This is a genomic window from Ekhidna sp. (assembly GCF_965228795.1).
In the GTDB taxonomy this organism is placed as follows: Bacteria; Bacteroidota; Bacteroidia; order Cytophagales; family Cyclobacteriaceae; genus Ekhidna.
In genome coordinates this window covers 1,499,457-1,614,799 of sequence record NZ_OZ245839.1, presented here as the reverse complement: position 1 = coordinate 1,614,799, position 115,343 = coordinate 1,499,457, and the positions used below count along the sequence as shown (strand labels likewise).

Sequence of the window (115,343 nt, the reverse complement as noted above, 5' to 3'; positions counted from 1 at the left end):
TACTCCGGGTAAGTTTCGTGTGGTAGCGAACACTAGTTGATTATTGGTAGGATTAACTACTGCACCAAAATCATGAAACTTTGAATTGATGCCTTCCATCGGGCTAATGGAAAAGCCTCGATCCTTACGCTTCTGACGCAAAGCCAATTGACAGCCTTCTCTTTGTTTCCTCGACAGCTCAACTAAATATGATTCAGCATCGGGAATAGAGATAAGGAAATAATAGATTGAATCTGCTACTTCAAATTGACTTTCCTGCTTTAGTAAGCTCGCATAGCTGTACATCGAACGTGCACGATATTCATGATTTGGAATATTACTCAATTGAAGAAAGACCTCTTTTGCTTTCCCGTATTCAAGCGTTCGATTATAGCATTCAGCCAAACGGAATCGTGCAAAGTGATTGTTCTTATCTCGCCCAACTACTTTTTCATAAAACTGAATCGCTTCCTCAAATTGATCATTTTCATAGCGCTCATCAGCCATGCGAAGTAGTCGAGGAACTGATTGTGCTAAAACACTGGAGATAATACAAATGAATATTGGTGCAATTAAAAATCTCCTCATATCAGAATATTGGACTCGAGATATTTCGTAATGGAGTAGATAAATCAAGATTATAAGTTAACGAAACTTCATAAGTTGGTAGGCTACCTCCTGACTCTTCATTGATGTCAAACGATTGGGTATTTAGATCGAAGCTGAATCCAAGTCTGAGATTTTCTATCTGAAATCCTGCCAGAACAATGATTGAATCTTCCAGACGATACCATGAGCCAAATTGGAGTTCGACTCCCGTTTTCGCTCTTGGAGAACTAACGAATGTCGACATATACAAACCTGCATTGATCTGCTCATTACCTTGAGAGTATAGCGCGTAAACAGAAGGATGCATATACCACCTAGGTGAGATAGGAAGCTTAGCAGAACTAAAAGCCTTAAATAGGAAGCTTTTCCGGGCATCTTCTGCTCCACCAAACGATATGTTTGGCCGATTCAAATTATCAACGCTAATACCTGCCATGAAGCTTTTATCACGAACATGTCTATTCTCATTATCAAATGAACTGTATATCACACCAAAATTGAATGTGGGATAAAAAAGTGGATCTGAACCCAGATTTTCACCGGATAACGAATCATCAAACCCATAGAATCTATTGAATTGTGACCCCCACTCAAGGCTAGATCCATCAATTCGATGCTCTGCTATTCCTCCTTGTAAACCAAAAACCACAGACTGATTGGTAAGCCGGCTCAATCGGATAGCATATGAGCCTGTAAGCAATATTTTTTTGGTGTTGTAAACACCCTGAAACCCCCTGCGCTCCTGAAAAAAGGAAATACCTGCACCTCCAACCTGAAAATCTTTACTGGTAGTTCGTTTTAATGGATACGTGAAGGTTACTTGCATCAACTCTAAAAACGATGGTTGATTGATATTTCCTCCTCTCTTATAATTTGAATTAAAAGACAAATTGGGAATGGTTCCTGTAAAGGCGGGATTTAGCAATGCAGAGCTAGCAAAATACTGAGAAAATTGTCCTTCCTGACCGTAAGCAAAACAAGCGGAGACAATTAGAAACAAGTAGGTGATTATACTTTTTCTCTTCATTTCACTAGCAAAACAGACCCTGTACTGTTTACAACCTCTTCTTCTGAAACAAGCTGTACTTTATAGTAATATACACCCTCCGGGGCATCAAGTCCTGAATCTAAAACACCGTCCCATTTATAATTCGAAAGATCCAGATTATCACCACTATCGCTTGCACTATAGATTAGTTGGTTGAATGAGTCGTATAGTTGGATTGTAACATTGGTTACCACAGCACCAGCATAGAATACTCTAAAAACCTGGTTTTCTTCTATCATTGAACCAGGTGAAAAAGCATTTGGAACGAAAAGTTCATTCCTTTCACCTAAACTTGGGATAAGTGCTATCGCAAACCTTCTGCCTTCTTGGGTTATGAACACACTCTGACTTGAAGTTAAAGAACCTTCTGTATTCGTAGCTGAGCCATTTGTTTCCACTATATGAAATAATGTATCAGTTTCAGAAAAAACCACCAATCCCGGATCCTGAGATCGTGATCTTATGTTATTAAAATTTTCACCGCTGAAGGAACTTAGATCTGCTCCGGAAAAATTGACTTCAATCTGGGCTGCAACAGAATCTCCGGAGACCTTTATCAACCATTCTGCTTTTTCGCTTATTCCTATAATATCTTCACTCGGCAATAGTGTTTGTGGATTGGGGACCCGACACTCTACACTTGCAATTGTTCCGGCAGGCAAATTAGAAATCGTAACGTAATTGGGATTTCCATCTACCCCCATCGGGAATGTAATCGGGGTTCCCTGGGATTGGCCTACGAGCTTTCCTTCTACAAAACCGGTACCCAGTGCCGGAGAGCTACCCGTTACGATGAGACCATTTTCATTTACAGATTCGATTACTCCGTTTGCAGTTTCAAATGATCCTGAAACAAGAACGCGTGGTGTTAAAAGATTGAGTTTACCTAGCTTATCAACGATGAAATTTCCTACATCCAGTGTGTCACCATCCAGTGATTGATCATCAGGCCCATTGAATTTTAGATTACCTACATCAGTATTATCTACAAAATCAAGATTACTGTAGCTAACAAGTAAACTGGTACCTCGCTGTTCTTCTTGTTTAGAGAATTTATAATTCCCATTAAGAGTCGTATTCCCACCAAAAAAGAAAGTGGTCTCATCCCCCAGATACAAAGTAGTGGAATCACCGAAGGTGACCGTTTGGGCTAATCCGGTTATAGAGATTAAAAAGAATAATATACCTTTTGCTATACGCATATAATTAAGGTCGAATTGTTCTAGATACTTCTATCCATTGCCCAGAGTAGAAAATCATGTGTAAAGTACTGTTTACTCCAACAGGTCCGATAGCTCCTCCCTGTAGCAGCATGTTAGCTCCTTCATTGATATTGATTGCACCTGTTGCAATAAGAATGACTTCTTGGCCTTCAAGTCCAGGGTTGATATCATCAAGATCAGCATTTAATGGCATTATCCGTGATGTTACAGTAACCGTCCCTCCAACAACTCCGGCAGGAACTGTTGTGAAATTACCTCTAATCGTTGCATCCTGATCAATTTCTACATTTCCAGTAGATGTAATTGTAAAGTCACTATTTGCAGCTAAACTAGTACCAGCATTTATTTTGAAGTTGTTATCACCTCTATCAATACCCATTGTATAATCGAAGTTTGGACCGATCTGTGTGAATTTCATGGATGCATCACCTGTTCCACCACCTTCATGCCTTACGTGAAGTAGACCAGTAGTAACGTTACTTGATGATCTGAAGAAGGATGATCCATTACTCAATTCAACATCGAGTGCACCTTGTGGTGTGTTTATTCCTACACCAACTCTATTTAAAGAATTATCGATATAAAGATTTTGCACACCATCCCCAAACGCTATGTCGGCACCTTCATAATGGATAAAATCAACCCTCTGATCAGTGTCGTTATAATCAATGACAAATCCATTGTTTGCAGCAGTTCCTGCACTAGCTGAATTTGTCATTTGGAAAGACATACCTCCGGTTCCGTCATGAAGATGCAATTCTCTAGAAGGAGCACCAATACCCAATCCAACGTTACCAGATACTCTATTAATTACAAATTCGTTTGAACTAACATCGGTAGCCGAGCTAATCTTAAAATTATCCGAATCATCATAATCTATGCCAATAGCAAAGAAGGCTGCTCCACCTCTGTTGAACTGCATACTAGCGTCTCCTAATCCGGCATCATGAATGACAAAATCCGGAATTGCAGTAGCGGTATGTTGAACAGTCAGCTGATTATTCACCCCATTTGTGAAAAGGTCTGAGTCTTCCAATCCATCCACAGATGCATTAATTTTTGGAATTCGGTTTGCTGTTCCAGTAACAATGTTGGTTATCTCGCTTTGCAATGCCAAAGTCTCATCACTACTTGGCAAATCTGGGATTCTTAAGATTGGTGTTGCATTTGTTTGGTTATTCACTATTAGAGCCAAATCATTCACCCCTGTTTCAAAATTAAATTCACCAATTACTCGAATATCATCCGTTGCAGCATCACCCAAGTTGATGGTACTACTATTGAAACTAGTTGTTCCTGTAGAAGTAATGAATTCACCATTGATGCCATCTACTACCAAATTGAAGCCGGTATTCGTTGTAATATTTGCCGTAGCAGTTAAAGCACCCCCAAGATCAATGTTAGTAGAATTAATGGTAACACCATTACCGGAATTTAATGTAGGAGGCGGGGTTGATGCTTCCCACCATGAGTTAATATTATCCCAGATTAATACCTGTCCATCAGTCGGGACGTTATCCGAAAGCGATGTATTTCTACTGAGACCAGTAAGATTTCTGCCATCAACCACCGGTAATTCAGCTGATCCATTTAGCTGTACAATTTGATTTGCAGCGACTCCAACATTTACTCCCAATGCTGAACCAGCTCCATCCCCAACCAAAGTTGTGTTTCTATTTACAGTTAATATCCCATCGTCTGTGCCATCTGCAAATCCTGCAGGAATACTCGTTACCTCAGTCCAGTCTACTCCATCTTTTACACTTGCTAGTACCGTAGGGTCAGTCTCTGTCACGATCCCATCGTCTGTGCCATCTGCAAAAACCGCAGGAACACCGTAGGGTCAGTCTCTGTCACGATCCCATCGTCTGTGCCATCTGCAAAAACCGCAGGAACACCCTTTAATTGGGACCAGTCTACAAGATTTCCTCCTGCATTGATTGTTCCGACTGATCCAAGTGTGGTTCGATCAGCTGTCCACACCGGGTCGGCCTCTGTCACGATTCCATCGTCTGTGCCATCTGCAAATCCTGCAGGAATACTTGTTACCTCAGTCCAGTCTACTCCATCTTTTACACTTGCTAGTACCGTAGGGTCGGTCTCTGTCACGATCCCATCGTCTGTGCCATCTGCAAAAACCGCAGGAACACCCTTTAATTGGGACCAGTCTACAAGATTTCCTCCTGCATTGATTGTTCCGACTGATCCAAGTGTGGTTCGATCAGCTATCCACACCGGGTCGGCCTCTGTCACGATTCCATCGTCTGTGCCATCTGCAAATCCTGCAGGAATACTTGTTACCTCAGTCCAGTCTACTCCATCTTTTACACTTGCTAGTACCGTAGGGTCGGTCTCCGTCACGATCCCATCGTCTGTGCCATCTGCAAAAACCGCAGGAACACCCTTTAATTGGGACCAGTCAATTAAGTTACCACCATTGTTGATCGTACCAACACTGCCTAAAGTAGTTCGATCCCCAACCCACACCGGATCCACTTCTCCGGTTAAAAAGCCTTGCGTATCTACGTAGTTCTTGGTTGCTACATCCTGCGCAGCGACAGGATCTAAAACATTGGTAATGATTGATCCCCCAGCATCGTTTCCTAGGGCAACTACTGCTCCTAATGTTTGGCTCTCACCAGTAATGAATCCTTGGGTATCTATATAGTTCTTAGTTGCTACGTCCTGCGCAGCGACAGGATCTAAAACATTGGCAATGATTGATCCCCCAGCATCGTTTCCTAGGGCAACTACTGCTCCTAATGTTTGGCTCTCGCCAGTAATGAATCCTTGGGTATCTACATAGTTCTTAGTTGCTACGTCCTGTGCAGCTACAGGATCTAAAACATTAGTAATTATTGACCCACCAGCATCGTTTCCTAAGGCAACTACTGCTCCTAGTGTTTGGCTCTCACCAGTGATGAAGCCCTGCGTATCTACGTAGTTCTTGGTTGCTACATCCTGCGCAGCGACAGGATCTAAAACATTGGCAATGATCGATCCCCCAGCATCGTTTCCTAAGGCAACTACTGCTCCTAATGTTTGGCTCTCGCCAGTAATGAATCCTTGCGTATCTACGTAGTTCTTGGTTGCTACATCCTGCGCAGCGACAGGATCTAAAACATTGGTAATGATTGATCCCCCAGCATCGTTTCCTAGGGCAACTACTGCTCCTAATGTTTGGCTCTCACCAGTAATGAATCCTTGGGTATCTATATAGTTCTTAGTTGCTACGTCCTGCGCAGCGACAGGATCTAAAACATTGGCAATGATTGATCCCCCAGCATCGTTTCCTAGGGCAACTACTGCTCCTAATGTTTGGCTCTCGCCAGTAATGAATCCTTGGGTATCTACATAGTTCTTAGTTGCTACGTCCTGTGCAGCTACAGGATCTAAAACATTAGTAATTATTGACCCACCAGCATCGTTTCCTAAGGCAACTACTGCTCCTAGTGTTTGGCTCTCACCAGTGATGAAGCCCTGCGTATCTACGTAGTTCTTGGTTGCTACATCCTGCGCAGCGACAGGATCTAAAACATTGGCAATGATCGATCCCCCAGCATCGTTTCCTAGGGCAACTACTGCCCCTAATGTTTGACTCTCGCCAGTAATGAAGCCCTGCGTATCTACATAGTTCTTTGTCGCTACATCAGATGCTCCGACAGGATCTAATACATTCGTGATAATCGACCCTCCGGCATCATTACCCAAAGCAACTACTGATCCAAGCGTTTGAGTCTCAGTTAAAATTCCATCGTCTGTGCCATCCGAAAATCCCGCCGGTATTCCACTCAATTCCGTCCAATCGATTCCATCCTTAATATTAGCAGGTACTGTAGGGTCAGTCTCTGTAGAAAGAAATCCTACATCATTAGTTAATAATGAAATATTTGATCCTGCTATCAAGTCATCATTCGCATCCAAATCAAGGGCTGTTGCAGAAAGTACAATTACCGTAGCTGTAGCAATATCAGCAGCAGCTTCTCCTCCTACAAAGTCCACGAATAATCCTCCTCCAAAATCACCACTAATATCTCCAGCACCGTTCGGAACTGTTGTAAGATCTAAATCATCATTCGCATCTAAGTCTAAAGCAGGAGCCCCAAGCACAGTACTGGTTGCCGTTGAAACATCAGCCGCACTTGAACTACCCACAAAATCAACAAAAAGCCCACCTCCAAAATCACCAACAATATCTCCAGCGGCATTTGGTGTAGTCGTCAGGTCTAAATCATCCGTGCTGTCTAAATCCAAATTTGGATTTCCAAGAACAGTAGCTGTTGCAGCTGCTACATCAGATGCATTTGCACCACCTACAAAATCTACAAATAACCCCGTATCAAAATCACCAACAATATCTCCAGAGGCATTTGGTGTGGTCGTCAGGTCTAAATCATCTGTGCTGTCTAAATCCAAATTTGGATTACTGTTTACTATTAGTGATGCATTTGCTACATCGGCCGCCGATTGACCTCCAACATTGTCAACTATAATATTGCTTAAGTTTCCGGTTACATCACCAGCGACTCCCAGACCAGACAAATCGATGGTATTTCCATTGTCTATGGTCAAATCAGAGCCGGTTAATGTTAAATTTTGATTTCCTGCATTCGCATCAACATACCCTTTAGTAGCAGCATCAGAGGGATTGGTTGGAGTTGGTAGGTTGGTAATGATTATGGCCCCTGCATCATTTCCTGATGCCAGCACACTAGAAAGGTTTTGATTATCTGTGTTGTCGAGAAAAGGGGAAAGATCGATGGAAGTAGGATCATTTGTTAGAGAAAGTGTATTCCCTGTTAATTCCAAATCCTGGTCATCAGAATCACCCTGATTATCCACATAATTTTTTGTAGCAACATCCTGTGGATTGATAGGATCAGCTACATTCTCTATTGCCAAACCACCGGCATCATTATTTTGTGATAATACATTCGTAAGGTCTTGCTCATCCGTGTTGGTTGTTTGTACCCAATTCGGATTCACCCAGAAAAAGAACGCATTTACATCACTATCGTACACCATGAGCCCATTATCTGATGCCGTCAGACTCATAGATGTTCGCTGCAAAGTAGTCAATGATGGAATTAAAAGCCCTTGATCCCCATTAGGTGCTACCAGGTGTAGAACTGCATTCGGATTGGGCGTCTCAGTATTTATTCCTGCGGAGAATTGTTGAGCAGAGAGTGTTCCGGAGATCAGTAAGCAAAAAAAGGTAGAAACGACTAGGTTTATTCTCTTTCGTAGATTCATAACTAAGGAGGTTGACTAAAATGGACTGCCTTCAAAAATAGGTAGTTTCAGTACCTAAAATCCGGATTGCTACATCAATTCGATATAGTTCCTATTTCGTTAGATGGGTTACATGAAAAAGAAAACCAACCTGGTCTGAAAAATCTAGAATTACTGCAACTCAATTAATTTTTCATCTGAAATATTGATTTAAAACCCCCTCCATACACCTTTCTCCATCCATTGCTGCTGATACAATCCCTCCGGCATAGCCAGCACCTTCGGCACATGGAAACAGTCGTCTAACCTCCAAATGCTCACACGTTTCTCTATCTCGTGGAATTCTAACTGGAGAAGATGTTCTGCTTTCGACACCTATGATTTGGGCTTCATTGGTCAGGTAGCCTTTCATCTTCTGACCAAAATATTGAAAGCCTTGGCGCAGACGTTTTGCAATGAATTGAGGTAACACTTCGGTCATGTCCACCGACTGTAGTCCAGGCTGATAAGATGTATCAAGGAGACCTTCAGAAATCTTTCCATTTACAAAATCAATCATTTTTTGCGCAGGTGCCACTTGAGTTTTTCCTCCCAACTTCCACGCCTTTTTTTCTACATCCGCCTGAAACTCCATCGCAGCTAATGCTCCATATTTTTGATACTCCGGAATATCTTCTAATTCGACTGCCGCTACCATACCGGAGTTGGCGTACTTGCTATCCCTTCTGGATGGGCTCATTCCATTTACCACTAACTCTCCAGGCGCTGTTGCAGCTGGCACTATGAACCCTCCCGGACACATGCAAAAGGAAAACACCCCTCGTTCTTTGCCTTTTAGCGTGGTTTGTGAAACCAATGAATAAGCCGATGCAGGAAGGTATGCTCCTCGATCTTCGCATTTATATTGAATTCGATCAATCAATTGTTGAGGGTGTTCAATTCTTACACCAAGCGCAAATGGCTTGGCTTCAATCTTCACCTTTCGTTTCTGACATAGTCGAAAAATATCTCGTGCTGAATGACCGGTTGCAAGTACAACCGCTACTCCTTTTACATCTCCGTCCTCTGTAACGACCCCTTTCATCTCTCCATTTTCAATGATGAAATCAATCATCTTGGTATTGAAATGCACTTCACCCCCCGCAGTTTCAATGGTTTCTCTGAGGGCAGTGACAAGCTTTGGCAGCTTATTCGTTCCAATGTGAGGATGTGCCTCAAATAGGATCTCCGGTGTGGCACCATGAGCTACAAGAATCTCAAATACTCGTCGGATACTGCCTCTTTTTTTAGAACGTGTGTAGAGCTTTCCGTCGGAATATGTACCAGCCCCTCCCTCTCCAAAACAGTAGTTACTTTCCGGGTTGACTATGTGATCTTTGTTGATAGCTGCCAAATCTCTCCGCCGTGATCGTACATCTTTGCCTCGTTCCAAAATGATAGGTTTTAAACCACCTTCGATTGCCTTAATTGCAGCAAATAGCCCAGCAGGACCTGCTCCTACAATAATTACAGGGTCAGCACTGCTAACATTATGATCTTTTTTGAAATACTCTACGTATTCCACTTCGGGTGGTGTGTCTCTAACCTCTACCCTAAGGTTTACTTTGATCATTTTTTGGCGGGCATCAACCGACCGACGCAAAATGTCTACAAATTGGCCCTTTCTTAAATACCCAAGCTGCTTTAAATGCACTTCCAGGTTCTCAGAATCAAATCCTACTTTGGGTGTTACAATCAGGTCATGAATCGGCATAATACAAAAGTAGGAGTGAAAGCCATAGATATAGTATAGATTCTAAAACAAGTTCATAATGACTGATAAGCGAAGGCAGGCATCATAACTCCTTCAACCCGTCCCACACCTCTGGGTGGCAGGGCAATTCTATTCTGATTTAGCTTTTTAGAAAAACACCATAAATCCCATTCTCGAAGGGGCGTAGAGGTAGGTTAGATATAAAATGGTTTTTTAAAAAGCTAAAAAACTCGATGAAAACCTAGAGTGCAACAGCTCCGTTCTGGGGGATTTCTTTTCGTATGAGAGTTTAGTAGTTTTATTTCATGAACATTAACGATCATCTATCTAAAGTCAACGAATACTTCTCGCCAAAAGTGATTGGTGAGGTGAACGATGTTTACGTGAAAGTAGCCAAGATCAAAGGTGAGGACATTCCATGGCACAATCACAAAAACGAGGATGAGGCATTTTTTATTCTAGAGGGGAAGTTACTATTCGAAGAAGAAGGAAGAGACCCTTTTACTATGAATAAGGGAGACTTTTATGTTGTGAAGAAGGGTATCAACCATCGAGTTTCATCTGAAAAGGAATGCCACATCATGCTAATCGAAAACAAAAGCACTGCTCATACGGGTGAGGTTAACTCGGCAATCACTAAGAGTGTAGAGGAGCAGTTGTGATATATTTTTGTTAATTATCATTAAAACCTCCCAGCACTCCTTACTCAGGATTAAGAAAAAAATATTCGCTTCTTTGTAAGAAATCTCCTCGTTCCCGGACTAGTGGGTTAACGATTCGGAAATGAAAGAAAGCGAACAACGACAAATCTTTAATGAATGGCTGCATGAATACAGGGCTTTACTGTTTAAAGTGATTCGTGCATATGCATTTACTTCAGAAGATCAAAATGACTTGTTTCAGGACGTTTGTCTGCAGGTTTATCGCTCTGCACCCAACTTCAAAGGTTCATCAGCAGTTTCCACCTGGCTCTATCGTATTGCTCTAAATACAGCAATTAAATGGAGTACCAGAGAGAGGAAGCATACTACAGGTCATTATGAAGTTGAGAGAGCTGAGCATGTACTCGAAGTTAAAGAAGAGTCTGTCGATGAACGCATTGCATGGCTGTACGATCAAATCAAGCAATTCAATGAGATTGATCGATCGCTCACTCTTCTATTACTAGACGGCTACAGCTATAAAGAAATGTCCCAGATGATGGGAATATCTGAGAGTAACATCGGGGTGAAGATTCACCGGATCAAAAAACAATTAGTGAATAACTCTAAACAATACGAATATGGAGTTTGACGAAATGCAAAAAATCTGGAACGAACAAAAAGGAGAAACTATGTATGCCATCAACGAAAGTGCCTTGCATAAAAGCATCAGTCGGAAGAAAACAGCTGCGAGTAAACGGATTAATGTGGTGGAGATTATGCTCATGATCATAAACAGCACAGTATCTATAGTCCTATTTACGGATGCAATTATGGATAAAGAAGGTCCATGGGATTATGCCGGCGCAATTATCATGGCACTGACGGTTGTATTCTTGTTGTACTTCCGAAATAAAAGAAAAAAGAAGGAAAACACATTTGATCGCACCATGATGGGTGAACTCGATCATGCGATTTCCAATAGTGGTTCAATGGTTCGCATTGCTACACTGATGATCTACTATTACCTTATCCCCGTAGGGATATTTACCTTTGGAAAAATGCTCTACTTTGGAGCAGATATAGAAAAGTGGCTACTTATCATTGGAATGTTTGCCCTTGCTTTCTTTTTGGTTCGATGGGAGCGTAAAGCCATGCATATTCCTCGAAAACAAAGCTTGATTTCTTTGAAGAAAAAATTGATGGAAGAGTAACGATTACTGGTAAAGTTATTTCCCTTCAAACTTTTTAAGTTGATGTTCATAGTGAGAAGTGTCCTCGTATAATTCTTGGGCTAGTTCGAGGGCTCTCTTCTCCAGTTCAATCGCCGTTTTTCTATTACCCAGCTTGTATTGTAAAGATGCATATGTATCAATCATTGAAGGATTCGGTTGCTGTTCGACAGCTTGCTGCGCCCAGGTAGAAGCAATTTCTAATTGATTTCTGTTGTCAATAAAAAGGTAAAATTTCCATGCAAGTTCGTTCAGCTCTTCCGGATCTTCAACCTCCATCATTCCTACCAGCTCTATGGCATAGTCCGCATATTCGATCCAGTTTTCCTTGAATTCAGCATAATGCAAATTCATCATCAACCTTAAAGTATCTGAGCCTGTGAAACTGACATCTTTAAAAGAATGGAGCAAAGCCCGCATCCCAAAATCATGAAGCTCTTCTGCTTCGAAGATTTCCTGGTACTGAGATAAGTAGGTATCGTATAGCTTGGCGTTAACCACTTTCTGTCCCAGACTATCTTCAAACATTTTTTTGTTCTTGAGTAAATATTGAAACTCTCTACTATAAATATCCCATTGATATGCTGCAAAAACCTGCCATGGTGTATCCATTGTAAGATCTTTTGGCCTGATATCAGATAAATAACTCGATGCAAATCCTTCCGCATCAAGGCATGCATTTTCCAATAATTCAAGATAGTTGAGCATAAAGTCTGTATCTCTCACACCATCATCAAACTTTCTTTCCATTGATAAGAATGTGAGAGAATCTGACAGGGCCTCCTCTCCCAAATAAAGAAACTCATTGGCGTCCATTGCTCCACAACCTCGATGAACGACCTCACTATTTCCATTGATAAATAGGTAGGAAGGAAATACCCCAACCGTATATCTTTCTGCCAATTCTACTCCTGGATAATCTTCCATATCGAGCTGTACATTTATGAAGTTGGAATTATAAAAATTGCTAACCTCAAGATCACCGAATGTATACTCATCCATTTCTTCGCATGGCTCACACCACTCTGCATATGCATTTAAGAAAATCAACTTTCCGCTCATTCGTGCTTTGGAAATCGCCTCATCCCATGAGTCTTCGAACTTGATTTGAGCATTTAATGCTAAAGGAAAAATGAGTAATAGAACGATCAAGTGTTTCATGATGGAAATTTCAACAAAAAACCTCAATATCTGTTTATTCTGTACGGTCAATTGTGCGAAATCGAACAAAGACACAAACCAACCATGAGTTTAACTAATTGATTTACTGATACTTGCAATTCATGGCATAGCTATTGAATTTATAGAGTTAACCAAAACCAAAATCGACATGCTAAAAAACTATCTGATTACGATCTTTCGGCAGATCCAGAAAAACAAAATATTTTCATTTATCAATATTTTGGGTCTGGCTTTGGGCATGGCAGCTTGTCTTGTCATCTCGCAGTATGTAAACTTTCATACTTCCTTTGATAGTTTCCACTCCAATGCTGATCGCATTTTTAGATTAGAATCTGACGCATATAAAAACGGAGAAAATCTGGGCCAGTCCTATAATGCTCCATCCATGATGGGCACATCCCTCCGTGAACAGTCTCCGGTCGTAAAAGAAGTTGCACGATTCTATGATTACAACTACGCAAACAATTCCATTATATACAGTGATGATGACTCCAAGGTTAGCTTTGAGCAACCAGGTGTCTTTATAGCTGATAAAGGTACATTTGAGCTTTTCGATTTCGAGTTTACCGCCGGTAGCCCGGCTAAGTTTGATGAACCTCAAAAAGCTGTCTTAACACGAAAGGCTTCAAAAAAATATTTTGATAATCCGGAAAAAGCCATTGGAAAATCATTCACGCTAAGTGGAAACAATGGGAACCACGAGTATGAATTGATCGGTGTAATAGAAGATATTCCAGAGAACTCTCATATCCAGTTTGAATTACTTCTCTCCTACCCATCTCTGGACAATTATTCGGAAAGCAGACTAAGCTGGATAAACAGTAGCTTCACTACCTATATTCTAGTAAGTGATCCTAATCGTAAAAGCGAGGTGATGTCTGTGGTTACTCAACTACATGAGGAAAACTCCAAAGAATCCTATGCGGCAAATGGCTATGCTGTCGATTATTTTCTTCGACCACTTACCGATATCCACCTTAATGCTGAATTTGAATGGGCGAACAGTGCCGGCGTAGATAGTAAAACGGTATTTGTATTGAGTTTCATTGCTATTATCATCTTGGTAATCGCCTGGATCAACTATATGAATCTATCGCTCGTGCGAACCATGGAACGATTGAAAGAAATGGGTATACGTAAGTGCATGGGATCATCCATGAAACAAATCACTCAACTCTTTATACTGGAGGCTTTCGTAATGAACATCTTGGCGTTTGTCTTAGCCATATTTATGACTCAATTCGGTGAAAAATATTTAATTGAGATGACAGGACTGCCCATATCTGCGCTAATGGACCTGAAGGTACTTACTCTATTATTAGGACTAATCGGAGTTGGCACACTATTGATTGGCTTTTACCCTTACATTCTTTTGAAAACAATGAATGTTGTAAATATTCTGGTTGGAAACCGAGGAAAAGTAGGTGGTGTTAAAATGCGCAAAAGTATGGTTTTCGTACAGTTTATGATCACTTTCATACTTATCGCGGGGACAGTTACGGTCTATAACCAAATCAACTATATGCGGGAAGCAGATCTGGGGATTGATATAGAAAACATCCTTGTGATTAAATCACCTCCAGGTGCTGTACACGCAGATGAACGGCAGGATGTCAAGCGGTTTAACACGCTTAAAACTGAGTTGATTAAATATTCTGGAATAAAAGAGATTACCAATGGAGGTGAAATTCCTGGAGAGCCTGTAGGTTGGGGGGCTAGCTTGCGATTGAAAAATGAGTCCAAGGAGAATTCAGTTTATACCGGATTGATTTCAATGGATGTCGATTACCCTCAATTTTTCAATATTGACCTTGTGGCCGGTCGGGCTTTGAGACAGGGTGATGACCCGTGGAGCAAAGGCGATGTGGTGATCAATGCTAAGCTTGCAGAGCAGTTGGGGTTCAGTAATCCGGAAGATGCAGTTGGATCAGAAATTGATGGATTTTACGGACCAACTTTAAAGGTAAGAGGAGTGGTGGAAAATCATCACCATACTTCTCTGCATAACGATTTTATGCCACTTGCTTACATACTTAGCTCATGGACAGAATTCTACTTCGTCAAGTTGCAGCTGGATGAGAATAATAATTCCGCCAGAAATGCACAATTGAACGATCTTGTCGCTACTGTAAAATCAGAATGGAATCAGGTTTTCACTGATTACCAAATGGACTACTTCTTCCTGGATCGGGCATTTGACGAACAGTATAAAGAAGATATTCGATTTGGAAAGATATTCTCCGGATTCTCAGCATTAGCTATCCTGATCGCCTGCCTTGGGTTGTTTGGGCTTACTTCCTTTAGTGTTCAGCAACGAACCAAAGAAATTGGTATCCGAAAAGTACTTGGAGCAAGTGCCAGAAACCTGATGGTTTTATTATCTAAAGAATACATGGTGCTTGTTGTAGCCGCTTGTTTGGTCAGCTTACCACTCGCCTGGTGGATGATGTCAAAGTGGCTGGAAGATTATACCTTCCGAATAGATCTTGGATGGTGGTTTGTGATCATACCAATTGCGTTTGTGATTGGATTGGCACTACTCAGCATTTCTTCGAAAGTGTTGAGTACGGTTAAGACAAATCCGGTAAAATCATTACGATCAGAATAAAAAACGCCCAATTACCTACTTACTCTACTATGTAAAAACCCCGCTAATGCGGGGTTTTTTATGTAAGCTTCAACTGTACTAATGACTTCACCTAAATGTCAAGTTGAAAAGCAACTATCTATGTATTCTCTAAGAATGGCTTTCAATTATTTTATCATAACTGTTTACAAATCAACTCATTAAGGTGTTCCTTCGGATTGAATAGCGTTTCAGGTTAAGAGTAATAATTTAGGAACCGTAAATTCCTCGAGCATTCATTTTACTTATCGGTCATCAAATCGCGCGGGAGAAAGACCGTAGTGCTTTATTTTCGAGTCTTAAAATGGAAACCGATGGGTAAGAATGTATTTGGACAATCCCTATGGCTTAAGAAGAAAGTCTTTCAAATAGTAGGTAACATGGCTCGTAAGCGATTTCTAGAGCCAAATAATGTGACAATACATGGTGGCGAGGTTATACCCCACCTGCCTGAAAAGGGAGTACTTTTTATTTCTAACCATCAAACCATTTTTACGGATGTAATTACCATGTATCATGTCTTCTTTGCCTCGCTCAACGGACAAATCAATTCAATAGAAAAGAATAACTACCTGAAGGATCCTAAGCTAAACTTATATTATGTGGCAGCACGTGAAACTATGGAAAAAGGAATCCTTCCTAAAGTTTTAGCGCTTGCAGGTGCTGTGAGTGTAGATCGAACCTGGCGCAAAGGAGAAGAAATGATTAAACGTGAAGTAAACCCTGATGATACCAAGTCTATTGGTATGGCAATTAAAGATGGTTGGGTAGTTACATTTCCACAAGGAACCACAAGGCAAGGTGCGCCAGTCAGAAAAGGGACTGCACATATTATCAAGCAATATAAACCAGTGGTTGTGCCGGTTAGGGTAGACGGCTTCAGGGAGGCATTTGATAAGACCGGTCTCAAAAGGCTTAAAACAGGAGTAGATCTACAGGTCAGCTTTAGTGAGCCATTAAAAATTGACTATGACAATGAATCAGTTGAGGAGCTGGTACAAAAGATGGGTAAGGCGATTGGAGAAGAGAATTAATCGCTCCCTGAGACAATCTAAACTTTAATTCGTGAAAAAATTTGGCTAGAAATAAATTGTACATAATGTTTGCTGTATTTGCAAAATATTATCAGAATCTATTATCACCACATGAAGAATTTATTATTTATTGGACTGTTTTTTCTCTCTCCTTTTCCTGGAAATCTATTCCAGGAAAAACTAGTTGATTACCTCAAGCAAAACCAAACTGAAAAGATTTATCTCCACCTTGACAAAAAATATTATGGCTCAGGTGATATCATTTGGTTTAAGGCATACCTAATCAACGCTACAACACATCTTCCAAGTGAAATTAGTGGGACAATTCATATTGAACTGGTTAATAGTGAAGGAGAAGTAATGCAATCTGAGCTTTTAAGAGCTGAAAGCGGGCTATCTCATGGACAAATTAAACTCCCTAAATCAACACCTAGTGGAGTTTATCAAATTCGAGCATATACCAATTGGATGCTTAATTTTTCTCACGAGTTTATCTTCAAAAGGAATTTTGAAGTGATTAATTCTGCCCTGGAAAATTCCAAAGAGAACTATAATAGTGAGAGGAAGATAAAACAAGTTGACTTTTTACCTGAAGGCGGAGATTTAATTGCAGGTATTGGAACGAAATTAGGAATCAGTGCATATGACAGTTTAGGTCATGGTCTTGCAACTGAAGGAGTGATAAAAAATGAGCAAAATGAGCCAGTAGCTACTTTTCAAACAAATAGATTAGGTAAAGGCCTCTCATTTTTAACCCCGAAATCAGATAAGAAATATTATGCTGAAATCAACGGAGCAAAGTTTTCCCTTCCAGAAGTAAAGCAAAAAGGTGCATCCATAACTGTAACTCATAGATACGAATCTGATGACATCATTGTCTCCATTATATCTAAAGGTGTATCTCTTACAAATGGTCATCTAGTAGCACATCGGCGTGGAGAGCCACTTTTCACACATAAGAATGTCAATGAAGCATCCTTTGCTACAAAGTTGAGAAAACAAGATTTGGGAACAGGAATGATACACCTGACTTATTTCAATGATCAAAACATCCCTCTGTGTGAGCGATTGATCTACCCAAACATACCTACACTATTTAATAATGATTTAGAGATAAAGCCAAATGCAGAATCATATTCCAAACGATCTAAAGTACAATTAAACATTAAAATTCCTCAGTCACTTCACTCTGCTTCATTAGTAGTAAATCCCAAACAAGAACAGCACTTTACTGAAAATGATGAATCCATTATTTCATCATTCATGTTGACATCCGATTTGAAAGGAAGAATCGATTCGCCAGGTAGTTACTTTATGGGAACAAAGGAAGCCTATAAGGCCATGGACATGCTGATGTTAACAAATGGATGGTCTCGCTTCAAATGGGAGGATATTCTTGCAGGAAAAGGAGTAGAAAAGACTTTTCCAATAGAAAAAGGAATAACCATTAAAGGGCAATTGGTTGGGTACTATGACCAAACAAAAACAAGAAAAGGAACAATCAAAATGACCACCACCAACAATGGTGTCAAAATTGCTCAAGGAATCACTAATGAAGATGGCAAATTCATCATTTCTGATAATATATTCGAGGATAGCACCAGGGTTATTCTAGAAGCAACCGGATTCAATAAGAAAGGCACAAAAGAAGATGATAATGTAAGTATCAATCTCACCCTTCCAAAAAGACCTAAATCAGACCCCTATTTGAGCGCACCTGATGTAATTGATAATTTCGAACAAACAGTTTCAAAGCAAGCTCAAATTCGAAATGCATACTTCCTTGATGACGAGGCTTCTTTTCTTGATGAAGTCGTGGTAAAGGGAAGGCGAATCGATGAGCGAGTAGAACAAACCCGGAGATACTTAGAGCCAGATAGCAGAATTATCCTTGATTCTATGAGCTTTAGTCCAGCTGGGTCAGTAATAGATCTTTTAAGAAATGTTTCAGGAGTTGTAGTCTCAGGGTATGGTCAAAATCAATCTGTAACAATACGTGGTATTTCTTCAATCAATGGCTCTAGTAGTCCATTGTTTGTTTTAGATAATGTTCCGGTAGATATTTCAGCAATCAGGTCACTACCGGTTCAACAAGTAGATTTTGTGGATGTGTTAAAAGGAACGAAGGCAAGTATTTATGGAATTCAAGCTGCAGGAGGAGCAGTACTGGTTTATACCAAGAAGGGAGAAAGTTTGAGAGCTGCTAAAAAAGCCAAAGGGCTGCTTGTATTTACACATCCGGGATATCATCAAAGCAAAGAATTCTACAGCCCTAACTATGAAATACCAGAAGAGAGTCATTCAATTCCCGACTATCGGTCTACATTGTTTTGGGAACCAAATATTTCCCCTGGTGAAGAGGAAACACAAATTCAATTCTATTCATCTGACCAGGATGGTGTTTTTGATGTGCGAATAGAGGGTCTAATGAAAGATGGAACTCCTTTTGTTGAAAGGTCATCCTTCACTGTCGAATAAAAACAATGAAGCCCCTGACAAACTAATGTCAGGGGCCATTCTTGGCAGAATATGACTAACACCTACTGTTAACCATGCTTTTAGACAGCAGTAAACTGTCACTCTGAAACTGTTGCCGACAAAGGCAGGTTTATTTCAGAGTCTAATGAGCACCCGACGTTTAACTGCCTGATTGGCAATACAAAGTCGGGATGACAAAAGGACTGGTGTCCTTTTGTCAATCCACGTTATCGTGTAAAAACTTATTGTTGCCTAGAATCTGATTTTCTTCATTCAGATTATACTTTGAGACATTACGCTCAGAAGAATGAGGCACATTCTGAAGTTTAACCTTTTTACGCTCATATGCCGGAACATCCAATCGTTCTTTGAACTCTTCAGTTGGCATATCGAACTTCTTGTTATTAAACATCGCCTCACGTTCTGCTCGTTCCTGAGCAAGTCTTACCTGCTTAGAGCTAGGCGAAGCATGAAATGCGTCAGCGATATCTACCTCATCTTCATGGATTTCCTCTTCTTCATCGTGATCAAAACCATCTGTGAAGTCAAACTCAAAAGAACGCTGCTCCGGTTTTTTTCTCCGTTGCTCCTCTTCCTCTACTTCACGCTTTATTTCATCTTTCAGTGAGCTGAATTCATAGTCCCAATCTTCCACTCTATCCTTATCACTCTCATCCTCAATTTCGAACATGAAATCTGATGTATTACCTTTCTTTTTGGAATCGTCTATTTCTTTTTGAGATAGCAGATCAAAACGCTTGGCTTCTTCTTCCTTGGATATGTATTCTCCCTCTTCGTCTACTTTACCAAATCCTGTGGCTATAACAGTCACTCGGATATTCTCACCTAACGAGCTATCCACACCATGACCAAAGATTACTTCTGCATTGTCTCCGGCATATTCCTGGATATAGTCTGTGATATCAGTAAGCTCATCCATCTGGAGCTCTGCTTCCTCACCGGAAATGATTGAAAGTAAGATTTTCTCTGCGCCGTAGATATCCTGCTGATTCAACAGCGGTGAGTTAAGTGCTTCTTCTGCCGCTCTTCTTGCTCTGTTATCACCGATTGTTTTCGCTGATCCCATCACTGCCGGTCCGGCACCTTTCATCACGGTCTTCACATCTTCAAAGTCCACATTTACGTAACCCGGAACGGTAATAATCTCCGCAATACCTTTTGCCGCAGTGGTTAAAACATTGTCTGCCTGGCCGAATGCTTCACTAATGGAAAGATTTCCGTAAATCTCTCTTAATTTATCATTCATGATCACTAGGACAGTATCACAGTATTTCTTCAGTTCCTTGATACCGTCTTCAGCGGCTTTCATTTTCTTCTTGCCCTCGAAAGCAAATGGTGCAGTGACGATACCTACTGTAAGGATATCCAGCTCACTGGCTACCTGCGCAATGACTGGTGCTGCACCGGTACCGGTACCACCACCCATTCCTGCAGTGATAAAGACCATTTTCGTGTCTTGCGAGAGTAGGTCACGAATTTCTTCTTTGCTTTCGATTGCGGCATTTTTGCCTCTTTCAGGATTTGCTCCTGCTCCTAACCCACTGGTCAGGTTTGTTCCTATTTGCAGTTTGCTCGGAACCGCACTGCTTTCCAGTGCTTGATGGTCCGTATTACAAACCACAAACTCTACATCCCGGATCCCCAGGCTGTACATGTGATTAACAGCGTTGCTGCCGCCACCACCAACACCCACCACCTTAATGATGGATTTATGATGTGACGGTAAGTCGAATTGATACATATTTTCTGCCATAATTATAAAGTTTTGAGTTCAGAGTTTCGAGTTTCGAGCCGTCTCGCAGCTCGTAACTATTGACTCGCAACTAGTTTATTTTATCATCAAAATCATCGATTAAAAGGCCTTTCGTTTTCTCTAGAATATTGGAAAAAAACTTATTGCCTTGCTTCATTTTTTTCTTATCTCCTTTGTATGAAGGTGCTTCCGAGTACCTAGCCTGGCGAATGTCCAGTGCTTTAAATCCTGAAAGTACAAGCCCTACAGTAGTTGCGAACATCGGGCTCTTCGCTGCATCCACTTTGCTTCTACCCAGATGTTCGTTTGGATAACCAATGCGCGTGTCTAGTCCTGTCATGTATTCAAACAACTGACTTAGATTAGTAAGCTGCGAACCACCACCAGTCACTACAATACCTGCAGCCAACTTCTTATTGTATCCTGAGCTGATGATTTCTGTATGAACCAGCTCGATGATTTCCTCCATCCTCGCCTCTATAATGTGAGCGAGGTTCTTTATGGAAATTTCCTTTGGTGGACGGTTTCTTAAACCAGGGATCGATACGATCTCGTTCGGACTCGCTTCTTCCGAGATAGCCTTTCCAAATTTAGTTTTTAGCAATTCTGCCTGATGCTCCATTACCATGCAGCCTTGCTTGATATCAGAGGTAATGATGTTGCCACCGAAAGGTATCACAGCGGTATGACGTATGATGTTGTCATAGAATACTGCAACGTCTGTCGTACCACCTCCAATATCTACCAGGCAAACGCCTGCCTCTTTCTCCTCGTCACTTAGCACAGATAAGCTGGACGCGAGTGGTTCCAAAATGAGATTCTCAATCTGGAGCCCAGCCTTTTTCACACACTTGTTTATATTGTTGATTGCGTTGGTTTGAGCTGTAATGATATGGAAGTCAGCCTCAAGCTTTACACCTGTCATCCCAACCGGATCCATGATGCCATCTTCATAGTCTACGATGTAATCCTGAGGCATCACATGAATGATCTCACTACCCGGAGGAGTGACAATACGATGCATGTCACTGTTCAAACGAGCTAAATCCTCAATAGTGATCTCACCGTCTTTATCTTCCCTAGTAATGCCGCCATGATGTACTGCACTTTTGATGTGCTGCCCCGCAATGCCAACATTAACCACACCAATATCAATACCTGACTGTTCGCTTGCTTCGGAGATCGCTTTCTCTATTGCACGAACAGTCTTATCAATATTGGTGACAATTCCACGGATCACACCATCAGATACTGCCTTGCCCATGCCGAGTATCTCGAGCTTTCCGTATTCATTTTTCTTTCCTACAATGGCACAAATCTTTGTGGTGCCAATGTCTAGTCCAACGATGATTTTATCTTCCATAATATTTTTATTTCTCGGTGATTAAACTTAATTCCGTCATTCCCGTGAAGGCGGGAATCTCAAAACATCCCCCTGCTATTATTCTCCCCCTACCCTTCGAAACGCCTAACCGCTCCAGAGGGGGAAAAGATCCTTCGCTTTGCTTAGGATGACACACTAAAATGATATTTCCAACTATGTTGGTCATTCACATATAATTTGATTCTCAAACTTCAGATTTACCCGATCGTAGGTATTCCATCCTTTCTTCGGTAAAATCTCCTTATAAAAAGTCATCAGCTTTGAAAACTTTCTTTCTAAATCTTCAGGCTTACCAAACTCAACAACCTGCTTCGTTACCTGAGGAAACAGTTCTATCTCTCCATCTTTTCTAATGAAGATATGTGCAATCTGGGCTTTCCAGAATTCATCCTTTTCAATAAAAGTTAGCAGCTCAAATACCTGCCTTCCAAACTTGCTTTCATTCAGGTTTTTCTCCCACATGAATTCAAATTCCGTTTCCATTAATGGTACCCGAGCGGTATGTTTCGCATTAATCGGGAGCACCCGACCATCTTCATCGATGTATCTATCCTTTTTCCCATCAATGAAAAGTCTTGCTATCGGCTTACTCTGCTCAACTTTCACCTGTAAATTCCCCTTCAGGTCTCGATATACCTGAGCATCCTTCACAAATGGATTGGTTTCCACTCGTTCTTCCAGCACTTTTGGATCAAGATCCCCCATTTCCACACCTATGACATAATCTACACTCTTATCTGTCATCAGATCAACAACCTCCAGCTGATCAGTAAAAAATATTCCCTCCTGATCAAAGATTTCAACTTTTACATTCTCCACAGACCTCCCATTATTTTTTATTCCTGCAAAGGTGATCAGCGTAAGCAAAAGCAACCCGCTGAATGAGTAGATCAGTATGTTTTTCTTTTCTTCCTTACTCATCTTCTTCACTTTTAGGATTAAACTTATTTTTCATGTACTCGGCGATTTTCGGAACCTCACGGTCAATGTCACCGGCCCCTATGGTCACCACTATATCCAGATTATGATCTTCTAGTTCTTGCAGCAAGTAGTCTTTAGTCACCATCACCTTATTCTCATTCTCCATCAGATCATAAATTGACTTGGAACTCACCCCTTCGATCGGTTCCTCCCTGGCAGGATAAATGTCCAGCAGAATCACGTCATCTGCTTTATCCAGTGCCTCAGCAAAGCCTTTCTTGAAATCGTTTGTCCGTGAATACAAGTGCGGCTGAAAAATGGCTGTGATCTTTCGCTTGCCTGCTAATGATCTCACAGACTTAAGAAATGCATTGATCTCTTCAGGATGATGCGCATAATCATCTATCAGCGTAGCTTGTGGACTTCTAAAGACGTACTCAAACCTTCTCTTTACTCCCTTATAGGATCGCATCAGTTTGCGAATTTCTCGTCCTTCCATACCCATATCTACAGCTACAGTGATAGCTGCTAAAGCATTCTCCACATTATGATACCCCGGAAACTCCAGGTGCACATCTGATATTTTTTCCATCCCATAGCGATAAGTGAATACAAAAGCACCATTCACAATTCGAAGTGCATCAGCTACCGCATCACCATTTCGTATGGCGTAAGAGACGTATTTATTACCTGGGTTAATCTTGAACCCAGCCTCAGAATGCATTAGCACTTTCCCATCCTTTGGCGTCTTCTTCACAAACTCCTCATAGGTATCCAGCATAGCTGTTTCATCTCCATAGATATCCAAATGATCCGGATCTAAGGAAGTGATGATGGTATAGTTAGGATTCAATCGCATGAATGAACGATCGTATTCATCCGCTTCCACAACTACTGGAGCATTATCATCCCCAATTATCAGGTTATTGCCTGTATTTGCCATGATCCCACCAACAAACGCCGAACAGCCTTTACGGGAATGACTCAACAAGTGAGCGATCATGGAAGTAGTCGTGGTTTTACCGTGCGTTCCAGCTACAGCAATGGTGAAATGATTTTCTGTGATCATTCCGAGTACTTCTGATCGCTTCATCACTGTAAAGCCATTATCACGGAAGTAATTAAACTCAATGTGATCTTGTGGGATAGCAGGCGTATAAACGATCAATGTACCTTCTTTTTCCAGGAATTTATCATCAATCAAATCCAGCTGATCTTGATAATGCACGTCAATTCCTTCCCCAACAAGCTTTTTGGTCAGATCGGATTCCGTCTTATCATATCCGGCCACCGCCTTCCCTTTCGCATGGAACCAACGAGCCAATGCACTCATGCCGATACCTCCGATACCGATAAAATAGGCGCTATTTACTTCGTTGAGCTTCATGATTGATGATTGGTTTTAAACATCCACCTGCTTACACACGAATCCAACACACCCCCGAAGCGTCGAACCGCCTTCAAAGGGGGAATAGATCCTTCGCTGCGCTCAGGATGGCAAAATTGAACTATATGTTCTCCAGCTAATTTCATTCCTCAACCAATTTTACCACTTCGTTTGCGATATCCATGGCCGCATTTTCATGCGCCATAGCTCCAATATTCTTTGACAGCTTTTGCTGTCGATCTTTATCTTTTAATAAAGCAATGGCCTCATCAATAAGCTTGTCCATGGCTTCATTGTCCTTTACCATTTCAGCTGCGTCATTATCTACTAATGCTTTGGCATTGATCGTCTGATGATCCTCAGCAACATTTGGAGAAGGGACTAAAATGGACGGCTTTCCAGTCAGCATGAGTTCTGCAATGGATAGTGCGCCTGCTCTCGAAATCACCACATCAGCACAGGCATAGGCAAAATCCATCTGAAAAATGAAATCCTTAAGAATGACCTTTCCACCTTTATCTTCTACTCTCCCTTTCATTTCATCATGGTAGTAACCACCACATTGCCAGATCAACTGAATATCCTCTTTTGCAAGCCTCTCTAAACCATCAAGAACGCTTTCATTCAATGTTCTTGCTCCCAAGCTTCCTCCTATTACCAGTAGTGTTGGTTTAAACTCATCCAGCTCAAAATGCTTGAATGCCTCAGCTTTTCGATTAGGATTAAGCTTGATAGTCTTTCGTACCGGATTTCCGGTTACTACTATTTTATTAGCAGGAAAGTACTTTTCCATTCCTTCATGAGCCACACATATCGTTCGAGCTGATTTAGATAACCATTTATTGGTCAGTCCGGCATAGGAGTTTTGCTCCTGAATTAGGATCGGAATTCCTTTTTTACCCGCTACATATAGCAATGGTCCGCTTGCATATCCTCCTACTCCTACCACCACATCAGGATTGAATTTCTTGATCAACTTAGATGCTTGCCGAATGCTCGACAAAAGCTTGAATGGAAACATTAAATTATCTGCAGAAAGCTTTCGTTGAATGCCACTGATCCATAATCCTTCGATCTCAAAACCAGCCTCAGGCACTTTCTTCATCTCCATCTTGCCTTTGGCACCCACGAACAAAATGTCCACCGACTGAAGCATATCCTTCAATGCCTGGGCAATGGAAATTGCCGGGTAGATGTGGCCACCTGTGCCACCACCGCTAATCATTATCCGATATGTTCGTCCCTGTTCGATTATGCTGCTTCTTTATATTGGTTTCCAATCGTTCCTCCAAAATTGTCTATCTCACCTCTACTCACACTGAGAATAATGCCCAGCGCCACTCCGGCAAAAAGCTGAGAGGTACCTCCCATACTGATAAATGGAAGAGTTAATCCCGTAACCGGTCCAAGTCCCACTGCAACTCCCATATTTACCAGTGCCTGTATGACCAGCGCAAAGCTTAGTCCTGCGGACAGCAGTCCGCCATAAGCCCTGTCATTCTGTTCTGCTGCCTTCATTCCCCGATACAATAGAGCGAGGTATAGAAAGAGAATGAGTATACCACCAATTAATCCGTACTCTTCTAATATGATCGCATAGATGAAATCTGAGTATGGGTGCGGCAAGAAATTTCGTTGATCACTTTGCCCAGGCCCCTTACCTATGACACCACCGGAGGCAATTGCGATATATGCCTGCTTCGCCTGATATGGTGTATCGTTATTGATAAAGTCTTCTACCCTTGAGATAGCTGTTCCACCTCTTTGGCCAACCATGAATGCCACAGATCCAAATGATGCACAAATCACTACGAGCATCGCCAGGTATTTCACAGGGATCCTACCAATGAAAAGAACCAGCATGCATGTAAGGAATAATAGGATCGCTGATGAAAAATTGGTCAGTGCAATCAATCCACAGATCAATCCGATCCAGAATAGCATTGGAACAATGGCTTTTTGAAAATCATCAATGGATCGCTGACGCTTGGATAGCATACTCGCTAATGTCACTAGTAGGGCAAGCTTCGCTAAGTCTGAAGGCTGAAATGCCTGATTGATTACCGGGATCGTTAACCACCGGGATGCTTCGTTGATATTGGTACCAAACATCCAGGTAAACAGAAGAAGTGGCACACAGAGCCATAGAACAAGGCGTGAAATTTTAGAGTAATAACGATAATCGATGCGGTGGGCAAGCCAGATGGCTATCAAACTCACCACCACCAAAACCGAGTGCTTGATCAAATAGTACTCTGTGTTGCCATCCATCATTTTGTAGGCCAGGCTGCCGGTGGCACTATACACCACCAAAATGCTAAATAAGGAAAGGATCAGCACGATGAACCAAATCACCGGGTCGCCTTTCAGGTTTCGATATGCCCAATTTTTTACTTCATTCATACTTCTTCATTTTTGAGGTTCAACATCCCCCTGGTTTCATTTTGTAATACAATCCTCCCCCTAACCCCCTCCAAAGGGGGAAACTGATTCATTAAGGATATGGAGAACTGCATTTTCATCATGCCTCTTTCGTTTTTAATGTCTTGGCGAGCTTATTGACTGCTCGCTTGAATTTGTCACCACGATCCTCGTAATTGTCGAACAAATCGAAGCTGGCACAGGCCGGAGACAGTAACACAACATCTCCATCATTTGCCCACTCATGTGCCTGATGAATCGCCTTTTTGACTGAATCAACCTCTGCGATTCGATCCAGTTTAGATCCGAAAAACTCAGTCAAAGCGCTGTTATCCTTACCCATACAGATCAGTCCTTTCACTTTTTTCTCTACCAATTTCTCGATCTGCTTGTAATCATTTCCTTTATCGATTCCTCCGGCAATCCAAATGATATCTCCTTTCACACCATCCAGCGCATAGTAGACAGAATCGACATTGGTAGCTTTCGAATCGTTGATGTATGCCGCACCATCTATCTCCTGCACGAATTCCAATCGGTGAGGTGCATTTTTAAAGTTTTTAAGTCCCTTCAATACTTTTTCAATCGGCACCTCCATGCAAAGTGCACTCAACACAGCGGCCATGCTGTTGACCATATTGTGTTTCCCAATCAATGAGATTTCAGAAACTGGTATTTTATATTCAGCATTATCCTTCTTGAACTGGAAATTAAAAATCAGATGCTCTTCCTTTAGATAAGCGCTGAGCTTGTTATTGTTAGAAGCTGACATGGCAAACATGCTTGCCTCGATTTTTCTGCGGCTAATTTCTTCTGTCACCGGCTCAGAATCTGCACAGTAGATGAAAGCCTGTTCGTTCGTTAGATTCTCTACAATTCTGAATTTCGAAGTGACATACTTATTGAAGTTGTACTCATACCGATCCAGGTGATCCGGAGTGATATTCAGTAACACAGCCACATCCGGTCGGAAATTTTGGATCCCGTCCAATTGGAAACTACTTACCTCCACGACATAATAATGATAGCCACCTTCTGCAACGAGTCCGGCAAGGCTTCTTCCAACGTTTCCCCCTAATGCCACTTTATAACCTGCGGTTTTCAGCAAGTGATAGGTTAGCATCGAAGTAGTCGTCTTTCCATTGGTGCCGGTAATGGCAATCACTTTTGCCTTATCGATAAATCGATACGCAAACTCTATCTCAGAAATGACAGGTATGTCTTTACTCACAATTTTTTGAACCAATGGAGCTGTATCAGGAATACCAGGGCTTTTCACCACGAGTGCAGCCTTCATAATGAGTTCTTCCGAGTGGCCACCTTCTTCAAAATCTATTTTCTGACTTTTGAGCGTCCTTCTCCGGTCTGGAGCCAGGTTTGCTCCGTCAGAAAGGAATACATCATAGCCCTTTTGACGAGCGAGTATGGCAGCCCCAACGCCGCTCTCTCCTCCTCCCAATATGACTATGCGTTCGTTCATTATTCTTCTTCTTTTTGTTTTCGGTCAATAATCACATCAAAACATCTGGAATAGATCGACATCAGGTCGTATCCATCCTTTACAAAGTCATTGATCAAAGCGATCTTCTGCTTTTTATTGGCCAGCTCAAGCTGATCAAGGATGAAAAGCACCTCATCTGTTTCATCCTCTAGTTTCCCCATTATTTGATTGAATACCATTTCAGAAGGTGCCTTTAGCAACTTCAAAAAATGATCATCTATCTTACGCGAACATCGAATTAGCATGGATGTTGCCTGCACCAGGGTGCCCGATGGAATGAGCTCAGAAAGCTGCACCGCACCTTTCTGGAATTTCTCGTTTAATTCATGGATTTCTGTTACTGTCATTATCTGATTTTTAGCGTTGCAAGTGTGAAAATGGCTAGGAGAATACCCATGATCCAGAACCTTCCTACGATCTTGGCCTCATGAATCCCCTTCTTTTGATAATGGTGATGGAGCGGCGACATCAAAAAGATGCGTCTTCCTTCCCCGTATTTCTTTTTGGTGTACTTGAAATATGACACCTGAATGATCACCGATAAATTTTCGATAACCAGTATCCCACATAGTATTGGGATCAATAATTCTTTCCGAATCACAAACGCCAAAACGGCGATGATTCCACCTAATGAAAGGCTTCCGGTATCACCCATGAAAACCTGAGCCGGGTAGGCGTTGTACCAAAGGAAACCAATGCAGGCTCCTACAAAGGCAGTACAGAAGATCACCAGTTCTCCTGAGTTTGGAATGAACATGATGTTGAGGTAATCTGAGAAAATCGCATTACCTGATAGATATGCCAGAACAGCTAATGTCAGAGCGATGATTGCACACGTTCCTGCTGCCAGCCCATCGAGTCCATCGGTAATATTCGCTCCGTTTGAAACTGCTGTAACGATGAAGATGACAACCCCTACATACAGCACCCATGAGTAATCAGATAAGAACTCAGGAAGCAACCACTCATAGTTGAATTCATTATTAGAAACAAATGGTATCGTAGTAAGCAAGGAGTTTTCATCCTTAAATGCTTCCCCAGAAAAGTCACGAACCACAATGTCTTCATGGAATACCATAACCAGTCCCACTAGCAGACCCAGACCGATCTGTCCGGTCACTTTGAATTTTCCTCTGAGCCCTTCCTTGTTTTTCTTTTTTACTTTCAGGTAGTCATCCAAGAAGCCGATACTACCCATCCAAAGTGCGGATATGATCAGCAGAATAATGTAGATATTGCCCAGGTCTGCAAAAAGAAGTGTAGGGATCACAATACCGGAAATGATGATAATCCCACCCATGGTAGGCGTTCCTTTCTTTTCCATCTGGCCTTCCAATCCTAGGTCACGGATGGATTCTCCCAGCTGGTACTTTCGAAGCATATTGATCAGCTGCTTTCCAAAAGTGATTGTAATTAGCAATGAAAGCAATGCCGCCATCCCAGCACGGAATGAGATGTACTGAAACATTCCCGCTCCCGGGAAGTCTATTTGATTGAGATATTCAAATAAGTAGTTCAGCATCTTTCGATTATAGATTTATTTGATATTAGATTATACATCCCCCTGCAGCCGCACAGCCTAGCACACCCCCCTTTATAAGGGGGATTATTTCTTGAGATATTTTCTAAAACTGTATTCATTAGTTCAATAGCTCTTTTAATACCTCTCTATCGTCAAAGTGATGGCGTACACCATTTATCTCCTGATAGGTCTCATGACCTTTCCCAGCCACCAAAATGATGTCCTGATCGCTTACCAGATTGCAGGCCGTCCGAATCGCTTCTTTTCGATCTGTAATCACCATCACATTCCGTTCTTTTGATTTCGGTATTCCCTCTTTCATATCCTCAATGATCTCTTGTGGATCTTCGGTTCGTGGATTATCTGATGTCAGAATAATCTTATCACTGAATCGCGCCGCAATACCCGCCATTTTTGGTCGCTTGGATTTATCTCTGTCTCCCCCGCACCCTACTACAGTCACCAACGTCTCATTTTTGGTTCTGAGATCATCGATTGTTTTAAGTACATTCTCCAAAGCATCCGGCGTATGCGCATAATCTACAATGGCCATTACATTGGATTTATTATCTACTTTTTCGAATCGGCCACTAGCTCCGGTAGTAGTAGAAAGCCCACTTAGCACATCCTCTTTTTCCTCTTCTAGAAGCACAGCCACAGCGTAGGCAGTAAGCAAGTTGTAGGCGTTGAATTCACCGATGAGTTTGAACCAAACGTCAACCCCGCTGAAATTCAATTCTAACCCCTGGAGGGTATTATGAATGATACGGAGCTTAAAATCCGCCATCGATCGGATACCCATGCGATGTTTTTTCGCTTTCGTATTCTGAAGCATCACGGACCCACGTTTGTCATCCACATTGACCAATGCGAAAGACTCAGATGAAAGGCCATCGAAAAGCAGCTTCTTCGCTGCGATGTACTCGTCAAATGTTTTGTGGTAATCGAGGTGATCATGACTGATATTGGTAAATACACCTCCGGTAAAATGAATACCTGCCACTCGATTTTGTACCAGGGCATGGGAGCTCACTTCCATAAAAGCATGCGTACAACCACTATTGACCATTTCAGCCAAAAGCTGGTTAAGTTGTACTGCATCCGGAGTAGTAAAGCTGGTGTCTAAGACCTTATGGTTAATCTTATTCTCTACGGTTGAAAGTAAGCCCACCGAATAGCCCAGGTTTTGGAAAAGCTCAAACAGTAGTGTTGCACAAGTGGTCTTGCCATTTGTACCTGTGATGCCTACAAGCTTCAATTTCTCTGAAGGTCGTCCATAGAAATTCGATGCGATGATGCCCAGGGCTTTCGCTGAATTGTCTGTCTGAACAACAGTAATGTCTTTATCTAAATCTTTAGGAACCGACTCACAAACGATCACTTTGGCTCCTTTTTCAATAGCTCCCTCTATGAAATCATGACCGTCCACGGTTAGTCCTTTCACTGCAACAAAGAGGAAATCCTTTTCCACTTTACGTGAATCAAAGGTCACTCCAGACACTCTCTCATCACGGTTTCCTGTGATGGACTTAAGCGAGACGCCAAACAATATGTCTTTTAGTGTTTGCATCAGCTCAGACGAAGTTTTATGGTTGTGCCTTTAGTTAATCTTCCTCCTGGTGTCATAGATTGTGTTGCGACACGCCCTCTACCCTTCACTTCTACTTCCAGGCCTAGATTTTCCAGTACATAGATCGCATCACGCAAAGTCATACCTCTCACGTCAGGTACCACTTCATATTTTACTGGGTTACCTTCCCAGTATACCGCATCATTGATGACATCTGTAGTCACCCATTCGGTCTCGGACTTAGCATGATTGGAAATACCTAGTTGATTGCATATCATGGTGAGCTCCTCACGCTTTCCTGCCTTGATGTATGGGAATACGCCAGTTACATACGTGCGTTCCTCAGTTCCAATTTCATGCATATCCAGCTCCAGGGAGTAGATTTTATCTGCTATTTCTTTGAAGACAGGAGCAGACACATCACTTCCGTATATCTGGTAGCCTTTTGGATTGTCGATCACTACGATGCAGCTGTAGCGTGGAGCCTCAGCCGGGAAGTAACCTGCAAACGACGTGTAATACTCACGCACATAGCGACCATTTTTTACCTTTTTCGCGGTTCCGGTTTTACCCGCAATTTTGTAATGGCTGTGATTGATGTTTTTAGCGGTACCACGCTCAACCACACCTTCCATCATCAGCTTTACTTTCCGTAAGGTCTCTTTTGAAGCGATTCGTTCGTTGATGATTTCCGTATCAAATTCGTCTACCATGCGATCTGCTTTCATCACTCCTTTCACAATCATCGGCTTCACCATTTTGCCATTGTTGGCAACTGCATTGTAAAGTGTCAACATTTGAAGAGGTGTCATTTTCAACTCATAACCATGTGACATCCACGGCAAACTCACACCACTCCAGGTACTATCAGATGGATCTTTGATGTATGGTTTACCCTCTCCTACCATCTGAAAATCAAGTGGTTGGTGAAGGTTCATTCGCTTGAGGTAATTGATGTATTTCTCCGGGTTATTTCCAAAATAATGTGAGATCAACTTGGCCACACCAACATTAGAGGACTTCTCAAACACCTCTTGAACGGTAAGCCTTCCAAATCCTTCTGGTGTATGATCCCGCATGGTTTTATCAAAAAATTCGAGTTTACCATCTCCGGTATCCACCGTATCTGAAAGCTTGATGTCGGTTTCTTCTAACAGTGCAATCATGCTTGCAAGTTTGAAAGTAGAACCGGGCTCCCTTGATCCTTGACTTCCCACGGCATAGTTGTAGCGCTCGTAATAATCTCCTTTACTGTTTCTGCTCAGATTAGAAATCGCTTTAATCTCGCCGGTTTTTACTTCCATTACGATCGCCACCCCATAGTCTGCATCGTGCTTTTGAAGCTCGTCAAGTAACGCGGACTCTGTTACATCTTGCAGATCAACATTAATAGTCGTTTGAATATCGTAACCATCCACAGGGCGTCTTTCGGTACCGTCATAAATCGGTCTCCAACCCCCGCCGGCCATTTTTTGGTACAATCCCTTGCCGTTGATACCAGCCAGTTGCTTGTTGAAGCTATATTCCAATCCTACGACTCCACGGTCGTTGGCATTGACGCTACCAATGGTTCGAATGCCTAAATGGGAGAAAGGCAGAAAGCGTTTTTCTACCTTTTCGAAGATAACTCCTCCTTTTAACCGACCTTCCCGAAAGAGCGGCCAGTTTTCCATATTCTTTTTGTCCTGGTAGCCAATTTCTTGTCTGTTGAGTGTCAGATAACGACGACCTTTCTTTCTGGCTCCATCAATTTTTCGCTTGTATTGAGTAGGCGTCAGATCGCCATAATACCTGGAAAGAAGGTAGCAGAGTGAGTCAATGTTGTTTTTGTAAAGACCATTTGAAGGTAAGTAAGGATCAATCGCCAACCGATAGAATGGAAGTGACGTAGCTAGTAAACTTCCATCATCCGCATAGATGTTGCCTCGAGTGGCTTTCACATTCATCACCTGCATGCCGAGCGTCTCACCCATGCTTCTCCACTTCTCCCCTTCCACGTACTGGACTTTAGCAATACGGAAAATCACCGCTCCTGCCACCAAAAAGGTCAGCAAAAAGGCGATTCTTACGCGTAGTACTATGTCTCGTTTGATGCTCATTTTTTAAAGTCAACAGTCATCCGTCGACAGTCGACTGATAGACTGTGGACTGACCGTTGGTCAATTTCAAAAAATATTATTTTGTTACCTGTAATCACTTTGTTTCAACTTCCCTGATTAAAACCGGTAATTCCTTACTTTCTTTTAAGCCGAGCTCTGCTGCTCGTTTTGCCACCTCTGATTGCTTGCTTTCATACATGAAATCAGCCTTCAGGGTCGTATAATCTGCTCTCAGGTCTTCAACTTCTGTTTCCAGATGATTGATGTCCCGTATTTTCTTTTCTGCGTAGTGACGATTGCCGATGTACAACAGACATAAGAATGCTAGAAATAGAATTTGGGGAAGAAAACGCACGTGTATCACCTCGCTCATGGATGAGTCCATGCGTAGAAAGCGATTGATGAGACGGAATAAGCCTCCTCGCTCTTCTCTTTGTGGTAATTTGTAGGTGTTCTTCATTTTAGTTGCGAGTTTATAGTTGTGAGTTACGAGCGTGTTTCGAGAAAACTCGAAACTCATAACTCGTTACTCAAAACTTATCTCTTTCTGCCAATACGCAGCTTAGCGCTTCTCGCTCTGCTGTTTTCTTCAATTTCTGCCGCTGTGGGAATGATGGGTTTACGGTTCACCGGGTCTAATACCCTAATTGGATTCCCGTAAAAGTCTTTTTCATCGATCCCTTTAATATTTCCTTTGTTTATGAAATTCTTGACCGGCCGGTCTTCCAATGAGTGATAACTCATCACCACGAGCCTGCCTTCTGCCTTTAGCACCTCGCCTGCCTGTATCAAAAATTCCCTGAGTGCTTCCATTTCTTCATTTACCTCTATTCGTATGGCCTGAAAGACCTGTGCGAGGTATTTGAGATCCCGACCTTTCGGAGCATTTTTCAGCGCAATGGCTTTCAATTGCTCGTTGGTCTCGATGGGCTGGTTCATCCGGAAGCTCACAATCTCTCTTGCAAGTGTTCGTGCATTCCTGATTTCCCCGTATGCACTCAAAATATGTATCAGATCCTTTTCCTCGTATTCGTTGACTACCTCCCTGGCGCTTTTAGCTGCGGCCTGATCCATGCGCATATCCAACACACCTTCTGCCCTAATGGTGAATCCACGCGATGGCTCATCAAACTGATGGGAGCTAACTCCCAAATCCGCCAGGATGCCATCTACTTCCGTGATGCCATGTAGCCTGAGGTATTTTTTCAGGTATCTGAAATTTGATTCAATAAATGTGAAAGAACATTCGCTCCCGGAGGCATCTAGCTCCTCCTGAAGCTTTAGTGCATTTTGCTCAGCGTCTTTGTCCTGATCAAAAGCAATGAGGTGGCCGGTTGTCAATCGATCAAGTATCGCTTTGCTGTGACCGCCACCTCCAAAGGTCACATCCACGTATACTCCGTCTGGTTTTATATCCAGCCCGTCAAGGCATTCCTGCAGCATGACAGGGTTATGGTATTCATTCCCCTCATCCCCAGCCCTTCTCCCCGAGGAGAAGGGGGCTTTTTCATTTTTAGAATCACTCATCTAAAAACTTCTGCGCCAGCTCTGAGTATTCGCTATCGTCACTAATCATGTGCTTGTCAAATACCTCAGGATTCCACATTTCTATATAGTTGCCCGTGCCGATGAGGAGTGCCTCCTTTTCTATTTGTGCATGAGCGAGCATCTGTTTTGGTACCAGTATTCGGTTGGCGTTATCCAACTCCACCTGGGCGATGCTCCTGAAAAATGTCCGTTTCAACTTACGCTGCTCCGGATCGAATTCACTAAGTGAAGAGATCTTGTGGTGTATTTTTTTGTACTCCACCATCGGATACAGGATGAGGTTCGGTTCGAATCCCTTCCGTATCACTAGTTCTGTAGTGGAGACCTCCGGGAGGTTGCTCTTGATCTTTGCAGGCAAGACCAACCTCCCTTTAGTATCCAACTTACACTCATACTCGCTTGTAAAAAACGCCATACTGAGCCTTGAAAAATATAAACCACCGAGACAAATGTAATCAACTTTTCCTATTTTCCTCCACTTTCCCCCACTTTCATACACAAAATATAAGAAAATGCGTATTTGATGTTTAAATCAATGATTTTAAGCAATAAATGAATGTTCTGTGAATGAGTGAGTTATGTAAACCAACAACTTTAGGTACCTATTTTGAAAAATTTTTGGAATTTGATGCTTGAAATTTGGGATTTCAGGTATTTGGTGGGAGATGGTGGGGGAATTGGAAATGGAGGGTGAAGGAATGGAGAAGTGTATAGGTCCAATCAAATGACCCTCTATGTCCGATTGTAATGGCCTCTTCGGAAATATGTCACTTTTACGAAAAAAGTATTTTCCTTGATTTTAGTTCTCCAGGATTACTTTTGAGCTATATAGGAAATGGTTTAGTAGAAGTCCTAAACTGGTTTGTTGTCAGCTTTACGTAAAAAACTATAATCTTTGGATATGCAGTTTGCCCAAATCCTAATGCTTTTATGAACTCTTCTAGTACCAATAGTATTATTTGCTATATTTAATCGGCATTGTGGGACATAATTACCATATCATCGTATTCACTTCTTGCTCTTCTTGCAATTTCAGCCGCAATTGCATTACTCATCAAACGTAATATGAAAAATACTCTCCAAGAATCTGAGGAAAAACAGAGATATGCCACTCAAAATAGACGTTCCATTTAAGGACAAAGATGAAGCGAAAGCCAGAGGCGCTTTCTGGGAAGCAGAACTAAAAACTTGGTATGTACCGAACCACAAAAAATATGATGATTTCTTACAGTGGATTAATAGTGATGATTTCTCGATCATAGCCCAAACACCATTCTATATAGCTAAAAATCAAAGAAAATGCTGGAGATGTTCTGAACTGACTACAGTAGTATCGTTAGCATCTAATAGATTCTTTGAGCTTGATTACTTGAATGAAGGGGGTAATGATGAAGCAATTGCATGGTTTCCTCAAAATTATTTTACCTTTTTCAGCTCTCCTACCTATATAAATAAAGAAACAATTGATTTGATAAGTCAGAAGTTTCCTTTTTATAAACTTGGTTTTTCTAAAACTATAAATGGAAAGTACTGGGCAAACCACTGCGAAAAATGCAATTCACTTCAAGGTGATTTTTTTAATCATAATGAACCAGGAGGGGCTTTTTCACCTATGTCAATAGAAGAGTGCCAACAAATAACTCTTATGGAGGTTCCAGCCAAATTTGATTTAGCGATTCAAGCTGGCACTGGATGGAGTAGTTTAAATGAGGAAATTATCGAGCTCTCAAAAAGAGTCAAATGGGATGATATTTGATTTGAACGGTTTACTATGATCAAATAAAACCAGTGATAATTTTTACAGCTAACCCGAGTCCAAAAAGATCTTCCATTTAGCCTTAATCTGTACAGAAGTGCGACTTGCAGCAAAGTCGAATTTGAAAATTTGTTAGTTTTCTATAATGCCAAAAAAGAAAAGACATCATTATATACCTCGCTTCTATCTCAAACAATTTTCGGTAAACAATGAGGGAAAATTCATTGGATTATTCAATCTCATGAATAACAAATTTGTGGATTCAGCACCTTTAAGGCATCAAGGCTATAAAAACTTTCTTTATGGACAGGATGATGATATTGAGAATGCTTTGGCTATCTTAGAAGGGACAGTCGCTGAATTCTTTTATTATTGGACTGAGGAAAAGCAACTCCTTCCCCCACCACCTGAAACTAATGGGTTCAAAGTATTAAAGCAATTTATTTTATATCAAGCTTTCAGAGTACCTAAGTCCGGCTTAAGTATTACTGATACATTGAATGAAAGCATAAAAGTATTGTTTAAGGAGATTGATCCAGAACTATCCGATAAGCTTAAAGGGTATAAAATTATTTATGAGAATCCAGTACTACTCTCGCTACTTCACTCCATAGAATACGAACATTATTTAAATTTCCTTGATTGTAAATTCTTGGTTAACCTGTCTCCTTTACCGTTTATTACCTCAGATGCACCAGTAATTTTCTACAATCAATTAATGGAAAAGGCTGGAACGTATACTGGATCGACGGGGTTAGTGGCAAAAGGACTTCAAATATTCTACCCAATACACCCTAGACTTATGATCTGTCTATTTGATTCAAAAGTTTATGATTTCGGTGATGGATGTGAAAATTGTTTCGGCACTGAATCTTGGATTGATATTCATCAATTAAATGGGCTACAATTTATTAATAGTGATAAACAAGTCTTTTTCGATAACACTATTACAGAAGAGTATGTAAGAAATCTTTCTAAAGATTTTTCCGACTATAGAGGCAGTAAAAAGCATATTAACGAAGTTGTTAATTTTGGATCAAGAAAATTTTTTCTAACCAGTTCTGAGGATGAACATATAGATTTAAAGTTGGATTTTTTTGACCTTGTGGTGAACCCAGAAGATTATAAAGGCCAATTAACACCGTTAAGGCATCCATCACTTAAGAGAGACTCAGAACAAAAATTCTGAGAAACTCTCAATAAACTATGTTGATTGGGACTTGTCATCAATAGCAAAATCCTTATCAAATCACACACCAAATTTGATAGATCATTGGATATTAATATCGAAGGAGTGACTCGAATGGTTTCTCAAAAGGTTGCTGAAAATGTTATGTTTCTGAAAGCTCTTAAGTTGATGAACTCTCAGTAGTCAAGTAGCTTACTTACTAAAAATGGTAACAGTATTCTCACCATAATTAGCAACATACATTTCCTCATTGAAGATTAGTACATCAGTCGGTTTATTGAAATGATTGGTAAATGTGTCAAGTAGAACTCCTTCAAAATTATAGGTCAAAACACGGTTGCCATAAAAGTCAGTAACAAAAATTTCCTTTTCATAAACTTCAACCCCAGTCGCTACTTTAATATTTTCCTGCCATCCGATCACTTTGATGAATTGTCCATTCCTGTCAAATACTTGTACCCTGTTATTATAGGCATCAGCTACCACAACTCGATCTTTCGTTAAAGCAACATCTGTAGGGTAATAGAGAAGACCGTCTGTTCTACCTTCACTACCAATTTTTATGATTTTATCATCTTCAATAAGTAGAACTCGGTGATTGTAAAAGTCTGCTATTGCCATTGTTTTATCCAGCATTGCTATGCTTGCTGGAGCATCCAAACTGTCACCAATTTGGATTGATCTTAATTCTTCATTCTCGAATGTAGCAATCGTATCTGAAGTGAAGTTGGGAATGTAAACGATCTCTCCATTGCTGGCTATATGCATTGGTCTGTTCAGGTTTGTTAAACTATCCAAAACCTGGCCATGATTGTTGATTTGGAGGATTCTATTGTTGTCAGGGTCAGAGATCCAAAACTGGTCACCTTTCAAAGTGAGCCCCAGTGGACGAACGTCCTCCGGAAGCTCAATCTTTTCACTAAATGTCCACTCTTTTTCAGATGAGCACGAAAATAGGAATGCACAAATTAGAATCCATAACTTAATCTTCATCAATTACCTTCTTTATGGTTCTGGCTGTAAATCCGGCATCTTTCACCTTCTTTCGTATGGCCTCTTCACCAAGCACTTTCCCTTCTTCAACGGTCAAAAGGGCAAAGGCATTTTCAACATCAATTTTAATGGCTGAAACGCCATCTAAATCCTTCAGTTTCTTCTCTAAACCGTAAGCACAGAAAGGACATGACAGTCCATCCACTTCCACCTTCACTTTTCCTGTCAAATCGGTTTGATCTTGGGCTTGCAGGCCAGTGGACAAGACCACACCTAACAATAGCATTATGATATTTTTCATCATCTTCATTTTTGTTAAAACAACAGAACTCTGGTTCCTATTCGTATAATGTAATTTGTTTTTTGTCCTTCCGGTGCTGGGTCATCCAATGGCAATTGAATTCCACTTTCAAACAGTAACTTTCTACCAACAATGTATTGAATACCTGGTGCGAAAAACAGGTTGTTTCCTACTCCATCAAGAACATAGTTGCCCAGCAATTCAGCAAAGATGTTTACCTGCTGAGGTGGATACTTCTGAGGAAGTAGCGGGTAGCCAAAAGCCAATTTGTAAATGACATTATCCGGTAAATTATCTGAGGTCGCATTATATCCTACCTCAGTATATAACCCGTACTTGGTTGTCACATAACCGGTTACAAGGGATAAACTGGTTTGATTGGCTCCAGTTCCCAATGTGGGGGTTTCTGAAGTGTTGCCTGTAGGAAAAACCTCCGTCAATTTGAGCAATCCGCGAAAGGTCTTTGCTTTTCCATCTTTTTGAAAAAGCTGGTACTTAGTAAAGACCTGCAGATCACCAAACCCTGACCTGCTGTCCATTCCATTGGGAGATTTAGCAACAAAAGGAGCTACTACACCTACCTGCCATTTATTGGTGATGTTGTAAGGAAAAGCAACCGGGTGAATGTATGCGTTAGCGTTTTCCATTGACACAATATTTCCAAATGTCCGAACCCCACGACCTTCAAGGCCCAACATGATTGGAGTATCCGTAAAGATGGGAGGTCCCTGTGCAGCAACATCCATAGCAACCGCAAGAAAGAGGAAAACTGAAAAGATTGATTTCTTCATACTTGTTGACTTAAAATGAACATAACTAGAACAAGAACAGCGACTACCCAGGTGAAAACTTTGGATCGCATAAATGGTGTTTGCGCATCTTCTGCACATGAGGAACAATTGGATTTGACTGGTTTATAAGCCTGATAAAAACTAATTCCCACCATTAAGAATGAAAGTCCCCAAAGGTATGGACGCAAGGGATAGACCCATGCGAGATAGCTGCTTCCAGCACCTAGTGCAGTTATTGCCGAGCTCCAGCAGCAAAACTTTGGGGCAATAACTGTCAGAAATGATGACCCTAGAGCAACGGCCTTTTCTAAACTATGCAACATGTAGGATCAATTTAAAGGTTGACCAATGCCTGACTCAACCAAGCTATCACGTGTGATCTCCTGATTCTTACAACATTCAAGAAGTTTACCATCTACGGCTATTGCAGGGACACGTTTGACTTGATATTCTGTCAGCTTATCCAAACAAGCTTTATCCTCACATTGCTTCACAAGGTCATAAATGGTAATCTCACAATCATTACATGCCAGTTCCCTGACCATAGATACCACGGGATCACATACCGGGCAATTGGCAGTAAATACTTCTACATTTCGTTTCATTATTATTCTTTTTTGGATTTAAATAAAAGCTGAAACAAACGTACGGGGTGCTATAGGGTGGTCTCCAAGAAAAAGTTTAGAAATTATTTTTTATCCACCTCATTGAATCGATCCAGGTTCTTTTTTAGTCGCGATATTTCTTTCATTTTTTCGGTGAGATCATCTGCTCCAATCGCCGGAAATTGTTGTCGTAGCATCTCTATTTGTTCTTCATTACCACAATTGCCAGGGCAAGCGCTTGAAGTTTCGGATATCTTAATGGCCAGGGATTTCCTAAATGTTTCGTCCAGTAAGAGGTAGTGTGCTTTATCTAAGCCACTCTTTGCTGCCTTGAATTGTATGAGAATCTTTTCCGGATCTTTTTCTTCCTCCAACATTTTTATCAAGCCATCCATTTGGCCTTTGATGCTTTGAAGTCGGGTTTTTATGTCTTTTGTTAAGTCTTTGGGTAGCATATCAATGGATTAATTTCGCTTCTCATTAAAAATCAACTTGTTGTGAAATGGATCGGTTACCTCCATACAGAGGTCTTTCCATGGAGCTTTACTGATACCAGGATTGTTGTATTTGTAGTTCTTCTTTTTTAGGCCTTTATGGAATTCCTTTAAGCCACTGCAGTTTATGAAGACCTTTGCTCCTGGAGAACAATCGCCATGATGCTCTGTCAAGTGCAGTACCATATTACCATTTGAAACTTGTAAGTAGATCGGTGCATCATCATGAAAGCGATGTTCCCAATCAATTTTAAACCCCAACCAATCGACGTAGAATTCAATGGTTTTTTTATAGTCAAATATTCTTAAAACAGGGATTACCTCTGACGCTTCCATGTTGTCTTGATTAGTTCATTTTCCTTTCACACCAATCAATGGGAGAGAAAAGAAGGCATGCTAAATGCGTATGCTTACCTGAAAAGATAGCTGGTATTGTCATCACTTCACAGCCTGGATCTGCTCGGATACCTGCTAGTATTAAGGATGCGGATAGAAAGGTTAAAGCTCCAGTAGCTGCTGGACCCCCATACCCAAGTAAGAAAACGGCAAGGAATGGACCGAAAGCCAAAATCGCTCCAAGCACTCGATCTATTTTTGGTGTAAACCGAACAATAGCGATATGAAGAAGGGCATAAAAAGCAAGAAGGCCGATAGCCCATGAAAGTCTTATAAAGACTCCCTCCCAACTAACATCACGATATACTGGCCAAACTTCTGTAACAAAGAATAGCCCCAGGCAGAATCTAAAAATTCGTCCTATCATGCGCGCCTTGTAAACCGGTTTTTGACCTGCATCCATAATCAGCAATCACAGGTTCCATTTTGTATCGGTGGACACTTCTTAGTGCCATAACTGCAGTACACACAGCAATCACCTGATTTGGGCTTCAACACCTGGTGGCAATTTTCACACTCGTAGAAGTACTGGCATGCATCTGTAGGCATGTTTTCTTCCTTTTGATGTCCGCAGTTTGGACAGGTGATGGTTGATTCTAATGTTATTTCTTTTTCCATTTAACTATCCTTTTGGAATTTTGCATGATGCACTGCACCCCTGATGGTCACAGCTTTTAGCGGCACTGGAGCAGGCACTCCAAAGCTCATCTACAGTCGGCATGTTATCAGACCCGATGAGGTCATCTCCGAATTTCTTGATTTCTGACAATCTGGCCTTATAGGATTCCGGATTACCAAGGTCTTTCATTGATTCAAAATTCAGGAAGAAATCATAGAATTTTTCTGTAATCTTATCTTTCAACTTTGCTTCATCTGAGGCGCTGAGACTTGATTTTTTCTTGATTGATACAAGGATTTGATCTGCAATAATTCCAGCCTCCTCTTTGCTGAGCTTGTCAACATCTGAGCCTTTTAGCCAATCGGACTTAGCCTGAAATGATTCCAAGTTTTCTGCATATCCATCCATTAATAATTCACTGGCATTCACCTTATGTTTGGTAAAAACCTGATTGATCAAATTTCTTCTGGTCATAAAATCCGGTTCACTCCAAACCACTGCTATAACAGTACCTGCTCTATTTAACCAGGCTTCATCAACTGATTCTGAATTCTCAAAATCATTCAAAACCGGTTTGGCACGACTGCCGCAACCAATAGTAGGTGCAGCATTGCAAACGAGAGGCACTTTGTAAAAGCTAACGTTACCATTATCTGTTGTTATTGTTGAACTCGTTTTCTGGTCATCAATCACCTTGTACCCTGTCTCATTGATTGCATCGATTATGTCGCTCTGATTCACTTTTGAAGGGTAGTATTCTATCGTAGTTGAACTGGTAGCATATATGGCGTCAACTGATTTGACCCCTTCAAGTAAGCCAACCTTATGTTCGATGGAAGCTTCGCATCCTGCACAAGTCATTCCCTTTACATCTAAGACAATCTTATTTGTTTTGGTTGTGTCTTGTTCAATGTAGGCGACAGGTGTCTGACCTCCTCCATTGGAATAGAAAATATGTGCGTAGCTGGGAAACGAGAGCATTAAACGGCTATCTACAAAAAATCGGCAAAAAGTACAACAGCTTGATAATTAAAACCTTACAGCCTTTGTAAGCTTGAATTAGGCCTTTAAGGTGGATTCGGTGTAAATATTCATCGTGTTGATTTCCAGGTAGTTAAAAGGCACTATACAATTAAGCTTAATAAAAACAATGATCTTTCTCTATATTTTTAATAATAATGATCAATTAACTTAAGGTCTTGAGGTAGTTTTAGGCCCAATCTGATTTCTGCTATGCTAATTGGCGAGTCTATTCCTGGTTCACTTCCTTCAGAATATTCACAAAGCCAAGAATCAAAACCTTGTAATTCTACTTTCATTTTCCTATTAAAATGATTGATTACTACATACTTTCCGTCCTTAGTTTTTCTATAGAATAACATGGCGTCTTGACTAAAATCATCATTTTCGTCCACTCTATTGGCATACCCTCTTAGCCGATAAAGTGTCTCCTGGATGTGATTACCGTTCATTAATTTCATATCTTCTTAAAAAAATCTCTTACAATTTGTGAAGACAAAATCTCCTTGTTTCTATTCCAATATTCATATGCTTCGTGTACAGATCCTACGGGGACTCCTTCTGGAATAAAGTTCGGCTCACCAGGTATTCTGTATGGCATTGGCTTATTGCGCCCACTTTCAATTACAATCTGAGGTAGATACTTGTTAGACGCTATTGCCTCGTTGATATTGTCTAGCGCTAAATCCTTATTGTTAGTAAGAACGTCAATTAAAACTCTTCCGTAGGTAAACTCAATTGAAGTGTCATAGTGCATTTCAAGAAATTCACGACCTTTTTCAAGATTTCGCTTATGCAAATAGCATTCAAATACAAGGTATCGCACTCCCTGATTATCCCCAGGATTTTTCACTAAAATATCATGATATAGGTCAATTGCTTGATCATATCCATTCTTGTCTTGATACTCTAAGCCTAAAATATGACATGACCTTAAATATTGTCGGTTTTCCAGGATCGACCATTTTAGCATATCTTGATCATGATCAAACTCTGGTGGAAAAGCAGCCCTTCCAATTTGGTATCCCTCTATCGCAGTTTTAAAACTCTTATCTCTCAAATTGAGGTTTTTGTAGGCAATACCTAAATGATTATGAGCATCAATGAAATACGGGAATCGGCTTGCTATGTCAGACAAAATCTCTGATGATTTTTTAGGATTTACATCGAGAATTTCGATAGCATGCCAGTATCTATCCTGTACATCCTCAGATTCAATATCTTCAGGAAAAATAAACTGCCATAAGCCGTCTAGCATTTCAGCAACAATCGGTTGTGTGGCCATTTAGTAAAAATATGAAGTAGAGGATTAAATTCAATTCTATGTATAGAATCGTTCTTTCCTATCGTTCGCTTTATTATCTAAGGAGATGAGTCTCTATATGTAAGTTTCATAAAGAAAGGATCAAAAATACCTTAACCTACCAGCCTTTTTCATAAGGAGCAAATCCTCACACTTCTCCACTTCATACATATATAAAAAGTCTGGAGTTATTTCCAAATTCGCAATAGGATCAATAATAGTACATACATACTAACTAATGATCTATTAATTTGGATTAATATTTAATTCCTCACATGTCTTGAAGATTGCTCATGAATTTGTGAAAAGTTTAAAAATCTCATTTTTCCTTTGAGGACAAATCAAAAAGTTTCTTTTTCATATGTCCAATATGAATTTTAAGGATTGGTTCAAATTTTATTTTTGCAGGCTCAGTCAAGAATCTTAGGTGACTCAAAAAAGAAATCTGCAATTCTAACCATTCACGTTCTGAATATTTAGATCCAAGTAAGTATTCCCACTCTTTTCTTAGTGCCTTGGCTCTCCTCTCCATATCTAAAGTTCCGATATGACTCAAATCTGCATCATGAAGGATTTCTTGCATTGTGGTTAAGCATGGTGAAGTTAGTTTTGTTGAAAGAATCAAGGATTTAACTGTTTCAATTTCTTCCTTTGCCACATCTCTAATTTCTAGAAACTCAGCTGCAATCCTTGCACTCATTTCTTCATGATTGGTGTAGCTTTTGACATGCCCAGTGTCGTGAAAATAAGCCGCCACTTTCAAGATTGACAAATCCTTTTCTGAAAGACCACATTGTTTACCTAATTCCATTGACACTCTTACAACTTCCTGCGTATGATTCCAATTATGAAATAGGTATTTGTGGTCTAAACTAATAAGCAGTTCATTTGTATATTGTTTGACTTCTATTATGGTTGACTCAGAAATCATTGTTAAAACACGGTCAATTTCCTTTCTAAATCTTCTTCAATATTGATTACTTGTAGTTCTATTTTTTAATTCATTTTTATCAAATTTGCATACAGTGGTTTTACGGCCTTCCTTTGGCATAGTTCGAAATATAATATCCCATAATGGTGTGCTTACACCGAAAGCACGATCGTGTTGTTGATAATGATGTATATTATGATGTTTCCACCAGAAATTAAATCTACTGGGCACAGGTAATCGATGGATCATTGTGTGTATCCACATGTAAACTGAGTATCCTATAACAAATCCCGGACTGAAGATGAGTGCTTCATGACCGAGGATAACATAAAACAAACCAAAAAAGAATCCAGCTATACCAAGTGAAGGTACTGGAGGTAAAACAGTTTTGCTTTTGTCATTGGGGTAGGCATGATGGATGCCATGAAACATATAATGAAATCCTGTGTCATAGCTTGCATCTTTAATTTTATGATAAATAAAGCGATGAAGTAAATATTCAGCAAATGTCCATGAAAACAGTCCAGATAAGAAGTAGATGATTATCAAATCAATTCTCGCATTAAACTCACTATAATATATAAACACAGCTACAGCAGATAGCAATAGATACATAGTGAAAATCAGGGCTGGATGGGACCATGTTAATGCATTTAAAATCTTGCTCCTGAACAAGCTAGGTGCTTTTTGATTGGGATATATTACTGCTTCTTTCATTCCATCTATCTTTTAAGTTTACGTTTGAGTCGTATTCAGCTCAGTGGTATATTTCTCTTTTCTCTCTGTCAATCCTAATTTTTCTACCAGTCTATCAGCAATCAAATAGACAACTGGGACGACCACAAGGCTTAAGAGCATTGAACTGGAAAGACCCCCGATAATTGCCCATCCAAGGCCATTTTTCCACTCAGCTCCAGCTCCACTAGCGAGAGCTATTGGCAATACACCAAATACCAGGGCAATGGTCGTCATCAATATTGGTCTTAAGCGCGCTTTAGTTGCTTCAATCAAAGCGTCTCGTGTATTAGAGCCACTTTCTTTAGCTTGATTAGCAAAGTCAACCACCAAAATGGCATTTTTAGCTACAAGGCCAATTAATACAATGATCCCCAAGATGGAAAAGATATTCAGTGTTTGTTTTGCGAGCGCCAGGGCTAGGAGTGCTCCAACGATGGCTACAGGTATGGAAAAAAGAATGACCAACGGATAGATATAATTATCGTATAAGGCCACAAGAATTAGATATACCAGGATTATTGAGAAAAGAAAAGCAGAACCTAAAGCCCCGAACGATTGTGATTGCCTTTTCAAATCACCATCAAATGAATACGTTACTCCTGGAGGTAGATCCTTATTATCAATGATGTCCTGTAATTCCTGACCAACAGCCCCTGCTGGAATACCTATTATCTTAGAAGATAGTTTGACCGAGTTGATCCGGTCTTTTCGTTCCAGCCTTGATGGACCTACCGTATCAGAAACAACTGCAAACTGATCGAGTGTTACCGGCTGATTATACCTATTAATAAATATCAAGGATTCTACATCTCTAACTTTTCTCCTATCAAATTCATTCAGTTTCACATTAATGTCATATTCATAGTTTCCATCTTTATAGGCTGCATCAGTGTTTCCAGAAAAGGCTACTTGCATGGTAGCACCAACGGTACCCAAATCCAATCCCAGGCTAGCCATTTTGTCTCTGTCTATATCCACTTTTACTTCTGGTGTTCCCTCTCTAATACTCAATTCAAGTTCTGTAGTACCCGCTACTTTTGCCAAGTCATTTTTTATGTCATTAGCAAGCTTCATCAGCTGATCCAGGTCCGGTCCGGCAAAGATCACTTGTATTGGCGCTTCAGTAGCTGTACCTAGTATACTTGTAGGCGATGAATAGACAATAATTCCTGGTATATCTTCCTGAAGCATGAGCTTGACTTGCTTTGAAAATACGGTTGCTGATACATCACGCTGATCATAAGGAACCATCTTTACATTGATCTCAGCTTCATTTGGTATAGCCTGGGTTCCACCAAAACCCTGACTGGTCTGACCAACAGTGGTGAAGGTACTCACCACCTCTGGTAATTTTGAAATCAGGTTCTCAGCAGTCCTTGTTGTAAGGTTGGTTTTTTCCACCGAAGCGTTTTTCGGGAGCTCAATGCGAATCACAAACTCGCCTCGATCTCCTTGTGTAATGAACTCGCCACCAATGAATCCAAATCCAACAAGCAAAAAGGATCCAATTAACAATCCCCCAGTGACAATAAGTGTGATTGTCTTGTTGTTCATTGATTGAATCAAAACCCTGTTAATCCATCCACCAAAAGAGTCTATAACACCTTCAAAAGTCCTGTTAAACCGAGCTGCGAGACCATTAGGATTGAAGCTTTCTATTTTAGCAAAACGAGAGGTTAGCAGGGGAATAATTGTGAATGCCACCAAAAGGCTCAATAGCGTGGCTACAACGATCACCAGAGAGAAGTTCGTCAATATCGGGGATATAAGAGATTCTACCAGTGCAAGCGGTAAGAAAACCACAACAATCACAAGTGTGATGGAAGTGACTGTAAACCCAATCTCTTTCACCCCGTCAAAAGAAGCCCTGATCCGGTTTTTGCCCATCTCCATATGCCTGTATATATTTTCTATAACAACAATGGCATCATCCACAAGAATACCCACCACTAAGGATAGTGCCAGAAGGGTCATCAGATTTAGCGTAAAGCCGGCAAGGTACATCGCAGTAAAAGTGGCAACAAGGGAAATCGGCACAGCTATCATTACAATAATAGCATTCCTTATACTGTGCAAAAACAAAAACATGACTATGGCTACAAGAATGACTGCTATGTACAGATCGTGTATTACACTATCTGCTGCTTCAAGTGTAAATTCTGATTGATCTTGGGCAATGTTAAATTTGAGGCCTTCCTCACTGTATATTTCTTCCAGCTCCTGGATTTTATCTCGTACAAGCTCACTAACCGCTACGGCATTTGCATCTGTTTGCTTGGTGAGGAGTATTCCTATTGAGTTTTCAAGATTAAAGCGTGCTACCTTTTCCACCTTGACTTTTCCGTCCACTACCTCGCCTATATCTTTAACCCTTATCTCTGCTCCACTTGGTAAAGAACCAATGACTAAATTTCTTATTTCTTCCAGGTCTTGATATTTACCTGAAAGCCGTATGGTTCGCTGCTCTTCATTGGTTTCTATTTTCCCGGTTGGAAAATCAAGATTTGATACTTCAATCATTTGTACCAACTGTAAAATGGAAAGGTTGTATGCTTTTAGCCTTTCCCTGTCAATATTGACTTTGATTTCCCTCTCTTCTCCACCTACTAATTGTACCTGAGCCATGCCGTCTATCCTTGAAAGCTCGGGAACTATTCGTTGATCTACAAGATCAAAAAATGCCGAAGGGACCAAGTTGCTTGCTGTACTGGCCAGGCTAATAATTGGCAAGTCATCAATTGAAAATTTTGATAACGAAGGTTGATCAGCATCCTCCGGAAGTTGAGATATGATTCCGTTGACCTTACGCTGAGCTTCCTGTAGCGCCAAATCTACATCTGCGTCTGTAGTGAGCTCAACCGTGACAATTGAAACAGACTCTAGCGAAGTAGAACTGATAGATTCCACATTTTCCATGGAGGAAAGTACATCTTCAATTTTCTCAGAAACTGATGTTTTCACTTCGCTGGGAGCCGCACCTGGATAAGTGGTAGTGATGGTAACAATGGGTTGAGTAAACTTGGGGAGAAGCTCATAGCCTAAAAGCGAATAAGAGACTAAACCCAGCAATGTAAGTACTATAAAAACCACAACAGGTGCTGTGGATCGTTTTATTGATATTTCAGTGATTTTCATAATGAGCTATTCTTTAATCCCAACTTTAGCACCATCTGTTAAATTAATTTGACCGGAGATAATAACTAAGTCTCCTTCATTAATGCCGGAGACTATTTCTATGTAGTTGTCATTTCTTTGGCCAATCACGATTTTCTTCAATACCGCTGTGCTGTCCTGATAAATATAGACCTGTGGGTTTTCAATGCTACCTGCAAGGACATTTCGATTTAAGGCTAATGCCTCACTCGTTTGAATATTGAAATGGGCAGTCCCAAACATTCCAGTCTTTAAATTCTTTGATGCATTTGTAATTTTAATTTCTACTGGAAATGTAAGGGCCTCTGAACTTCTGACTCCAATTCTGCTTACTGTCCCTTCAAATTCATTACCACTCATCGCTTGTATTGTAATAGTAACAGACATGCCCAATTCCACCTGCTGTATGCGATTTTCAGAAACCATTACCACCATTTTCATCCTGTCTACATCTACAATGTCAAAAAGTGGATCTCCACCTCGCACATAACTTCCCTTTTCAATGTATCTTTTGTCATTTATTCCTGAAAATGGCGCTCTAATAAATGTGTCATTATAAGCCTTTTCTGCTGAAATCAAATCAGTCTTGGCCTTTACGTAAGCCAGCTGAATATTATCCAAGTCCTGCTGGCTAATTCCACCAGCTTCAAATAGGTTCTCAATACGTTTCTTTTCTTTTCCTATTTTCTCAAAATTGGCCTTCGCTAAATCCAAAGCTGCTTTTATAGTTTGGTCATCAAGTCTGGCAAGTACCTGGTTTGATTTTATATATGTACCATCTTCAATCTGTATTGATTCAATAACCCCGGGCATTTCTGATGAAACAGTAACTTCTTTGTTCGGAATCAGGTTACCATTTACCTGAAAGCTCCTCTCAATCGTTCTTTTTCTCAATGGCTCTACACTCACCGGGATGAAGTCTGGTTTTATCTGGGCCAATTTCACTTCCTCTTTCATTTCTTCTTTGTTGCTCTTCAATATAAAGGCAACCAGAGCAATCAAGGCTAGGAATATTATTGAGTTTATCTTTTTCATATATTCAATTAATAAGATTCGAGGAGTTTACCTGTTGATTTGAGTATTTCTATTTCTGATATTTTCACTTGAAGAAGTGCTGCTGAGTAGTTGAGCTGGGAGGTAGTAAGTGCAGTCTCTGCACTCAGTAAGTCTGTCAGGTCGGACAACCCTTCTTCATAACTTTTCTGAGAAAGGTCATAGACCTTTTGTGCTAGATCAACACTTGTTTTTCTCGTTTCAAGGGTCGATAAACTCTGATTGAGTTTATTCTGAGCATTGGCATAGTCGACACTATATTTCTCTCTTGTAAATTCGATAGACTCCTCAACCTGCTCTTTTTTCAGTTGGGATTGCATGCTTTGGGCACTCCTTCTAAAACCATCAAAAAGTGACAGCTTAAGACTGAGCCCAATGGATGAAACGTCATACCAGTTGGTAGTTACATCTGAACCCGAAAATAGCGCATCGTTGCTTATGCCATTGTAGGCATAGTTGGCAAAAAAACTCAGCTTAGGGAAATACCCTGATTGAAAATTTATTTTTTCCAGTTCGTATAGTCTCTTTTGAACATTAAGCAGATTGAGATCCGTGAGATTTTCATGAGTCATAGGTGGTACATCAACCAACTGCACTTCTTTATCTTCATCGTATTCCAAAATGAGGATAGTCTCCTGATCCATCCCCATGATTAGCTGCAGTTGCTTTATGGTGTTTTTTCTAGTAAGGTTCAGGTCAGAGAGCTGGACTTCAAGGTTCATTTTAGAAACCTTAAGACGATCATGGTCAACTTGCTTGATGAAGCCCTGATCTAATTGCACTGCGGATATTTCAAGAAGTTTATTGGTCTGATCCAAATTACTTTGAAGAATATCAATATTCCTCTCTAATATGGAGACATTGTAATAAAGGATTACCGCTCGGTAAACGACCTCTTCTTTGGTTTTTTTTACCCTTAAAGCATACAACTCTTCAGAGGATCTTGCAGCTTTCAAAGCAGTAAATACAGATTTATCAAAAAGAGGTTGGTTAAGAGACAATGCAATAGAGTTGGTGTAATCCAACCCTACTTCTAAGGTGCTAACCTCACCCGGATTGCCTGTGAGTTCTCCAGGCACGACCAATACTGGAAGAAGTAGATTGTTTGTATAGTTTCCACTAGCCATTACCTGGGGTAGAGCCGTACTTCTGACTTCTTTAGTTACCTCGAAACCTATCTTTTCCTGTATCAGGCTTTTCTTGATCTCGCTGTTGTTTTCCAGCGTATATGCTACCACATCAGGCAATGAAAGCGTTTCCTGTGCCGCAGCTAAATTCCCAAAAAAGGAAACAAGTAATAGTGTGAAAATAGCTTTGTAATAAATTCGATTCATAGATTCTATGATTGTATTTAATTTTTAGCTTCCCATTCAGAAAGAATAGCGGGAAGCTTATTCTCAAAAAGTTGATATAAATCGCGAATTTTTGTGAGTTGTAAATTGCTTTCTTTTAATTTATTAGATCTGAGTTCCAGTGCCTGATCAAGCACCAGTCTATAGCTCTGGTATTCTTCGCCAATTGACTTCAATAATTCAATCCAGGTCTTAAAATTCAGGCGGAAGTACCTCTTACGATCACCTATATTTGTACTAGCCTCTATATATTTTTTATCAAGAAGATAGTTTATTCCGTTACTCACTGCTGATTTACTGGCTTTCAGGGTTTTTTGTATTTCATAGAAATTCATCGTTTCAGAATCAGATACCAATAGCAGAGAAAGTACCCTACTCACTATAGGGGAGAATCCTTTTTTTTCAATGAGAGCACCAGTAGCCTCAATAAACTGAGCTTTTTCTTTTTCCATTAGTTTTTTTATGAAGTGCAAATATGTAATTTTTAGTTCTGAAACAGAAAAACTAACTTTATTTTATTAATTGACAGTATGAAAAAACTTAGGATTCTGGCTACAATTCGAAAATTGATTTTAGAAGAGGGTTTTGAAAATGCAAGCCTCGATCGTGTATCCGTTGAATTAGGAATTTCAAAAAAAACCATTTATAAGTACTATGATTCTAAATCAGACATACTTACTATTCTTCTAAAAAGGTTTATTGTTAAGCACATAAAATATTACGAAACCAAAATAGATTACCTAGATCCAATACAAAGAATTATTCAACTCTTCTATATGTGTAACGAAATATACACGCTTATTGACAACAAGGTTTTGAGATTTATAGCCATTTATATACCTGAAGGGAAAGATGAATTCAGCACGTTTGAAAATAATTTTATTGTTTCTTCATTTGAAAAGGCAATTGTTGAGGGGGTTTCGTTGCAATGTTTCAGAAGAGAGATTGATGCACGGATTTTGGCTATAATGGCCCTGCAATTGGCTAAACTGCAATGTAGAATTCCTGAACTAAAGAAAAGCAATAAGGACTTAGTTCAGATAATAGATCATTTTATTGCAGGATTAAAAAATCACCATGAGGAAATGAAAATCTAGACCTCATCCTGAACTTTTGAAAAAGATGAAGTCCAATAGGCAATCAAATACATTCTTCTATAAAGGAAGACCTAGAATATTAATTTCTGTAAGTGCTTTTTTTTACATGTAGGTTCTAAATCACAGTTATTCATTTATGGATCTTAATTCGTCAATAAAAGTAAACCAGGCTAGTTTCGGTAATCCTGTTTCCCAATTGTTCAGCCCTAAATGGTTCATGAAATTACAAATATGTATTGGATCAACGCCCTGCTGTTGAGCATATTGATTGCAAAATCCTTGCGGATAGTCATACATTCCATGATAATAGACAAACTCAATATTTTTGCTATTAATGTACGGCTTCATAGAGCTAAACATTTTTTGCACAAAATCTGATTGCTGTTGTTCTGAGGAGGAATTGTCAGTCGAGGATGTATATCCTATTTCCGTAAACGCTATTGGTTTGCCTCCGGTATTTTGTACCATCCAATCCATATCATCTTTTATATCGCTTGGCGGGCGCATTTGCCATGGAGTACTATTTTGCTCATCTGTTGGGTAGTAGGTATAGCAAATAAAATCTCCCTCAGTTTTAAAGGTGTCAAATAGAATTGGATTATTCTTAGCCGCATTAAAGGTTATGATTGTTCCTACTTTAACTCTTGGATTTAAAGCATGTATCTGCTGTATTGCAGCCAAATAGAATGTTTTGAATTGTTGTATTTGGTCGGGATTAGTGCTTAAATATCCATCTATTTCATTTCCAATTAAAACATGGGTTACCCTTTCGATAGAAGGGACTTCAGTAAAAATTTTATCTAAAAGCAGTGAAAACCTATTTATCATCTCTGGATCATCAAAATCCAAGTTGGCTAAATCGTCTGGTACTAGCTTTATATTCGTGTCAATCATTTTCAAAACAATAATGTAGCTATCCAGCTTGGTTTTATTTTGATCAAGCAAAGTCAGCGGATTTGTTAAATTATCTTGAAGAGAGTAGGTGTTTGGGCTCGGTTCTAATACATTCCATTCAGGGCTCATCCCAAACATATTAATGCCATTTTGAACAGCATGGTCCAATCCATCGATATACCCGTCAATTCCGAAACTTGAATTTTTATATTGTTGAAGTGAAAGGCCAACTAGTAATTTGGGTGGTGATTGTTCTGATGGAGAGACCGAATCATTACAACAAGAAAAGAGAAGTAACGTCAATAATATTTGTAGCGTTTTCATTGTCATCATCTTTATTTATTACATGTTTTCGATTAGACAGCTAAAACATCTGATAGGTTACAAATAACCATTGAATGTTACATTGACCGAATGCAAAACGTAAAATCAGCTTAAACCTGTGTCCTAATTTACCATATCCAAAGCTACATCCACGATCATATCCTCCTGGCCACCAACCATGCCCCTTCGTGCCAACTCCTCTAGAATGGCCCGTGTATCAAGACCATACTTTTGTGCAGCTCGCTCTGAGTGCAATAAAAAACTGGAATAAACCCCCGCATAGCCTAATGAAAGGGTTTCTCGATCAACGCGAACAGGTCTTTTTTGGAGTGGGCGCACTATCTCTTCTGCGGTATCCATAAGCTGATACAGGTCACAGCTATGCGATACCTTCATTTTATTGAGTACGGCTATGAGCACTTCCAGAGGTGCATTGCCGGCACCAGCCCCCATACCGGTTAGTGATGCATCCAGACGAGTGGCCCCATGCTGCATGGCTACTATGGTATTGGCCACTCCGAGTGATAAGTTATGATGGCAATGAATACCAATTTCGGTCGATGGCTTCAGAATTTCTTTAAAAGCCTTTATCCTGTCTTTCACATCATCCATAAGCAAAGCCCCGGCCGAGTCAGTTACATATACACAATCAGCACCAGCTTGTTCCATGATTTTGGCTTGTTCTGCTAGATCTTTTGGGCTGTTCATATGAGCCATCATCAAAAAACCACCTACGTCCAGGCCTAGTTTTTTTGCTCCTTGAATATGCTGAATAGCTGTATCGGCTTCTGTACAGTGAGTTGCGATCCGTACAGATTCCACACCCATATTTTTGGCTTTTACGAGATCTTCCAGCGTGCCTATACCAGGCAGTATAAGAGTCGTAAGTCGAGCATGGGTAAGCTCTTCGCTGATGCCTTCCAGCCACTCCCAATCGGTTTGTGCTCCAAAACCAAAAGTAAAACTACCTCCGGCAAGCCCATCACCATGTGCTATTTCAATGGCATCAACACCGGCACGGTCAAGAGCTATTGCTAATTCCTTTACTTGCTCTTTGGTGTACTGATGACCAAGGGCGTGCATGCCATCTCTTAGGGTCACGTCTTGTATATATGGTTTTTTCATTGAATTTAGGATTGAATTGATTTTACTAAACGCTCTGCTGTAGCCTTTGCCGCACTGGTCATAATGTCCAGGTTACCAGCATATTCTGGTAGATAATGTCCTGCACCGGTGACTTTCAGGTAAACAGAAGTTCTTAATCCATGCCGATAGCCCAACCCCTGAATTAGGACAGGATCTGATTTGGGGATTTCTTCAAATAATACTTCCTGATGAAGTTCATACCCTGGAACATATTCTTGTACCAATTTCACCTTTGCCCGTATGCTTTCGCGAATGGCTTCTTTATCACCCATTTCTGAAAGTGTAAAAACTGTATCCCTCATCACCAATGGTGGTTCAGCTGGATTTAAAATAATAATGGCCTTTCCTTTTTCGGCCCTTCCAACCTTCTCAATACCCTGGGAAGTGGTTTCTGTAAACTCATCAATGTTTGCTCGGGTGCCGGGACCCGCAGATTTACTTGCTATTGAGGCGACAATTTCACCATAGTGCACATTTACCACATCACTAATGGCAGCCACAATTGGAATAGTAGCCTGCCCCCCACACGTGACCATGTTTACATTCAAGGCTTCAAGGTGGTCAGAAAAATTGACTGCTGGCACAAGATACGGCCCTACTGCTGCGGGTGTAAGGTCAATCATGCGTTTGTCTGAGAACTGGCGTATTTTTTCCCAATTGTACAAATGAGCCTTTGCGGATGTAGCATCAAACACTATCTTAATGTTGTTCCATTCTGGCATTTCCAAAAGGCCATCCACTCCTGTATGGCAGGTTGGCACATCCATTCGTGCAGCACGGGCCAGCCCATCAGATTTCGGATCAATACCCACCATGGCAGCAACTTCCAATGTTTCTGAATACCTCAAAATTTTTATCAACAAATCCGTTCCAATATTTCCAGAACCAATGATTGCTACCTTTATCTTCATTACTTATTTCGTTTTACTTTAAGATGTGAAATGAACAGAAGCACCTCCAAGTGTACTTATCTCTACCTCTACATAGTCGTCAGGGTTCACCGGTATCATAGGGCCCAGAGCTCCTGATAATATCAATTCTCCTTCTCTAAGCGGAGTTCCTACTTCTACCATCTTTTTCGCCAACCATAATACGGCATTAATAGGGCTGCCTAGACATGCCGCTCCAGTCCCTTCTGAGACCACTGTGTTATTTATTTTCATGGTCATTTGTGCGTTTATCATATCAAATTCAGATAGAGAAAGAGGGGTGTGTCCGATTACAAAATGACTGGCAGAAGCGTTATCTGCTACGGTATCTGTAATTTTTATGTTCCAATCGGCTATCCTGCTTCCCAGGATTTCAATGGCAGGTATTGCATAATCAATGGCATTTATCACATCTATAGTAGTGATCGTACTATGATCTAAATCATGGCTCAAAACAAAGGCTATTTCAGCTTCCACTTTAGGCTGCATTAGTTTTTTAGTGCTAACTGAAAGCCCATTGAGTACTTCCATATCATGAAAAAGCACGCCAAAATCTGGCTGTTCCACACCAACCTGTCGCTGTATCGCCTCTGAGGTAAGACCTATCTTCTTTCCAATGATTTTGCTTCCATTTTCAATACGTCTCTTTGTATTGAGGTTTTGGATTTGGTATGCCAATGTAATATCCTCCACGCCAACTTCCTCACTAATGGGTTCGATAGGTTTTCCAGAAGCTCCAGCCTCCCATAGTCTCTCTGCTATATTTGTTTTTATACTCATGCCTTCAATAAAATTTTTTATGGTCTGATAAATCCAGCAATCTTTCTGCTTTACCAGTATTGATATATTTTTTTACATTGGGAATTCCCACCTTACTGGAATGTAGCAACACCCCATCTACCATTGCTGAGTTATGTGGCGACCCGAGCACATTTGGCAGGTCAAGAAACGGAAAGCTCAACTTGAACTCGTTTACAAAGAAGGGTTCTATCCACCAGGCATCTATAGCAGCCTTAAATGTAGGCGTTGATTTAAGTTTTTGGTACAAAGGCTCTTCATCGATAATTTGCCCACGCGCAAGGTTAACCAAGATGGCATTCTCTTTCATTTTGGCAAGTTCAGAGTGACCTATCAGGTTTTCTGTTTGAGCCGTTAACGGAATGGTGATGACGATAAAATCGGTTTTGGAGAGCAGGTAATCAAGTTGATCCAATTTTCCAATCCAATCTGTAGGTTCTGTACTCTCTCCACTTGTGTTTATGGCAAATATTTGACAATTGAAAGCAGACTTCATAATGCGTGCGATACGCTTCCCGATACCTCCGAAACCAATGATTCCGCAAACTTTTTGGTCGATCAAAGTGGAACTGCTTCCAAACTGGTTAAATTCACCTTGCTTCATTTCCTCATGCCTTTGTCCCAGGTTTTTGGCCAGAGACAATATCATTCCCACCCCATGCTCAGCCATCGGTATAGCATAGGCACCCATATTACCGGCCACAATAGTTTCTTGTGGGAACCTACTAAAATCCAAATGGTCAAATCCGGCTGAGAGTAATTGGATAAATCTAATGCCATTAAAAGCACGATCCTTCACTTCGGGAAGCTCAATGGTTGGATTTCTGGCTATTAAAATATTTGACTTTTTGAGTTTTTCAGCCTGGTCTTCTGCTGACAAGCCATTGAGAAAATAAAGGTCTGCAATCCCACCAAGCTCCTTTTTATAGTACTTGATCTCCTCATTACTTACTTTATTACTAATAGATATCGTGTGTTTTGGTGTATTCATGCATTTTTTGATTTTATATGGTCATAAGAAACTTTCACGATAAATAATCTTTAATCAATGCAGTAAACATTTCGCACAGAAGGTCAAAACCACTTTCATGGACTAAATTGGAAATTTTGATTCCCCACCATCTACAGTCCAGATAGCCCCCTGAACAAAAGAGGCTGCTGGAGAAAGCAAGAAAGTAACAACTTTGCCAATTTCTTCAGGGCTTGCGAATCGACCCAGGGGTATGTTGGCAGCCATTTGTTTTTCTGTTTCTTCTAAGTTCTGCTTTTTTTCACCCGCCACCATTTTCACATAATTGGCCACTACCTCTGTGCTGGTGTAACCCGGTGCAATGCCGTTTACACGTATATTGGGAGCCAATTCTTCTGAAAAAGTCTTGACCATACCCGCTACAGCCAATCGTAGGTTAGAAGCCAACGTATAGTCAACAGAAGGCTGGCGTATGTAGCTCGAAGTGTTGATGACAATACTTGCATTGTCTGAAAAGATATTTAGCCCATGGTAACAGAGGTGTCTCACCGATGCGATAATGGTGCGATACCCGTTTTCCCATTCTTGCGAAGAAAGGGAAGACAAATTTCCTGAGGCAGGTGCACCTGAATTTGTAAACAGCAAATCAAGTTTACCTTGTTGTTCACTAATTACTTCATATGCTTTGATTATGTCGCTCTCGTTGGTGACATCACAGACCAAAGCGATGACCTGGTTTCCAGTCTTTTCTTCAATGTCCTTTGCACGTTCTTCTAGTTTCTCTTTTGTGCGTGCACATACATACACAATGGCTCCTTCTTTGGATAGCTCTTCTGCCACGGCTGCTCCCATTCCCTGGCTGCCCCCCGCTACAAAAGCTACTTTATCTTTTAAGTCTAAATTCATTTCAATTTGCTATTATTAGCCCTCCATCTACGTGAATATTCTGACCCGTAATGTATTGGTTCTCTTCTGAGAGCAGATAAGCAGCCAAGCTTGCCACATCTTCCGGCATCCCGAATTTCTTTAATGGAATTTCATTAATCGTTCTTTGATCAACCTCCTCTTTGCTAATATTTTCACTATCGGCATAGCGCTGATTAAAGTCAAGTATTCTTTGTGTAGCGATGTATCCTGGTGCTACAGTATTGATGAGTATTCCATCACTACCCAATTCTAATGCTGCTGTCTTAAGGGCATTGACCAGAGCGGCTCTTAAGCTATTTGACAGAATAATGCCTTGATAGGGGCTTTTTACCGTAAAGGAAGTTATAGCTACTACTTTACCACTATTTTGTTTTTGCATCATTGGTGTAAGTCCTCGTAAAAGACTTAGTGGTCCATGAAGCATGATTTTGGCATAAGCTTCCCATTCTGAATCAGAAACATCCATAAATGGCTTAATCGGTGGCCCACCATGGTTGAGAAGTATGGCATCAATATGGTTCTTTTCCTTTACCTTGGTCACCAAAGCGGAGATGGTGGCTGAATCCCCCAGGCTACCATCAACCCCTTCTACATTTATACCCAAATTCTGAAGTTTTGTGACAGAATCAGAGGTATTCCTACTGTTAATAATCAGATCATAACCCCTCTTTGCCAATGCTTGCGCCGTGGCAAACCCAATTCCTTTTGAGGCACCTGTAAGAAGTGCAATTTTTCTCTCCATCACGTAGCACTCTCTTCTAGCTTTTGAATAAGGTCTTCTCTGACAGGGGTGAAAAGGTCTATTAAAATGGTATCTTCTACAGCTTCCACTTCATGCTCTTCATTGGATGGAAAGTGAACAATGCCTCCTTGGAATAAATTAAATTCCTTCCCTTTCATTCTTACTTTTACGTGCCCCTCGGCGACAAAGCTCATCTGCTCATGAGGATGTGAATGCTTGGCTGCTACACTACCTTTGGGCAGTTTTGCTTGTACAGTCATTAGCCCATCACCGGCAAAAGGATATAGTTTTATTTCTCCAGCCTCCAAAAATGGCAGTTCATCCATTTGTGCGTAGTTGTTCATAAAATATATTGGTTTATTATTTCTTCCATTTTAAATGGTTACAATTTCAGAGAAATACTTTTACAATAAGTTTAAATTTTGATAATAATTTTTTGGTGGTAAGTTTACTTGTGCCTGGAGAATTCCAGGCCAGCAAGCAAACACCATTATTGTGCAAAGAACTTTTATATCCTGAAAAATATTTTTTCTAAATTTTTCCATCATGGTATACTTATTCTTCAGGACCAATTGATTCTGCCAAAAATGTTGGAGATAACTCTGGACCCCACCATATAATGCCCTCCGCTAATTCCTTCTCTTTCCATTGCACTGGTTTCCAGTCAGGATCATAAATATGATATCCTCCACTAAACAGCTCGAGCCTATGACCACTACCTGGATCAATTGCATAAATGAAACCAGCCTGTGAAATCCCGTGCCTACCTGGCGCCAGACTAAGTTCTACACCATTTTCCCTAAAAATATCAGCAGCTCTCGCCACGTCCTGAAAATTATCGAGATAGAACGCCGTATGGTGCAGCCTGTTTTGGCGGCCAGCTTCGTCAAACATAATGGCTAAATCATGCACCAAGCTGGTGACAGAAGTCCAATAAGCCATTTCAAACCCGTTATCTAATTGGATGTACTCTCGCACTTTGAAACCAAAAAGTTCTTCGTGTAATTTCATGCATTCTGATGGGTTGCCCACATTGAAGTTGACATGATCTATACAACGCGGGGATATCCCATGATCAAAAGATTTGAAAACCTGATTTTTCAATCTGGATCGCTTTCCTTCTGGAGCCAATGGTTTTTCCATCTCATAGTAAATTTCATAGGTCTGGCCTGTTGGTAATCTGAAGCGAAACGCTTTTCCCAAGCCAGCCTCTTCTCCTTCAGGCACCCATGCTGGCGATAAGCCTGCGCTTTCTACCTTACCATAAAAATAATCTACATCGTCAGGCTCGCAGGTTTTCCAAGCTATGTGATCAAGCACGGCTTCCTTTCCTTCGATAAGGATCAATGTATGGTGTTCAAAATCAGCCCATCCTCGATAATAAATCTTATTGCCTTCACGCTTTTGCTCGTTTAATCCAACAACATCGTGAAAGAACCAATGTGACTTTTCAAGATTGGGCGTAACTAGGGCAACATGGCCCAGTTTTGCTAACTTCTTTTGCATTTTATTTTAGGTTATTGTTTATTTTTTTTAAAAATTCTTCTCAAAGAACCCTTTCAACAAAAAGTGAAAGGATTCCTTATATTCTATTTGGGTCCAGTGACTACAATGGCTGAAAATGTGCATTTGGGCATTTGGAAGATGCTTGATTAAGTAGTAGCTGGTGTCTACATTTACGAGCAGATCTTCTTGCCCATGTATAATCAGAATAGGGTGATCCATGTTTCGTAGAGAACCGTCCGGGATTACCAATTCGTCAAGGTGCTGTTGCCTTGGTGCAGGAAACATAGCCCCGAAAGATCTGCGAATATTCGTATCTAAGGTGGCTTCATGGCGCATCTTGGAAATGTCTTTCAGTTGATCTCCGATAATGCTTTGATTGTATGAAAACCAGGAGATTATATTGGCCATGAGTTCTTGTGATGGGTCATCGTAGTACCCCCATGTTCTATCCAATTCCGGTGTAATGGTCGTTGGTGCACCGGCAGGCCCCATTAGTACAACTCTGTTAAACCGATCCGGAAAATCCATTAAAAGTTGGAGAGCTATTGCACCACCCATGGAATTTCCCACCATGTGTACCCTTTCAAGATTAAGTTCGTCCAATAGAGAGATAAGTTGATCCATCCACAGCCTCATCCAGTTGCGCATACCATTAGGTGGCTTTTCTGGATGATGGCTTTTTCCAAAACCAACCAAGTCTGGCGCAAGACAATAAAATTTCTCCCCAAATTCAGGCATTATATATTGCCAGTTTGACCAAGCACTAGCACCTGGTCCCGATCCATGTAAGAATAAAATTGCTTCTTTTTGACCTGCTCCACACTCATTGAGATATGTATTATTCGCATTTTCAACAATACGGTTGGTAACATCTACCATAGGGATTAATGTTGTTTAAGGGTTAATGAAGAAGCAATGTCTATTAAAAGAACCTAATTTCTTATATACAAAATGGCTATTAAAATATACATTTCGCATATTCGTTTTATACGCTTCAATCCCGATTGGAATTAAGGAGAAATGGTAATGTCAGAGCCAATAAGGCTTGACTATCTTTTTTGATAACTATTTCTGAAATTTTTGGGAGTGCTTCCTGTGTACTTCTTAAACATCCTAAAAAAGTAGGTTGGATGATTGAAGTTTAATTGATAGGCAATTTCTGAAACAGTTTGATCAGAATAGATGAGTAATCTTTGAGCTTCATGCAGAAGTCGTTCACGAATGATTTGGCCGGCTGGGTATCCGGTTTCACCTTTTACCACATGATTAAGGTGTCCTTCTGAAATGTTTAAACTATGTGCATACTCTGCCACACTCTTTTTGGCTTTAAAGTGTTCTTCAACAGCTTGAAAAAACCTATTGACGATAGTTTGGGAGGAGGAGTAATCTGCATTACTAGCAGGTTGGTCATGAAATTCGTATAACCTTAATAGGGCGAGGTTTAAGTAAGATCGAAGAATTTCATCTTTCAGAAACGAGCCGCTATTGTAGGTATCACTCATACGGGAAAAAAGGCCTTCAACTTCCTCAGCAGTTTCTTCATTCATTTTTACAATCAAGAACCTATTAGGAATATTATGTTTGATAATTCTGGCAAGGTGGCTGTTATTGTCAGAATGGATTTCAAAAAAATCTGCACTGAAGTGGACTGAATAACCCCGAAGAGTTTCAGCAAAATTTGTTGCATGTATAGTGTTTGGGTAAAGCAGTAAGAATTGACTGCCTTGAATTTCATGTTTCTCATCGTCAATAGTTACGATGTACTTTCCTTCAGATATCCATACAAGCTGGTACAAAAGACTATGACAATGAGGTTCAAGTACCTTTACTGTTTGTGCCAGGCTTTGAATCGTTTTTATTGAAAAATAATCTGTTAAATGATTTAACGATTTTTCACCGTACTCTAAATAGTTCGGAACAGGTTTCATTGGGATATCATCAATTTAATTCAAAGTACATGAATTAAAATTAAATTTATAAAGACCTTAAACCTAACATTATGTCGTGTGCTTCATCTTAAAATGTTATTCATGAGAATCTCGAACTAGAAAACCTTTAGGTATCAACTCAACCTGCTGATCAGAAAGATTCCGATACCTATTCTATTTGTGTTCTTTCGTTACTAGGGAGTAGAATAGATATTGAATTAAAAAAATACCTCCCGATTTCTCAGTCTTTTTCCAGCTATTTTGATTTTAAAACACTATACACACATCGTGCAACGGCTATGGGATCATCTTCTTGATCTTGAAATAATTGTATATCTACTTTAACAATGGTCTTTCCATTCTTTATCACTTTTGCAGTCGCCTTTACATCCCCCTTTTTAGCGCCATGTAGATAGTCTATGCGCATGTCCACTGTATTAATTCTATCCGACATAGCACTGAGCATAGTTGCTCCAGCAATTCCCCCTGCAGTATCGGCTATGGACGCAAGTATGCCGCCATGCCATCTTTCTTGCAAAAAATCACCGATGAACTCATCTTTGAAGGGAACTTTTATTAATGCGAAACCTTCCTTTAACTCCTCTATCTGTAGCCCTAAAATCTTGTTGGCCGGCATTAAATCTTCTATTCCTTTTTTTAGAAGATCGAAAATCTCCTTTTGTTCCATTATTTAAAATATTAAAGGTTAAAACTTGGTCATTAAAAGGTATCAAGGTTGAATCTATTACGTATCCACTGCCTCGATTATAAAACTTCTGTTACTAAATCCGGGAAGCATTTCTGAATAAGTATGTATAATTTCATCTCCACTATCAGTCAGTGCCATTGAGTAGATCAGCGGAACATAATGATCAGGTGTCGGAGCTGCTAACAGACCCAGTTTATTCTTTTCATAGTTAATGATGCTTTTCAAGTCCCTTGCATCAATTCGCTGTTTAATCCAACTGTCAAACTCCATTTCCCAACCGTATAGTTTGGTATCTCTCCTTTGCATTTTTGCCATCGCCAATTGAAGATTATGTACCAGTGCACCGCTTCCAATAATCAACACTCCTTTTTTTCGATACTTCTTCAACTGTAATGCGAGATCATAATGATATTGTGGTGGCTTGTAATAGTCAATACTCAATTGAAAAACAGGAACATCGGCTTTGGGAAAAAGATGCTTCAGCATGGGCCAGTTGCCATGATCAAAACCCCAGTCTGTAGTTTCATTAATAGTAGAAATATTGGAAGCTATCTCTTTTGCGATTTCTGGTGCTCCCGGTGCGGGATACTTTTCGGTATAATAGTTTGCAGGGAAACCATAATAGTCATAAAGCGTTTTAGGCCATGGTGATGTATTTACGTAGGTACCATTCGTGCACCAATGAGCGGAAACGACCAAAATAGCATTTACTTTATATTTTTCCCTGATCTGCTTTCCAGTATCTCCCAAATAGGAGGTGAATGGATTCCCATAAGCTGGTATTGGTATATCCATTGGGTTTCCGTGAGATGTAAACAATACAGGTAACACTTGACCAGTACGCTTCATATCTTGGATCGACTTTGCAAATCCCTTTAACCCGTATGTGGTTGCACCCATAGTTCCTATAATTGATAGTTTCAAAAAAGTGGACCGATCCATGATAGTGTTATGATCTGATCTTGTCTAACAGGGCGTTTAGCTGTTGAACCTCTTGGGTGTTCAAATTAGACAGGATAGCATCTTCCTGTTCCTCGCAAAAAGACATTTTCTTAAGTAAATCCAATCCTCTTTGAGTAATAATTACTTCCTTTTGTCTACGGTCAGTTTGGCTCTCTGTACGACTTATTAACTCTTTTTTGTGAAGCCTGTCCACAATTCTACTAGCATCGGAGTTTTTATCAACCATTCTCTCTTTTATAAGTCCAATAGTGGCAGCCTTAGGATACTGGCCTTTTAGAATTCTGAGTACGTTGAACTGCGGGGTGGCTAACCCATGCTTGTTGATTAGCTTAAAAAATTTTTGCCCGATAACACTATTGGTATAGTATAGGTTGACAAGAGCCTTGTGATAATCGTTTCTAAAGCTACTTTTTATTTCGTCTTCTAATCTCACTATAAGTCTTTTTAATCTAACTAATCATTATTCCCAAGGGCGAAATTATATGATTGTGTAAGGATGATTTTGGCTACCTCCAATTCTTCATTGTTTCTGGGAGCATAAAGCATAATGAAATTTGGTGGAAGCCAACCCTTGTACACAACAGGGTGCATTTCACCCCATCCCTTGTAGATGACTTCTTTTACGTCATTTTCTGGCAGACTTAGGTGCATGCTATAATCCGGATAGGGATGAAAATGCGCAAATTCAGTACCTACCATAAACGCATTGCAGTGCTGACAACTTTTATCATGGGGTAAGCACATAGCTTGAGCTCCGGGTACCGAAATTCTGCTTTGTTCCCTAGAGATATATGGGAGGGAAAAGGCCCATTTATTTAACTCTTCTATAAAGGATAAATCCTCAGGCTGCTGATCTAACTGTGTATGAGGGTTTGTGGGGGTGGTTTTGGGTTTCTCTCCTGGCCTATAGGAGGTTAATTCCAATTTATTCATAAGCTTAATGTCCTATTCAATTATGTAGTAAATGAAAGAAGACAGCTCAAAAAGATCAAAATTTCTGAGCTGCCCTCATCTTAATCGTTTGAAATACTAGGAGCTTTCTTAAAATATTGCTCATCTTTTAAGATACTCAGCATAAACTTAGCTACGTCCTTTCTTCCAATTGTCATGCGAAGTTTTTTTGAACCATCTATGCTTACACGTGTTGGTTTATGTTTAAGACTATTTGTTAATCCGACAGGTCTCACAGACGTCCACTCCAGGTCGCTCTCCTTCAGGATTTTTTCCTGTTGCTCATGCCCCCTATAAGCAGTGCCTACATTGGTTTTGTTGATCAATAGTTTAAACATCCAGTTGGTTTCTTCATAGCTATCCGCCACTCCCCAGGCAGACACAGTCAATATCCTTTTAATCCCTTTCTCTTTCATTACCCTCACAATATTGGACATGGACTGTTCTAAAAGGTTCTGAGGTGAAACAACTTTCGACCAGGGATTATCAGATACTCGAGCAATGTTTAGCGCACAAAATACCGCCTCACAACCATCAATGGTTTTCAAGACATCTTCATATTCAAGTGGTGACCCGGATATGATGGACAACTTCTTCGAAGATAGTTTTGAAGAAGATTCGTCACGCACCAGGCAAACAGGATGATGGCCTAAAGAAACGGCTTCATCTACCAGATGAATGCCAGTTCTTCCTGTAGCTCCGAAAATTGCAATGTTCATGTTAATTTTTGAAACTAGCCAATAGCTCTGGATTCCTCAAAAAAGCCACAGCCCAAACCAATATTAGGACTACAGATTGCACTAGAAAAGAATCACCAATACTCATGTGTGCCACTATGGCACCTCCCATATATGAACTCAAGAGGAATGAACCAAAAATGTTGGTTTTGGGAAAGAGAAAAAGGATTGTAGAAATTATTTCACCAATGGCAATAATCGTAATCCATTTTGATAACCCAAATGCCTCAAACATCTCTGTCATTTCTGGGGCAATAAATTTGCCCGATGCGCTATAAAGGAAGAGAGATGTTAATAAACCAGCTATGATCCAGCTGGTTAACTTTCTGCTTTTTGATAATTGTTTTGTTTCCATATTAACTAATGATTAGATACTATTTTTTTGTAGCTAAAAGTTCAATGCGAAGCTCAATTTCATCTGCCAGGACCATGTCTCCCATTGTGTTTTTATATGAAATCCCATAGATCTGACGGTCAAAAGTTAGATTTCCGCTTGCACTTAGCTTTCCTCCGTCTTCATCTATGGAAACATTCGTAACCGTCTCTTCATTTGTTACCCCTTTAATGGTCAGATCTCCGGTGATTGAACCTTCTGTGGCACTTTTTACCGTAAAACTCGCTGTTGGAAAAGTCTCTACGCTAAAAAAGTCATCAGACTGAAGGTGCCCGATCAACTTTTCACGAGGAGCCATTTCATACAACGCATCATCATCCGTAGTGACCATTGATGACATGTCCACGATAAAGGCACCCTCAGACACAATGCCACCTGTAATTGTGAGTGATCCTTCTTTGAAGCCGATAGTTCCTTCATGGGCATATACGCCAATCATGCTACCCTTCCAGTTTACAAAACTGGTTGTGTCAATTGCGTAAGAAACTGAGGTGACTGTGTCTTCATTTGCTACTTGTTCCCTAGAGTCAGAAGACTCATTTTTGTTTGAATTGTTACACGCAAATAGCCCTAGGATAAGTAAGCTTGCGATCAATCTGGTTTTCATTTTCATCGTTTATTGGTTTTAGATAGTTTTCAAATCATGCTATAAGTAAAAAGTTGAATATCTATATGAAAGCTCTTTCATATTAAGAAGAATAATAAAATCGTTCATGGATTATCTGTCCATCCTGCCACCTTTGGACAGCTACTTGGCACATGGTCATCCGAGGCGCTCCTTTATAGGTCACATCCATTTCCCATTCTACCATAGTCACATCGTCTCCAATCGCAACACTTTTTACTTCTGCGCCATGGAATGTTTCAATATTTCCCATTGACTCAATTTCACGTTCCCTGTTAGCATCTTTTCCAATTGTCGGTGGTTGACTATTTTCTTGCATAGAAACATCGGTATGGTAGTGTTTTTCAAAAGCCTCCATCATTTGTCCGGACAAAATCATCTCATTCAGGTCTTCAATTTTTTCTTTTAAACTCATTTCTTTCTGGATTTAAGTGTTGATTAATTAAATATTAATAAGTGAATCTAATTAAAAGTTTAGACAAAATATGTCTAAACATATATTTTAAAATCGTAAATTAAAAGGAGATTGTAGGCTCAGTTTGTCATTCTTGTACTTTATTAATTGGTATTCATAATATATAATTTTCTTTATTAGATGTTATTAAATAAATAATGTTATCATTTTTTTGATGTTTGACCAATTCCTTTATCATTAGCTTTAAAAATAGATACTATTTTAGCTAGTATTTAAATAGTAACATGAAAGCAATTCTATATACAAGAGTATCCTCTAAGGATCAGTCTACTTTAAGACAAGTCAACGACATGAAGTCATTAAAAGAATTTGAGGTAGTAAAAATCTTCTCAGAAAAGATTTCTGGATTTTCTGTTTCAATAGACGATCGCCCTATTCTCCAGAAGGCTCTCTCCTACCTTAGGTCGGGAGAAGCAAATTGCATCATGGTATCAGAAGTCTCCAGGCTGGGACGAAATACGCATGAGGTCCTTGGACTAATTGAGGATCTCAAAAAGCAAGGAGTAGCTATATACATCCATAATCTTGGCACCACTATTAACAAGTCCGAATCCTCAAGTGAGATATTCACCAAACTTATAGTTACTATCATGGCTGATCTGGCCAGATTGGAAAGCGAGCAAATGAGCTATCGAATCAAATCGGGAATAAGATCCAGAAAATCGAAAGGTCTTACAACAGGAAGAAAAGTTGGATCAATAGAATCACGTGAGAAGTTTCTTGCAAAACATTCTGATATTCAGAAATACCTGGCCAAGGGTTATTCTTCAAGAGAGATTCAGAAGCTATGTAAGTCTTCACCTAATACTATTAAGAAGGTGAAGGATTTGACTTAGTTAACTCTATTAGGTTTCTTGAGCTAAATAACTGTGCATTTCCTCCTTTACATTCAATTCTATTGCCTCGAACTCTGTATTAAGTAAAGAAAGAGCTTTAAATAAGCGCTCTCTTTCTTGGAATGTCTTTGACTCAAACAATTCAACCACCTTCATAGTAATAGGTGACAACCGAATTGATTCATCAAATAATTCTCCAATAGGAACTTTTAAGAAGTTAGAGATTCTTACAACCTCAAAGGCATACATTTTTGAGCTATCATTTATTAATCGCCCAAGCCTATTTCGATCGATACCCGTTGCCTTGGAAATAGCTTTATTTTTAACACCAGTATTATTCTGAATTTTAGCTATTGTAATTCCGACAATTTTGCCATCGCCTAATTCATTAGAAGCTTTTTGTGAATCATCCATAATGTTGTTGAAGCTCGCGTGCTCATTAGTGTTTCGGTATGATGGCAATCTAGACATACTTAGTTAAAAATCACATTATTCAACATGTAATATATAATTTTTGCATCATTTTTAATGCATTTATGATATTATTGCGGCTTATATGCATTATTTTTAATGCATTTTTTTGATTAGTGATTTCTTTTTAAATCATTTACTTAAAAAAATCATGAATGCATTAACAACTATTTCACAGCAAGACCTGATCAATTCAGGCGTAGAAGAATCTATCCTTACCCAAGGGATTTCTGATTATCTGGACAAAAATTCCACCAATTGGAAATGTATAGGCACTAACGAATTCGGAGATTTTCTAATAGACTTAGAAAGCATTCCAATTAATGTCAGAAAAACGATTCAGTTGACTGCTGAAGTCAAACCAATCAAAAAAGAAGATTTTAAAATTCCTGGAGTTTGCATACTTGAAATTGCTGATGCTTATAAAAATGGGAGTCATGAATTCAAACACTTATATCAGCATACTTCAAGGCCGGAATATTATGGACAGAAGCATTCGGTTTTCAAAACCTGCGCTAAAATCTACATTGAGGATCTCAAGTGTAAAAGAGGCGGGAAAAAGAATCTATTCACAACACTCAAACAACTTGGTATTGAATTCTACTCTGACCTAGATTCATTCAGAAAGTTCTTCACAAGGCTTCTAGAATGTAAGAATATGGTCCTTGAAATTCAACACGGATTAATTGGGACTGAAAACAAATCACGAAAAAAAATTAACCGATGGCATAAGTTAAAGGCTATTGATCTTATGAGGAAGAGTTCCCTCAAGACAGAGATATTATCAAGAATGAATAGCACATGTCGACCAGGTGAGAAAATTTCCTATTCGACACTGAAAAGAATAATTGATTCGAATATTGAGAATATTACTAAAGAAGACCGATACGGTTATGACATCTACAAAAGAGATATAGAGCCATATATAAGAAGGAAAAAGCCTGAGTACAAATTTCAAGTTGCTGAGGCAGATGGCAGTCGATTCCAGATTCCATTTTATGATCCTTCTAAGAAGAAACTACGATTCCTAACTCTTTATGTCATTATTGATGTCTACTCATCTATGATCATTGGCTTTAGTTTGGCTGAATCAGAAAATACTGAAATGATACTAAATGCATTCTGGATGATGATGGCCAAACACAAGTACATACCTGCTGTGGTGCTCGTTGATAATGGACTTAAAAATTCTGGGGACTGGAAAAAATTCCAAGATGAATCAAACAGGCTTTTTGGTACACTTTGGAGAAAGCACTTGCCTGATTACCCAAATGCTAAAGGGACCGTTGAAAGTTTCTTTAAGTATTTCAACGTAAAGATTGCCCGCAACTATGAAAATTATCTAGGACTTAGCTTTCGTTCAAAATCAAATGATCATCGTCTTAAAAAAGATGAAGTAAGAAAGGTTTATAAGAATAAAAAAAGGGTAGGAACATATAACGAAACAGTTTACCAATGCTGCAAATTAATCGTTAAATGGAATAAAACTATATCTAAAAAAATCTCTCCAGAACAAAAATTCAATCAGGGTAAAATCGCTGACGCAAAGATTATTTCGGAAGAGATGATAGCCAGACTATGTTGGAAAAAAGAAAGCAAAACAATCCGTCGCTCGAGGATTGAATTCAATAGTCGTGAATATGAGTTGAGCAATTATGAAAATATCAATAAGTACAACGGTCGAAAAATAGACTGCTATTATCATGCTTCTATTCCCGACTATGTGTTCCTCTTTAATGGTGATCAATTCATAGAAAAAGCTACAGCCAAACCTTTCTTTGATGAGGAAGATCCTCGCAAATTTCAAAAAATCAAACATAATAAAGGGCTTAGAGATCACAACTCTAAAATTCTGAAAGAATCACAAAAAGAATTAGAAGATATTGAAAATACAGACCCTCTCTTTAGAACGTATTTCTGTGATGATAAGGAATTTGAAAATAGTGAATATGAGCGATTTCTAGAGGAGCATATACTAAATCAAGATGAAATAGACACTGAAAACGAAGTAGACACCCAAGAATATGAGTCAGACCTATCAAGCTACGCATGATCTTCTCCAGGAAGAAGATATGCTCAACAATTTTCCCATTCAACCAACTGCTAATTATAAGAAAGCTACGAGTTGCTTAAATTATTCCAGACAACATAAGGCATTGTATATGCTAATTGGTAATAATGGGTTTGGGAAAACATCTTCCATAAAGCATTATGCCGAAAAGCATCCAAATATTAGATATTTCAGAATAGGTGAAAAAGAAAGACCTAAAGCTTTTTTCGGTAGGTTGATACACCAAATCACTTCTGAAAAAGAGATGGATTTGGATCTTCTTTTAAAGAATGCCTATCTAGACTATTTAATAGATCGAGTTTCTTATGACATTGTTGATGATACAGATATTGACTTGATTGTCATAGATGAGTTTGGAAACTTCACAGCACGATTTATTCCAATATTAAGACAATTATGGGATAACATCAGCCCCAGAATAGGAATGGTACTAGCAGGCCCCCCTTCTATTCTAAATGACATGCGAAAGTGGCAAAAAGAAGAAAAGAGAGGTATTAATGAAATCTTTTCTAGAGTTGGTCACAGGATTCAATTTTTGAAAAAGCCTTCTTTGAAAGATGTTGAAATTATCTGCCTCTCAAGGGATATCACGGATAAAAAACTAATCAGCAGGTTCTTCAAGAACAATCTCATGAAAGATTTCAGGGTATTGCAAAATATGATTACTGATTTCAAAAATGGTGTTTTTAATCCATGAAAGAAATTTTCGCAATTGAGTGTCCAATAAGGAATGAACCAGTGGCTCTATCCGATGAGCCATTTGGTTTGATTCCCAATTGGCTTGAGAAAAAAAAGTCATACCAGATTTGGAACAAATCACTAAGACTAAGAAATCTCAAACCCAGAGTTTCAATAATTGATCGAGTCAATGATTGTGATTACGATCTACAGTTTGAGATGTATTTAGGGCTATTCCAAAGTTGGAATATCCAATTAATGAATTTTTCGAAGGACTCTAAACAAAAAGTCTTTGACTTTAAAAGGATATATACAATCGGTAATGACGATTTAGGACTAATCGATGGAATAGGACATTATTCCTTAAACCTGGAAGGAGTTTACAAGATCCTATATGAAGGTATGAAATCAGAAGATAAGGAATTGCTTTTGGAGCTATTTGCTTTTTATGAGCTTAGATGTTTAGGGCTAGTTGGACCCAACCCACAAGAGCTTAGAATCTTTGGTATTACCGACTTTCAAAACAAATTAAAAATCAATTCCACTCAATTACTAATTGAGTCTAGGATACAAGACAAAAGTCACAGACTGTTCTCTAAAATCCCTAGTATAAATATTGAAATAGTTATTTGCTATTTGAATCATCTATTTTGGATTAATGCATCACCAATAATTATAAACTTAGAGATTTGGGATAAGATCGATAGTATCTACACGTCAGTAGGAAACCTTCATCATTATTCTACAGTGGAAGATGATAGATTATTCAAAAAATACCAATCAAAGGAATGTAGAAGTAAAGCACTCCTTAAGCTGAAGGAAGGAATTGATAACGCATTAAGCATATTCAAAGATTCTGATAGGATTGATATTACTTACTATACGAACTATGCTTTCAACATAGTAAGAAGTAATGATTACAGGTTTTTCATATCCACTAAGGATGATGAGACTAAAAAAAAGACGATCGACTATGCAAAGAGATTCTTTCAGTTTTGCCGGATCAAGAACCTATCCTCGCTACCACTTTCTGAAAAAGATCTTGTTCTATATTTAGATCAATGTCTTGATGAATCTCATTCTTCAATTGAGAATTACTGTTTTCACATCTACCTAATAGAAAGTGTTTATCGCCGGTTTGGCTTGGAGATCCCAAAGAATGTGATCTCTACTATAAACAGTGCATTTCTAGAGTTGAAACAATCCATTACAAAAAGTATTCACAGATCAATTCTGACCTACCCATTAGAAACTATAGATGATTTGAGAGACAAATGCATCCTAACATGGGCTCTTAGTCTTACAAAAAATCCAATTGATAAATATCTAATAGGATCAATCTTAAAATCACAAGTGAAAGTTCTTGATTCAGGATGCATACTAATAAAGGACTTTAATGGAGAGCAGGAAATTCTATTTAAAGCCATGAAGAACTCCAAGCTATGCCCCGTGAAAGCCTACCTGGATTACAAAATCCACATTCCAAAAGGATCACCAATATTTAGTCAACATGTAGAAAGTGGGACTTTGATAGGTCTTAACCCGAGAGAGATTGAATCAATTTATGACAAGTGGCTTGATCAGCAAATTTCTCCAAATCTTGACTTTCTATATATCAAAGATGACTTATCGAGACAAGACTTGAGTCAGCTTCCATATTATTATAAAATTTCAAGAGAAATAGAAATAAAGACTATCCATCATCGGCTGAAAACTGAGCCAGATACCCTCCCTATCATTTAAAAAACTCAAACTCTTGATTGTGCAATCAAGCTTCTTCTTTTTAAGAGAAATAAGAGGATATTTCAATGGGTGATAAATGTGAGAAAACAGGCATTTTAATTGCTTAATATTGGGAGTTAGAAGGTCGTTCAATTGGACCCATACAGAAGTGAGAATTGAGAATGGGGAATTGAGAATTAAGGAAATTTGCAGGCACAAGTGGACGCTTGCGCTAGTTGGGGGAGTTTTTTTAGAAAGGTAATTCGTTTTGGGATCAAAGATTCCCTGCGGGAATAACTTTAAGCAGTAGTAATTATGATTTATGAATCCTCGTTACAAACGAGGACTAGAGGGAGCAGTTCATTTATTCAGAGAGCAGTTGGCAAATTAAGGATGCACACTTAAAGGTGTATACTGAAATACTCATTAAATTATTTATATAAACTGTAATTATTGAATGGTTATTTCAACCTATGAATAAAAACCTTCAAATTTGAATAGTAAGCAAGCACAAGAAAAAGCTTTTCTTGAACGTATTACCCAATCACAAGGTATCATTCACAAGGTTTGTCGGCTCTATTGTGATGATGAGGAGCATCGCAAGGATCTGTTTCAAGAAATTCTGATTCAGTTATGGAAGTCGTACCCTTCCTATCGTGGTGATGCACAATTCTCCTCATGGATGTATCGTGTGGCGCTAAATATCGCTATTCAGGATTTTAGAAAAGTCAAGAAGCGAAAGCTACTCATGTTCGAATCATATGAGCTTGATGATCAGGAAAACAACCAACAACAAGCCGAAATGGAAAACGAGCAATTCAGTGCCATGTACCAGGCCATTGGACAACTGGATAAGCTTGATAAAGCCATCGTGCTACTTCATCTGGAGGGACATGCCAATGAAGAGATCGGGCAGATAGTTGGAATTACAACCAATTATGTGCGAGTCAAAATGAATCGAATCAAAAAGAAATTATCAAAAAAACTAAACAGTTAAAAAGACATGGAATTATTGGAATTACAAGCTACCTGGCAATTATTCAATGACAATGTCATCAAAAAAGATTTTGTGGAACCTTCTACAATCGGTGAAACCATTCATCAGAAGTCGAAATCAGAAATCGCAGGCATCAAACGATCCATGCATTTCAAATTCATCATCGGTACAGTCACCATGCTGATCGGGCTGGGGATGATAGCAGCTATGTATTTCGCACCTGACTTCAACCTGCTATCCAACTTTCTTAGTCATAGCGAATCGTTTGGCTTTTACATCATCATTACCCTGGCACTAGGTGCTATGATTGCTGTCAATCACCGGGCATACAAGCATATCAAACAGTTAAACGAAAGCACATCCAACCTGAAGCAAGGCCTCAGCCACTTTACCCGCTCCATGCGCAAGGCCATGAACTTCAACATCTATTCTGATGCATTGATGTCGCCAGTGTTCATTACCTGGATCTATTACACCTATGCATTCAAAAACCAAACAATAGGCTGGGATGTACGATCTCTTGTGCTATTCGTGCTGCCCGTGGCTATCGGACTATTCAGCTACTATTTCCAGCGCTATGCCCAGCATTTGAAATTTGGCCGCTACGTAAGTCGACTGGAAGATTATTTAGAGTCACTGGAAGAAAATTCTGAAAAAGTGTAATTATGAAGGAGTGAATTCAACTTATGAGTAAAATGACTTTTGTTATGAAAAATCAATTGCTAAAAATCACCTGCTACGTTGGAATATTTATCATGATTTCAGCCTTCGTTGTTATCCCCGAAAAATACTCCTGGTATTACGAAGTGCTACTATTCAATTTAGGGATGTACATGTGGTTGTTTACAAAGTGGAAAAGAAAGAAAGCAAATGTACGGGCTGCCGTGACATGCTTTCTAATCCTTGGTGCATGCTCTCTGTCTGCGCAAGATTACAATAAGCAAGTCGAAGCTCTTAAGCGAAGTTTCGAAAGTAAGGATGCTAAATACATTGAACCTCATCTGAGCAGTGGGTTGAAATTTGATCCTATGCCGGCCGAAAATACCGGACCTATATTGAATAATATTATCACAAAGCTGCCTTTCATCAGTCTTGAGTTTGTCGAAGCTGCTGAAAACACAGCCACTATCAAGTATGAGTTTCAGGGGTTAGGAGAACGGACATCCGCCGTTCACTTTGACTCAGAGGGAAAGATCATACGTGTGGAGCTCATTGAAAACCTGATCAAAATGGAGATGGAGCAGCGCAGGCAAATGCAAGCCAGTGTGCAACAACCGGGCACTAATGAGGTAGTAGAAAAATACCAACCAACTTCGGTAACCATCACAGCCAATGACGGAGTTACAATCAGTGGGAATCTGTACGAGATTGATAAAAAAGCACCTGTAATTCTATTGTGCCATCAGGCTGGTTACAACAAAGTGGAATACGCAGACATTGCTCCTCGTCTCAATGACATGGGGTACAATTGCCTGGCAATAGACCAGCGCTCAGGTGGAGCCTTTGCAGGACAACAAAATGAGACTGCAGGCAATGCCATGGAACTGGGACAGGAACCAACCATGCTGGATGCCCGTCAGGATCTGAAAGCTGCCGTTGATTACCTGGCCAAAAGGTATAAGCAGAAAGTGATCGTGTGGGGAAGCTCATACTCTTCAAGTCTCGCTTTATTTGAGCTGGCCGAAAACAAGAAAGTGAAAGCTGCGCTGGCATTCAGCCCTGGTGACTACTTTGGAGATCAGGCGGTCACGTTAGCTAACACCTTTGGCAAGGTAGATAAACCGTACTTTGTCACCTCATCAAAAACGGAATCGGCTTCACTTATGAAATCATTTGAATGGGTAGAGAGACAAAAGAATCAAATACATTTCATCCCGGAATCAAACGGCTTTCATGGTTCACGGGTACTATGGATCGGGCAGGAAGGTGCAGAGGAATACTGGACTGCAGTCACTGAATTTCTTACAGCTTTAAAATAACGAATATGAAAAACAGGCTTATCCATTTCGCTATACATACCGAAGACCTTGAAAGGGCAAAGGGATTTTATGAAAAGGTTTTTAACTGGGGGTTCCGTGCATACGGACCCTCAGACTTTGCCCAAATCACCGATGAAGATTCAGAAAATGGTGAACTGATAGGTGCGCTACAATCACGGACCTACTCACCGGTAGAGGATCATGTCTTAGGTTTTGAATGCACCATTGGCGTAGAAAATGTAGATGAGATCATCGCCAAAGTGGAACAAAGCGGCGGGAAGGTAGTGATGCCAAAAACAGCTATTCCTCATGTGGGCTGGATCGCTAAATTTCTGGATACAGAGGGTAACCTGGTATGTGCCATGCAATCTGACACCAATGCAGCCTGATTATGGAAGACCGACCGATACATCCCGACTTTCTTTTCCATCTTGAATTAAAAGAGACAGAGCTGGTGGAGCTGTTTGTAGATCTTCGCAGCTACATTTTTGAATTGGCTCCTACATGCAATGAGATCTTATATCATACGCATGCACTTACTTCGGTCTTTTCGCTCTCTGATAAGCTTTCCGATGCATTCTGCATGATCCCAATTTACACGAGCCACCTGAATCTTGGATTTCATCAGGGCACCATGCTACCAGATCCTAATAAACTGTTGCAGGGTACTGGGAAGTTGATCAGACACATTCCGATCAAAAGTCCCGATGACTATCGTAAACCTGAGATTGAGTCCTTGATTCTGTCGGCCATTAACTATTCCAGAGACAGAATGAAAAAGGATCCGTCGGTTGTGGGTGCTACCATCTCAAAAATTAAATAACTATCCTATGTGCTTGTTTTAGCAAGTCTCCGGATAAGTCATTGGTAAGATATGCGCTGGTATAATCGTGTTCCCCCTCATTTCTATTTTGTAGCATCAGCCATATTTCATTACCTGGGGCCATCCTTTGCTGTGCTGTTATTTGCTAAGGTATCTGTAGATGGAGTCGCATGGCTCAGAATTGCATCAGCAGGGCTTGTATTTCTTTTATGGAGAAAACCATGGGCCGCATTTAAAAAATCCACTCCACGGGCGCGTTATCTAATTCTTGCCCTGGGAGTCACGTTCGCTTTGATGAACTACTCTTTTTACTATGCCATTAGCATTCTGCCACTCGGTACGGTTGCAGGCATTGAGTTTCTCGGGCCTGTGCTACTTGTGATGATAGGAACAAAGACCCTCCGAAATCTGGCAGCACTCGCTCTTACAGTAACGGGTGTGTGGCTTTTGACGGATGTGAGAATTGAAGGCGAACCTGAAGGTTTTATATGGGCTTTCGCTAATGCTTTTTGTTTTGTGGTTTACATAATCATCGCACATCTGATAGCTGATATTGATACCTCTACCCGACCTGTCGATCTCCTGGGTGCCGCCATGCTCATAGCTACCATCGTCATTACTCCTTTAGGATTTTATGGAGCACTACCAGCGTTTACGGATTCCTGGCTCCTGCTCGCGGGGATAGGCGTAGGTCTCTCATCCTCGGTAATTCCTTATGTCCTTGATCAACTGGCAATGGCTAAATTATCCAGAGCAACTTATTCATTGTTTGTTGCATTGCTTCCTGCGACAGCTGTAACCATCGGTGTTTTGGTTCTTAAACAAATACCCAAAATGATTGAAATTATGGCCGTGGTTTCTATTGTTTGTGGCGTTTTAATCTCAAAGGATAAAGCTTAAAATTTTCAGGATTTGATGCTTTAATTCTGGGGTTTAGAGAGTTTGGTGGGCGAGAAGGTTGAGAATGGAGAATTGAGGGGATTCCGTAAGATATGCTCTATTAATAGGGCATTACCCTAGAGTGAATATAAGTCAATTCCGAATTCATTTTCAGAAGGCTCGCATACATAAAGTTTTAAGTCATCATACTCATTTTTACAAATCTTCATACACTCTCTAATGGTACTATCTTCACATTTTAAACCAAATATGACTCTAATCAGCGCTTTTTTCTTAAATGAATGGCTTCCGTATTTTGGCTTTAGAATCCTAACTTCTCGTTCATCCCTCCACATATTAGATTTTGTGGTAGCAACTCGTACAAAATCTCTTGAACTTCCTGAATAATCAAATTGACTAATTTCATCGACATACCTAACCACCTCACGTTGATTAAAAAAATCCTCATCGTTTTCAATGTTAAAGCCAAGGCACACACATTGATGCCAGTTTGCATAGTGAGACCATAGCATAAGGTTTGCAGGTGTAATTGAAAAGGATCCAATTCCAGAGTTTTGCATTAAAGTCTCAAATCGATCTTTAACAGTTTGAATCAATTCATTTGAAGACATATCTCTGAGTATACTTCTAATTTGTTGACGTGTTTGGTTCGGCATCCTCTTTCTTATCTCTGCAAAAGCTTTTTTACGAATTATTTCTGAACTATTATCAAATCTCAAAATCTTTGTATAACAATCGAAAGGATCATTCAATTGAGATTTACTTGGGAAGTATAAAGCTGCATTCCTTAACTCATCAATAAAATAAGTCTTATTACCACGAAATCGATATAAATATTTTGCTCCTAAAAAATCTGATGAGTCCACTACTGTTCCATTAAACCTAAATGAAGAGATGCTTAAACTTAAGAAATAACTGTAGAAGATATCCCAATTAGAAATTTGGGTATAAAAAAACCATCAATGAAGATGGTATTCTTTTTACGATTACTAAATGCGAAGTTCTAGACCAATAGCTCCTCCAACTGATTACACGCCAGTTCCCAGCCTTCGGCCATGCCCATTTCTGCCATCTGCTTAAAGGCTTCTGCAGAAGCAAAGGTCGTGATGGTAGTCACTGTTGTAGATGATCCATCTGTTTCGAATTTCACGAACATTTGCATGGGTGGGATGTCAAGTGATGCGTTTCCTTCTTCATCCACAAAATAGTCTTCCGCTTCCAGTTTCTTATGCTGATCTATTTCGAGATAATCCATTCTTCCCCGATGTTCGTCCCCCTCGGGTCCTACCATTTTGTAAATCCAGTGGCCGCCTACTTTAAAATCCATCTTGTCGATTTTGCAGATGTAAGGTTTTGGTGCCCACCACTGGCATAAGATATCGGGATCGCTCCAGGCTTTCCATACTTTTTCTACTGGTGCATCAAAGGTGCGCACAGCAATCAACCGGTTATTTTCCAGGTCTTCGGTGAAAGTCGTTTTGTTCATTTTCGTAGTGTTTATTCTGTCTTATATTCTAATTTTTTCAATTCTTCAAACCTGTCTTTTTCGGACGATGAAATAAATAGCTAATGCGAGGGCGGTTCCCCATCTCATTTTAATCTTGCTATCAATTTTTAAAGATTTCTCCTCCGTCGAAATGACAGTTTTTGTCAGTTAAGTCTATATTCATTTGATGTTTTTTAATAGGTCATCTAGCTGATCAAATCGTTCTCGCCAGAGCTGTTTGAATGGCTCCAGCCACTCAATGATCTCCAATAGTTTTTCGGGCTTGATGTGACAATACCGTTCCCTTCCCTCCTTTGATATGGAGATCATGTCGCACTCCTCAAGCACTTTTACATGCAATGACACCCCCTGACGAGAAATTGAAAACTGCTCTGCAAGCGCATTGAGGTTCTTCGGCTTTTCTATCAGAGCAGATAAGATCTCACGACGAGTCGGATCTACAATGGCTTGAAAAATATCTCTACGCTGCTCCATAATACGCAAGTAAGTACTTGCAAATATATATGCAAGTATTTACTTGCGCAATATTTTATCAATAAACCTTAGAGCAGTATTGTGAAATGTGAATGAAAAAGTAAGGACATAAAAAAACCATCTTAAAGATGGCATCTGTAAATTATCTGTCCTGTCGCTGCAGGCTGGGAATTAGCACCAGTCATCGCACGCTGGCGATCGGGTTGCCAAGGCTGCATCGGGCCCAGTCCCTCCACCTTTCCTGATAATCTTAGTAAATGTACGCTTCTAAATCAGAAATGGTTCCATCATGGGGAACGAAAACCAAAAGCATCACATCAAATTAATGGCTGGCTAATCTACGCTGATTTCAAATCAACCGCTCTCCCATCTTGCAATACAACATGCCCGGTTTCCAAAAGTATTTTCAGCTTTTCCAGGTTCTGCCTAACTCCATTTCGAGGACCTTTGAGGATTAGTGAAGAAAGGAAATTTGGTAGCGGAATTTTGAAATTGATTTGATCGTGAATGGTAGTTTGCATTTCATCTCCATCAAACCTCAACTCACGTCTTATGGAAGGCCATTGACCTGGTAGGGATTGGATGATTATACGATCATTTTCTTTGAATCCGATAACATTGAACTTTTGTTTATCATTTTTACGGATTTGCAGAAATTCAGCTCCAATACCCTCCTCAGCATTGATTTTCTCAACACTCATGATGTAATAATTCCACTTAGGATTATTGCGCTGATCACTAACGAATGAAAATACATCTGAAAGTGGCTTTTCTATCGATATGGTATTGGAAATACTCAGCATGTATGAGTGTTAAGCAGGTGAAGATTTAGCCACCACTTTCCGTATTAAGAAAGTCCCCATTGGAAAATGCTGTACAGCGTAGATGTAAGCATCACGCTCAGAGCCAAATGAATCAATCACTTTTTCATCGTGTATGACTATGAACTGGCCTTTGTATTGTTCTATCAATTCTTGTTCATTGTGCTGATAAAACTTGTGTTGTTTATTGAGGAGCTCGCCCATAAGGCCTCAAGTTACCAAATTGAAAGGAACTTGGCCACCATTAATCCCCCCGTAGATTTTCGGTGGGATTTACTTTCACTGCCCGTAGAACTTGCCCCAGAATCGTAATAGTGACTGTGCCCACTGTAATTGCAATAGCCAAAAGAAAAGGTGATAACCCTGTTTCCATACGTTCCGGATACATAATCGACAGTAATTTATTAATCATAAGATAACCGATGGGTGCCCCCACGAATAAAGCGATCAATATGATGATGACGTATGTTTTACTTACCTGATGGACGATGGAAAGTGGAGATGCACCCAGAACCTTTCGGATACTAAACTCTTTCAACCTTCGCTGAATGGTGAACGAAAACATCCCGAACAACCCAAGGCAAGCAAGGATGATGGCAATTGAACTGATAATAAGTAAAATGACGGTGGAGGCTTCCGTTTCCTCATAAAACGCCTCAAAAGCATCTTCCTGCAGCATGCCAGTGTAAGGTTCATCAGGTGCTATTTCGTCCCATAGAAGTTGTGTTTTTAGCTGCAACCCATGTAAATCGTTGGATGCGCTTTTGATACTTAAATAGTACAGGCTAGATGGGGTGTCTTCATGGAGGCCAAAAAACAAAACCGGCCTGATTGGACTATGAAAACTACGATAGTGAAAATCTTCTACGACACCAATGATTTTACGCTTTTTCCCTTGATATTCGACTTCCATATTGAGTGGATCAATCCAGTTCATTTCCTGAACCATGGCCTCATTTACAATAACTGATTGATCAAAGTCAACCTGCGTTCCATCAAACCACCTCCCCTGCTTAAGATTAAGACCCAGCACTTTATGGTAGTTTTCATCGACAAAGTAGCTGACTGATTCGTACGCTTTATTGTCATATTGAAAGGAGGCAGTGGGGTTATGTGCACCTACATGACTATTCATCGAGATTGCAAGCGTTTTGACCTGAGCATCTTCCATCATTGCATTCCTCATCAATTCCATTTGCGAAAGACGCACTGTGCGTACCATCAATACATCTTTGGCTTCATACCCCCAATCTTTCTCAAAAAGTGCCAGCGTATGAGAGGTAAAAACAAAACATCCAACAATCGTAATAAATGCCAGAATGAACTGACCGGCTAACATCAGACGTGAGAAAAAACTATTGCGTTTAAACTTAGTGATACCTTTTAGTATGTGGCTCGATGAAAAACGAGATATATAGGTAGAAGGATAGATACCTACTATGGCAACAATTCCTGCAAACAAGCAACTTAATGATATAGCCATAAAGGGTAAGGAGCTAAAACCGGATGGAATTCGCAACGGTATTAAATAGTTAAGCCCTGGTGTAAATACCGCCAGACTCAAGTAAATACCCAACATAAAACTGAATAAACACAACAAGAAACTCTCTGTAAAAAACTGAAAAATGATCTGCTTCCGATTGCTTCCAATAACTTTTCTAACGGCAATTTCTCTTAGTCTCTTAGCATACGAAGCAATCGAGATATTGATGAAATTGAATACAGCAAGCGCAATCAACATCAAGGCAATAACGGCAAGAGAAATACGTGTGAAGGCAGGAGCTGTAAACGAAACTGAACCCGCTATTTCACGGCAATTCTCTGAAATCTCAAAAAGCGGATAGAGTTTAAAATCAGTGATTGATTTTTCCTTGCTGTTTTTATTGATTGGAGTAAGGTATTGACTCAAACCCTCTTTCAACTCTGAAGGATTGGTATTTGGTTTGGCCAGCACAAACGTTGCATGTGTCAGAGTCCCCCAGTCAACTTCATTTTGAAAACTGGCTAGATTTTCAAAAGGTATATAGAAGTCAAAATAGAAACTCGCATAATCAGAATATTTATCCATAACCCCTGTTACCACAAAATTCGCTTGATGAGTTTCGCTGAACATCATCTGCATCTCCTTACCTATCGGGTCCTCATTCGCAAAGTATTTTTTTGCCATTTCATAGCTGATAACGATCGCGCTTTTTTGAGCCAGCCCAAACTCATTACCCGATATCATCGGAAAATCAAAGATTCGCAAAAAATCAGGATCAACGAATGCGACACGCTCTTCGAATGTGTCATTTCTGTACTTAACATATGCGCCTCGTCGCTCAATGCGAGTCATGCGCTCTACTATGGCTAAGTCAGCCAGTACTGAAGAGCCAAGAAGTGCAGGCGTATTGCCTTCAATTTTTGCTCCTTCCCTTACCTGCGTTATTTGATAAATTCGATTCCCTTTGCTATGGAACTCGTCCATATTAACCTGCACATCGTAAAAGATCAGAGAGGTAATACCTATGCCAAGCGCCAGAGCAAGTCCCAGAATACTGATTGAATTGATGATGTAGTGTCTGGTAATGTTCCTGAGCCCAATTTTCATGAAACTGCGGAACAGAATAAGGTTTTTGAGTGGGTTCATAAACTTTTTCGGTTTTTTGATATTTGTCAAACGGAGGTACCCCAAAATATCACGAAAGAAAAACACGTCTGCATACCACTTACTTCTCTCCGTAGACCGACGATGGTATAGTTCAAGAGCGTCACCGGCTATTTCATCCAGTAAATCAGGATCACAATACCATTCTAAAAATCGACTAATCCACTTCGGAGGTTTTTTCATGACCCTGCATTATTTAGTGTGAATCCAGGTATTCTTTGATACAGGTTTACCCTCAGGTTCATCGATTCCTGAAGTGTTTTCTTCCCTGCAGCAGTAATTGAATAAATACGCCTACTTCGACCTCCACGCTCATTTGTTGATCCGCCCACATGCGATTGAAGAAATCCTTTCTTTTCAAGGCGTTTCATTACGGAATGCACAGCGCTCACATTTATACTCCTTCCTGTTGATGCTTTTAATTCATCCATTACAGAGACTGCATATGCATCATCGATCAATGACGCGGTAATCATTAAAATGATCTCTTCTAATTCACCAAGATGCTCGCCTTTGCTCATGTGATTTTTTTTGTTATACAAAAGTAAATATAATGCATTATATACACTTTTGTATAATTAACAAATTATCATAGCTGGAAATGCTTCCAGGAAATACTAAAATCCGGTTTGGCAACATAATTGTTTTGCAGTAAGTATGAGACTCACCATAATATTCCTACCCCTCATATTTATCAGCTGCCTTCCTGACCGTTTAGTGCCGTATGATTACAGCATTGAAAAGGATAATCGCGAAGCATTCATAGAGCTTGATTCATTTACAGTAGCCCTCACCAACCTGGAGGTAAAAGGTGATCACTACGTTTTTGGATTGGAGATTGAAAATAAAAGCAATCAGCCTCTATTCATCAACATGGGCGAGGTTCAAAAGTATGCGCATCACCTCCCCTACAGAGAAGCTGAAACATCCAAATCCTTCCAGGAAGTAACTTCTGCTATGACACCCGAGCAGGTGAATGCTTTTTTCAAAGCAAAAAGGGATAATGCTGAGGCGGCAGCCTTCTTGCTTTTCCTTGTAGGAGCTGCAATCACGACGTATGATGCAATCAAAGACGAGGAAGATAACAATAAGACGTATTGGACTGAGAATGATGAGAAGAAATCACAAACACGTGAAGCGATTACCTCTGTAGCACTTTTAGCTACTGATGTGATGATGGATGTAGCTGCGCAAAGCAGCGCATCAGCAAGAACCGAGTTGCACTACCTTCCCAAAGAGCTATTTGACCGGGAAGTGATATACCCCAATGAAAGCTACTATGGCAAGGTTTTCTTCAAAAAATTTGGTGTGTTAAAAGACTATCACCGAATCACTTTGCCACTAGATGAAAAAAAGCTTCATTTTGATTTCAGGAAAGCAACTAAACCTGAAAAACAGTATTTGTATGAGCGAGGATATTGAACTAAGCTTCAACAGCCTTCCACCTCGCTCCCATGATCATTACCCAAAGCATCCAGATTAGCTCACCAAAAGTGAGGTAGTCCAAGGCAGTAATAAATGTTCCTTTGATACCAAGAAAGTGGGCAAACGCCATGATGGTATAGGCTGCTCCCGCAAGAATCACCAGCCACCCAACCAGTCTTGGAAAAAGTGGGGATTTAATGATCATGTAACCGATAGGTAAGAGCCATAAGCCCCAAAAAATCGTAGCTATAGCTGTTCCTTTTCTACTTTGTTGAATTAAATAAAGCACCTGATCTGGTTGGTCCAGCACTTCAAGAACCAATAGCTCGTTGGCGGTACTTAGCATATCGATGGGAATACCTACTAAAGCGAAAATAGCCATCAGGATGGTCGCCTCTTTATAGTCAGTATAGAACAACTTGTATAGAAACCATACTGCTGCGATTACAAATAATTGCGTTAACAGGCTGCCTGCAATCCCGAGCCGAAACAGCCATTCGTTTTCACTAATATTATTCGCAGTAAGTACCGAATTGCTTAAATCGATCAGTTCTGAAGGGACATACAACAAACTAAACATTCCCAATATGGCCCAAAGTGGATAAATGATTCTGAGCCAGGTTACAGCATTCTTTCGTTGATTGAGTGTATGCATGAAAAACGTAAATTTATTTCATTGTTGATGAATGATAAGTATGAAATGTTGCACCTAGATTTTAAATAAATCTTACTCTCTCAGAATACTCTCCATCTTCTTGCCTCTCGCCAGTTCGTCAATAAGCTTGTCCAGGTAGCGAACTTCCTGCATGAGTGGCTCCTCAATTTCTTCAACCCGAATACCGCACACTACCCCCTTGATTAATTTTCGATTGGGATTCATTTTTGGTGCTTGAGCAAAGAAGTCTTCAAAGTTCGTTTTGTTTTCTAGTACAGCTTCTAACCCTTTCTGATCATAACCTGTCAGCCATTCAATGATGGTATCTACATCCTCTTTCGTTCGTCCTTTTTTCTCTGCTTTGGTGATGTAGTGAGGGTAAACCCCGGCAAAGCTCATGGTATATATTCGATGTTTTACTTCTGCCATTACTTCTATTTTTTAGGTAAATACTTTTTCGGAATCGGATTATCAGCGCGCTCCCCGGTCCAATAAATATTTACAATCCACCATCGATTGCTATCCTTCATCAACTGAATGCTATTGATCCCTCGTGTAAAAGGTTTTCCATCTGATTCACTGCGATATGATTCATACGTACTGAAAATATGTGTGAGAGACCCGAAGGATTCTGTAATCCTGTGAATTTCTTTCTCAAAAAAACCATTTTCCTCCAGCCATGCTCCTGATGTCTCAATATATTGATCAGGGCTCATGACCCGATAGTTAATCTTTCCCTCTTGATTTGGTCCGGAAGGAATCAGCTGAGCATCTTTGGTAAAGAGGTATTTGAATAATTCCCAGTTTCTCTTTTCTCCCGCCTCTCCCGAAATAACCTGATATAGTGTCTCGATTGTTGAATCGAGCGTTTGAACCTTGTCCAGATACTTATCCTGAGCATGGCTTATCGAGGGTAAAATGAAAATTATTAGTAAAAGGAGGATGGTCTTTTTCATCGTGAAGGTTGGTTGTTTCGATAATCAATTTACCAAAAATCCATGAGGCAATCTTCGCATTGTTTCCGTGACTTCTTCAGAAATCATTAACTTAATCGGTCTAACCTTCCTAACACATGAAAAAGATATCCTTACTCCTTTTTTCTGTCCTATTCACAGCCGTTTCTTTCGGGCAATCCGCTCGGGAAAAACTCGAAGAAATTGCCATCATCGATCAAAAGATCATGATGCCAATGAGAGATGGTGTGCGTCTGGCCACAGATATTTATCGGCCTAAGACGGATGAAAAAGTACCCATCATTTTTTCCAGAACGCCCTACAATTTCAATAGCTGGGGAGATGGTGAAGAACGCACTCGAACGTATGAACGAGCCTTAAATGCCGTAGAAAAAGGATTTGCGTATGTGGTTCAAAACGAAAGAGGAAGGTATTACTCGGAAGGGGAATGGGATATTCTTGGGGTTCCTCTGACGGATGGCTATGATGCATTCTCCTGGATGTCAGAGCAAGAATGGAGCAACGGAAAGATCGGAACGCTTGGCTGTTCATCAACTGCGGAATGGCAGATGGCCGTTGCTGCATTGGATCACCCTTCACATGCAGCTATGGTTCCTATGGGTTATGGGGCAGGTGTTGGAACAGTAAATGGGTACTACGAGCAGGGTAACTGGTATCGGGGTGGTGCCTTTCAAATGTTGTTCGCCTCCTGGTTATACAGCGTGGAGCATGATAAGTTCAAACCACGCATTCCTGCAGGAGCAACCCAAGAAGACTTAATCAGAATCTCACGGTTTTACGATCTGGCTCCTGAAAATCCTAAAATAGAAGATATGATGGCAGCCATGTCACATCTGCCTGTTCAGGATATGCTGGTAAACATGGGTGGAAAGCGTGAGATTTTTGATAAAATGATTCGAAGGAAGCCAAATGATCCTGCCTGGTTTGAGGGTGGACTTTACCATGATGATATGGAAATCAACAAGCCAAGTTTTTGGTTTGTCTCGTGGTATGATGTGTCCGTAAGTCCAAATCTGGCACTTTTTAATCATATGCGAAACCATCCGGATAAGGAGGTGGCTGACAATCAATATTTGGTGATTGCACCTACACTACATTGTGGTTATTTCAGAGCTACAGAAAATACCATGGTTGGTGAGATGAGCGTAGGTGATGCGCGTAATAATTATGATGAAATGATCTATGGCTGGTTTGATCACTGGCTCAAGGAGGATGGCAAAAGTGATTTTCTGGAAGACCTACCGCGTGTGCAGTATTACCTGATGGGAAAGAATGAGTGGAAGACCTCCAATACCTGGCCTCCGAAAGAAGCTACCATGACTTCCTTCTTTTTGGATAGCGATGGAAACGCAAACAGTCTGTTTGGAGACGGTAGGCTTTCTCTCAGTCCTCCGAAAAAACCCAGTCAAGACAACTACACCTACGACCCACACAATCCAGTATTCTCATATGGCGGAAATGTCTGCTGCACTGGTAACGCGATTGAGGCCGGAGCTCGGGATCAGCGAGAAATGGAAACACGAAACGATATTCTTGTGTACACTTCTGATCCGTTGGCAGAAGGTATTGAAGTTTCGGGATTCATAGAAATGTCCTTGTATGTTTCATCTGATGTGAAAGACACAGATTTCACCATTAAACTGATTGACGTACACCCGGATGGAACTGCTTACAATCTGGATGAAACCATCCAGCGGGCACGGTATCGTGAGGGTTACGATAAGGAAGTTTTTATGGAAGAGGGAGAAGTTTACAAGATCGATCTTACACCACTATCGACAAGTAATTACTTTAAGAAAGGTCATCGGATACGAATCGAGGTAGCCAGCAGTAACTTTCCACGATTCATGCGAAACCTGAATACCGGAGGAAATAACTATGATGAAACGGAAGGTGTTGTAGCTCACAACACTATACATCATTCAGCAGAATATCCTTCTCAGATTAAGCTGCCGATTGTAGGTAAGGTGAGGATTGAGAATCGGTAATTTGATACGTTTAAAAAAAGGGTAACCAAATACGGCTACCCTAATCACATCCGGGGATCGGATGTACCACCTTAGTCATGTTTAAACCATAGCTACTATCATTATTCTTTGATCTGAAATGTGCGTGAAATGTTGAATCCAAAATGGATTTCACCGTCAAAAAAATCGTTATTTGTTTCTGTCAAAAATCCTTTAGGAACCATAGCAGTAGCATTGGTAAACTGCAATTGAAATACGTGACCACCTGTTTCAATATCAACTCCTACGGCAATTGGGTTAAAAGCAGAATTATTTATTTTTTGAGTCATATAATAGTACTCTGCTACTAACGCTACTCTTTGTGAAAGCTTAACTCTTCCTCCAATCCCCAATCCAAATGCATCATTATTGATGTCATCCTCGGCAATCAAATTTTTATGAACCCAGGTTGGCATAACTTGCATGGAAACGCTTGAACTTAGTTTTCTGGCGATAAGTAACTGATGAGTATTCGCAAGTTTATCAGTAAACCCTAAATCCAATTCCGGATTTCGTAGCGTTTTAACCGACATAGAACTAAACCAGGTGATGGATATTGGTGTATTTGTAGATCCATTCATTTGTCTTAGCAACCTGAACTTTACAAATCCATCATAAGTCTTTTCAAAGGAACTCCTACCTAATCCAATGTAGAGTCTATCAGAAAGTGCATACTCTAACCCAAATCTCACCGTTGCATTGTCTAACCCAAAAAGCTCATAACTACCTCCATCAATGGTTCCAAATCGATGAGAAATGATAAAGTCCATAACTCCTTTCTTCCTTGTCTCTATCGAATGGCCGTTGATAACTCGTGTTCCTTTAAAAGTAGCCTCAACAATCGTTGCTTCTTCTGATTGCTCGTCTTCTACTAAGGAGAGCAAATCATCCTGTGCAAATGCACTACTTGAAACAAGTATGAGTACTAATATTAAATACTTCATTACTTTTTGATGAAATTGAATGACACATCTACATCCACAACTTCGGCAATATTCTTAATCACCAGCTTGGGTATTTTGATTTTATGATCCTCTAAGGCTACTTTAAAAAAAGTATTTGCTCCAATTGTATTTTCTGAGATCTCGAACGTTACGTCACTCACAATTGGTCTTTTCACTCCATGAATTTCGAGTTCCCCATTAGCTTTTGCTGTAATGACTCCTGGCTTGGAGAAATCATAAGATGAGAAGTCAACAATTTTACCCTTAAAAGTGGCTTTAGGATACTTTTCCGACTCCAGGTAGTTTTCATTAAAATGCTCCTCCATTAAGCTTTTTTCAAAATGAAAATTCTTAATAAACATGGATACTGCCACAGTTCCTTTATCGAGATCAATCGCTCCTATTGCTTTTTCATTGGTGGCTTCAATGTCTTCCAATGGGGCTTCTGAAAAGAAATGAGCTACGCCCTTTTTGTCGATCAATACATTTTGTGCAACTGCGACCTTTGTTGATATCAGCAATGCAGCAACTATAGTGAACGTGTGTAAATAAGTCATTATTAATGTGTTTAAAGTGGATTTATTAATTATCTAGTGCTCCATCGTCTACCCAGCAAGCGATGAGATCGATTTGTGTTTGGGTAAGGGTTCTACCTCTTGGCATGGACCCATTTCCAGTTCTTGCCTTAATTCTGCTTGCACTGGATTGAATGGTACTAAATGTTCGAAGGTCAGGAGATACACTCCCATTGTGGCACCCGGAAATGGCACAGTTAGTCTCAATGATTGCTTTGATTGAGTTTTCGTAGCTTACTCCTGTTAAAATATTTACAGATTCAGAAGTCTCACATCCTGTGGCATCCATTACTGCTACATTGTATGATCCGTTACTCAAGTCAGAGAATATACTGCTTGACTGTGAAGCTCCTCCATTAATTGAATAAGAGTAAGGCTCTATCCCTCCTGATGCTTCTACCTCGATACTTCCCTTAGAGGTACCGCATGATGTATTCGAAACACGAACATCATCAAGGTTTACGCCTTCTTCATTTTTGATCGAAACTTCAATTTCAGATGAACAACCAGTGGAATCTGTTACTACAACCAGGTAACTTCCAGCTGCCAATTGAGTAAAGTTTCCATTAGCATTCGTCTCAAATTCTGTAGAAAATGTATAAGGGTTAGACCCTCCCGATACATTTAAGCTGAATGATCCATCAGAAGACCCACACGTAGCATCAGCTACTGCATTTATCTCCACTTGAACTGGATCAATAGTGCAATCAACCTTTGGTCCTATTTGGTCAGACGTACACGAAATGATAGATGATAATAAAACAATTAAAACCAGTTTTTGAATGGTGCTGCTCATAGTTCCTATAATCAATTTTGATCATACAAAACTAGAATTGAGTAGCAGCTGTAGCGAGAACAAATCCGCCAAGAGCTAGAACAAAACCGTCATACTAACACTAATCCGACATTATTTAGTGGAATTGATCGAAGAAGGACTGATTCCAAACTCTTTCTTAAAGCTTTTTGCAAAATAAGATGGGTTATTAAAGCCTGTCATGTAGGCAATTTCGGAGATGCTTTTACTAGTATGTTGTAGCAGCTCCTTTGCCTGATGAAGCCGTACACTTGAGATGAGCTGAATGGGTGACTTGTTTGTAATGGCTTTTAACTTTCGTTGCAACTGGCGCTCACTAATCCCGACTTCCTTACATAGCATGTCAACGCTAAACTCCTCTATATTATGATTCTTTTCAATAATATCGATAATACCATCCAAAAATTCATCATCTCTCAAAACGGGCGTTTGAATTTCATCAGGATTAGACACAAAATACAATGCTGTGTTATCTATCATCCCCGGAATCGATAGGTTTCCATATTCAGAAAAAGAAACATCAGCACCGGAAAGCAAATACTTAACGGCCTGGGAGACCAAAATTTGATTAAACTTGGCTTCTTTGAGAAGTGCGTCAACAAATTCTTTATTACTGAGGTTGATCAAATTGCTTCCACTAAATGCACCCTCTTTCATGTCAATTGCGATAGCTAGATCTATTGACAAGCTCTTCATGAAATTGATTAAATCCATTCCACAATTGACCGCCTTACTGGGACCATCGAACGTCGAAATAAATGACAGACCATCGAACCGGGTGTTCTTGCCTTTCCCTTTTTTGATAATCTCTTCAATCAATTCTTTCACATTCGAACTTTCATCATTACCACCTTTAAGTTTGCCTGCTACAATTGTAAAAAGTCTTTCATCGTGCTTTTGCTCAGGCTCAATATCATTCAAAAATCCTTCAATTTCATTTAGCACCTCCCTGGTATTGCCCACCCAAAAAAGGTGATCTTGCCCCTCTAATTCAACAAATTTTGAATTTTCTATTCGATCTGCAATAAATCTTCCTTCTTCAACCTTAACATCAATATCGTGTGTTCTTTGCATGATCAAAGCAGGCACTTTTATTGAACCTAGGATATTAATGATATCGACCTGTGTGTTCATTTTAGTTAAAACCATAGCGGCACTGGGGCTTGCCCCTGACCTGAAATAATTAGATAACCATTCCATGAATTGTTTATCTTTTGCTTTGGATGGTGCTAAGGATTCTAAATTCATATCACCGCTTCCCCAGCTATTTTCAATCATGTCATACACCACTTGTCGTTCTTCATCAGTTGGAGCCCATGGATAATCTTTGCTGTACCTACGCTTAGCAAAAATCCCAAAAGAAATCATACCCAGAGTTCGGTTAGGATAGGTGGCTGCAAATAATGCCGATGCTGAACCACCTTCAGAGTGGCCGAATAAAACTGCTTTTTCTGATCCAACCGCATCCATGACAGCCCGTATATCATCCATTCGCTCTTCTAGCGTGGAAAACTCAACCAATCGATCGGACAGCCCGGTTCCTCTCTTGTCGAAGAGAATCACACGTGCCATTTTTCCCAGTTCCAGTAAGAAGTTGACTAATTCCGGGCACGCCCACATTAAGTCAATATTGGATACCCATCCGGGTATATAAACCAAATCTTTGGATCCTGAACCAAAAACCTGATAAGCTATATTGATGCTTCCACTTTTCGTATACTGGGTGATCGGCTTCATGGGGAGGTAATAATCTATGAATAAACATAGCTATCAGCTATCACTCTTTTTAGCAATCACATAGAAAAAAAACGGACACTTACATTTTATTATTGATGACTATCAAAATTTGTTCACATGAAATATCATTTAATGCGATCCAATCGACCTTTTTTCTTCACAATATTTCTGTAATCCCACTGGATCTTTTTTGACTTTTCCAGCCATCGTTTCAGATCATCTAAATCGATTTGATCTACTGAAGTGTAGCGAATGGAAGCATCTTTGAATTTTCCGGCACCTGGTATTAAATCATGCTCATCAAAATCTGCTCCACTCCAAAACATCAATCGGATGCAATCCTTCAATTTGCTGTAACCAACCGTGGGATTTCTATCTAAAAACCAAACCGGATGTCCATGCCAGATTTTGCTTTCTGCTTCAGGCAGATGCTTATTAATGGTCGTCATAAGCAGATGACAGATTTCCTGATCTTCTGAAGACTGAGCCTTATTGAATACGCTAATTTCCATTGTTCAAAATGCTCTAACCATTAAGAAAGCAATCTTCATTTGTGAACCGAACAACCAAAAGTTCACGAGACTTCATTGCCCTTTGATCACAATTACATTCTCTTCTTCTATTTTGTTGGAATTGATTCTTATAATGTAGATACCATCTTTAAAATCGCTCATATCCATTTGGTAGGTATTCTCAATGCGCTGCAGGTAGACATCCGATAAAATTGACCCTGTCAAATTCATAACTGTTAAATGTGCCTCTTCTATAGCCTCGGGAAAAGAGATATTGACCAAACCTTCATTTGGATTAGGGAATACCTCAATCGTCTCAATAGAACTTGATCCAAGAACCTGATTAACAGTAATGGCAATTGTGGCGGATGCAATTCCACCGTTCCCATCATTTACCTCTACAACCAGATCAAATGAGGGAGTTGTCTCAAAGTCCAATGCCGAAGCACTATTTACTGTCAGCTCGCCTGAGCTACTGCTTATTGCAAATGCGGAGCTTGTGTTGCCGGATGTGATTGAATAAGTAAGTGGGTCTCCATCATCATCAGAGGCTACCACTGTACCAACTACTGTGCTCATTGCGCTGTTCTCATCAACAGAAAACGTTTGATCAGCGATTATCGGGTCGGTGTTACTTATCTCATCAATATCATTGAGGTTCACTGTAATTATTGCAGAGGCGAATCCCCCATTTCCGTCATTTACTTCAACTGTCAATCCAAAGGATGGGGTCGTTTCAAAGTCCAATGCCGAAGCACTATTTACTGTCAGCTCACCTGAACTACTGCTTATTGCAAATGCGGAGCTTGTGTTGCCGGATGTGATTGAATAGGTAAGTGGATCTCCATCATCATCAGAGGCTACCACTGTACCAACTACTGTGCTCATTGCGCTGTTCTCATCAACAGAAAACGTTTGGTCAGCGATTACCGGGTCGGTATTACCTGTCTCATTAATATCATTGAGGTTCACTGTAATTGTGGCAGACGCGAATCCCCCATTTCCATCGTTTACTTCAACTGTCAATCCAAAGGATGGGGTCTTTTCAAAATCCAATGCCGAAGCACTATTTACTGTCAGCTCACCTGAGCTACTGCTTATAGTAAAAGCCGAATTTGTATTACCGGAAGTTATTGAATAGGTAAGTGGATCTCCATCATCATCGGTGGCTACCACAGTGCCAACCACAGTACCAAAAGCACTGTTCTCATCGAGGGAAAATGTTTGGTCAGCGATTACCGGGTCGGTATTACCTGTCTCATCAATATCATTGAGGTTCACTGTAATTGTGGCAGACGCGAATCCCCCATTTCCATCGTTTACTTCAACTATCAATCCAAAGGATGGGGTTGTCTCAAAGTCCAATGCCGAAGCACTATTTACTGTCAGCTCGCCTGAGCTGCCGCTTATAGTAAAAGCCGAATTTGTATTACCGGATGTGATTGAATAAGTAAGTGGGTCTCCATCATCATCAGAGGCTACCACAGTGCCAACCACAGTACCAAAAGCACTGTTCTCATCGAGGGAAAATGTTTGGTCAGCGATTACCGGGTCGGTATTACCTGTCTCATCAATATCATTGAGGTTCACGGTGATCGTTGCAGTAGCGGACCCACCATTTCCGTCAAATACTTGGACAAGTAAGTCAAATGATTGGATCGTCTCAAAATCCAGGACTGTAGGGCTATTCACTGTTAATTCACCTGAATTATTATCAAGTGTAAATGCAGAATTAGTATTTCCAGAGACGAGCAAGTAAGAAACGGGATCGCCATCTTCGTCGGTAGCCTGGACAGTCCCGACTAAAGTTCCAAAAGCACTGTTTTCATCGAGTGAAAATGCCTGAGCACTGATCACCGGATTTTCGTTGGTGTTTGTTACCGTTACAGTGATCAGCTGAATTGAGCTTTCAAATCCATCGGAGGCAGCAACCTCTATCTGATAAATATTATCCCCATTGGTGTCAACGGGATTTTCGTAATCGGGTGATACATTAAATGTCAACACTCCATCTGATGAATTGACATTAAACCTACTTATATCCGTGCCACCGACCAGTGAATACATGATCCCGGCATCCTCATTTCCGCCATCGCCATTGTTGGCGTTTACATCGATAACATCACTTACACTATTCTCTATAAAGTCGACAGAGGAAGAGGATGTAAATACAGGAACCTCATTAATATTGGTAACAGACACTGTAAACGTTGCATCGGTCGTATTGATTCCATCACTCGCCGTGACTTCTAACTCATAGATGTTATCTGCATCCGTGTCTTGAGGATTTTCATAGTCTGGTGCCGAAAGAAAATCCAATATCCCAGTGCTACTACCAATTGTGAAAAAACCTTGATCATCACCTCCCAAAGAGTATGTAATATCTTCGTCGACAATTCCTCCATCACCATTTGTTGCCGTAACTTCCACAACTGAATTGGTAGAATTTTCCTCAAAGTCAATGCTGGATGAAACGGTTATGATTGGTGGTTCGTCTTCATTGATTACCGTTATGGTAATAGACAGTACTGAAGAATTAACCCCATCATTGGCGGTGACCTCTACCAAATAAATATTATCCTGATTGGCATCAGTGGGTGACTCATGGTCTGGTGAAGTAGTAAAAGCAAGTTCACCACTTACTGAATTTATACTGAATAGTGTCTCATCATCACCTCCTGAAATTGAATAGGTAACTCCAGCATCCGAAGCTCCACCGTCTCCGTCATTGGCATCTATATCTATTGGATCGGTGGAATTTTCCAAATAGTCGAAAGTCGAAGAGGTAATAAAAATCGGCGATTCATCTATGTTTGTGACATTAATAACAATGGATTGATTAGTTCCATTTACTCCATCCCATGCGTTGACCTGAATCTCATATTCATTATCACCATCGTCATCTTGAGGATTTTCAAAATCTGGTGTCGTAGTAAATGTCAAGAAGCCATTGTCATTGATAGTGAAATCGAACTGATCCACTCCTCCATTGATCGAATAGGTAATACCTGAATCTACAGCTCCGCCATCCCCATTGTTGGCATCTACATCAATAACAACGATGCTACTATTTTCCTCGAAACTGGTAGAAGTCGCTGATATAAATTCCGGAACCTCATTGACATCCACAACTGTAATAGACAATGCCTGTGTGGTGATGTTCGTACCGTCATCAGCGTCTATTTCCAGCTCATAGTCATTGTCTGTATCCATATCAACCGGATTTTCGAAATCGGGAGATGACTGGAAGGTCAACTCCCCTATAGAAGCATCAATTGCAAATAGTGATTGATCTACCCCTCCACTGACTGAATACGTTATACCATCATCATTATTGCCATCATCTCCATCCGTTGCATTGACATCCAAAATTACCCCAGTCCCGTTCTCATCGAAGTTGGCCGTAGTGGAAGAAGAAAAGACCGGATTCTCATTAACATCTGTAACTGAGATGATAATGTTCTGATCAGCAGTGTTTACACCATCGCTGGCTGTCACTTGCAATTCATAATCATTATCGCTATTGGCATCTGCAGGACTTTCAAAGTCAGGCGCTGCATTGAAGGTGACTTCTCCTGTATTAAAATCAATACTGAAATCTGTGTCATCAGCACCACCCGAAAAGGAATAGGTAATACCCGTGTCTACTATTCCCCCATCACCATCACTGGCATCCACATCAATTACGACACTGGTAGCATTTTCATCAAAGTCAGCTGCGACAGCAGAAACAAAAACGGGATCCTCATCCACATCATTGACCATAATGGTAATCATCTGAACGGTCAGGTTATTCGCACTGCCACCATCATCTGCGGTCACCTCCAGAAGATATTCGTTATCAGTGTCAAAATCATCAGGATTTTCAAAGTCAGGACTGGAAATAAAGGAAATCAGTCCATTCGCTGGATCAATTGAAAAGTCATCCTGATCAAGCCCACCTGTTATGGAATAGGTTATGCCATTATCATCGTCTCCACCTTCACCATTGCTTGCATCAACATCGAGAACGGTTCCTATTTCGTTTTCATGCACCTCGGTGTAAGTTATTGAATAGAATGCCGGAGCGTTATTATCATTGAAATTTATCCCAATGTCACTACTGGCATTCGTTGTGTTTACGATTGATGAAGCACTATTACTCGTAAAAGCAGCATTTTCAAAGGTAAATTCCAGATCACCGACATTGGCGTTACTTTCATGAGCGCTGGCATTACCTGTGAGTGTTAACGAAGCAGTGCTACCGTTAGAAGAAACGTGTAATTCAGGGGTTAGTCCAGAAGGAAGCCCGGAGATCGAAAAATGTGTTGGGGATATCAGGGTACCTCCCTGATTGGTAAATGTCTCCCCCCTTAATACAATCGTTAAATCCCCATAAACAGATCCATCATTTTCTAGTGTTTCGGAAAAATCGGAGGAACCAAAACTGAACTGTTCGATAGGCTCATCAAAGGGTGGGCTGGGGTTTTTACCTGATATATACATTTTAGTGCCTTCTGAATTGATGTATATACCATAGGGTTGCATATCGTAATAAGATATGTCTTTATCGGTATCATAGGTCACACCGGAGGTGACATCAAATGGAGATTCTAATAGATATTGAAAAATTTTTTCTTCATTGTAATCGAGAACAAACAATTTTGAACCTCCGGGCGAAAAAGCAAGATCATACGAAAAATCCGATTCATTGGATAGATCAAATGAGTTCCCATCGTAAGTAACTCCACTTGTAATATCAAATGGTGATGAGAGGCTGAATTGATTGATTTCATCTTCAATATATCCGACAATATACATTTTGGTTCCATCATGATTAAAAGTAAGTCCAGTTGGATTAGAATTCTGAGCACTAACATCCAATGGATCATCGTCATAACTAACCCCGGTAGAAATATCGTATGCACTTGTGAGACTATACTGGAATACCATATCATCTACTCCTGCCCCAAGTACAAAGAGTGTCATTCCATCTGAACTAAATGCCAGACCAGTAGGTGAAAACACCATGTCTGTAACTGATACATCCAAAGTGGCATCATGACTAACGCTTGACGAAACATCAAAAGCGGAAGACAATGTATATGAATTAATTTCCTTCGCACTCCCTGCTGAGCCACTGCCAACAACAAACATACTGAGCCCATCAGAGCTGAAAGCAACACCTTCAGGATTTGCCTCCTCAGCTGAAACGCTGTACTCAGTTTCATGCCCCACTCCAATGGTGGCTACATCATAGGGTATTTGCATACTGACCTGGTGTATATAATTACCAAACCCAAGACCAGCAACTAACAACTTTGATCCATCAGGAATAAACTCAATATCATTGATCGATGTTTCGAATGTGGATACATTCAATGAATTATTCTGCTCGGTTACACCGGATGTTATATCAAAAGGATTCGCAATGTGATATTCGATGATTTCGCTTCCGCCTGCCGTGAACATGCGAGTTCCCGATTTGTTAAATGTGATTCCATTGGTCGCATCGGCTGGAAATGGAGATCCATCAAAAGTCATTCCTGAAGTCACATCAAATGGAGTCGACAATGAGTACTGATTTACTTCTTTTGGTGAAGTTCCACTTATGAAGATTTTCATTCCATCTCGACTAAATGCCATTCCTCTTGGGCCTCCATTTTCCGAAATTAAAGAGGTGGAATTTCCATCATACGTGAAGCCGAGTCTAATGTCGAACGGGCTATTCAGCGTATATTGACTAATTGAAGTCGTTCCAAGCACATACATCTTCATCCCATCTTTGCTGTACTCAACGTCTGCAGGATAGGAAGTCTGAGCCGCTACTGATCTCGTTAAATCAAAGGTAATTCCACCTGCTAAGTCATAAGGTGTATCAAGAATGTATTGGGCGATTGCATCCAAAGTATTGGTTGAGGTAATAAACATTGTACCATCATTATTGAAAGTCAGTCCAAGGGGTTGATAAGTAGATGTAGCATCAAAAGTGTAGTCAAGCTCTGCACCTATTTCGATTCCAATGGATCGCTCAAAAAATAGTTCTGGCGCATCAATAAATCGAATGGATATACCACTTCCTTCAGCTGTTGCATTAGTGAAGATACTGGCATCTCCTTGTGTAAAGGCAGCATTATTGAACGTGAACTCAAGACTTCCTATCCCATCTGCACTTCCATGTGTACTTGCAGTACCTGAGATAGTCAAAGTAGCAACTAAGCCATTATCATCAATGGTCAGCGTTGATGTCAGCCCAGCCGGGAGATTACCAATCGAGTATTCTACACCATGTGTGAACGTACCTCCGGCATTGGTAAACGTATCTCCTGAAATTCCAATGACAGCAGATCCTGAAACAGTTCCATCGTTGGCAACAGATTCATGAAAATAGCTGCGCAATTTGTATTGGTTGATTTCATCATCGCCCAGACCCAGAATCAACATGTTGACTCCATTCGAAGTGATGAAAATATCTGTTGCGTTTGACTCTTCTGAAGATATATCTAACGGACTGCCTGCAAATGTTACTCCGGTCGTAACATCAAAAGCACCATCGAGATAATACTGGTTGACTTCATCACCGGCTTCATCCACAATAAACAACCGCGTGCCGGTTGCATTGAAAGCTATCCCTCTCGGACTTCCATTTTCTAACGAAAGGCTCAAGCTTCCTTCGTGCGAAACCCCGGACGTAATATCAAAAGGATTGGAAAGGGCATATTGATTGAGTTCATCATCACTATTACCTATCACATACATTCGGGTCCCAACAGTGTTGAAAGCAATACCTATCGGAAGGCCGTCTTCTCCAGACAGATCAAATGGACTTCCATCATGGGTTACACCAGTGGTAATGTCGAACGGCTCGTCCAAGCTGTACTGATTGACCTCTTGTCCGATTGAACCAACTACGAACATTTTGGTACCGTCCGTATTAAAGGCTACATCTTGTGGGAATGTTTCCTCACCCGAAACATCCAACGGAGAACCATCGAAAGAGACACCTGATGTAATATTGAAAGGAGAGGTAAGGGTATATTGATTTATGTTGGCATCTAGTCCGGTAACATACATTTTTGTTCCGTCAGGATTAAAAGTAAATCCAGCCGGGACTGATAGCTGTGATGAGACATCAAAGGTGCCCTGATGACCCACTTCGGTTGCTACCGTAATGTCAGTGGTTGGACCAAATGTCAGGTAGCGTTCGTTGAAGTCAATGCCGAAGTTGGTGCTTTCACCAACTGCGTTTCCAAAATCTGAGGCATCAGAGTTGGTAAAGGCCGCATCCGTAAAAGTGAATTGAATATCAGTTACGTCATTCCAGACAGTTGCATTCCCACTAAAGGTGAGTGTGGCAAACGTTCCTGAACCATCAACAGTGATGATAGACGTCAATCCTGACGGGACATTGGCCAATGAGTAATGAGTCGTCTCTGTGAGTGTACTCCCCGCATTCACGAACGTATCTCCATTCAAAGAAATGACAATACCCCCTGTCACGGATCCATCACTTGTGCTACTCTCCTTAAATGCCTCCCCGCGACTGAACTGCGAAATTCCATCCTGCCATGCCAAATAGATTTTGGTGTTATCAGGACTCATTGCAAACGCAGTTCCAACACTTGTAAGTCCGTCAGAGAAATCCACTGGATCAGCAGTTAACGATGCACCGGAAACAACTTGATATGGAGATGATAACTCATAGTGTAGAATCTCCTTATTGTCCAGTACGTACATATTCCTCCCTCCGGCATCAAATACCATCCCTCCTGGTCCGATCACATCCCCGGATATATCGAGTTCACCACTGAGGGTAAAGCCACCAGTAATATCGTAAGGAGTGGTAAGTTCGACTTGGGATATAGCATCATCTAGATCGCTATTATTGTGCAACACAATAAGTCGGGAACCATCCTTATTGAATTGTAATACCTGAGGATAGTAAAATCCAAAACCATTGTCCAATGTAACATCAGAATCAATCTGAAAAGGGGATGCCAAATCGTACTGACTAATCGAAACGGAATTGAAATAGGGTATGTACATCCTGTTACCATCAGCGCTAAAAAGCACATCACGACTTCCCAAAGCAATCCCATCATCGAATGCATTCCCAGAGCTACTAAAACCTGAAGTAATATCATAGGGGGTGGTCAGATCAAATTCGTAAACTATGCTTGTCAGACGGGCGTTCAGATACAGTTTTGTTCCATCATTGTTGAACCTGAGACCTCCCCAGACACCTGTGGTTGCAGATAAATCCTGGGATCCGTCAAGTGTAAAATCCGAGAGATCTACCTGTTGTGAATAGTTTAACGTTTGTGCTATGCTGAATGAACTAACGATCATTATAGCCAGTGTGGTGAGCGAGGCTAGTTTCATTGTAATATATGTCTAGTTGATATTTAATTTATAAAAACCTTCCCTCAAATCAAAATCATCTCTTTCTGATCGTCTTGATTTTCAGTACTTTACACGTCATTAAGTGAGATCACAGACTAAGTCTTTGTTAAGAATTACGAATGCCTTTTCAGATCAATTAATTGATAGTATTCAATTGAAATCCATTCTTCCTAAAACGCGTACTAATTACAAATGAGTGAGCAATCCCTATATCATCAGCTGGTTCATTCGGAGCTGCAGGAATGGAAGACGCAGATGCGGAAAAAACCTTCTTTTTGGAATAAGACCACCAAGAAAGTACAGAAGAAAATAAATAATATCATTCCGGAAAAAGTACATCGTGCCATCACTAGAGCAATAAAGGAAATTACTCGTGGGGTAATTTTTGGCTCAGGATTTACTACCAAAAAAAGAAGAGAGGTTCCTTCACTGGAAGAAATTGAATCCAAAGTGAAAGAACGGATCAACTTCTATTCCTCCTCCGCGGCTGTTGAAGGAGCAGCAACTGGTTTTGGTGGTTTTCTACTCAGCATGGCTGATTTCCCATTATGGCTCACATTGAAAATGAAGATGCTTTTCGAAATAGCTTCTCGATATGGCTATGATACAAGGGACTACAAGGAACGAGTGTATATCCTTTACATCTTTCAGCTAACTTTCTCAAGCCAGCAACATCGAAACATGATCTTCGAAAAGATGGAAAACTGGACGATTACTAAAGATGAACTTCCGGACGATCTCCACGCTTTTGACTGGCGAACATTCCAATTGGAGTATCGAGATTATATTGACCTGGCAAAGCTGTTGCAGCTTATCCCAGGTGTTGGTGCCATTGCAGGAGCCTTTGTCAATCATAAACTCACAAATAAGCTAGGTAAGACAGCTATGAATGCTTATAGGATGAGGCATGATCGATTTAAAGAGATAAAACTTCTGGCTGGATAAGAGGTTATCATTTAGCTTAAAATATTATCTCGAAAGATCAAGCCAATCAGGGATAGCCTCATGTCCATTTTTCTCGACCCTTTCTATGACATTCTTTAGAACCTTCGCATCATATTCCATCCAATCAATTTGCTTTCGAATCTTTAGGTTTTCATCGAAGTAAAGCCATATGGTAAAATCCATTCCCCATTCTGAGTCGATGAGTTGATCGTAGTAATAAAAAGGATTGACCCTACCCCTGCCCACTGCTATGCTATCATTAGCTACCAACGAATATAGAGTGAGATGCTTTTGATCTGGTGTGAGTTTTCTGAAATCATCACCTTCTACATCCCAGTTGTAAAAACGTTTAAATTGCCAGAGGCTATCTAGCTTAAGCTGAAGCGTGATATCCTCAAATTCCAGATCCTCTCGGTAAAACGAGCAAAATTTCTCCCAATCTTTTCGCTCGGCGAAGGTTTCAAAAAAATCTTTCGCTGTTTGCTCAACTCGTATCGCACGATCGTCTGCCTCATTCTTTGAGTTAGGATTGCAAGAAATAAATATGGCAGACACAAAAAATACCTTCAAAATAGAATTGAGCTTAGGAGTTCTCATTGGGTTTGTAGTTAAAATAGGTTGAAGTTTTATCTCCTCACGCAATTGCAGGAATTCGGGTTACAACTTTGTGATATAACCGCAGGTGATCTGATATAATTTAATATTGATGGAAATCAAACCACTTCTGATAAGTACATTCATTCCTTATTTTTATCTTTAAATAAACACGGATGACACCTATGAAGATAACCCCCGAAAACAAAGCTATCCTCCTGGAAGCACTGGAAGATATGATGTATAAGCTATCACTTCAGCTAGATGAATTAAAGGGTGGTCCACTAGACAAACAAAGAAAGGAGCTGACTAAGAAACAGGCTCACGTTGAAAAGTTACAGCATCAAATATCCATTGCATAGCCATGTCCAGTTTTAAGATCCGTCCAAGATTTAGACATGTCATAGTAGGCAAAAAGGAAGAGATTGAAAACACCCTTTTGATTGGAGTAAAAGCTAAAACTGAAACATTTATCTCTAATTATCTTCCTGGACACTTATACATCAAAATCCACCCAAAGGAACAACACTTTTGGTCTCCTCAACTGCACCTAACATTTGAACAGGAAGAAAATCATGTCATTGTCCGAGGATTATATGGGCCTAACCCTACCGTATGGGCCATCTTTTTCTTTAGCTATGTGGCTATTGGGCTATTGTCTCTCTTCCTTGGCATGTGGGGACTGACCAGGTTGAGCCTCGACATGGACGCTTCTATTTTATGGGCACTTCCTGTTTTCGGAATAATTGCGCTTATACTTTATTTCTCAGCTCAGGCAGGACAAAAGCTTGGTGCCCAACAGCTATTTGACATCCATCATCTCTATGAAGACCTTATCGGCAAGCATGTAAAAGTGGAGTGATATGACTTGCTACCCCACCATCTCAACCTGTACCTGCTCAGCACTGGAAAACGGCTGATGGTAATAGCGCTGGCCAGTTGCCTGATACAATGCATTGGCCAATGCCGCTGATATCGGCGGCAAAGATGGTTCTCCAAGACCCGTTGGATCAATTCCATTCTCAACGAAATGTGTCTCGATCTCAAGAGGTGCTTCGCTGTTTCGAATGAGCTTGTATCCATTGAAGTTTTCCTGCTGAGGTTTGCCATCTTTAAAAGTAAGCGTGCTGTACATTGCATGTCCAATCCCGTCAATGATACCTCCCTGGATCTGATTCAGAGCACCTTCTTTATTGACCACTATTCCACAATCCACTGCACACCAGACTTTCTTGATTTTAAGGTCATTGCCAACCTTTTCAAGGTCGATCACCTGTGCGACATATGAATTATGACAGTAGTAAGCTGACACCCCTCGGTAAACGTTTGGCATCTCAGTTCCCCAGTTTGATTTCTCACGAACAAGTTTCAATACCCCCGCATATCTTTCCGGATCATAGTCATTGGTTTCTCCAACCGGATCGTTGATAGCTCGATCAAATAGATTAAGTCTAAACTCTATTGGATCTTTGCCTGCGGCTTCTGCCACTTCATCCATAAAGGATTGCTCAGCTCCCGCAATAAAGTTTGATCGGGGAGCACGCCATGCCCCTGTCGAAATATTCGTTGGAATACGTACACGTTCTACTTTGAAGTGATCAATTGTTCCCGCCGGAAATCTATGCGGGAATAGCGGATCACTCGGAATTCCTGCACCTTTCGCCTGCCAGGAAAGTAAATTACCATTCTCGTCCAATGAAGCTGTATAGGCTACACGATATGCAGGTCGATATGTACCTTGAGTCATATCATCCTCACGGGTATACACCAGCTTAATTGGAGCCTGCATTTTTTGTGAAATAGCAGCTGCTTCCAATCCGAAATTTCCATACAGCCTTCTTCCAAAACCTCCTCCCATGCGCGTCATCTGGATGGAAACCTGATCTTCTGTCATCCCTAACAGATCCATCGCCGATAACCGAAGATACTCCGGTGTTTGAATAGGACCGACCAGCTCTGCCTTGTCTGCCGTAACATTAGCGAAGAAATTCATAGGCTCCATGGTATTGTGAGCCAGAAAAGGAGCACTAAAAACACTCTCTACCACTTTTGCAGCTTTCATTAAAACCTGATCCGGATCACCATCTTTTCTCATTACCTCTCCGGGTTTTTCTAATCCTTCAACCAACAAACGGTTATGATCTTCACTGCTTTCTGCAGGCGTTTCCTGCTCCCATTCCACTTTCAATACTTTCTTCGCTTTCATCACCTGCCAGGTGGATTCACCCACCAATGCAATTAATTCAGTAAACGCATTTGTATCTGACCATTGCTTTTCTTTAGGTTCTGTATTGACCACAATCACATCTTTGATTCCGGGCATTGATTTAGCCTCAGAAGCGTCAAACGATTTCATCTTCATACCAAAGGCCGGAGGATGAACAATCATAGCCGTGAGCATTCCTTCCTGCTCATAATCCAATCCAAAAAGGGGCTTACCGGTTACTATTTGCTTAGCATCAACGTTTTTGATATTTCCACCGATTAGCTTGAAATCAGCATTGTCTTTTAAATCGACCTCATCAGGAATATCTAGAGTAGCAGCTAATGAAGCTAAGGCTCCATACCCAATTTTTTTGTCGCTGGCGGCATGGATCACTTCCCCCATACTTGTCGTCAATTCACTTGCAGGTACTTCCCATTGTTTTGCGGCAGCTTCCATCATCATTCTTCGTCCGGTTGCTCCTGCCATCCGAAGACCCTGCCATCCATGACGAATCGATTGACTTCCTCCGGCTAACTGACGGTTGTATTTTACTGTATTTAAATCCGCTTGCTCTACAATCACATTTCTCCAATCAATATCCAGTTCCTCAGCTACGATAACCGGCATGGAGGTTTTTACATTCTGGCCGATCTCGGGATTGGGTGAGTAAATGGTGACCGTTCCATTTTCACCTATTTTGATGAATGCATTGATATCAAACCATTCTTCAGGGATCTGAGCATATTCTTCCTTGGGTGATGAACAAGAAGCTAGCCAGTTAAATCCCAGCATCATACCCCCTCCTGCTGCTGCAGAGAGTTTCATAAATGAACGGCGATTGATTTGTGTTCTAATGAGTGTCATAATGAATTTCTTTAAGGTTAGTTAGGACATTTTAGAGGCTGCCGTCTTAATCGCCTGATTGATACGGATATAAGTACCACATCGGCAAATGTTTCCATTCATCGCCTGGGAAATTTCCTCGTCCGAAGGATTTGAATTCTTTTCAAGGAATGCTGCCGCATTCATAATCTGACCTGCCTGGCAATAGCCGCATTGCGGAACATCATGTTCGAGCCACGCTTCCTGAACCGGATGATCTCCGTCTTTTGACAATCCTTCGATGGTTGTCAGCGACATGTCTTTAACTGCAGAAATGGGTAACGAACAAGAGCGAATCGCATTCCCATCCGCATGAATGGTGCAGGCACCACATGAAGCGATTCCGCACCCAAATTTCGTTCCGACAAGTTTTAGATGATCTCGCAAAACCCATAAAACGGGGGTATCCGAATCCACGTCTACCTGATGAGTTTTACCGTTTACTTTAATTGAAAAAGCGGCCATGTTGGTTTCATTTTTTGGTAAGGCCATACAAATTAGTGAATTTCTATTCCAATGTCCAGACCACTTATGTGGACGGTTGATCCATTGCAATAATTTCAGCTTAATTTTATTTCAATGATTCAAAGAGCCTATCTGGACAATAATGCAACTACCCCCACTGATCCACGAGTGGTAAATGAAATGCTTCCTTACTTTTCTGAGAAGTATGGGAATGCCTCCAGTCGCAACCATGCGTACGGATGGGAGGCGAAGGAAGCCGTGGATCACGCACGAGAACAGGTTGCCGATTTGATTGGAGCCAATCCAAATGAGATCGTATTCACCTCGGGAGCTACAGAATCCAACAACCTGGCTTTGAAAGGCTTGTTGAATGAAGGGGATCACTTCATCACCTGTGCTACGGAGCATAAAGCCATTCTTGATCCTGCTGAATCTCTAAATACTAAAGGAATTAATGTTGATATCCTGCCAGTTCAATCTGATGGATTGCTTGAAATCAAAACACTTAAAAAGGCAATTTCTGATAACACCAGATTGGTAAGCATCATGATGGCCAACAATGAAACTGGATGTATCCAACCTATCAAAGAACTTTCAACTATCACTCATTCCAATCAGGTGCTATTTCATACGGATGCGACTCAGGCTGTAGGTAAAATGCCAGTTGAGGTAAATGATTTAGGCATTGACCTAATGTCATTCTCAAGTCATAAAATGTATGGCCCAAAAGGAATTGGCGCACTCTACATTCGAAAAGGGTCAAAGGTTCAGCCGCTCATTGAAGGAGGCGGACATGAACAAGGGATCCGCTCAGGCACTTTGAACGTTCCGGCTATTGTGGGATTCGGTAAGGCATGTGAATTGTGTAAACAAGAAATGGAAGAAGAGGCTAGAAGAATTAATATTCTCAGAGACAAGCTGGAGCAATCTTTATTATCCATCGATGGAGCGCAGCTGAATGGTGGAATAGAAAACAGGCTTCCGAATGTAACCAACATCGCTTTTTCTGGGGTTGATGGCGAACGATTGTTGCTTTCACTCAATGGAGTGGCCGTTTCTCAGGGATCAGCATGCACATCTGCTGTGGTCGAACCTTCGCATGTATTAAAGTCCATGGGCATTCCTGATCAGTTGGCAAACTCCTCGCTTCGTTTTAGTCTGGGTAGGTTTACTACTGAAGATGAAATTGATTTTACCATACAAAAAGTACAGCAGCAGTTCACAAGCTGAGGACATGAGAGAATTAAAAACCATCATCGAAGCGTACAAGGAAGCTACCGCAGAGGGAATAAAGACCGTGCTTGCAACGGTAGTTCATGTGGATGGCTCTTCGTATCGACGACCCAGCGCAAGGATGTTGGTAGACGAACATGGGATCACGACCGGCGCTATCAGTGGTGGCTGTTTAGAAGGAGATGCGCTTAGAAAAGCCTTGCATGCATTGGTTCAAAACAAAAATGTACTGATCTCTTATGACACCAGCGATGAAGCAGATGCAGTGGTGGGCGCTCAGCTAGGTTGCGAAGGAGTCATACAGGTACTTTTTGAGCCGCTGGATGCTGAAAATACAATGAATCCGCTCAAGCTTTTGGAGCAAATCATCGATTCACAAAAACCTTATGTCATGGTTACCCTATTTAATCTCAAAAACAAAAGAGGAGATCAATCAGGGTGTACGTTACTCCTTGAGGAAGGTGAAAAAATTACCGGATCGATCGACAATCAGAAGCTTTGCGATTCCATACTTAAAGACGCAAATATCGTCTTCGAAGAAAAGCGATCGCTATTCAGGGCTTACAAGGATAATCAGACAACTCAAAACGCATTTATTGAGTACTTCGCTCCAGCTGTTTCGTTAGTAATTGTTGGTGCAGGGAATGATACACAGGGGTTGGCACTGATGGCTGAAACGCTTGGATGGAATATCTATATCGTGGATGGCAGACCATCCCATGCGTCTGAATCACGATTCACCTCCTCGTGTCAAATCATTGTGGCGAAACCGAAAGAAGCGCTTGAAAACATTCCCATCAATGAGCAGACGGTCTTTGTGCTCATGACGCATAATTATCACTATGACCTTTCTATTCTGGAGTGCCTTCTTCCATATGAACAAGTACCTTACATCGGGATTTTAGGACCGAAGAAGAAGTTCCAACGTATGGTGGATGAACTGAAAGAAAAAGGCATTGAAATCTCACAAGAACAACAGGATCGAATATACGCGCCTATCGGTTTGGAAATTGGGGCTGAAACACCCGAGGAAATAGCTATTTCTGTGTTGGCGGAGATCAATGCCGTTTTGAATGGTACCAAAGGAACCTTTCTTCGAGACAAGCAAGGACCAATCCATACGAAAGAGAACACCCAATTTGACACCCTAAAGATTTGAAAGCGAATGGAGATATCGGACTCATGATTTTGGCTGCCGGTGCTTCCAGCAGGTTGGGTCAACCAAAGCAACTGGTCAAATTTGAAGATAAACCGCTACTCCAACACACTTTAGATATCGGACAAGAAGTTAATGTGCAGGAACGCGTGCTTGTTCTTGGTGCAAAAAGCGAGCTCATTCAAGAGGTCATAATTCCAGGAACATTTAGCATCATTCATAATTATGAATGGGACAAAGGCATGAGTACCTCCATTCACGTCGGATTGAAAAGTCTTGAAGGTAAGCACACCAACCTTAAACATGTGATCATCATGTTATCCGATCAACCGTATGTAACTATTGAAATCATCAATCAATTAATAGCAAGTCAGGATGCAGCTGAACCATGTATAACGACTTGCTCATACGCGAATCAAATGGGTGTTCCGGCTATTTTCAGTCATCATTTCTTCGAAGATTTATTAAAGTTGACTGGAGATCAGGGGGCCAGAAAACTCATTCAGCAAAAACTAGATTGTGTGCGAACGATACCATTCAGTAAAGGAGCCATTGATATCGATACTCCGGATGATCTAGAAAAGCTGGAATGAATCCTGATTCTAACTTTATCAAGTTTTGCAATAAGAAGATACTGAAACAAGTTCAGTATGACTTCTTGGTTAGAAAGTAGAATAGAAATACTAGACATTCTGAATTTATTCCGTCGTGGAACAGTCAGAATCTAAACTTGATAAAAGTTAGAATTAAAGATCGTGTAGATCTTTCTCAACCAATAAAATCAATTCACTTCCATCCGTTAGTGACAGTTTAGTTTCCATGGATAGCTTTTCTGAATGAAGCCAGTCGTGAGATTCCATTTCTGGAATAGCAATCCTCAGGCTGTTCTTATCAAAAGAAGCCAGAAAAGATTCGCCAATTTCAAGTTGATAGATCAGTCTTTCCGCGCCCGGGAAAAGGAGCTCGTTTCTCACACTTCCATGTTCTTTTAGTTCCTGAATGTCCTGCTTACCTAAGCGAATACGAATGGATGAATGATTGATTCTTAGTTTCATTATGAGCTAAGCTTGCTAGCAGTTAGTCAATATCCCCTTCAGGGGATTATAGGGGTGTTTTTGAAAATTCACAATGAGTAAATTTATCATAAAACACCCTCCTAACCTCAGAAACGTCGGTCCGGCCTCAAGGGAGGAATTTCATCTTAAAATCTTTTAATGGAGCTTCTGATTGTGCAATTTCTACATTTTATTTCTTAGAGCTCACGTTTACTTATGCTAGAACAAATGAATAGGATACACTTCTCCTTCATTGAAAATGGACTTCTCTGCCGGCAATTCAATAAAGCCATCCGCCAATGAAAGACTGACTAAGTCTCCCGATCCATTGCCCTTTATCGGTGTGGCGATCAGTTCACCTAATTCGTTTTTAACGGAAACCGAGGCAAAGAATGTCAGTTCTTTTTCAAACTTGATTTCTCTACCCAATTTGGCATGCTGATTTTGGACTTTCATTTCCAATGATGATTGCAACCAATGCCTGCAGTAGACCATGAAACAGGCAAGTGTAGACACTGGATTCCCCGGGAATCCGAATACGGTAGTGGATTCATTGCTACCAAACCAAAGTGGTTTTCCCGGTCGCTGCATTACCCGATGAAAATGCTTTTTCACACCCAGTTCTTCCAGCACTTCCGGGATGTAGTCTCTCTTACCTTTAGAGACCCCTCCACTCATCAGAATAAGGTTATAGGATTTCAGTATCTCACCAATTTCACGTGTGACTTCCTTCTTGGAATCGTTGATATGAAAGATGGTGAAATCAATGCCTGCTTTCTTTAAGAGCGTTGCGAGTGTATGAATATTTGATTTACGAATCTGATGCGATAAGGGGGTTTCATGGGGCTCGACCAATTCATCTCCCGTAGAAATCAAGGCAGCTTTGGGTAATCGCCTGACCTTTACCACCACTTTACCAACAGAAGTCAAAATGCCTACATCACCAATGGTGAGTTGCTTTCCGGCAGGAATCAATACTGTTCCTGCCTCTGAATCCACCCCCTGTGGATGAATGTTTTGGCCTTGGCTTACCTGCTCAAGATTAACAGTCGCAAGATCGTTTTCAATAGTTACATCTTCATACCTGATCACCATATCGGCCCCTTTCGGAACCACTGCTCCGGTCATGATTTCTAAGCATGTTTCGGGAGTCAATTCCTGCTGAGGCGCACCGGCAAATTGCTCACCGCTCACCGGAAACGATCGCATTCCTTTTTCCCAGTCGCTCATTGATATAGCTATCCCATCCATTGCCGCCCGATTGAATGGAGGAAAGTCGCGATCTGCCATCACATCCTCATCCAATATCCGTCCTACCGACTGGTCAAAAGGTATTACCTCTGATCCAAAGGACCCTTTGTGTTGTTCAATGATGGCTAATGCTTCTTTTACTGGTATCATTTTATCTTATTTCAATTATTTATTCCCCCTCCTTGGAGCGGTTCGACGCATCGAGGTTAGGGGTGGGTTTCTGGTTTGAAATGATTCAAAACAATAGTTTTCAAACCCAACGCTGCGGTTCCTAACATTCCAAGTCAAATCGTGATTCCAAACCCATGTAACAATACAATCCTCACCCCCACATACAAAACAAGAATAGCCGTAAGCCTTCGAATGATGTTGAGGTTCATCTTTATGGAAAGCTGAGAACCAACTAACCCTCCTAACATCACCGCCATGATAATTCCGCTCGCAAATGAGGCATTCAACTGAAAGGTTTTATTCACAACTAATCCGGTAATTCCAGCCAAAGAATTAACCAAAATGAAGAAAGAAGCCAGAGATGCAACAGTTACCGCATTCTGCCACTTCATAAGATTCAGAGTAGGTGACAGAAAGATTCCCCCACCTATTCCTACCAAACCGGACAACATACCAATACCTCCACCTAAAACCATGCTTTTAGAAGTGTGGAGATTCGTTGACTTTCCTTTTTTGATAATGGACTGAGCAAGCATGGCCATAGCAGCAAGGATCAAAGCGATTCCCAAAATGATGAAAAACGTATGCTCCGTTAGGCTAAGCTGTGCACCAAAAAAGGCCATCGGAATACTCAATACAAGGAACGGCCAGAACAGTGACCTCTTAAATACCCGATTCCTTAAAAAAACGATCGTTCCAATGGTTACTACGATCACGTTAAGCACTAGTGCCAGGGTTCTGATTTCATAGAAGTCGGTCAATACCAAACTCAAAATCGCCAGGTAGCTGGAGCCTCCTCCAAACCCAATGGAGGAATAAAATAGTGCAATCAGAAAGAACAGTCCCAGCAGTACATACTCGTTCATCGTGTACTGTACCCTCCTTTCATTTGAAACACTTTGATTTCCGGATTTTGAGCCGCTATCAACACTGCAGCCTGCCGTGTAGCATTCCCTTTATTGCAAACCAGGATCACTTCTTTTTGAGCTTTGAAGGTAGTCAACTCATCCATTGGTCGATTCTCAAAACGATCATCATGGTTTAGACTGTACTCAACCTCCGATCGCACATCTATCAAATGATACTGATCCAGATCCATTTCAGTCAACTCTTGCCAGGTCAGCCAGGAATCTTTACTGGTCTCCTTTTTTGGTTCAGGCTTGGTGATTGGGGCCAATTCAAATACATGATGCTCGGTATTGATCGCATCCACCACCAATAATTTTCCAGCCAAAGGTTGTCCAATTCCTGTCAACACTTTCACTGCCTCCATCGCCTGATAGGTACCAATAATTCCAGGCAACACACCCAACACCCCGATCTCATTGCAATTATCCACTTTGGCTGAGTCGTCCGGATACACGTCCCGATAGCTGGGACTTCCTTGGTAGTTGAATACGCTTACATGACCCTCATGTTTGTAAAGGGCTCCATAAACGAATGGGATTTCATTTGCCACGCAATTATCATTGATGACGTATCGTGTTTCAATGTTATCCGTACAATCAATTACCAAATCACATCCTGAAATTAGGTCGTTGGCATTTTGTTTTTCGAGCATTTGAGTCGTCACTTCAATGGATACTTCAGGATTTAACCCGTTTAACCGCTCCTTAGCTACTTCCGCTTTTTTCTTACCTACATCAGCAGTAGAATAAATAACCTGACGCTGCAGGTTGCTTAGCGAAATATCATCTCCATCAACAATTCGGATAGTTCCAACGCCCATTCCTACCAGATACTGAAGCACTGGTACGCCCAGCCCTCCGGCTCCAACCACTACCACTTTGGCATCTAGCAATTTCTGCTGTCCCTCTGCTCCAAAATCAGGAAGCACAATCTGCCGTTGGTAGCGCTCGGTGTTCATTGAATTAAAGACTTGGCGAACTCGTATTCGTCCAGGTTATTCGCATTGTATAGTTCCTGATCTTCTTTCGGATGTGCCAAATGGACTTCATGATTCATCATGAATTTGCGCGGACACCTCATGTCTTGTTCGATATGAAATTCTTCCAAAATAGGGCGAGCATGTCCTTCCCAAATGGCTATTAAAGGCTCAGGTAATTCAGTTTCTCGAGTTGCTAAAGAAGTACCCAAGGAAGATTTATCTCTATTTTTGATTAGCTGATCAATCGTTTGCTCAGTCACAAAAGGTAGATCTACCGCAAGAATGAGCCACGATTTATTCGGGTATGCGCGCATGGCGCTGATGATCCCATTGATCGGTCCTTTGGTATCCAGACTATCCTCAATTATACGATCAGTAAATCCAACCGATTGTCCCTTTCGAACTGAAACAAATGCCTTGGGAAGTTTAGACTGAAGTAGGTCGAATAGATACTCCACCTGTGGTTTGCCGTGATAATTGAGCACCGACTTATCCGTTCCCATGCGGGAGCTTTGCCCGCCCATCAATACCAATCCATATAATTCATCGCTTGAAGTCACGCTTTCCTCCTTTCTTTTCCTGTAATTGTGTTGGTCCAATTATGATGTCGTGTGACAATGCTTTACACATATCATAAATACACAATCCGGCAACAGATGCACCAGTTAAAGCCTCCATTTCCACACCAGTTTGCCCGGTCGTTTTCACCATGCAGCTAATCTCAAACCCATTTTCAGTTGGCTGAATATCGATATCAACTTTGGATATTGGAATGTTATGGCACAGCGGAATCAAATCAGATGTTTTCTTGACCGCTCCAATCCCGGCTAAAACTGCCGTCTGAGTCAGGCTTCCTTTTTTTGTATTAAAGCCATTCTTTTTAATGGTTTCAAAAGCCTCTGGAGGGAATTTTACGATAGATACAGCCACAGCAATTCGCTCCGTGATCTCTTTGTCACTCACATCCACCATGTGGACGTCCCCCTCTTTGTTGATATGTGTTAACTCACTCATCCTCCTAATTTGGTCATGGATAAATACTCTTTTTCATTTTCCTCAGCTGCAGCGAATCCATCTTTAGGTTTGTTAGCCACCGCAACCATCAATGCCTCTTTCACTTCTTCTCTAGAAGCACCGGATCGCAATATGTCTCTCAAATTCAGCTGGCTGTTTCCATACAGACAGGTGCGGATTTCTCCGGTCGCCGACATCCTCAATCGATTACAATCTCCGCAGAACGTTCGACTAAAAGATGGAATCACACCAAAAGAACCTTTAAACCCTGCAATCTGATAGTTCTGTGAGGTGGAATGTGGGCCATCAATCATCTTATTGTAATCGTATTCCTTTTCGATGATCGACAGGATATCTTTATAATTCATCGGAGTTTCCACCTTCCCTCCTGAGCCATTGAATGGCATTTCTTCCAGGAATCGAACAGAGACAGGATGCTCTTTTGCAAGTTCAATCAATGGAAGAATCTGATCCTCATTAACGCCCTGCATCACTACACAGTTAACCTTCAGATTGAAGTTCCTTGCTATCATTTCATGTAAAGCACCGGAAACCTCCTC

The 115,343-nt window shown here is 40.5% G+C and carries 112 protein-coding genes and 1 riboswitch (2 of these 113 cut by a window edge); of the genes, 27 read left to right on the top strand and 85 right to left on the bottom strand.

Features of this window, described 5'->3' with window-relative positions:
• The 6 genes from ACQK2H_RS07515 to ACQK2H_RS07490 form a co-directional block, all read right to left on the bottom strand.
• On the bottom strand, window positions 1–567 hold the 5' end (the start) of the coding sequence (locus ACQK2H_RS07515; protein WP_425390818.1) for an OmpA family protein. 1,485 nt of this gene lie to the left of the window's left edge; the window shows 567 of its 2,052 coding nt (coding positions 1–567); it begins with the start codon at window positions 565–567; its stop codon lies beyond the left edge, outside the window.
• A 1-nt stretch (window position 568) separates the two neighbouring features.
• The gene (locus ACQK2H_RS07510; RefSeq protein WP_425390817.1) at window positions 569–1,615 is read right to left on the bottom strand and encodes a PorP/SprF family type IX secretion system membrane protein; all 1,047 of its coding nucleotides are present in this window, start codon (window positions 1,613–1,615) and stop codon (window positions 569–571) included.
• The gene (locus ACQK2H_RS07505) at window positions 1,612–2,838 is read right to left on the bottom strand and encodes a gliding motility-associated C-terminal domain-containing protein (protein WP_425390816.1); all 1,227 of its coding nucleotides are present in this window, start codon (window positions 2,836–2,838) and stop codon (window positions 1,612–1,614) included. Before ACQK2H_RS07505 ends, ACQK2H_RS07510 begins: the two co-directional genes overlap by 4 nt.
• A 4-nt stretch (window positions 2,839–2,842) precedes the next feature.
• Entirely contained in the window at window positions 2,843–4,654 is a 1,812-nt protein-coding gene (locus ACQK2H_RS07500; protein WP_425390815.1) for a hypothetical protein, read from the bottom strand.
• Complete coding sequence (locus ACQK2H_RS07495; RefSeq protein ID WP_425390814.1) at window positions 4,651–8,112, bottom strand: beta strand repeat-containing protein; 3,462 nt, start codon at window positions 8,110–8,112, stop codon at window positions 4,651–4,653. Before ACQK2H_RS07495 ends, ACQK2H_RS07500 begins: the two co-directional genes overlap by 4 nt.
• Before the next feature lie 172 nt (window positions 8,113–8,284).
• Window positions 8,285–9,844 carry an NAD(P)/FAD-dependent oxidoreductase gene (locus tag ACQK2H_RS07490; protein ID WP_425390813.1) on the bottom strand — a complete coding sequence of 520 codons (1,560 nt, stop codon included), beginning with the start codon at window positions 9,842–9,844 and terminating at the stop codon, window positions 8,285–8,287.
• 305 nt (window positions 9,845–10,149) lie between these two features.
• Between ACQK2H_RS07490 and ACQK2H_RS07485 the strand changes: the two genes are divergently transcribed.
• From ACQK2H_RS07485 to ACQK2H_RS07475, 3 genes are all read left to right on the top strand, one after another.
• Complete coding sequence (locus ACQK2H_RS07485) at window positions 10,150–10,506, top strand: cupin domain-containing protein (protein ID WP_425390812.1); 357 nt, start codon at window positions 10,150–10,152, stop codon at window positions 10,504–10,506.
• A 121-nt stretch (window positions 10,507–10,627) separates the two neighbouring features.
• Complete coding sequence (locus tag ACQK2H_RS07480) at window positions 10,628–11,137, top strand: RNA polymerase sigma factor (protein ID WP_425390811.1); 510 nt, start codon at window positions 10,628–10,630, stop codon at window positions 11,135–11,137.
• Window positions 11,127–11,699, top strand: coding sequence for a hypothetical protein (locus tag ACQK2H_RS07475; protein ID WP_425390810.1), 573 nt, complete (start codon window positions 11,127–11,129; stop codon window positions 11,697–11,699). The genes ACQK2H_RS07480 and ACQK2H_RS07475 overlap by 11 nt, the downstream gene beginning before the upstream one ends.
• Window positions 11,700–11,714: 15 nt before the next feature.
• Here the strand turns inward: ACQK2H_RS07475 and ACQK2H_RS07470 are convergent, their stop codons facing one another.
• Entirely contained in the window at window positions 11,715–12,878 is a 1,164-nt protein-coding gene (locus tag ACQK2H_RS07470) for a DUF255 domain-containing protein (protein WP_425390809.1), read from the bottom strand.
• A gap of 169 nt (window positions 12,879–13,047) precedes the next feature.
• On the opposite strand from ACQK2H_RS07470, the gene ACQK2H_RS07465 reads away from it, so the two are divergent.
• From ACQK2H_RS07465 to ACQK2H_RS07455, 3 genes are all read left to right on the top strand, one after another.
• On the top strand, window positions 13,048–15,507 hold the full coding sequence (locus tag ACQK2H_RS07465; protein WP_425390808.1) for an ABC transporter permease: 2,460 nt from the start codon (window positions 13,048–13,050) through the stop codon (window positions 15,505–15,507).
• A gap of 332 nt (window positions 15,508–15,839) precedes the next feature.
• Window positions 15,840–16,559: a lysophospholipid acyltransferase family protein gene (locus ACQK2H_RS07460; RefSeq protein WP_425390807.1), complete on the top strand. Its 720-nt coding sequence runs from the start codon at window positions 15,840–15,842 to the stop codon at window positions 16,557–16,559.
• A 111-nt stretch (window positions 16,560–16,670) separates the two neighbouring features.
• The gene (locus ACQK2H_RS07455; protein ID WP_425390806.1) at window positions 16,671–19,037 is read left to right on the top strand and encodes a TonB-dependent receptor plug domain-containing protein; all 2,367 of its coding nucleotides are present in this window, start codon (window positions 16,671–16,673) and stop codon (window positions 19,035–19,037) included.
• A gap of 217 nt (window positions 19,038–19,254) precedes the next feature.
• Here the strand turns inward: ACQK2H_RS07455 and ftsZ are convergent, their stop codons facing one another.
• From ftsZ to mraZ, 14 genes are all read right to left on the bottom strand, one after another.
• Window positions 19,255–20,811 (bottom strand): cell division protein FtsZ, encoded by a 1,557-nt coding sequence (ftsZ, locus tag ACQK2H_RS07450; protein ID WP_425390805.1) that lies wholly within the window; start codon window positions 20,809–20,811, stop codon window positions 19,255–19,257.
• 70 nt (window positions 20,812–20,881) lie between these two features.
• Window positions 20,882–22,174: a cell division protein FtsA gene (ftsA, locus tag ACQK2H_RS07445; RefSeq protein ID WP_425390804.1), complete on the bottom strand. Its 1,293-nt coding sequence runs from the start codon at window positions 22,172–22,174 to the stop codon at window positions 20,882–20,884.
• 183 nt (window positions 22,175–22,357) lie between these two features.
• On the bottom strand, window positions 22,358–23,116 hold the full coding sequence (locus tag ACQK2H_RS07440; RefSeq protein ID WP_425390803.1) for a cell division protein FtsQ/DivIB: 759 nt from the start codon (window positions 23,114–23,116) through the stop codon (window positions 22,358–22,360).
• Complete coding sequence (murC, locus tag ACQK2H_RS07435; protein WP_425390802.1) at window positions 23,109–24,503, bottom strand: UDP-N-acetylmuramate--L-alanine ligase; 1,395 nt, start codon at window positions 24,501–24,503, stop codon at window positions 23,109–23,111. The genes ACQK2H_RS07440 and murC overlap by 8 nt, the downstream gene beginning before the upstream one ends.
• A gap of 142 nt (window positions 24,504–24,645) precedes the next feature.
• Complete coding sequence (gene murG / locus ACQK2H_RS07430) at window positions 24,646–25,728, bottom strand: undecaprenyldiphospho-muramoylpentapeptide beta-N-acetylglucosaminyltransferase (RefSeq protein WP_425390801.1); 1,083 nt, start codon at window positions 25,726–25,728, stop codon at window positions 24,646–24,648.
• Window positions 25,729–25,754: 26 nt separating this feature from the next.
• Entirely contained in the window at window positions 25,755–26,906 is a 1,152-nt protein-coding gene (locus ACQK2H_RS07425) for an FtsW/RodA/SpoVE family cell cycle protein (protein ID WP_425390800.1), read from the bottom strand.
• A 118-nt stretch (window positions 26,907–27,024) separates the two neighbouring features.
• The gene (gene murD, locus ACQK2H_RS07420) at window positions 27,025–28,404 is read right to left on the bottom strand and encodes a UDP-N-acetylmuramoyl-L-alanine--D-glutamate ligase (RefSeq protein ID WP_425390799.1); all 1,380 of its coding nucleotides are present in this window, start codon (window positions 28,402–28,404) and stop codon (window positions 27,025–27,027) included.
• Window positions 28,404–28,772, bottom strand: coding sequence for a hypothetical protein (locus ACQK2H_RS07415; RefSeq protein ID WP_425390798.1), 369 nt, complete (start codon window positions 28,770–28,772; stop codon window positions 28,404–28,406). The genes murD and ACQK2H_RS07415 overlap by 1 nt, the downstream gene beginning before the upstream one ends.
• Window positions 28,772–29,947 (bottom strand): phospho-N-acetylmuramoyl-pentapeptide-transferase, encoded by a 1,176-nt coding sequence (gene mraY, locus ACQK2H_RS07410; protein ID WP_425390797.1) that lies wholly within the window; start codon window positions 29,945–29,947, stop codon window positions 28,772–28,774. The genes ACQK2H_RS07415 and mraY overlap by 1 nt, the downstream gene beginning before the upstream one ends.
• A 118-nt stretch (window positions 29,948–30,065) precedes the next feature.
• On the bottom strand, window positions 30,066–31,517 hold the full coding sequence (locus ACQK2H_RS07405; protein WP_425390796.1) for a UDP-N-acetylmuramoyl-L-alanyl-D-glutamate--2,6-diaminopimelate ligase: 1,452 nt from the start codon (window positions 31,515–31,517) through the stop codon (window positions 30,066–30,068).
• A complete protein-coding gene (locus ACQK2H_RS07400; protein ID WP_425390795.1) occupies window positions 31,517–33,616 on the bottom strand; it encodes a penicillin-binding protein in 2,100 nt (699 codons plus the stop codon). Before ACQK2H_RS07400 ends, ACQK2H_RS07405 begins: the two co-directional genes overlap by 1 nt.
• Window positions 33,617–33,710: 94 nt before the next feature.
• Complete coding sequence (locus tag ACQK2H_RS07395; protein ID WP_425390794.1) at window positions 33,711–34,076, bottom strand: FtsL-like putative cell division protein; 366 nt, start codon at window positions 34,074–34,076, stop codon at window positions 33,711–33,713.
• A gap of 77 nt (window positions 34,077–34,153) precedes the next feature.
• Window positions 34,154–35,143: a 16S rRNA (cytosine(1402)-N(4))-methyltransferase RsmH gene (rsmH, locus tag ACQK2H_RS07390; protein ID WP_425390793.1), complete on the bottom strand. Its 990-nt coding sequence runs from the start codon at window positions 35,141–35,143 to the stop codon at window positions 34,154–34,156.
• Window positions 35,136–35,579 carry a division/cell wall cluster transcriptional repressor MraZ gene (mraZ, locus tag ACQK2H_RS07385; protein ID WP_425390792.1) on the bottom strand — a complete coding sequence of 148 codons (444 nt, stop codon included), beginning with the start codon at window positions 35,577–35,579 and terminating at the stop codon, window positions 35,136–35,138. Before mraZ ends, rsmH begins: the two co-directional genes overlap by 8 nt.
• A gap of 690 nt (window positions 35,580–36,269) precedes the next feature.
• Here mraZ and ACQK2H_RS07380 point away from each other — a divergent pair.
• A complete protein-coding gene (locus tag ACQK2H_RS07380; RefSeq protein ID WP_425390791.1) occupies window positions 36,270–36,920 on the top strand; it encodes a DUF5710 domain-containing protein in 651 nt (216 codons plus the stop codon).
• 145 nt (window positions 36,921–37,065) lie between these two features.
• A complete protein-coding gene (locus tag ACQK2H_RS07375; RefSeq protein WP_425390790.1) occupies window positions 37,066–38,109 on the top strand; it encodes a DUF4238 domain-containing protein in 1,044 nt (347 codons plus the stop codon).
• 192 nt (window positions 38,110–38,301) lie between these two features.
• Here the strand turns inward: ACQK2H_RS07375 and ACQK2H_RS07370 are convergent, their stop codons facing one another.
• The 18 genes from ACQK2H_RS07370 to ACQK2H_RS07285 all read right to left on the bottom strand — a co-directional run bounded on the left by ACQK2H_RS07370 (window position 38,302) and on the right by ACQK2H_RS07285 (window position 52,310).
• Window positions 38,302–39,102, bottom strand: a complete 801-nt coding sequence (locus ACQK2H_RS07370; protein ID WP_425390789.1) for an NHL repeat-containing protein — start codon at window positions 39,100–39,102, stop codon at window positions 38,302–38,304.
• Window positions 39,092–39,403 (bottom strand): heavy-metal-associated domain-containing protein, encoded by a 312-nt coding sequence (locus ACQK2H_RS07365; protein WP_425390788.1) that lies wholly within the window; start codon window positions 39,401–39,403, stop codon window positions 39,092–39,094. Before ACQK2H_RS07365 ends, ACQK2H_RS07370 begins: the two co-directional genes overlap by 11 nt.
• Window positions 39,404–39,417: 14 nt before the next feature.
• On the bottom strand, window positions 39,418–40,194 hold the full coding sequence (locus ACQK2H_RS07360) for a transporter (RefSeq protein ID WP_425390787.1): 777 nt from the start codon (window positions 40,192–40,194) through the stop codon (window positions 39,418–39,420).
• Entirely contained in the window at window positions 40,191–40,517 is a 327-nt protein-coding gene (locus tag ACQK2H_RS07355; protein ID WP_425390786.1) for a hypothetical protein, read from the bottom strand. Before ACQK2H_RS07355 ends, ACQK2H_RS07360 begins: the two co-directional genes overlap by 4 nt.
• Before the next feature lie 6 nt (window positions 40,518–40,523).
• Entirely contained in the window at window positions 40,524–40,799 is a 276-nt protein-coding gene (locus ACQK2H_RS07350) for a thioredoxin family protein (protein ID WP_425390785.1), read from the bottom strand.
• An 83-nt stretch (window positions 40,800–40,882) separates the two neighbouring features.
• Window positions 40,883–41,254 carry a metal-sensitive transcriptional regulator gene (locus tag ACQK2H_RS07345; RefSeq protein WP_425390784.1) on the bottom strand — a complete coding sequence of 124 codons (372 nt, stop codon included), beginning with the start codon at window positions 41,252–41,254 and terminating at the stop codon, window positions 40,883–40,885.
• Window positions 41,255–41,263: 9 nt separating this feature from the next.
• Window positions 41,264–41,629, bottom strand: coding sequence for a glyoxalase superfamily protein (locus tag ACQK2H_RS07340; RefSeq protein WP_425390783.1), 366 nt, complete (start codon window positions 41,627–41,629; stop codon window positions 41,264–41,266).
• Window positions 41,630–41,639: 10 nt separating this feature from the next.
• Window positions 41,640–42,056 (bottom strand): hypothetical protein, encoded by a 417-nt coding sequence (locus ACQK2H_RS07335; protein ID WP_425390782.1) that lies wholly within the window; start codon window positions 42,054–42,056, stop codon window positions 41,640–41,642.
• A 38-nt stretch (window positions 42,057–42,094) separates the two neighbouring features.
• The gene (locus ACQK2H_RS07330) at window positions 42,095–42,307 is read right to left on the bottom strand and encodes a GDCCVxC domain-containing (seleno)protein (RefSeq protein ID WP_425390781.1); all 213 of its coding nucleotides are present in this window, start codon (window positions 42,305–42,307) and stop codon (window positions 42,095–42,097) included.
• Between the two features lie 4 nt (window positions 42,308–42,311).
• A complete protein-coding gene (locus tag ACQK2H_RS07325) occupies window positions 42,312–43,289 on the bottom strand; it encodes a cation transporter (protein WP_425390780.1) in 978 nt (325 codons plus the stop codon).
• A gap of 188 nt (window positions 43,290–43,477) precedes the next feature.
• Entirely contained in the window at window positions 43,478–43,780 is a 303-nt protein-coding gene (locus ACQK2H_RS07320) for a hypothetical protein (protein ID WP_425390779.1), read from the bottom strand.
• A 5-nt stretch (window positions 43,781–43,785) separates the two neighbouring features.
• Window positions 43,786–44,613, bottom strand: a complete 828-nt coding sequence (locus tag ACQK2H_RS07315; RefSeq protein WP_350206866.1) for a tetratricopeptide repeat protein — start codon at window positions 44,611–44,613, stop codon at window positions 43,786–43,788.
• Window positions 44,614–44,950: 337 nt separating this feature from the next.
• Window positions 44,951–45,562 carry an HD domain-containing protein gene (locus tag ACQK2H_RS07310; protein WP_350206867.1) on the bottom strand — a complete coding sequence of 204 codons (612 nt, stop codon included), beginning with the start codon at window positions 45,560–45,562 and terminating at the stop codon, window positions 44,951–44,953.
• A 36-nt stretch (window positions 45,563–45,598) separates the two neighbouring features.
• Window positions 45,599–46,279, bottom strand: a complete 681-nt coding sequence (locus tag ACQK2H_RS07305; RefSeq protein WP_350206868.1) for a sterol desaturase family protein — start codon at window positions 46,277–46,279, stop codon at window positions 45,599–45,601.
• Between the two features lie 18 nt (window positions 46,280–46,297).
• Window positions 46,298–49,435 carry an efflux RND transporter permease subunit gene (locus tag ACQK2H_RS07300; RefSeq protein WP_350206869.1) on the bottom strand — a complete coding sequence of 1,046 codons (3,138 nt, stop codon included), beginning with the start codon at window positions 49,433–49,435 and terminating at the stop codon, window positions 46,298–46,300.
• 6 nt (window positions 49,436–49,441) lie between these two features.
• A complete protein-coding gene (locus tag ACQK2H_RS07295; RefSeq protein WP_350206870.1) occupies window positions 49,442–50,488 on the bottom strand; it encodes an efflux RND transporter periplasmic adaptor subunit in 1,047 nt (348 codons plus the stop codon).
• Between the two features lie 8 nt (window positions 50,489–50,496).
• A complete protein-coding gene (locus ACQK2H_RS07290; protein WP_350206871.1) occupies window positions 50,497–51,840 on the bottom strand; it encodes a TolC family protein in 1,344 nt (447 codons plus the stop codon).
• 17 nt (window positions 51,841–51,857) lie between these two features.
• Window positions 51,858–52,310 (bottom strand): helix-turn-helix domain-containing protein, encoded by a 453-nt coding sequence (locus tag ACQK2H_RS07285; protein WP_350206872.1) that lies wholly within the window; start codon window positions 52,308–52,310, stop codon window positions 51,858–51,860.
• Between the two features lie 78 nt (window positions 52,311–52,388).
• On the opposite strand from ACQK2H_RS07285, the gene ACQK2H_RS07280 reads away from it, so the two are divergent.
• On the top strand, window positions 52,389–52,955 hold the full coding sequence (locus ACQK2H_RS07280; RefSeq protein WP_350206873.1) for a TetR/AcrR family transcriptional regulator: 567 nt from the start codon (window positions 52,389–52,391) through the stop codon (window positions 52,953–52,955).
• Between the two features lie 126 nt (window positions 52,956–53,081).
• Here the strand turns inward: ACQK2H_RS07280 and ACQK2H_RS07275 are convergent, their stop codons facing one another.
• From ACQK2H_RS07275 to ACQK2H_RS07185, 19 genes are all read right to left on the bottom strand, one after another.
• Entirely contained in the window at window positions 53,082–54,173 is a 1,092-nt protein-coding gene (locus ACQK2H_RS07275; protein WP_350206874.1) for a hypothetical protein, read from the bottom strand.
• A gap of 123 nt (window positions 54,174–54,296) precedes the next feature.
• A complete protein-coding gene (dmpG, locus tag ACQK2H_RS07270) occupies window positions 54,297–55,298 on the bottom strand; it encodes a 4-hydroxy-2-oxovalerate aldolase (RefSeq protein WP_424964400.1) in 1,002 nt (333 codons plus the stop codon).
• A 5-nt stretch (window positions 55,299–55,303) separates the two neighbouring features.
• Window positions 55,304–56,230: an acetaldehyde dehydrogenase (acetylating) gene (locus ACQK2H_RS07265; RefSeq protein WP_350206876.1), complete on the bottom strand. Its 927-nt coding sequence runs from the start codon at window positions 56,228–56,230 to the stop codon at window positions 55,304–55,306.
• An 18-nt stretch (window positions 56,231–56,248) separates the two neighbouring features.
• The gene (locus tag ACQK2H_RS07260; protein ID WP_350206877.1) at window positions 56,249–57,028 is read right to left on the bottom strand and encodes a 2-keto-4-pentenoate hydratase; all 780 of its coding nucleotides are present in this window, start codon (window positions 57,026–57,028) and stop codon (window positions 56,249–56,251) included.
• 4 nt (window positions 57,029–57,032) lie between these two features.
• Window positions 57,033–58,037: an NAD(P)-dependent oxidoreductase gene (locus ACQK2H_RS07255; protein ID WP_424964399.1), complete on the bottom strand. Its 1,005-nt coding sequence runs from the start codon at window positions 58,035–58,037 to the stop codon at window positions 57,033–57,035.
• Between the two features lie 102 nt (window positions 58,038–58,139).
• Window positions 58,140–58,922 carry an SDR family oxidoreductase gene (locus ACQK2H_RS07250; protein ID WP_350206879.1) on the bottom strand — a complete coding sequence of 261 codons (783 nt, stop codon included), beginning with the start codon at window positions 58,920–58,922 and terminating at the stop codon, window positions 58,140–58,142.
• A 1-nt stretch (window position 58,923) separates the two neighbouring features.
• A complete protein-coding gene (locus tag ACQK2H_RS07245; protein WP_350206880.1) occupies window positions 58,924–59,685 on the bottom strand; it encodes an SDR family oxidoreductase in 762 nt (253 codons plus the stop codon).
• Window positions 59,685–60,029: a cupin domain-containing protein gene (locus tag ACQK2H_RS07240; RefSeq protein ID WP_350206881.1), complete on the bottom strand. Its 345-nt coding sequence runs from the start codon at window positions 60,027–60,029 to the stop codon at window positions 59,685–59,687. The genes ACQK2H_RS07245 and ACQK2H_RS07240 overlap by 1 nt, the downstream gene beginning before the upstream one ends.
• A 211-nt stretch (window positions 60,030–60,240) precedes the next feature.
• Complete coding sequence (locus ACQK2H_RS07235; RefSeq protein WP_350206882.1) at window positions 60,241–61,191, bottom strand: VOC family protein; 951 nt, start codon at window positions 61,189–61,191, stop codon at window positions 60,241–60,243.
• A gap of 27 nt (window positions 61,192–61,218) precedes the next feature.
• Complete coding sequence (locus ACQK2H_RS07230; RefSeq protein ID WP_350206883.1) at window positions 61,219–62,070, bottom strand: alpha/beta hydrolase; 852 nt, start codon at window positions 62,068–62,070, stop codon at window positions 61,219–61,221.
• A gap of 170 nt (window positions 62,071–62,240) precedes the next feature.
• A complete protein-coding gene (locus tag ACQK2H_RS07225) occupies window positions 62,241–63,119 on the bottom strand; it encodes an AraC family transcriptional regulator (RefSeq protein ID WP_350206884.1) in 879 nt (292 codons plus the stop codon).
• 256 nt (window positions 63,120–63,375) lie between these two features.
• Complete coding sequence (locus ACQK2H_RS07220; RefSeq protein ID WP_424964398.1) at window positions 63,376–63,807, bottom strand: PaaI family thioesterase; 432 nt, start codon at window positions 63,805–63,807, stop codon at window positions 63,376–63,378.
• Between the two features lie 57 nt (window positions 63,808–63,864).
• Complete coding sequence (locus ACQK2H_RS07215) at window positions 63,865–64,728, bottom strand: class III extradiol ring-cleavage dioxygenase (protein WP_350206886.1); 864 nt, start codon at window positions 64,726–64,728, stop codon at window positions 63,865–63,867.
• A 49-nt stretch (window positions 64,729–64,777) separates the two neighbouring features.
• The gene (locus tag ACQK2H_RS07210; protein WP_350206887.1) at window positions 64,778–65,224 is read right to left on the bottom strand and encodes a MarR family winged helix-turn-helix transcriptional regulator; all 447 of its coding nucleotides are present in this window, start codon (window positions 65,222–65,224) and stop codon (window positions 64,778–64,780) included.
• A gap of 20 nt (window positions 65,225–65,244) precedes the next feature.
• A complete protein-coding gene (locus tag ACQK2H_RS07205; RefSeq protein WP_350206888.1) occupies window positions 65,245–65,724 on the bottom strand; it encodes a phospholipase in 480 nt (159 codons plus the stop codon).
• 80 nt (window positions 65,725–65,804) lie between these two features.
• Window positions 65,805–66,461, bottom strand: coding sequence for an NAD(P)-dependent oxidoreductase (locus ACQK2H_RS07200; RefSeq protein ID WP_350206889.1), 657 nt, complete (start codon window positions 66,459–66,461; stop codon window positions 65,805–65,807).
• Between the two features lies 1 nt (window position 66,462).
• Entirely contained in the window at window positions 66,463–66,834 is a 372-nt protein-coding gene (locus tag ACQK2H_RS07195; protein WP_350206890.1) for a DoxX family protein, read from the bottom strand.
• Between the two features lie 19 nt (window positions 66,835–66,853).
• The gene (locus ACQK2H_RS07190) at window positions 66,854–67,480 is read right to left on the bottom strand and encodes a YceI family protein (RefSeq protein ID WP_350206891.1); all 627 of its coding nucleotides are present in this window, start codon (window positions 67,478–67,480) and stop codon (window positions 66,854–66,856) included.
• Between the two features lie 82 nt (window positions 67,481–67,562).
• The gene (locus ACQK2H_RS07185; RefSeq protein ID WP_350206892.1) at window positions 67,563–67,913 is read right to left on the bottom strand and encodes a SnoaL-like domain-containing protein; all 351 of its coding nucleotides are present in this window, start codon (window positions 67,911–67,913) and stop codon (window positions 67,563–67,565) included.
• A 284-nt stretch (window positions 67,914–68,197) separates the two neighbouring features.
• Here ACQK2H_RS07185 and ACQK2H_RS07180 point away from each other — a divergent pair, with 284 nt between their 5' ends.
• Window positions 68,198–68,809: a recombinase family protein gene (locus ACQK2H_RS07180; RefSeq protein WP_425390778.1), complete on the top strand. Its 612-nt coding sequence runs from the start codon at window positions 68,198–68,200 to the stop codon at window positions 68,807–68,809.
• 9 nt (window positions 68,810–68,818) lie between these two features.
• On the opposite strand, the gene ACQK2H_RS07175 is transcribed toward ACQK2H_RS07180, so the two are convergent.
• A complete protein-coding gene (locus tag ACQK2H_RS07175; RefSeq protein ID WP_425390777.1) occupies window positions 68,819–69,223 on the bottom strand; it encodes a hypothetical protein in 405 nt (134 codons plus the stop codon).
• 208 nt (window positions 69,224–69,431) lie between these two features.
• Here ACQK2H_RS07175 and ACQK2H_RS07170 point away from each other — a divergent pair, with 208 nt between their 5' ends.
• The 9 genes from ACQK2H_RS07170 (at window position 69,432) to ACQK2H_RS07130 (ending at window position 78,450) form a co-directional block, all read left to right on the top strand.
• Window positions 69,432–71,333, top strand: a complete 1,902-nt coding sequence (locus ACQK2H_RS07170) for an integrase catalytic domain-containing protein (RefSeq protein WP_425390776.1) — start codon at window positions 69,432–69,434, stop codon at window positions 71,331–71,333.
• Entirely contained in the window at window positions 71,305–72,048 is a 744-nt protein-coding gene (locus tag ACQK2H_RS07165) for an AAA family ATPase (protein WP_425390775.1), read from the top strand. Before ACQK2H_RS07170 ends, ACQK2H_RS07165 begins: the two co-directional genes overlap by 29 nt.
• Entirely contained in the window at window positions 72,045–73,772 is a 1,728-nt protein-coding gene (locus ACQK2H_RS07160) for a hypothetical protein (protein ID WP_425390774.1), read from the top strand. Before ACQK2H_RS07165 ends, ACQK2H_RS07160 begins: the two co-directional genes overlap by 4 nt.
• A 472-nt stretch (window positions 73,773–74,244) precedes the next feature.
• Window positions 74,245–74,748, top strand: coding sequence for an RNA polymerase sigma factor (locus ACQK2H_RS07155; RefSeq protein WP_425390773.1), 504 nt, complete (start codon window positions 74,245–74,247; stop codon window positions 74,746–74,748).
• A 6-nt stretch (window positions 74,749–74,754) separates the two neighbouring features.
• The gene (locus ACQK2H_RS07150) at window positions 74,755–75,411 is read left to right on the top strand and encodes a hypothetical protein (RefSeq protein WP_425390772.1); all 657 of its coding nucleotides are present in this window, start codon (window positions 74,755–74,757) and stop codon (window positions 75,409–75,411) included.
• A 44-nt stretch (window positions 75,412–75,455) separates the two neighbouring features.
• Complete coding sequence (locus ACQK2H_RS07145; protein WP_425390771.1) at window positions 75,456–76,727, top strand: alpha/beta hydrolase; 1,272 nt, start codon at window positions 75,456–75,458, stop codon at window positions 76,725–76,727.
• Between the two features lie 5 nt (window positions 76,728–76,732).
• Complete coding sequence (locus ACQK2H_RS07140; RefSeq protein WP_425390770.1) at window positions 76,733–77,116, top strand: VOC family protein; 384 nt, start codon at window positions 76,733–76,735, stop codon at window positions 77,114–77,116.
• Between the two features lie 2 nt (window positions 77,117–77,118).
• Window positions 77,119–77,550, top strand: a complete 432-nt coding sequence (locus ACQK2H_RS07135; protein ID WP_425390769.1) for a DUF1801 domain-containing protein — start codon at window positions 77,119–77,121, stop codon at window positions 77,548–77,550.
• 51 nt (window positions 77,551–77,601) lie between these two features.
• Window positions 77,602–78,450, top strand: a complete 849-nt coding sequence (locus ACQK2H_RS07130; protein WP_425390768.1) for an EamA family transporter — start codon at window positions 77,602–77,604, stop codon at window positions 78,448–78,450.
• A gap of 116 nt (window positions 78,451–78,566) precedes the next feature.
• Here the strand turns inward: ACQK2H_RS07130 and ACQK2H_RS07125 are convergent, their stop codons facing one another.
• From ACQK2H_RS07125 to ACQK2H_RS07095, 7 genes are all read right to left on the bottom strand, one after another.
• On the bottom strand, window positions 78,567–79,316 hold the full coding sequence (locus tag ACQK2H_RS07125) for a DUF2971 domain-containing protein (RefSeq protein WP_425390767.1): 750 nt from the start codon (window positions 79,314–79,316) through the stop codon (window positions 78,567–78,569).
• Window positions 79,317–79,453: 137 nt separating this feature from the next.
• Entirely contained in the window at window positions 79,454–79,936 is a 483-nt protein-coding gene (locus ACQK2H_RS07120; RefSeq protein WP_425390766.1) for an SRPBCC family protein, read from the bottom strand.
• Between the two features lie 180 nt (window positions 79,937–80,116).
• Window positions 80,117–80,431: an ArsR/SmtB family transcription factor gene (locus ACQK2H_RS07115; protein ID WP_425390765.1), complete on the bottom strand. Its 315-nt coding sequence runs from the start codon at window positions 80,429–80,431 to the stop codon at window positions 80,117–80,119.
• Window positions 80,432–80,570: 139 nt separating this feature from the next.
• Window positions 80,571–80,682, bottom strand: a riboswitch (SAM riboswitch).
• An 87-nt stretch (window positions 80,683–80,769) separates the two neighbouring features.
• Window positions 80,770–81,234, bottom strand: coding sequence for a hypothetical protein (locus tag ACQK2H_RS07110; protein ID WP_425390764.1), 465 nt, complete (start codon window positions 81,232–81,234; stop codon window positions 80,770–80,772).
• A gap of 9 nt (window positions 81,235–81,243) precedes the next feature.
• Window positions 81,244–81,456 (bottom strand): DUF5678 domain-containing protein, encoded by a 213-nt coding sequence (locus ACQK2H_RS07105; RefSeq protein ID WP_425390763.1) that lies wholly within the window; start codon window positions 81,454–81,456, stop codon window positions 81,244–81,246.
• Between the two features lie 40 nt (window positions 81,457–81,496).
• On the bottom strand, window positions 81,497–84,082 hold the full coding sequence (locus ACQK2H_RS07100) for an ABC transporter permease (protein WP_425390762.1): 2,586 nt from the start codon (window positions 84,080–84,082) through the stop codon (window positions 81,497–81,499).
• Window positions 84,079–84,420, bottom strand: coding sequence for a PadR family transcriptional regulator (locus ACQK2H_RS07095; RefSeq protein WP_425390761.1), 342 nt, complete (start codon window positions 84,418–84,420; stop codon window positions 84,079–84,081). The genes ACQK2H_RS07100 and ACQK2H_RS07095 overlap by 4 nt, the downstream gene beginning before the upstream one ends.
• A 136-nt stretch (window positions 84,421–84,556) precedes the next feature.
• Here ACQK2H_RS07095 and ACQK2H_RS07090 point away from each other — a divergent pair, with 136 nt between their 5' ends.
• On the top strand, window positions 84,557–85,321 hold the full coding sequence (locus ACQK2H_RS07090; RefSeq protein ID WP_425390760.1) for a hypothetical protein: 765 nt from the start codon (window positions 84,557–84,559) through the stop codon (window positions 85,319–85,321).
• Window position 85,322: 1 nt separating this feature from the next.
• Here ACQK2H_RS07090 and ACQK2H_RS07085 read toward each other — a convergent pair whose 3' ends face one another.
• From ACQK2H_RS07085 to ACQK2H_RS07075, 3 genes are all read right to left on the bottom strand, one after another.
• Window positions 85,323–85,979, bottom strand: a complete 657-nt coding sequence (locus ACQK2H_RS07085; protein WP_425390759.1) for a DUF4386 domain-containing protein — start codon at window positions 85,977–85,979, stop codon at window positions 85,323–85,325.
• Between the two features lie 72 nt (window positions 85,980–86,051).
• The gene (locus ACQK2H_RS07080) at window positions 86,052–86,408 is read right to left on the bottom strand and encodes a DUF2200 domain-containing protein (protein ID WP_425390758.1); all 357 of its coding nucleotides are present in this window, start codon (window positions 86,406–86,408) and stop codon (window positions 86,052–86,054) included.
• Window positions 86,409–86,413: 5 nt separating this feature from the next.
• Window positions 86,414–86,935: a hypothetical protein gene (locus ACQK2H_RS07075; protein ID WP_425390757.1), complete on the bottom strand. Its 522-nt coding sequence runs from the start codon at window positions 86,933–86,935 to the stop codon at window positions 86,414–86,416.
• A gap of 116 nt (window positions 86,936–87,051) precedes the next feature.
• On the opposite strand from ACQK2H_RS07075, the gene ACQK2H_RS07070 reads away from it, so the two are divergent.
• Window positions 87,052–88,941: a CocE/NonD family hydrolase gene (locus ACQK2H_RS07070; protein WP_425390756.1), complete on the top strand. Its 1,890-nt coding sequence runs from the start codon at window positions 87,052–87,054 to the stop codon at window positions 88,939–88,941.
• A gap of 101 nt (window positions 88,942–89,042) precedes the next feature.
• Here ACQK2H_RS07070 and ACQK2H_RS07065 read toward each other — a convergent pair whose 3' ends face one another.
• From ACQK2H_RS07065 to ACQK2H_RS07040, 6 genes are all read right to left on the bottom strand, one after another.
• Window positions 89,043–89,903 carry a DUF5777 family beta-barrel protein gene (locus tag ACQK2H_RS07065; protein ID WP_425390755.1) on the bottom strand — a complete coding sequence of 287 codons (861 nt, stop codon included), beginning with the start codon at window positions 89,901–89,903 and terminating at the stop codon, window positions 89,043–89,045.
• The gene (locus tag ACQK2H_RS07060) at window positions 89,903–90,460 is read right to left on the bottom strand and encodes a YceI family protein (protein ID WP_425390754.1); all 558 of its coding nucleotides are present in this window, start codon (window positions 90,458–90,460) and stop codon (window positions 89,903–89,905) included. Before ACQK2H_RS07060 ends, ACQK2H_RS07065 begins: the two co-directional genes overlap by 1 nt.
• A gap of 25 nt (window positions 90,461–90,485) precedes the next feature.
• On the bottom strand, window positions 90,486–91,274 hold the full coding sequence (locus ACQK2H_RS07055; protein ID WP_425390753.1) for a SprB repeat-containing protein: 789 nt from the start codon (window positions 91,272–91,274) through the stop codon (window positions 90,486–90,488).
• A 111-nt stretch (window positions 91,275–91,385) separates the two neighbouring features.
• Window positions 91,386–93,029 (bottom strand): alpha/beta fold hydrolase, encoded by a 1,644-nt coding sequence (locus ACQK2H_RS07050; RefSeq protein ID WP_425390752.1) that lies wholly within the window; start codon window positions 93,027–93,029, stop codon window positions 91,386–91,388.
• Window positions 93,030–93,154: 125 nt separating this feature from the next.
• Complete coding sequence (locus tag ACQK2H_RS07045) at window positions 93,155–93,541, bottom strand: DUF1801 domain-containing protein (RefSeq protein ID WP_425390751.1); 387 nt, start codon at window positions 93,539–93,541, stop codon at window positions 93,155–93,157.
• Window positions 93,542–93,613: 72 nt separating this feature from the next.
• On the bottom strand, window positions 93,614–101,902 hold the full coding sequence (locus ACQK2H_RS07040) for a cadherin domain-containing protein (protein WP_425390750.1): 8,289 nt from the start codon (window positions 101,900–101,902) through the stop codon (window positions 93,614–93,616).
• 213 nt (window positions 101,903–102,115) lie between these two features.
• On the opposite strand from ACQK2H_RS07040, the gene ACQK2H_RS07035 reads away from it, so the two are divergent.
• Complete coding sequence (locus tag ACQK2H_RS07035; protein WP_425390749.1) at window positions 102,116–102,868, top strand: EcsC family protein; 753 nt, start codon at window positions 102,116–102,118, stop codon at window positions 102,866–102,868.
• Between the two features lie 24 nt (window positions 102,869–102,892).
• Here the strand turns inward: ACQK2H_RS07035 and ACQK2H_RS07030 are convergent, their stop codons facing one another.
• Complete coding sequence (locus ACQK2H_RS07030; protein WP_425390748.1) at window positions 102,893–103,465, bottom strand: hypothetical protein; 573 nt, start codon at window positions 103,463–103,465, stop codon at window positions 102,893–102,895.
• 182 nt (window positions 103,466–103,647) lie between these two features.
• Here ACQK2H_RS07030 and ACQK2H_RS07025 point away from each other — a divergent pair, with 182 nt between their 5' ends.
• Together ACQK2H_RS07025 and ACQK2H_RS07020 are read left to right on the top strand one after the other, a co-directional pair.
• Window positions 103,648–103,824, top strand: coding sequence for a hypothetical protein (locus tag ACQK2H_RS07025; RefSeq protein ID WP_425390747.1), 177 nt, complete (start codon window positions 103,648–103,650; stop codon window positions 103,822–103,824).
• Window positions 103,825–103,826: 2 nt separating this feature from the next.
• Window positions 103,827–104,324: a hypothetical protein gene (locus ACQK2H_RS07020; RefSeq protein ID WP_425390746.1), complete on the top strand. Its 498-nt coding sequence runs from the start codon at window positions 103,827–103,829 to the stop codon at window positions 104,322–104,324.
• Window positions 104,325–104,333: 9 nt separating this feature from the next.
• Here ACQK2H_RS07020 and ACQK2H_RS07015 read toward each other — a convergent pair whose 3' ends face one another.
• Window positions 104,334–106,532 carry a molybdopterin cofactor-binding domain-containing protein gene (locus ACQK2H_RS07015; RefSeq protein WP_425390745.1) on the bottom strand — a complete coding sequence of 733 codons (2,199 nt, stop codon included), beginning with the start codon at window positions 106,530–106,532 and terminating at the stop codon, window positions 104,334–104,336.
• Window positions 106,533–106,553: 21 nt separating this feature from the next.
• The gene (locus tag ACQK2H_RS07010) at window positions 106,554–107,015 is read right to left on the bottom strand and encodes a (2Fe-2S)-binding protein (RefSeq protein WP_425393130.1); all 462 of its coding nucleotides are present in this window, start codon (window positions 107,013–107,015) and stop codon (window positions 106,554–106,556) included.
• A gap of 114 nt (window positions 107,016–107,129) precedes the next feature.
• Between ACQK2H_RS07010 and ACQK2H_RS07005 the strand changes: the two genes are divergently transcribed.
• From ACQK2H_RS07005 to ACQK2H_RS06995, 3 genes are read left to right on the top strand one after another with little or no spacing between them, the layout of a single operon-like run.
• Window positions 107,130–108,245 (top strand): cysteine desulfurase family protein, encoded by a 1,116-nt coding sequence (locus ACQK2H_RS07005; protein ID WP_425390744.1) that lies wholly within the window; start codon window positions 107,130–107,132, stop codon window positions 108,243–108,245.
• Entirely contained in the window at window positions 108,196–109,407 is a 1,212-nt protein-coding gene (locus tag ACQK2H_RS07000; protein ID WP_425390743.1) for an XdhC family protein, read from the top strand. Before ACQK2H_RS07005 ends, ACQK2H_RS07000 begins: the two co-directional genes overlap by 50 nt.
• Complete coding sequence (locus ACQK2H_RS06995; RefSeq protein WP_425390742.1) at window positions 109,404–109,997, top strand: nucleotidyltransferase family protein; 594 nt, start codon at window positions 109,404–109,406, stop codon at window positions 109,995–109,997. Before ACQK2H_RS07000 ends, ACQK2H_RS06995 begins: the two co-directional genes overlap by 4 nt.
• A gap of 153 nt (window positions 109,998–110,150) precedes the next feature.
• Here ACQK2H_RS06995 and ACQK2H_RS06990 read toward each other — a convergent pair whose 3' ends face one another.
• From ACQK2H_RS06990 to moaA, 7 genes are all read right to left on the bottom strand, one after another.
• Window positions 110,151–110,459 carry a DUF7009 family protein gene (locus ACQK2H_RS06990; RefSeq protein WP_425390741.1) on the bottom strand — a complete coding sequence of 103 codons (309 nt, stop codon included), beginning with the start codon at window positions 110,457–110,459 and terminating at the stop codon, window positions 110,151–110,153.
• A 219-nt stretch (window positions 110,460–110,678) separates the two neighbouring features.
• A complete protein-coding gene (locus ACQK2H_RS06985; RefSeq protein ID WP_425390740.1) occupies window positions 110,679–111,860 on the bottom strand; it encodes a molybdopterin molybdotransferase MoeA in 1,182 nt (393 codons plus the stop codon).
• 134 nt (window positions 111,861–111,994) lie between these two features.
• Entirely contained in the window at window positions 111,995–112,747 is a 753-nt protein-coding gene (locus ACQK2H_RS06980) for a sulfite exporter TauE/SafE family protein (protein ID WP_425390739.1), read from the bottom strand.
• Window positions 112,744–113,748 (bottom strand): molybdopterin-synthase adenylyltransferase MoeB, encoded by a 1,005-nt coding sequence (gene moeB, locus ACQK2H_RS06975; RefSeq protein WP_425390738.1) that lies wholly within the window; start codon window positions 113,746–113,748, stop codon window positions 112,744–112,746. The genes ACQK2H_RS06980 and moeB overlap by 4 nt, the downstream gene beginning before the upstream one ends.
• The gene (gene mobA, locus ACQK2H_RS06970) at window positions 113,745–114,329 is read right to left on the bottom strand and encodes a molybdenum cofactor guanylyltransferase (RefSeq protein ID WP_425390737.1); all 585 of its coding nucleotides are present in this window, start codon (window positions 114,327–114,329) and stop codon (window positions 113,745–113,747) included. The genes moeB and mobA overlap by 4 nt, the downstream gene beginning before the upstream one ends.
• Entirely contained in the window at window positions 114,313–114,783 is a 471-nt protein-coding gene (moaC, locus tag ACQK2H_RS06965) for a cyclic pyranopterin monophosphate synthase MoaC (RefSeq protein WP_425390736.1), read from the bottom strand. The genes mobA and moaC overlap by 17 nt, the downstream gene beginning before the upstream one ends.
• Window positions 114,780–115,343: the 3' portion of a GTP 3',8-cyclase MoaA gene (gene moaA / locus ACQK2H_RS06960; protein WP_425390735.1), read on the bottom strand. The gene runs 417 nt beyond the window's last position; the window shows 564 of its 981 coding nt (coding positions 418–981); the start codon falls outside the window, past its right edge; the stop codon is at window positions 114,780–114,782. Before moaA ends, moaC begins: the two co-directional genes overlap by 4 nt.

What these genes read in the sequence shown, in the direction of transcription:
- ACQK2H_RS07055 (WP_425390753.1), bottom strand. Translation starts at nt 91,274, where the DNA reads ATGAGCAGCACCATTCAAAAACTGGTTTTAATTGTTTTATTATCATCT.
- ACQK2H_RS07340 (WP_425390783.1), bottom strand. Translation starts at nt 41,629, where the DNA reads ATGGAAGCGTCAGAGGTAATCCCTGTTTTAAGAATATTTGACTATAAA.
- ACQK2H_RS07215 (WP_350206886.1), bottom strand. Translation starts at nt 64,728, where the DNA reads ATGGGTGCAACCACATACGGGTTAAAGGGATTTGCAAAGTCGATCCAA.
- ACQK2H_RS07245 (WP_350206880.1), bottom strand. Translation starts at nt 59,685, where the DNA reads ATGGAGAGAAAAATTGCACTTCTTACAGGTGCCTCAAAAGGAATTGGG.
- ACQK2H_RS07330 (WP_425390781.1), bottom strand. Translation starts at nt 42,307, where the DNA reads ATGGAAAAAGAAATAACATTAGAATCAACCATCACCTGTCCAAACTGC.
- ACQK2H_RS07230 (WP_350206883.1), bottom strand. Translation starts at nt 62,070, where the DNA reads ATGGTAGATGTTACCAACCGTATTGTTGAAAATGCGAATAATACATAT.
- ACQK2H_RS07355 (WP_425390786.1), bottom strand. Translation starts at nt 40,517, where the DNA reads ATGTTGCATAGTTTAGAAAAGGCCGTTGCTCTAGGGTCATCATTTCTG.
- ACQK2H_RS07060 (WP_425390754.1), bottom strand. Translation starts at nt 90,460, where the DNA reads ATGACTTATTTACACACGTTCACTATAGTTGCTGCATTGCTGATATCA.
- ACQK2H_RS07250 (WP_350206879.1), bottom strand. Translation starts at nt 58,922, where the DNA reads ATGAATTTAGACTTAAAAGATAAAGTAGCTTTTGTAGCGGGGGGCAGC.
- ACQK2H_RS07400 (WP_425390795.1), bottom strand. Translation starts at nt 33,616, where the DNA reads ATGAGCATCAAACGAGACATAGTACTACGCGTAAGAATCGCCTTTTTG.
- ACQK2H_RS07130 (WP_425390768.1), top strand. Translation starts at nt 77,602, where the DNA reads ATGCGCTGGTATAATCGTGTTCCCCCTCATTTCTATTTTGTAGCATCA.
- ACQK2H_RS07085 (WP_425390759.1), bottom strand. Translation starts at nt 85,979, where the DNA reads ATGCATACACTCAATCAACGAAAGAATGCTGTAACCTGGCTCAGAATC.
- ACQK2H_RS07325 (WP_425390780.1), bottom strand. Translation starts at nt 43,289, where the DNA reads ATGCTCTCGTTTCCCAGCTACGCACATATTTTCTATTCCAATGGAGGA.
- ACQK2H_RS07185 (WP_350206892.1), bottom strand. Translation starts at nt 67,913, where the DNA reads ATGAGTTTAAAAGAAAAAATTGAAGACCTGAATGAGATGATTTTGTCC.
- ACQK2H_RS07000 (WP_425390743.1), top strand. Translation starts at nt 108,196, where the DNA reads ATGAAATTGATTTTACCATACAAAAAGTACAGCAGCAGTTCACAAGCT.
- ACQK2H_RS07065 (WP_425390755.1), bottom strand. Translation starts at nt 89,903, where the DNA reads ATGAAGTATTTAATATTAGTACTCATACTTGTTTCAAGTAGTGCATTT.
- ACQK2H_RS07150 (WP_425390772.1), top strand. Translation starts at nt 74,755, where the DNA reads ATGGAATTATTGGAATTACAAGCTACCTGGCAATTATTCAATGACAAT.
- ACQK2H_RS07240 (WP_350206881.1), bottom strand. Translation starts at nt 60,029, where the DNA reads ATGAACAACTACGCACAAATGGATGAACTGCCATTTTTGGAGGCTGGA.
- ACQK2H_RS07300 (WP_350206869.1), bottom strand. Translation starts at nt 49,435, where the DNA reads ATGAAAATCACTGAAATATCAATAAAACGATCCACAGCACCTGTTGTG.
- ACQK2H_RS07490 (WP_425390813.1), bottom strand. Translation starts at nt 9,844, where the DNA reads ATGCCGATTCATGACCTGATTGTAACACCCAAAGTAGGATTTGATTCT.
- ACQK2H_RS07380 (WP_425390791.1), top strand. Translation starts at nt 36,270, where the DNA reads ATGCCACTCAAAATAGACGTTCCATTTAAGGACAAAGATGAAGCGAAA.
- ACQK2H_RS07080 (WP_425390758.1), bottom strand. Translation starts at nt 86,408, where the DNA reads ATGGCAGAAGTAAAACATCGAATATATACCATGAGCTTTGCCGGGGTT.
- ACQK2H_RS07110 (WP_425390764.1), bottom strand. Translation starts at nt 81,234, where the DNA reads ATGCTGAGTATTTCCAATACCATATCGATAGAAAAGCCACTTTCAGAT.
- ftsA (WP_425390804.1), bottom strand. Translation starts at nt 22,174, where the DNA reads ATGGAAGATAAAATCATCGTTGGACTAGACATTGGCACCACAAAGATT.
- ACQK2H_RS07160 (WP_425390774.1), top strand. Translation starts at nt 72,045, where the DNA reads ATGAAAGAAATTTTCGCAATTGAGTGTCCAATAAGGAATGAACCAGTG.
- ACQK2H_RS07140 (WP_425390770.1), top strand. Translation starts at nt 76,733, where the DNA reads ATGAAAAACAGGCTTATCCATTTCGCTATACATACCGAAGACCTTGAA.
- ACQK2H_RS07005 (WP_425390744.1), top strand. Translation starts at nt 107,130, where the DNA reads ATGATTCAAAGAGCCTATCTGGACAATAATGCAACTACCCCCACTGAT.
- ACQK2H_RS07465 (WP_425390808.1), top strand. Translation starts at nt 13,048, where the DNA reads ATGCTAAAAAACTATCTGATTACGATCTTTCGGCAGATCCAGAAAAAC.
- ACQK2H_RS07205 (WP_350206888.1), bottom strand. Translation starts at nt 65,724, where the DNA reads ATGAATAAATTGGAATTAACCTCCTATAGGCCAGGAGAGAAACCCAAA.
- ACQK2H_RS07075 (WP_425390757.1), bottom strand. Translation starts at nt 86,935, where the DNA reads ATGAAAAAGACCATCCTCCTTTTACTAATAATTTTCATTTTACCCTCG.
- ACQK2H_RS07375 (WP_425390790.1), top strand. Translation starts at nt 37,066, where the DNA reads ATGCCAAAAAAGAAAAGACATCATTATATACCTCGCTTCTATCTCAAA.
- moaC (WP_425390736.1), bottom strand. Translation starts at nt 114,783, where the DNA reads ATGAGTGAGTTAACACATATCAACAAAGAGGGGGACGTCCACATGGTG.
- murG (WP_425390801.1), bottom strand. Translation starts at nt 25,728, where the DNA reads ATGATTAGCGGTGGTGGCACAGGTGGCCACATCTACCCGGCAATTTCC.
- rsmH (WP_425390793.1), bottom strand. Translation starts at nt 35,143, where the DNA reads ATGAGTGATTCTAAAAATGAAAAAGCCCCCTTCTCCTCGGGGAGAAGG.
- ACQK2H_RS07345 (WP_425390784.1), bottom strand. Translation starts at nt 41,254, where the DNA reads ATGCTACCCAAAGACTTAACAAAAGACATAAAAACCCGACTTCAAAGC.
- ACQK2H_RS07360 (WP_425390787.1), bottom strand. Translation starts at nt 40,194, where the DNA reads ATGAAGAAATCAATCTTTTCAGTTTTCCTCTTTCTTGCGGTTGCTATG.
- ACQK2H_RS07275 (WP_350206874.1), bottom strand. Translation starts at nt 54,173, where the DNA reads ATGAAAACGCTACAAATATTATTGACGTTACTTCTCTTTTCTTGTTGT.
- ACQK2H_RS07100 (WP_425390762.1), bottom strand. Translation starts at nt 84,082, where the DNA reads ATGAAAAAACCTCCGAAGTGGATTAGTCGATTTTTAGAATGGTATTGT.
- ACQK2H_RS07175 (WP_425390777.1), bottom strand. Translation starts at nt 69,223, where the DNA reads ATGGATGATTCACAAAAAGCTTCTAATGAATTAGGCGATGGCAAAATT.
- ACQK2H_RS07370 (WP_425390789.1), bottom strand. Translation starts at nt 39,102, where the DNA reads ATGAAGATTAAGTTATGGATTCTAATTTGTGCATTCCTATTTTCGTGC.
- ACQK2H_RS07285 (WP_350206872.1), bottom strand. Translation starts at nt 52,310, where the DNA reads ATGGAAAAAGAAAAAGCTCAGTTTATTGAGGCTACTGGTGCTCTCATT.
- ACQK2H_RS07235 (WP_350206882.1), bottom strand. Translation starts at nt 61,191, where the DNA reads ATGCAAAAGAAGTTAGCAAAACTGGGCCATGTTGCCCTAGTTACGCCC.
- ACQK2H_RS07105 (WP_425390763.1), bottom strand. Translation starts at nt 81,456, where the DNA reads ATGGGCGAGCTCCTCAATAAACAACACAAGTTTTATCAGCACAATGAA.
- ACQK2H_RS07455 (WP_425390806.1), top strand. Translation starts at nt 16,671, where the DNA reads ATGAAGAATTTATTATTTATTGGACTGTTTTTTCTCTCTCCTTTTCCT.
- ACQK2H_RS07190 (WP_350206891.1), bottom strand. Translation starts at nt 67,480, where the DNA reads ATGAAAACCAGATTGATCGCAAGCTTACTTATCCTAGGGCTATTTGCG.
- ACQK2H_RS07425 (WP_425390800.1), bottom strand. Translation starts at nt 26,906, where the DNA reads ATGAATGAAGTAAAAAATTGGGCATATCGAAACCTGAAAGGCGACCCG.
- ACQK2H_RS07145 (WP_425390771.1), top strand. Translation starts at nt 75,456, where the DNA reads ATGAAAAATCAATTGCTAAAAATCACCTGCTACGTTGGAATATTTATC.
- ACQK2H_RS07030 (WP_425390748.1), bottom strand. Translation starts at nt 103,465, where the DNA reads ATGAGAACTCCTAAGCTCAATTCTATTTTGAAGGTATTTTTTGTGTCT.
- ACQK2H_RS07170 (WP_425390776.1), top strand. Translation starts at nt 69,432, where the DNA reads ATGAATGCATTAACAACTATTTCACAGCAAGACCTGATCAATTCAGGC.
- ACQK2H_RS07095 (WP_425390761.1), bottom strand. Translation starts at nt 84,420, where the DNA reads ATGAGCAAAGGCGAGCATCTTGGTGAATTAGAAGAGATCATTTTAATG.
- ACQK2H_RS07195 (WP_350206890.1), bottom strand. Translation starts at nt 66,834, where the DNA reads ATGGAAACAAAACAATTATCAAAAAGCAGAAAGTTAACCAGCTGGATC.
- ACQK2H_RS07485 (WP_425390812.1), top strand. Translation starts at nt 10,150, where the DNA reads ATGAACATTAACGATCATCTATCTAAAGTCAACGAATACTTCTCGCCA.
- ACQK2H_RS07305 (WP_350206868.1), bottom strand. Translation starts at nt 46,279, where the DNA reads ATGAAAGAAGCAGTAATATATCCCAATCAAAAAGCACCTAGCTTGTTC.
- ACQK2H_RS07050 (WP_425390752.1), bottom strand. Translation starts at nt 93,029, where the DNA reads ATGAAGCCGATCACCCAGTATACGAAAAGTGGAAGCATCAATATAGCT.
- ACQK2H_RS07395 (WP_425390794.1), bottom strand. Translation starts at nt 34,076, where the DNA reads ATGAAGAACACCTACAAATTACCACAAAGAGAAGAGCGAGGAGGCTTA.
- ACQK2H_RS07180 (WP_425390778.1), top strand. Translation starts at nt 68,198, where the DNA reads ATGAAAGCAATTCTATATACAAGAGTATCCTCTAAGGATCAGTCTACT.
- ACQK2H_RS07295 (WP_350206870.1), bottom strand. Translation starts at nt 50,488, where the DNA reads ATGAAAAAGATAAACTCAATAATATTCCTAGCCTTGATTGCTCTGGTT.
- ACQK2H_RS07405 (WP_425390796.1), bottom strand. Translation starts at nt 31,517, where the DNA reads ATGCAAACACTAAAAGACATATTGTTTGGCGTCTCGCTTAAGTCCATC.
- ACQK2H_RS07310 (WP_350206867.1), bottom strand. Translation starts at nt 45,562, where the DNA reads ATGATTTCTGAGTCAACCATAATAGAAGTCAAACAATATACAAATGAA.
- ACQK2H_RS07035 (WP_425390749.1), top strand. Translation starts at nt 102,116, where the DNA reads ATGAGTGAGCAATCCCTATATCATCAGCTGGTTCATTCGGAGCTGCAG.
- ACQK2H_RS07460 (WP_425390807.1), top strand. Translation starts at nt 15,840, where the DNA reads ATGGGTAAGAATGTATTTGGACAATCCCTATGGCTTAAGAAGAAAGTC.
- ACQK2H_RS07255 (WP_424964399.1), bottom strand. Translation starts at nt 58,037, where the DNA reads ATGAATACACCAAAACACACGATATCTATTAGTAATAAAGTAAGTAAT.
- ACQK2H_RS07040 (WP_425390750.1), bottom strand. Translation starts at nt 101,902, where the DNA reads ATGAAACTAGCCTCGCTCACCACACTGGCTATAATGATCGTTAGTTCA.
- ACQK2H_RS07165 (WP_425390775.1), top strand. Translation starts at nt 71,305, where the DNA reads ATGAGTCAGACCTATCAAGCTACGCATGATCTTCTCCAGGAAGAAGAT.
- ACQK2H_RS06980 (WP_425390739.1), bottom strand. Translation starts at nt 112,747, where the DNA reads ATGAACGAGTATGTACTGCTGGGACTGTTCTTTCTGATTGCACTATTT.
- murD (WP_425390799.1), bottom strand. Translation starts at nt 28,404, where the DNA reads ATGAACGAACGCATAGTCATATTGGGAGGAGGAGAGAGCGGCGTTGGG.
- ACQK2H_RS07280 (WP_350206873.1), top strand. Translation starts at nt 52,389, where the DNA reads ATGAAAAAACTTAGGATTCTGGCTACAATTCGAAAATTGATTTTAGAA.
- ACQK2H_RS07480 (WP_425390811.1), top strand. Translation starts at nt 10,628, where the DNA reads ATGAAAGAAAGCGAACAACGACAAATCTTTAATGAATGGCTGCATGAA.
- ACQK2H_RS07120 (WP_425390766.1), bottom strand. Translation starts at nt 79,936, where the DNA reads ATGAACAAAACGACTTTCACCGAAGACCTGGAAAATAACCGGTTGATT.
- mraY (WP_425390797.1), bottom strand. Translation starts at nt 29,947, where the DNA reads ATGCTGAACTACTTATTTGAATATCTCAATCAAATAGACTTCCCGGGA.
- ACQK2H_RS07020 (WP_425390746.1), top strand. Translation starts at nt 103,827, where the DNA reads ATGTCCAGTTTTAAGATCCGTCCAAGATTTAGACATGTCATAGTAGGC.
- ACQK2H_RS07470 (WP_425390809.1), bottom strand. Translation starts at nt 12,878, where the DNA reads ATGAAACACTTGATCGTTCTATTACTCATTTTTCCTTTAGCATTAAAT.
- ACQK2H_RS07135 (WP_425390769.1), top strand. Translation starts at nt 77,119, where the DNA reads ATGGAAGACCGACCGATACATCCCGACTTTCTTTTCCATCTTGAATTA.
- ACQK2H_RS07475 (WP_425390810.1), top strand. Translation starts at nt 11,127, where the DNA reads ATGGAGTTTGACGAAATGCAAAAAATCTGGAACGAACAAAAAGGAGAA.
- ACQK2H_RS07225 (WP_350206884.1), bottom strand. Translation starts at nt 63,119, where the DNA reads ATGAAACCTGTTCCGAACTATTTAGAGTACGGTGAAAAATCGTTAAAT.
- murC (WP_425390802.1), bottom strand. Translation starts at nt 24,503, where the DNA reads ATGAAGCTCAACGAAGTAAATAGCGCCTATTTTATCGGTATCGGAGGT.
- ACQK2H_RS07505 (WP_425390816.1), bottom strand. Translation starts at nt 2,838, where the DNA reads ATGCGTATAGCAAAAGGTATATTATTCTTTTTAATCTCTATAACCGGA.
- ACQK2H_RS07335 (WP_425390782.1), bottom strand. Translation starts at nt 42,056, where the DNA reads ATGATAGGACGAATTTTTAGATTCTGCCTGGGGCTATTCTTTGTTACA.
- ACQK2H_RS07220 (WP_424964398.1), bottom strand. Translation starts at nt 63,807, where the DNA reads ATGGAACAAAAGGAGATTTTCGATCTTCTAAAAAAAGGAATAGAAGAT.
- ACQK2H_RS07365 (WP_425390788.1), bottom strand. Translation starts at nt 39,403, where the DNA reads ATGAAAAATATCATAATGCTATTGTTAGGTGTGGTCTTGTCCACTGGC.
- ACQK2H_RS07265 (WP_350206876.1), bottom strand. Translation starts at nt 56,230, where the DNA reads ATGAAGATAAAGGTAGCAATCATTGGTTCTGGAAATATTGGAACGGAT.
- ACQK2H_RS07200 (WP_350206889.1), bottom strand. Translation starts at nt 66,461, where the DNA reads ATGAACATTGCAATTTTCGGAGCTACAGGAAGAACTGGCATTCATCTG.
- ACQK2H_RS07320 (WP_425390779.1), bottom strand. Translation starts at nt 43,780, where the DNA reads ATGAACGGTAATCACATCCAGGAGACACTTTATCGGCTAAGAGGGTAT.
- ACQK2H_RS07315 (WP_350206866.1), bottom strand. Translation starts at nt 44,613, where the DNA reads ATGGCCACACAACCGATTGTTGCTGAAATGCTAGACGGCTTATGGCAG.
- ACQK2H_RS07090 (WP_425390760.1), top strand. Translation starts at nt 84,557, where the DNA reads ATGAGACTCACCATAATATTCCTACCCCTCATATTTATCAGCTGCCTT.
- ACQK2H_RS07015 (WP_425390745.1), bottom strand. Translation starts at nt 106,532, where the DNA reads ATGACACTCATTAGAACACAAATCAATCGCCGTTCATTTATGAAACTC.
- mraZ (WP_425390792.1), bottom strand. Translation starts at nt 35,579, where the DNA reads ATGGCGTTTTTTACAAGCGAGTATGAGTGTAAGTTGGATACTAAAGGG.
- ACQK2H_RS07495 (WP_425390814.1), bottom strand. Translation starts at nt 8,112, where the DNA reads ATGAATCTACGAAAGAGAATAAACCTAGTCGTTTCTACCTTTTTTTGC.
- moeB (WP_425390738.1), bottom strand. Translation starts at nt 113,748, where the DNA reads ATGAACACCGAGCGCTACCAACGGCAGATTGTGCTTCCTGATTTTGGA.
- ACQK2H_RS07260 (WP_350206877.1), bottom strand. Translation starts at nt 57,028, where the DNA reads ATGAGTATAAAAACAAATATAGCAGAGAGACTATGGGAGGCTGGAGCT.
- ACQK2H_RS07290 (WP_350206871.1), bottom strand. Translation starts at nt 51,840, where the DNA reads ATGAATCGAATTTATTACAAAGCTATTTTCACACTATTACTTGTTTCC.
- ACQK2H_RS07010 (WP_425393130.1), bottom strand. Translation starts at nt 107,015, where the DNA reads ATGGCCGCTTTTTCAATTAAAGTAAACGGTAAAACTCATCAGGTAGAC.
- dmpG (WP_424964400.1), bottom strand. Translation starts at nt 55,298, where the DNA reads ATGAAAAAACCATATATACAAGACGTGACCCTAAGAGATGGCATGCAC.
- ACQK2H_RS07350 (WP_425390785.1), bottom strand. Translation starts at nt 40,799, where the DNA reads ATGAAACGAAATGTAGAAGTATTTACTGCCAATTGCCCGGTATGTGAT.
- ftsZ (WP_425390805.1), bottom strand. Translation starts at nt 20,811, where the DNA reads ATGGCAGAAAATATGTATCAATTCGACTTACCGTCACATCATAAATCC.
- ACQK2H_RS07415 (WP_425390798.1), bottom strand. Translation starts at nt 28,772, where the DNA reads ATGACAGTAACAGAAATCCATGAATTAAACGAGAAATTCCAGAAAGGT.
- ACQK2H_RS07115 (WP_425390765.1), bottom strand. Translation starts at nt 80,431, where the DNA reads ATGGAGCAGCGTAGAGATATTTTTCAAGCCATTGTAGATCCGACTCGT.
- ACQK2H_RS06990 (WP_425390741.1), bottom strand. Translation starts at nt 110,459, where the DNA reads ATGAAACTAAGAATCAATCATTCATCCATTCGTATTCGCTTAGGTAAG.
- ACQK2H_RS07045 (WP_425390751.1), bottom strand. Translation starts at nt 93,541, where the DNA reads ATGGAAATTAGCGTATTCAATAAGGCTCAGTCTTCAGAAGATCAGGAA.
- ACQK2H_RS07070 (WP_425390756.1), top strand. Translation starts at nt 87,052, where the DNA reads ATGAAAAAGATATCCTTACTCCTTTTTTCTGTCCTATTCACAGCCGTT.
- ACQK2H_RS07440 (WP_425390803.1), bottom strand. Translation starts at nt 23,116, where the DNA reads ATGAGTAAGGAAGAAAAGAAAAACATACTGATCTACTCATTCAGCGGG.
- ACQK2H_RS07025 (WP_425390747.1), top strand. Translation starts at nt 103,648, where the DNA reads ATGAAGATAACCCCCGAAAACAAAGCTATCCTCCTGGAAGCACTGGAA.
- ACQK2H_RS07510 (WP_425390817.1), bottom strand. Translation starts at nt 1,615, where the DNA reads ATGAAGAGAAAAAGTATAATCACCTACTTGTTTCTAATTGTCTCCGCT.
- ACQK2H_RS06985 (WP_425390740.1), bottom strand. Translation starts at nt 111,860, where the DNA reads ATGATACCAGTAAAAGAAGCATTAGCCATCATTGAACAACACAAAGGG.